Genomic DNA, 114533 nt, shown 5'->3' with positions numbered 1-114533 from the left:
CAAGCACGCCGCGGAGCGCTATCTGTGCAAGGCGGCGAAGCTGCCGCTGTTCTGGCAGTTCATCGGCTTCGGCAACAAGCGCAGCTCGCAGTTCGACTTCCTGCACAAGCTCGACGAACTCGCCGTCCCCGCCAAGCGCGTCGTCGACAACGCGGGCTTCTTCCACGCCGGACTCGACCCGCGCCAGGTCCCCGACTCCGAGCTGTACGACCGGCTGGTCTCCGAGTTCCCGCTGTGGCTGGCCGCCGCGCGGGCCCAGGGCATCGTGCGATGACGGTACGGGTGCTGCGCGCCGCCGACCGCAGGGCCGTGCCGTGGAAGAACGGCGGCGGCGTCACCCGCGAGATCGCCGTGTCGCCCGAGGGCGCCGGGACGGACGACTTCGACTGGCGGATCAGCCTCGCGGACGTCGGCGCGGACGGGCCGTTCTCCGCCTTCCCCGGCGTGGACCGGATCCTGACCGTCGTCGAGGGCGCGGGGATGGATCTCACGGTCGGCGAACGGCGCACACTCGCCGACGAGCGCTACCGGCCCTACCGCTTCCCCGGCGACGTGGAGACCGACGGCCGCCTCGTCGACGGGCATCCCGTCGTCAACTTCAACGTCATGCACCGCAGGGGCCGTACGGCATGCCTGACCTCGGTGGTGCGCGGAGAACTGCTGGTCGTGGTGCCGTCACGCTCTACGGTCGTGATCGTCGCGCTGGACGGGCCCACGGTCCTCACGGAGGCGCACGTGACACTCGGTCCGTACGACGCTGCGGTACTGGACGAGTCGCCGGGATCACTGCACACGGAGGGGCACGCGGCGGTCGTCACCCTGCGCAGCGGCTGAGCGGTGTCAGCTGGGGGTCCACCAGTTGTGGACTTGAGCGACCTTCGGAGGTTGGCCCGTCTGGGGGAAGCCCAGCTTCTCGGCCACCGGCATCATCACCGTGCCGAACTTGTCCATCGCCTCCTGGGACTCCCACAGGTCAAAAATCTCCAGGCCGGAGTCGGTCGCCACGCAGGTGTGCGACAGGCACCCCGCGAAGGTGTCGCCGGGAAGTGCCTGCAATTGGGCATTGAGGGCGTCGTACTGGTCGGTCGTGATGCCCGGCAGGCTGGCATGCATGAAGATCGCCATCGGGATTCTCCTCGGACGAGGGCGGGTCTTTGGCCAGTACCAGAACAGCACGTACGCCCCGGTAGGGCATCCGAGCCGGTGCGCGCAGGTGAATCCCGACAGGCGGTGTCGGGTTTCCGCGGTTCGATGGAGTCATGACCTCTTCGACGTGGGCAGATTTCCGGACGGCGGAGCCGGACTTCGCCGAGACCGTGCAGCAGCGTTTCCAGCGGTACAAGCACCATGTGCTGGCCACGGTGCGCAAGGACGGGTCGCCGCGGGTGACCGGCCTCGAAGTCGACTTCCGCTTCGGCGAGTTGTGGCTCGGCATGATGCAGGGCTCACGCAAGGCCCAGGACCTGCTGCGCGATCCGCGCTTCGCGATCCATGCGAACCCCGGGCCGGACGACTCCATGGAAGGCGGTGACGTCAAGATCTCCGGGCGCGCTGTGGAGGTGACCGATTCCGAGGTGCTCGACCGCTTCGTGGCGGAGGCGGGGCCGCCGGAGCCGTTCCATCTCTTCCGCGTCGAGGTCGGTGACGTGGTGCAGACGTCGGTCGACGGCGAGGAGCTGGTGGTACGGGCCTGGCGGCCGGGCGGCCCGGTCCGTACGCACCGGCGCCGCTGAGCCCCGGGGCTGAGGGTCAGCCCGCGAGCACCGTCGCCCGGCAGAGCGCGGGGGTGCCCCAGGCGTCCCGCAGCGGGCGGGCCTTGCGCAGCCAGAGGGAGAGGTCGAGCTCGTCGGTGTAGCCGATCGCGCCGTGCAGCTGGAGTGCGGTACGGGCGGCCGCGTACGCGGCCTCGCCCGCGGTGACCTTCGCGGCGGCGATGTCTGCCGGAGCCATGGACAGGGCCGCCCCGTACAGCAGCGGCCGGGCGAATTCGAGCCCGATCAGGGTGTCCGCCAGCCGGTGCTTGACCGCCTGGAAGGAGCCGATGGCGGCGCCGAACTGGGTGCGCTGTGTGACGTACGCAACGGTCCGGTCCAGGAGCGCGAGCCCGACACCCAGTGCCTGCGCCGCGGTGACCAGACGCGCGACATCCCCGGCGTACGCGGCCGCCCGGGCCACGTGGTGCCCTTCGGCGATGACCTCGCCCCCGGCCGCGGGCACGGCCAACCGCCGGGCGGGGTCGGCGGATACGCGCACAGGGCCGTGGCCGTGCGCAATACGGAGACAGGCGGTGCGGTCCGCGCCGGCCCCGGGGCGGGCGTCCTCGTCCGAAACCGCCAGCGTCACACCCGCCACGTCCGCGTCCAGTGCGTAGGCGCCCCGGCCCGCCAGCGTGGCGGTCAACTCGCCCGTGACCAGCCCCGGCAGCAGACGTTTCGCCGGGCCCGCCTCCCCCGATTCCGCCAGCCGGGTCAGCAGCGCCGCCGCCGCGACCGTCTCCACCACCGGGCCGGGCACCGCATGGCGGCCCAACGCGGTGAAAGCCACGGCCAGTTCGACCGGCAGGGGCCCCACCCCCTCGTACGCCTGCGGCGCGGCGAGCGCGAACACCCCCGCCTCGGCGAGTCGCGACCACAGCGCCAGCCCGGGAGCGGGGTCCCCCGCCGCCCAGGCCCGTGCGGCAGCCGGAGTGTCCGCCGACGTCAGCATCGCGTCCAGCGAGTCGCCGAACGCCCGCTGTTCATCGGTGAGCAGGAATCGCATCAGCGGCGGCCCTTCGGAAGGCCGAGCAGCCGCTCGGCGATGATGTCGCGCTGGATCTCGTTCGTACCGGCGTAGATGGGGCCCGCCAGCGAGAAGACATACCCCTCGGCCCACTCGCCGTCCGCCAACTCCCCGTCCGCGCCCAGCAGATCGAGCGCGGTCTCATGCAGTGCGATGTCGTACTGCGACCAGAAGACCTTGTTCAGGCTGGACTCGGCGCCGATGCTCGCGCCCGCGGCGAAGCGCGAGGCGTTGGCGCAGGTGAACAGCTGATACGCCCGCGCGCCGATCACCGCGTCCGCCACCCGGTCGCGCAGCGCGGTGTCGGCCTGATCGCCCGACGCGCGCCACTGCCGCAGGAGACGGTCCGCCGCTGCGAGGAAACGGCCGGGGGAGCGCAGGGTCAGGCCCCGCTCGTTGCCCGTCGTGGACATCGCGATCCGCCAGCCCTGCCCGGGCTCGCCGATCACGTCCTCGTCGGGGACGAAGACGCCGTCGAGGAAGAGTTCGGCGAATGCGGGCTTGCCGTCGATGCGGCGGATGGGCCGCATGGTCACCCCCGGCGCCGCGAGGTCGAACATCAGATACGTCAGGCCCTGATGCGGCTTCGGCGCGTCGGGGTCCGTGCGGAAGATGCCGAAGGCCCGGTCGGCGAACGCCGCCCGTGACGACCAGGTCTTCTGCCCGCTGAGCAGCCAGCCGCCGTCCGTCCGCACCGCACGCGAGGTCAGCGAGGCGAGATCCGAGCCGGACTCGGGCTCCGACCAGGCCTGCGCCCAGATGACCTCGCCGCTCGCCATCGTGGGCAGCACGCGGGCGCGCTGCTCCTCGGTGGCGTGGTCGAACAGGGTGGGGGCGAGGAGGTTGATGCCGTTCTGCGAGACCCGCCCCGGCGCTCCCGCCGCGTAGTACTCCTCCTCGAAGTGGAGCCAGTGGAAGATGTCGACGCCCCGGCCGCCGTACCGCTGTGGCCAGGAGACGACCGACCAGCGGTCCGCGGACAGCCGCGCCTCCCATGCGCGGTGCGCCGCGAAGCCCTCCTCGGTCTCCAGGGAGGGCAGCGGCTCGGCGGGCACGTTCGCGGCGAGCCAGGCGCGGGCCTCGGCGCGGAAGGCTTCCTCGTCGGCGGAGTGGTGCAGGTCCATTCGCGCATCCTTCCCTAACAAGTGTTTGGTAGGTTAACGTGCTGCCGTGACGGACAACAGGGCGCAGTACGTACCGGGGCACGGCCTGCTGAAGGGCCGTACCGCCGTGATCACCGCCGCGGCAGGCGCCGGAATCGGCGGCGCCACCGCCCGCAGATTCCTGGAGGAGGGCGCGCGCGTCCTGATCAGCGACGCGCACACCCGCAGGCTGAAGGAGAGCGAGGAGGCGCTGGCCGGAGAGTTCGGCGCCGACGCGGTGGCCTCACTGCCCTGCGACGTCACGGACGAGAGCCAGGTCCGGGCGCTCTTCTGCCATGCCGTACGTGAGCACGGCGGCCTCGACATCGTCGTCAACAACGCCGGTCTCGGCGGCACCGCCGCCCTCGTCGACATGAGCGACGGGCAGTGGGGCACGGTCCTCGACGTCACCCTCAACGGCACCTTCCGCTGCACCCGCGCCGCCCTGCGCTCCTTCCGCGACACCGGCCGCGGTGGCGTGATCGTCAACAACTCCTCCGTCGTCGGCTGGCGCGCCCAGGCCGGCCAGGCCCACTACGCGGCCGCCAAGGCCGGAGTCATGGCGCTCACCCGCTGCGCCGCGATCGAGGCGGCGGAGTACGGCGTACGCGTCAACGCAGTGGCCCCCAGCCTCGCCATGCATCCCCATCTGGTGAAGGTCACCTCGGCCCAGCTGCTGGAGGAGCTGACCGCCAAGGAGGCCTTCGGGCGGTACGCCGAGCCGTGGGAGATCGCCAACACCATCGTCTTCCTGGCCAGCGCCTACTCCTCGTACCTCACCGGCGAGGTCATCTCCGTCAGCAGCCAGCATGCGTAGGGGGTGTCTTTCGGATCTTGCCGGGCTCGCGTGCCCTGGCACGCACGCTCGCTGCGTTGTCGTCAGTCGCCGACGCTCCGCGTCGGCTCCTTCCTCCGCCTTGCGATCGCACGCACCAGACCCCGCTCCCTGATCCGGCCTGATCCAAAAGACACCCCCTGGGACCACAATGAGCACGTGCCGACTGACAGCAAGAAGAAGACCCAGGTGACCGCCTCGCCCGAGCGGCGCCGCGAGCTCCTCGACACCGCCGCCGAGGTGTTCGCCGCGCAGGGCTACAACGCCACCACCGTCCGCAAGATCGCGGACGAGGCGGGGATGCTCGCAGGCAGCCTCTACTACCACTTCGATTCCAAGGAATCGATGCTCGACGAGATCCTCTCCACCTTCCTGAACGAACTGTGGCAGGGATACGACGCCGTGCTCGCCGCCGGGCTCGGGCCCAGGGAGACCATCGAGGCCCTCGTCACCGAGTCCTTCCGGGAGATCGACCGGCACCGCGCCGCCGTCGCGATCTACCAGAAGGAGTCCAGGCACCTCGCCGCCCAGCCCCGCTTCCACTACCTCACCGACTCGCAGCAGAAGTTCGAGAAGGCATGGCTCGGGACGCTGGAGCGGGGGGTCGCGGACCAGGTCTTCCGCGACGACCTGGATGTCCGGCTCACCTACCGGTTCGTGCGCGACACCGTCTGGGTCGCGGCGTCCTGGTACCGGCCGGGCGGACAGCACAGCCCGGAGGAGATCGCCCGCCAGTACCTGTCGATGGTGCTGGACGGTATCGCCGTACGCAGATGAACAGAGGGGAGCAGTCATGGCCGAGGCCTACATAGTCGAAGCGGTACGCACACCGGTGGGCAGGCGCAAGGGCGGACTGTCCGGTGTCCACCCGGCGGATCTGGGTGCGCATGTGCTGCGGGCCCTGGTCGAGCGCTCCGGAGTCGATCCCTCCGCCGTCGAGGACGTCGTCTTCGGCTGCCTGGACACGGTGGGCCCGCAGGCCGGTGACATCGCCCGTACGGCATGGCTGGCGGCGGGACTGCCCGAGGAGGTGCCGGGCGTGACGATCGACCGCCAGTGCGGCTCGTCCCAGCAGGCCGTGCACTTCGCGGCGCAGGGCGTGCTCTCCGGCACCCAGGACCTGGTCGTCGCGGGCGGCGTCCAGAACATGACGCAGATCCCGATCGCCTTCGCCTCCCGGCAGGCCGCCGAGCCGCTCGGACTGACCCAGGGCCCCTTCGCCGGCAGCGAGGGCTGGCGGGCCCGGTACGGCGACCGGCCCGTCAACCAGTTCCACGGCGCGCAGCTGATCGCCGAGAAGTGGGGGATCTCCCGCCGCGACATGGAGCAGTTCGCGCTCACCTCCCACCAGCGGGCGATCCGGGCCATCGACGAGGGCCGCTTCGAGCGGGAGCTCGTGGCGTACGGCGAGGTCACCGTCGACGAGGGCCCGCGCCGCGACACCACCCTGGAGAAGATGGCGGCCCTCAAGCCCGTCCTGGAGGGCGGCACCATCTCGGCCGCGTGCTCCTCCCAGGTCTCGGACGGCGCGGCGGCCCTGCTGATCGCGAGCGAGCGGGCCGTCGCCGAGCACGGACTGCGGCCGCGGGCCCGTGTCCACCACCTCTCCGTTCGGGGCGAGGACCCCATCCGGATGCTCTCGGCCCCCATCCCGGCCACCGCGTACGCGCTGAAGAAGACCGGCATGGCGATCGACGACATCGACCTCGTCGAGATCAACGAGGCCTTCGCGCCCGTGGTCCTCGCCTGGCTGAAGGAGACCGGAGCCGACCCCGGCAAGGTCAACGTCAACGGCGGGGCCATCGCGCTCGGCCATCCGCTGGGCGCCACGGGTGTGAAGCTGATGACCACGCTGCTGCATGAACTGGAGCGCACGGGAGGGCGGTACGGACTGCAAACGATGTGTGAAGGGGGAGGGCAGGCCAACGTCACGATCATCGAACGGCTGTGAACACGAGCCTTTCGGGGCCGGACATGCTACGGTGAAGTCGTTGCAGTTTTGGTACCCATGAACTTTGTGTGCGCCTGACGGGAATGCTTCCTCAGGCGCACATTATTGTTTCCGGCTTCTCCGGATGGGGGTCAATGCTAGCGACGGGAAATTCACGAGGTGTGAGTTTCCGGCTTGCCCCTGTTTTAGGAGAATGACATGGCTACTGGAACCGTGAAGTGGTTCAACTCGGAAAAGGGCTTCGGCTTCATTGAGCAGGACGGCGGCGGCGCCGACGTCTTCGCCCACTACTCGAACATCGCCACCTCTGGCTTCCGTGAGCTGCAGGAGGGCCAGAAGGTCTCCTTCGACGTCACGCAGGGCCAGAAGGGCCCGCAGGCGGAGAACATCGTCCCGGCCTAATTGCCTGACGCGTATCTCGCAGCCGGGGCCCGCACCGTCAAGGTGCGGGCCCCGGCTTGTGTGCTGTCTCACATGCCCAGGAGGGCAATATCCGCATGACTCGCTCCGAACGCCCGGCCCGTCCCACGACGCGACAGCGCCCGGTCAATTCCCGTGCCAAGGGTCCCGCGAAGGGCTCCGGCAAGGCTCCCGCCCGCAAGGCGGCGCCCCCGCAGGAATTCACGCTGCCGGAAACCACCACCCCCGCGCTGCCCGCCGTCGAGGCGTTCGACGAGCTGGACATGCCGGCCGCCCTGCTGAAGACCCTCGTGGCCCAGGGCGTCACCGAGCCCTTCCCGATCCAGGCCGCGACCCTGCCGAACTCCCTCGCAGGACGAGACATCCTCGGCCGCGGGCGCACCGGCTCCGGCAAGACCCTCGCCTTCGGGCTCGCGCTGCTCGCCCGTACCGCGGGCCGGCGCGCCGAGTCGAAGGCACCGCTCGCGCTCGTTCTCGTACCCACGCGTGAGCTCGCACAGCAGGTCACCGACGCCCTGTCCCCGTACGCGACATCCGTGCAGCTGCGGATCGCCACCGTCGTCGGCGGGCTGTCGATCACCAAGCAGTCGGGCGCGCTGCGGCGCGGCGCCGAGGTGCTGGTGGCCACCCCCGGGCGGCTCAAGGACCTCATAGAACGCGGGGACTGCGTACTCGACCAGGTGGCGATCACCGTCCTCGACGAGGCCGACCAGATGGCCGACATGGGCTTCATGCCGCAGGTCACGGCGCTGCTCAAGCAGGTCGAGGCGGGCGGTCAGCGGATGCTGTTCTCGGCGACGCTGGACAAGAACATCGACCGGCTCGTACGGATGTTCCTCACCGACCCCGTCGTGCACTCCGTCGACCCGTCCGCGGGCGCGGTCACCACGATGGAGCACCATGTGCTGCACGTCGCGGACGAGACCGACAAGAAGGCCGTCGCCGTGCGCATCGCCGCCCGTGACGGCCGCGTGATCCTCTTCGTCGACACCAAGCGCTCCGCCGACCGCTTCGCCAAGCGGCTCCTCGCCAGTGGCGTACGGGCCGCGGCGCTGCACGGCGGCCGCTCGCAGCCGCAGCGCAACCGCACGCTCGACCAGTTCAAGAACGGGCAGGTCACCGCGCTGGTCGCGACCAATGTCGCCGCGCGCGGCATCCACGTCGACGACCTCGACCTGGTCGTGAACGTCGACCCGCCCGTCGACCACAAGGACTACCTCCACCGCGGCGGCCGTACCGCGCGGGCGGGCGAGTCCGGCAGCGTCGTCACGCTGGTGCTGCCCGAGCAGCGGCGCGAGATGACCCGGCTGATGGCGGACGCGGGCATCAACCCGCGCTCGGCGCGGGTCAAGTCCAGCGACGAGGAGCTCAGCCGCATCACGGGCGCGCGCGAGCCGTCCGGGGTCGCGGTCACCATCGAGGTGCCGCAGCCGGTGGTGCAGCAGCAGCGGCCGCAGCGGCGGCGGGCGCAGGTGCCGGGGCAGGGTACGGGTACGCAGAGCGGTGGCGGTGGCGGGCGAAGCCGTGGCCGACGCGGCGGTGGCGGCCAGGGTGCCGGTGCCGGTGCAGGTGGCGGTCAGGGTGGCCAGCCTCGCCAGGGTGGCCAGGCCCGCCAGGGTGGTCGCCCGGCGGGCGGCGCGAGGGGCGGCCGGCGCACGGCGGCGTAGGCGCCTGCAGCGGGGCTTGTTCCCCTGCCCGCCCCTTCCCGTAACCGGGGGCGCTGCCCCCGGACCTCCGCTCCTCAAACGCCGGAGGGGCTGAAAAATCAGCCCGTCCGGCGTTTGAGGACATGCGGCCGAAGGTCTCATACGGGGTCCGGGGCGGAGCCCCGGTTAAGGGAACGGGCGGGGTGGGGGAGAAGCCCGCGGCAGCGCACCCAGCGCCGCCGCCGCCTCCGACATCACCCGCCCCACCAGCTCCTCACAGCTCGGCAAGTCCTCGATCAGCCCCGCCACCTGCCCCGACGCCATCACGCCCAGATCCGTGCGGCCCTCCACCATCGAGGCCCTCAGCAGCATCGGGGTGTTCGCGGCGAGCAGGACCTGGCTCCACGTCAGGTCCTTGCCGTGCTTCATGGCCAGGCCGTCGCGGATCATCCGCGACCAGGACAGGCCCGAGAGCTTCTTGAAGCCCGCCGCCCGGCGCAGCGCCTGGGCCAGCGCTCGCGTACGGCCCGCGCGCTCGAGCGAGTCGACCAGCTCGCTCCGCAGCATCCGGTGCGGCAGACCGTCGACAGCCGTAGTGACGGTGATGTCCTTGACCGTCGCCGCCAGGTACCTCCCCTTGACCGCCTCCGGCACCGTCGAGTCCGACGTGAGCAGGAAGCGCGTGCCCATCGCGATGCCCGCTGCCCCGTAGGCCAGCGCCGCGACCAGGCCGCGTCCGTCGTGGAAGCCGCCCGCGGCGATGACCGGGATGTCGACGGCGTCCACAACCTGCGGGAGCAGGACGGTCGTTGCCACGTCGCCGGTGTGGCCCCCGCCCTCGCCGCCCTGGACGATCACCGCGTCCGCGCCCCACGCCGCCACCTTCTCGGCATGCCGCCGCGCGCCGATCGAGGGGATCACGATCACCCCCGCGTCCTTCAGCTCGGCGATCAGTTCGCGGGACGGCGCGAGGGCGAAGGAGGCGACGCGGACCCCCTCGTCGATGATGATCCGTACGCGATCGCGCGCATCGCCCGCGTCCGCGCGGAGATTGACGCCGAAGGGCGCGTCCGTCCGGGAGGCGACCTCGCGGACGGCCCGGCGCAGTTCGTCGAGGGTCATCGTCGCCGAGGCGAGGATGCCGAGGGCGCCCGCACGGGCAGTCGCGGAGACCAGGCGGGGTCCCGCCACCCACCCCATGCCGGTCTGCACGATGGGGTGCCGGACGCCGGTGAGTTTGGTGAGGGCCGTCTCCATCAGCCCCTGACCTCGCGTTCGCGCAGACCCTTCGGGTCGATCACCTCACGGATCAGCCGCAATTCGTCGGTGGTCGGCTCACGCGTGTACGGGACATCGTCGGGGATCGTGAGCGTGAAGCCGGTGGCCTGATGGATCTGTTCGACCGTGACACCCGGGTGCACGGACGCGAGCCGCATCGAGCGGTCCTCAGTCTCGAAGTCGAAGACGCCGAGGTCGCTGACCACCCGCGGGATGCGGTGGTGGCGCGCACCGGCGGCACGGTCGTAGCCGACGCCGCAGACCATGTCGACGCGTTCGACGAAGACCCGGGGGGAGTGCCTGGGCACCCAGTAACTCACCGGATTGTTCAGGGTGTTGACGGGCGCCCCGCGTACGCCGAGGAGCTGGCGCGTGGGCCGTTCCCACGGTCCGATGCAGGAGATGTTCTGGTTTCCGTAGCGGTCGATCTGGCTCGCGCCCATCATCACGTGCCGTTTGCCGCCGGTGACCAGCGCGAGGTGCTGGCGGTAGGGCAGCCAGCCCTCCGTCGTCCCGTCCGGGCCGACGAGCATTGCCTCGCCGTCCGTCATGAGGAGGTCGGGGGAGAAGGTCGCTCTGGCCAGCCGGGCGCCGACGGACGGGATCAGTCCCATGGGGCTGGCCAGCACTTCGCCGTTGCCCCGCCATGCCTCGGCGCAGGCGATCACGCAGTACTCGGAACGACTGATCACTGCTGCTCCTTGTGCCAGGCCTGGACCGCCGACTGGTAGTCGTGCTCGCTCGTGCCGGACAGGAAGCGCTGCGCGAACTCGGGCCAGGGGGTGGTCGCGTACAGCCTCTGGAAGGACTCGTCGCGGCCGTGGTCGGGGGCGCAGGAGGTGAAGTGCGCGCCGTTCGGCGTCTCGACGACGCCGGTGACCGAGTGCCGTTTGACCAGCAGAGTCTGTGGGGCGGCGCCCTTGGTCAGCTCGGCGGTCTCGACCAGCCGCTCGCAGGAGACGTACGCGGTGTCGGCGGCCTCGCAGAACAGATCGTCGAAGTAGGGATCGGGGCCCAGGTACTGGCCGTTGCCGAGCCGGTCGGCACGGTTGAGGTGGACGAGCGCGGCGTCCATCCGCAGAGCCGGTACGGCCACGAACTCCTCGCCGTCCTCGTACGGCGAAGTGACCGTGCGCAGCTCCGGGTTGACCCGCATCACGTCCGAGCCGAGGCCCGCGCGGACGGGGAGGAAGGGCAGCCGGTTGGCGGCGGCGGTCAGTCCCCACATGAACATCGCCTCGTCGATCTCGGTGAGGGCGAAGTCGCCGCGCTCGCGGGCGGCGCGGTAGTGCGGTTCGAGCGGGATCGAGTCCAGGGTGACGAAGGCCGTGACGAGTCTGCGGATGCGGCCCGCGGCGGCAAGGAGGCCGATGTCAGGGCCGCCGTAGGAGACGACGGTGAGATCAGTGATCTCCGTACGGAGCAGTGCTCGCACCAGGGCCATGGGTTTACGGCGCGAGCCCCAGCCGCCGATGCCGATCGTCATCCCGCTGCGCAGGCGGGAGGCGACGTCGTCGGGCGTCATCGTCTTGTCGGTCACGCTCGGTCCTCCTTCTTGCCTTCGGTGCCGAAGGTGTCGCGGACGCGGCCGGCGACCCCGCTGAGGTTGGCCTCGAAGGTGAAGCCCTGCTCGAAGCGGTAACTGCGGCGCACGTCGACGGGGTCGATGCCGTTGATGGCCGCCTTGGCCAGCCGGATGAGCAGGCCGTCCTTCTGTGCGATCTCCCGCGCCAACTCCAGGGCGGCGTCCGCCAGTCCGTCGCGCGGGACGACCTTCCAGACCGAGCCGTGGGCGTGCAGTTCCCGCGCGGTCGCGGTGCGCGAGGTGTAGTACAGCGCGCGCATCAGATGCTGGGGCACGAGCCGGGCGAGATGGGTGGCCGCGCCGAGTGCCCCGCGGTCCAGTTCGGGCAGTCCGAAGACGGCGTCGTCACTGGCGACGATCGCGTCCGCGTTGCCGACGAGGCCGATACCGCCGCCGAGGCAGAAGCCGTTCACGGCCGCGACGACAGGGACCTCGCACTCGTAGACCGCGGCGAATGCCTCGTAGCAGCCGCGGTTGGCGCCGATGAGGGCGGAGTGTCCGCTGTCGCGCTGCATCTCCTTGATGTCGACGCCCGCGTTGAAGCCGCGGCCCGCGGCGGCCAGGACGACGCAGCGGACCTCGGGGTCCCGGCCGGCCGTGCGCAGGGCGTCGGCGAGGTCGTACCAGCCCTGTATGGGAAGGGCGTTGACGGGTGGGAAGTCAACCGTGACGGTACAGATGCCCTTCGCGGGGCTTGCGGTGGAGACACCCATGGGCGGATCAGCTACCTTTCCACCAAACATTTGTTAGGTGAGGAAGGTAGCAGCCGATGGAGCTGGACGGGAGGGTGGCTGTCGTCACCGGCGGCACGCGGGGCGTGGGCGCCGGAATCGCCCGCGCGTTCCTGCGGGCGGGCGCGGCAGTGGTGGTCTGCGCGCGACGGCCGCCCGAAGTGCCCCTCGCCGGGGCCGAGTTCGTACCCCTCGACCTGCGCGATCCTGCGGCGGTGGGGGAGTTCTTCGACGGGGTCGTGGCGCGGCACGGCCGGCTGGACACCCTCGTCAACAACGCGGGCGGCACGCCGTACCGCCTCCTCGGGGAAGCGGACGCGGCCCGCCATGCCCGCGTGATCGAGCTCAACCTCACCGCACCGCTGACCGCCTCGCTCGCGGCCCACGGACATCTCAGGACCGCCCGCGGCTCGATCGTGATGATCGGCAGCGTCAGCGGCGGCCGTCCCTCGCCCGGCACGGCCGCCTACGGGGCGGCGAAAGCCGGACTGGAGAGCCTGGCCCGCTCCATGGCCGTGGAGTGGGCACCCGAGGTGCGGGTGAACACCCTGGTCCTCGGCATGGTCCGCACCGAACTGTCCCCTCTGCACTACGGGGACGAGGAGGGCGTCGCCGCGGTCGGCCGCACAGTCCCGCTGGGGCGGCTGGCCGAGCCCTCCGAGATCGGTGACGCGGCCGTGTTCCTCGCCTCCCGGCGGGCGGCGTATGTCAGCGGCGCCTCGCTTCTGGTGCACGGCGGCGGCGAGCGCCCCGCCTTCCTCGGTGCCACAACTGTCAACAAGGAGACCTGAGATGACCGGCAGTGCCATCCCGGGGGACAACCCCCGGACCCCCGGCAGGAACATGTGCGAGGGGCGAGTGGTGATCGTGACGGGTGCGGGGCGCGGACTCGGGCGGGCCCACGCGCTCGCCTTCGCCGCCGAAGGCGCCAAGGTCGTCGTCAACGACCTGGGTGTCGGCCTCGACGGGGAGGGCGGATCGAGCGGACCCGCCCGGCAGGTCGTCGAGGAGATCGAATCGCTCGGCGGCCGGGCCGTGGCGCACGGCGGTGACATCGCGACGAGCGAGGGCGCGGCCTCTCTCGTCAACACGGCGCTGGAGGCCTACGGGCGGCTCGACGCCCTGGTCAACAACGCGGGCTTCCTGCGCGACCGGATGCTCGTCAACCTCGACGAGGACGAGTGGGACGCCGTGATGCGCGTCCACCTGAAGGGCCACTTCCTGCCGCTCAAGCATGCCGCGGCGCACTGGCGTTCCGAGGCCAGAGCGGGGCGGCCGGTTGCGGCACGCGTCGTCAACACGACCTCCGGGGCAGGGCTGTTGGGCAGCGTCGGCCAGGGCAACTACGCGGCGGCCAAGGCCGGAATCATCGGCCTGACCCTGGTCGCTGCGGCCGAGATGGGCCGCTACGGCGTCCAGGTCAACGCCATCGCGCCGGCGGCCCGTACCCGGATGACCGAGGAGACCTTCGCCGGTCTCTCCGCCCTGCCCGAGGATGTCTCGCCGCTCGTCGTCTGGCTCGGCTCGGCGGCCAGTTCGGGCGTGACCGGCCGTGTCTTCGAGGCCGAGGCGGGCCGTATCACCGTCATGGAGGGCTGGCGGCCCGGCCCCACGGCCGACAAGGGGGCGCGCTGGAGTCCTGCCGAAGCGGGCGAAGCCGCCCTGAAGCTGCTGGCCGAGGCGGAGTCTCCGGGACCTGTGTACGGCGTGCGGTAGCCGCGCGGACAGAATGTGAAGGCAGGAGTCCGCCGGTTCATTGACCGGTTAACTCCCGGGAAATTCAGCCCAGTTGGCATTGACGCGTCAAGGTCTACGCGCATCAATGGTGCGTATGCGAATCCCCCCACGAATCGCCACCCTCGGTGGCATCGCTGCCCTCGCCTCCACCCTCCTCATCGGCGGACAGGCCACGGCAACCCCCACGGCCGCGGTCGCCCCCACGACCGCCGCCGACATCGGTCACATCTGCTACTCCGACCTCCCCTCCCAGGCGCACGACACCCTCGACCTGATCGCGCAGGGCGGGCCCTTCCCGTACAAGCAGGACGGAACCGTCTTCTCGAACCGTGAAGACATCCTGCCCTCGCACTCCTCCGGCTACTACCACGAGTACACGGTCATCACCCCGGGCTCCCCGAACCGCGGCGCCCGCCGCATCGTCACGGGCAGCGCGGACCGGGAGGACTACTACACCGCCAACCACTACGCCTCGTTCGACCTCGTCGACCACCGCTGCTGAGCCGGTATCCTCCGCCCCGTGACCAGGACCTATGTGATCGACGGGGCGGAGGTCACCGACCTCGACGCCTTCTGGCGAGTGATCGGCGAAGCCGTGAACGGGCCAGGCGGCTACTTCGGCCGCAATCTCGACGCCTTCGCCGACTGCCTCAGCGGCGGCATGGGGACACCGGACGACGGCGACTTCGTCATCGAGTGGCACGACCACGAACTCTCCCGTACGGCGCTGGGCCGGGACGAGACCTTACGACAGCTTCAGCTCCGGCTTGCGCGGTGCCATCCGGCGAACAGGGCCTCTGTCCAAGAGCAGTTGGCGCAGGCGAGGGACGGCATCGGCACGACCGTCTTCGACTGGCTGGTGGAGATCATGCAGGAGCGGGCGCCCGGCGCGCTCCGTCTGACGTGAGGACTTCGACGAGCGCGATCAGCGGTAGCGCGGCGCGGTCTGCTCCAATCGCCGCCTGAGCCTGTCGTCGTGTATGTGCCGCACGGCTTCCGCGGCCGCCCCGCGTGCGTACCCGTCCGGGTCCGCGTCCGCGAGAATCCGCGCCAAGGTCGCTTCCGCACGCGGATCCTGACGGATCGCCAGCCCCCGGGCCGCCTCGGCCGCCGTGTCCACATCGCTGTCCGTGAGCCGCGCCGCCAGCGCCTCCCGGATCTCCTTCGTATCGGCTTCCACGTCCGCGAGCGCGGTCGTCGCCCAGTCCCTGACATGGGGGTCCGCGTCCCGGCTCAGCGTGATCAGCGTCCCGATGCCCTCGGTGTGATCGCCCGGGACGAGCCCGAACAGCGAGAGCGCCACCTGATTGCGCACCTCCGCGTCCGGATGCCCGGCATGGCGCAGGATCTCCGGCAGGGCGGCCGGATCCCCGTGGTGCCCGAGCCCGAGGACGACCGCCTGGATCAGCTCCGGCTCCCGCGCCTCCCGGGACAGCTCGCGCAGCAGTGGCAGCGCGCGGGCGGCGAACGGGCGCAAGTCCTCGTCCCCGAAGCCCAGTTGAGCCAGCACGTCCGCCGCGAACGCCTGGCGCAGCGGATCGTCGCTCGCACACCAGGCGGCCGCCGCCTGGAAGGTCTCCTCGCCGCCGCGGCCCCACAGCGCCATCACCGACTCGACCCAGTCGTCCTGTCCGGGATCACCGCAGCGCAGGGCCCGCTCGGCCAGGTCCTCGTACGGCGTCCGGATCCCCAGCTGCTCCTCGAGCAGCGTCACGATCGCCGCGTGGCCGGTCTGCTGCTCACTGCCCGCCCTCGGTGCGCCGTCCTGGAGCAGTTCGACGACGACGGTCACCCCGCCGTCCTCCTCGATCCGGCGCGCCACCGTCTCGTACTCCTGGCCCTTCCCGTACGCGCTGAGCAGCCCCTGGCGCAGCTCGCTCTCCACATCCCGGGCGAGCCACTGCCGGGCCTCCGCGAGCGCAGCCTCCTTGGCCTTGGCGCCGTGCCGCAGCAGGGCCCGCACGGTAGAGGGGGAGCCGCGGCGTGCGGCGAGCACCAGCGGCCGCTCGCCGCCGGGTCCCTCCAGATCGGGGTCGGCGCCGTACTCCAGCAGGGCCTCGGCCGTCGCGGCGTGCCCCAGGGTCACCGCCCAGCGCAGTGCCGTGAAGCCGTACGCCTCCGGCTGGTCGGGGCGGGCGCCCGCGGCCAGCAGCGCCCGTACCACCTCGGTGTGCCCGCCGACCGCGGCCCCGCACAGCGGCAGATCCCCGCCCTCGGGGCCCGAGCCGCGCCCCGGGTCGGCGCCCGCCGCCAGCAGCAGCCGCACGATGCCCGCTTCGTCGCTCACCGCCGCCCGGTAGAGCGGAGTCTGCCCGTCCGCGTCGGTCAGCTCCGCGGGGACCTTGGCCCGCAGCAGTGCCACGACGGCGTCCTGCGCGCCGCTGTACACCGCTTCGAACATCTCGCGGGCGCCCGCCGGCGGCTCTTTCGTCATATTTCGAGCCTACGGAAGGTCGGTCAGGTGTCGCATTCGAGAATGGTGCGGCACAGCCCGCAGCGGGCCCGTACCCGCCCGCGCACGGGAACGCGGATGCGCTGGTGGCAGGTGGGGCAGGGGAAGGAGACGCGCAGCCCGTCCGGCCCCTGCTCGAAGGCGTACGCGGATGATTCAGCCTCGGGGGAGTGGGCGGCGGCCGGTGCCGGGTGCTCCCGGGCGAGGCGGCGCTCCTTGGCATAGCGGTGGCGCCCCGTCCACCCGGCCGTGGTCAGCGGCGGCTGCTGGGCGTCGCGCAGGGCCATGGCGCGGCCCTTGGTGTACGCGGTGTAGCCCTGCGGGCTGGTGAACCAGGGCGAGGGGTCCTCGCCGAAGGCGATCGCGCGCTTGGCCAGGACGTACCCGAACTCCTCGGGGGTGAGATAGCCCAGCTTCTGGCTGGAGACGCCGTCCTCCCGGAAGGCGTCGAGCAGCAGCCAGCCCGCGCCGAGATAGGTGGTCGCGGTGTCGGTGAGGATCTCGTTGTCGCGGGTGCCGGGGAAGGCCAGATCGAGCCGGTGCAGCAGCACATGCATGATCTCGTGGGCCAGAGCCGCCCCGATGTCTCTGCGATGCGTGCGGAAGCGGTCGTTCAGCTCGATGAAGTACTCCGGGCCCCCGACGAGTTCGACGCTCGCGGCATGGTGCATCTCGCGGAAGCTCACGACCATCCGGGCGTCCGGCAGCCGCAGATGCTGGACCAGCGCGTGGGCGACGCGCTGGGCGCCGAGGTGGAGATCGTCCTGGTCGGCGAAGGCGACGTCGGCGGGCAGCACGCTGGGCGCGTAGGAGTGCACACCGTCGGGCGAGATCCGCTTGTACAGAGCGGTGATCGCCGCCCGCACGGTGTCGAGGTGCGGATAGCCGTGTACGACCTCGCTGTCCTTCGCCACCACGTCCCGTACCCCCCATGCATGATGGTCGGCCGCTTTCAACTCTACGGGCAGGGCGAGGCGAATCCCTGCTCGTGAACCTGGCCGAAAAGTGGTCCTTGTGGCCCGGTTGATCCACTCTCCATAATCCGGTTCACGCTTTGTCGGGCCCATGTCAGTGTGCCGCAACGCTGTCTGGATCCGTGCGGGCGTACATCTCAACCCCCCACGAAAGGCAGTCAGTTGAAGAAGAACCTCGTTCGCGCGCTCCAGAGATGCGCCGCCGCAGGCGCCGTCGTCCTCGCCGCGATCAGCCTCCAGCCCACGTCGTCCTCGGCCGCCACGCCGCCCGTAGTCGGCGGCACCCGCGCCGCCCAGGGCGAGTTCCCGTTCATGGTCCGGCTCTCCATGGGCTGCGGCGGCGCGCTCTACACCAAGCAGATCGTGCTCACCGCCGCGCACTGTGTAAGCGGCTCAGGCAACAACACCAGCATCACCGCGACCGCGGGCGTCGTCGACCTGCGGAGCTCCAGCGCCATCAAGGTCAAGTCGACCAAGGTCCTGCAGGCCCCCGGCTACAACGGCACCGGCAAGGACTGGGCGCTGATCAAGCTGGCCAAGCCGATCGACCTGCCCACCCTCAAGATCGCCGACACCAAGGCCTTCGACAACGGCACCTTCACGGTCGCCGGCTGGGGTGCGGCCCGCGAGGGCGGCGGCCAGCAGCGCTACCTGCTCAAGGCCCAGGTGCCCTTCGTCTCCGACGCCAGCTGCAAGCAGTCGTACCCCGAGCTCGTGGCCGGCGAGGAGATCTGCGCCGGGTTCCAGCAGGGCGGCGTCGACACCTGCCAGGGTGACTCCGGCGGCCCGATGTTCCGCAAGGACAACAACAACGCGTGGATCCAGGTCGGCATCGTCAGCTGGGGCGAGGGCTGCGCACGGCCCAACTACCCGGGTGTCTACACCGAGGTGTCCACCTTCGCGGCGGCGATCAAGTCCGCGGCGGACAGGCTTTAGCAGCGAGATCTTCCGTACGTGAGAGGTGAGGGGCAGGTGCTGGGCGCGTCGGTCCAGCACCTGCCCCTTCAGGAGCAGGACTCAGCCCAGCCACAACGAACCCCCCGCCCCCTCCAGCTCCAGCACCCACACCTCGTTCGCCCCTTCCCGCAGCACCGGCCCCGGTACGAACAGCGACCGCTGCGGCCCCACCGCCCAGTACCGCCCCAGGCAGAAGCCGTTGACCCACACGAACCCCCGCGTCCAGCCGGGGAGTTCGAGCCTCGCATCCCCCGCCGCGGCCGCATCGAAAGAGCCGCGGTAAAGGCCCGCCGCACCCCCCTCGGGCACCCGGAAGGGCACCTTGTCCACCGCCGCCGGCTCGAACGCGGCCAGCCGCAGCCCCCGCGCCCGTACGCCGTGCAGATACTGCCGCTCGTGCAGCACCCCGCCCGTGATGCCCTTGGACTCGCCCGTCCGCGGCCCGTAATTGACGCGACCGAGCGACTCCACCCACAGCTCCACCGACGCGGGACCGGCAACCGGCTCAGCCAGGGCCTCGTACTCGCCGCTCAGCACACCCGCCGCGACCCCGTCCACGTACACGACGGCCCGGTCCCGCAAGCCGGCGACGCTCAGCGGAAACGGCCGGCGCGGGCCCGGCACAGCCACCTGGTAGCGGACCAGACCGCGGTCCACGCCCAGTTCCTCGAAGGTGGGCGGCACGGGAGCCTCCACCTCGTCGTCGCCGAGCGCCTCCAGCACATCATCGAGCGGCGCCCACGCCCGAAGGTCCGCCCGCAGCCGCGCGCCCAGGACGGCGGGCTCGGGCGGCAGTTTGGGCAGCGGTCCGTCGTGATGGCGCGCCAGGACCTCGCGGAGCCTGAAGAACTTCTCGGTGGGACGCCCGGCCTCGTCGATCGGCGCGTCGTAGTCGTAGGAGGTGACGGTCGGCTCCAGTTCGAGGTCCTGGAGATCGCCCGCGCGGTTCGCCCCGGCCCAGCCCGCGAAATTCGTTCCGCCGTGCGCCATGTACACATTCACCGACGCGCCCGCGTCAAGGATCTCCCGCAGCGCCGCCGCCGCGTCCGCGGGCCTGCGCTCGACATGGTCGTCGCCCCAGTGATCGAACCAGCCGCACCAGAACTCCATGCACATCAGCGGTCCGGCGGGCTGATGCCGGCGCAGCGTGGCGAAGGCCTCCCGCGCCCCGGACCCGAAGTTCACCGTCGCGAGCACGCCCGGCACCGAGCCGCCGGTGAGCATGTGGTCCTCGGGCCCGTCGGAGGTGACCAGCGGCACGCTCACCCCGCAGCCCCTCAGCAGGTCCACGAGATGGCGCAGATAGTTCTGGTCGGAGCCGTAACTGCCGTACTCGTTCTCGGCCTGCACCATGATCACCGGCCCGCCGAACGTGATCTGCCGCTCCACGACCTGCGGCAGGAGCCGGGTGAACCAGCGCTCCACATGCCCCAGATACTCGGCGTCCTCCGTGCGCACCCGCCGTCCGAGCCGCCCCGTCAGCCAGTGCGGAAGCCCGCCGTTCTCCCACTCGGCGCAGATGTACGGACCCGGCCGCACGATCGCCCACAGTCCCGCCCCGCGCGCGGCGTCCAGGAAACGGCCCAGCGCGTCCGCGTCGGCATACCGGCCGGGCTCCGGCTCGTGAAGGTTCCAGGGGACGTACGTCTCGACGCAGTTGAGGCCCATCGCCCGCAGCATCGCCAGCCGGTGGTCCCACTGCTCCTCGTGCACCCGGAAGTAGTGCAGCGCGCCCGACAACAGCCGTACGGGCCGCCCGCCCATCAGGAAGTCCGTATCACCCACCGTGAACTCAGCCACGTATCGCCCCTCACCCAGGCCCTGTCCGGCCGATCTTGCCGGGCTCGCGTGCCCTGGCACGCACTCCCCCGTAGCCCTTCGGGCACGGGAGGTGCCCCCATGCCGCGTTGCATCAGTCGCCGACGCTCCGCGTCGGCTCTCCCCCTGCCTTCGGCGGGGGGACCCCCATCCTCCGGCCTGCAGCTGCACGCACCAGACCCCGCTCCCTGACCCGGCCTGATCGACCGGACAGGACCTGGTCACGTACCGCGACCAACCATCGCCCCCTGGCGGCGAGCCGGTCCATGGACAAAGATCGGCGCTGTTTGGACGCAACTCAGGCACCCGGAGCCCGGGGAAGGGGAGAGAAGCGGATGTACCACACCTGGATGCGCTATTTCACCCCGAGCCCGGTCCATCACCGCCTCGGCCTGGCCTGCCTCGGCGTCGGCCTCCAGCACGGCGTCCTGCCCACCGTCGGACCCCGCACCCTGGACCACCATGTCGCCGTCGTGATCAGCGCGGGCAGCGGCTGGTTCCGCGCTCCCGACGGGCGCCGCACCACCGTCAAGGCGCCCGCGCTCATCTGGCTCACGCCCGGCGTGCCGCACCACTACGGCCCCGATCCGGCCGGCGGCTGGGACGAGGGCTTCGTCGACTTCACCGGGCCCGCCACCGCCACCTACACCGAACTGGGCTACATAGAGCCCGAGCGGCCCGTCGTCCCCCTCTCCGACGCCGCGGGCGCCCGCGCCGCCGTCGGCCGTATCGCACGGGCCGCCCGCCGCGGCAACCCGCTCCTGGAGGTCGAGACCGGCGCCGCCGTCCACGAGCTGCTCGTCGCCCTGCGCCGCGCCCGCGCCGACACCAACGCCGAGGGCGACCCGGTGCTCACCGCGCTGGCCCGCGACGCCTTCCGGCCGCTCTCCGTCGCCGAGCACGCGGCCCGGCACGGCATGACCCCCGCCGAACTGCGCACCGCAGTGCGCCGCGGCGCGGGCTGCAGCCCCAAGGACTACCTCCTCGGCATCCGCCTCGGCCGCGCCAAGGAACTGCTCGCCGCCACCGAACTCCCCGTCGCCGCCGTCGCCCGCCGGGTCGGCTACGAGGACCCGGCGTACTTCTCCCGCCTCTTCACCCGCCGCGTCGGCACCGCCCCCATCCGCTTCCGCGAGCAGCAGGGCCGCAGCGTCCCCGGCGGCTGGAGCAACCAGATCCCGGACCCCGAGCACCCGCCGACGATCACCACCTGATCACCCTGGTGACCACCAGGCGATCGCCACGTGATCGGCGCACGCCCGGCCACGTAAGCTCGATGACCATGACCACGAGGGACATCGACGAAGGCGTACGCGCCGAACTGAACCGTCTGCGCGAGAGCATCGACAACATCGACGCGGCGGTCGTCCATATGCTCGCGGAGCGCTTCAAATGCACTCAGCAGGTCGGCCACCTCAAGGCCGAGCACCATCTCCCGCCCGCCGACCCGGACCGTGAGTCCCGCCAGATCGAGCGGCTGAGGCAGCTCGCCGAGAGCGCGAAACTGGACCCCGCCTTCGCGGAGAAACTGCTCAACTTCATCATCGCCGAGGTGATCCGCCACCACGAGACGATCGCGGCCGGCCCGCCCCCTGCGTCCGACTCCTGAGCCACCCCCCGGTCCCGTGCGCTGACGGCGAAACCAATACCCCGTGTGCGGGGCAGGTCCCATCAGGCAGCATGGCCCCATGCCCGTATTGACGCGCGACGAAGCGCAGACCCGAGCCCAGCTCCTCGACGTCCACCGCTACACGATCGACCTCGATCTCAGCGGCGGTGAAGAGTCCTTCGACTCCCGGACCGTCATCCACTTCACGGCCCGCGCCACCGGGGACACCTTCGTCGAGCTCAAGCCGGCCGTCCTGCGCTCCGTCACCCTCGACGGACAGCCCATAGACCCGGAGTCACTCGTCGAGAACCGGCTCGCGCTCACCGGCCTGAGCGCCGGAGAGCACGAGCTGCACGTCGACGCCCAGATGCGCTACTCCCGCACCGGCGAGGGAATGCACCGCTTCACCGACCCCACCGACGGTGAGGTCTACGTCTACACCCAGATGTTCATGGACGACGTCCAGCGCGTCTTCGCCGCGTTCGACCAGCCCGACCTCAAGGCCGTCTTCGAGCTCTCCGTCACCGCCCCCGAGGGCTGGACCGTCCTCGGCAACGGCATCGCCACGCACCAGGGCGACGGCAAGTGGACCTGCGCCCCCACCCAGCCGCTCGCCACCTACTTCGCGGCCGTGGCCGCCGGCCCCTGGCACTCCGTACGCACCGAGCACGCCGGACTGCCCTTCGGTCTCCACTGCCGCCGCTCGCTCGCCCCGTACCTGGACGCGGACGCCGACGAGATCCTCGAGATCACCCGCCAGTGCTACGACCGGTACCACGAGAAGTTCGAGGAGCCCTACCCCTTCGACTCCTACGACCAGGCCTTCGTGCCCGAGTTCAACGCCGGCGCGATGGAGAACCCGGGCCTGGTCACCTTCCGTGACGAGTTCATCTACCGCTCCGCCGTCACCGACACCGAGCGGCAGACCCGCGCCATGGTCATCGCCCACGAGATGGCCCACATGTGGTTCGGCGATCTCGTCACGCTCAGGTGGTGGGACGACATCTGGCTCAATGAGTCCTTCGCCGAATACATGGGCTACCAGACCCTCACCGAGGCCACCCGCTTCACCGACACCTGGGTCGACTTCGGCATCGGCCGCAAGTCCTGGGGCTACGACGCCGACCAGCGGCCCTCCACCCACCCCGTCGCCCCCGACCCGGACGCCGTCCCCGACACCGCGTCCGCGATGCTCAACTTCGACGGCATCTCCTACGCCAAGGGCGCCTCCGCCCTGCGCCAACTGGTCACCTGGCTGGGCGAGAAGGACTTCCTGGCAGGCATCAACACCCACTTCGCCCGGCACAAGTTCGGCAATGCCACCCTCGCCGACTTCATCGACTCACTGGCGGGCGCCACGGACCGCGACGTGCCCGGCTGGGCCGAGGCCTGGCTGCGTACGACCGGCGTTGACACCCTCACCCCGACCGTCTCTGAGTCCGAGGGCACCTGGTCGCTCAAGGTCGCCCGCGACGGCAGCCGCCCGCACCGCATCGCCGTCGGCGCGTACGACACCGACCCCGTGCACACCGGCCGGCTCGTGCTGCGCGACCGCCTCGAACTGGACATCCCGCAGAACGGCAGCGGCCCCCACCCCGGCCGCCGCCCGGCCCTCGTCGTCCTCAACGACGGCGACGCCAGCTACGCCAAGGTCCGTCTCGACGCCACCTCCTGGGACACCGCCGTACGCTCCCTCTCCGGCATCCCGGACCCGCTGACCCGCACGGTCGTCTGGAACGCCGCCCGCGACATGGTCCGCGACGGCGAACTCGCCCCCGCCGCCTACCTGGAGGCCGCCCGCGCCCACCTCCCGCGCGAAACGGACCTCGCCGTCGTCCAGGGCGTCCTCGCCTTCGCCGCGACCCAGCTCGCCGACCGCTACCTCCCCGCCGACGAGCGGCCCGCCGCGCTCGGCGCGATCCGGGGCATCTGCCGGGATCTGCTGCGCCGCACCGAGGACGGCAGCGAGCCCGGCCTGCGGCTGACCGCCGTACGCCACTTCATCGACGCGGCCGCGCAGCCGGAGACGCTCCAGGAGTGGATCGGCGACGGCAGTGTCCCCGGCGGTCCCGAGCTCGACCCCGAGCTGCGCTGGCGGATCCTGTACCGGCTCGCCGTCCTCGGCGCGAGCGACGAGGCGGCGATCGCGGCCGAACTGGACCGCGACCCGAGCGCCACCGGCCAGGAGGGCGCGGCCCGTTGCCGTGCCGCGCTGCCCACGGCCGAGGCGAAGGCGGCGGCCTGGCAGCGGCTGTTCACCACCGACTCGCTGTCCAACTACCTGTTCACCGCCACGGCGCAGGGCTTCTGGCAGCCCGAACAGGCCGATCTGGTACGGGAGTACGTCGCCCGCTACTACCCGGACTCGGTGGCCCTCGCCGCCCGCCGCGGCCCGGCCATCGCGGAGGCCGCGGGCCGCTACGCCTTCCCGCTCCACGCGGTGGACGAGGATGCGCTGACCCTGGGCGAGGAGTGCCTGAGCAACACGGACATGCTCCCGGCCCTGCGCCGCAAACTGGTCGACCAACTGGACGACCTGCGCCGCGCACTGTCGGTGCGGGCGGGCTAGCACGCCTCAAGTGCCGGCGGGGCTGGATGTGCGGCTGGGCCGCACATCTCAGCCCCTCCGGCGTTTGAGGAGCGGGGTCCGGGGCGGAGCCCCGGTTACGGGAAGGGGCGGGTAGGGGAAGGCCCGCCGCAGGCGCCCCCCACCCCCACCCCCACCCCCACCCCCACCCACCAATACCCCTTTCGCGTCCGGATCGTTGAGCAATGCGCGCACCCCGCCCCCGCGCTCACCGAAGGACCCGCATGAGTACGCCGCCGCCCGGCCTCCCCGCCCTCGCCGGAGGTACCGCAGGCCCCGACGCCCTGCGGCCCCTGCTCGCCGTCGTCCTCGACGCGCTCCGCGACGGCGCGGCGGCCCGCGGCGGCCCGCTGCCGAGCGGCGGCCCCGACGCCGTCGCCGCCCGGGTGCGCGAGGCCGTCGAGCCCGTGCTCCCCGACCACGGCACCGGCGCCGACGAGGCACTGCGCACCCTCGTCCGCACCCTCGCGCACGGCGCCGCCGACCCCGCCGACCCCCGGTGCGCAGCCCACCTGCACACCTCCCCCCTCGCGCTCGCCGTCGCCGCCGATCTCGCCGCCTCCGCGCTCAACCCGTCCCTGGACTCCTGGGACCAGGCTCCGGCCGCATCCGCGCTGGAAGCCCTCGTGAGCAGGGCACTGGCAAAGGAGGTCTACCCGCACGCCCAGGACCCGGACGCCCTGGTCACCACCGGGGGTACCGAGTCCAATCTGCTCGGCCTGCTCCTCGCCCGCGAACGCCACGGCGCGGTCCAGGTGATCTGCGGGTCCGCCGCCCACCACTCACTGCACCGCGCCGCCTGGCTGCTCGGCCTGCCCGAGCCGGTGACCGTACCCTCGCCCGCGGGCATCCTGGATCTGGCCGCGCTCGACGATGCCCTCACCGATCTGCCGGGCCCGCGCCTCGTCGCGGCGAGCGCCGGGACCACCGACACCGGGCAGATCGACCCGCTGTCCGAGATCGCCGACCTGTGCGACCGCCACGGCGCGGAGCTCCACATCGACGCCGCGTACGGCGGACCGCTCCTGTTCAGCGAGCAGCACCGCCCCAAGCTGAACGGCCTCGACCGCGCCCACTCCGTCACCCTCGATCTGCACAAACTGGGCTGGCAGCCGGTCGCCGCCGGGCTGCTCGCCGTCCCGGACCGGACACTCCTCGCGCCCCTCGCCGTCCGCGCCGACTATCTCAACGCCGAGGACGACACCGAAGCGGGACTGCCCGACCTGCTCGGCCGCTCCCTGCGGACGACCCGCCGCCCCGACATCCTCAAGGTCGCCGTCACCCTCCGGGCGCTCGGCCGCACCGGCCTGGCCGCGCTCGTCGACCGCACCTGCGCCGCCGCCGGACAGTTCGCGGACCTGATCGACAAGCAGCCGCACCTGGAGCTGTACGAACGCCCCACCCTCACCACCGTCCTGTTCCGGCCCGCAGCGGCCACCGACGAACAGACCGCAGCCGTCCGCCGCACCCTCCTCACCACAGGCCGCGCCGTCCTGGGCCGTGCCCGCGCGGACGGCCGCCTCTGGCTCAAGGCCACCCTCCTCAACCCCCACGCCACCCCCGGCGACCTGACCGCTCTGATCCAAGAAGTCCTGATCGAACTCGTGGAAGGCACCCCCCGATGACCGGCACGCCCGCACCAGAACAGGACCAGCCCCACGACCTCGTGGGCATCGGCATCGGCCCCTTCAACCTCTCCCTCGCCGCCCTCGCCCACGGCATCCCCGGCGGCCTCGCCGCGACCTTCTACGAACAGCGGCCCGCCTTCACCTGGCACCCAGGCGTGCTGATCGAGGGCGCCACGCTCCAAGTCCCGTTCCTCGCCGACCTGGTGACCCTCGCGGATCCGGCCAGCCCCTGGTCGTTCCTGAACTATCTGCGATCCCGGGACCGGCTCTTCCCCTTCTACTTCGCCGAACGGTTCCACATCCAGCGCGCCGAGTACGACGCGTACTGCCGCTGGGTCAGCGACAGTCTGCCCGGGCTGCACTACGGCCATCAGGTCGACGCCGTCCGCTGGAACCCCGAACGGGACCTCTTCGAAGTGGACTTCACCCAGCTCGACGCCGAGGGCGAGGCGGAGGCCCTGGGCCGCGCCTACGCACGACACCTCGTGCTCGGCATCGGCACCGAGCCGTACGTCCCCGAGCCGCTGCGGCCCCTCGCCGAGGCCCCCGCAGTCCCCGTGATCCACTCCGCGGACTATCTCGGCAACCGCGAACGGCTGCTGGCCGCCGAGCACATCACGGTCATCGGCTCCGGCCAGTCCGGCGCGGAGGTTTTCCTCGACCTGCTGCGGGCCAGGCCGGCCGGGGCCGAGAAGATCCACTGGCTGGCCCGTACGGAAGCCTTCGCACCGATGGAGTACTCCAAGCTCGGCCTGGAGCACTTCACCCCCGACTACACCCGCTACTTCCACGCACTGCCCGAGCAGACCCGCGACGCTCTCGTCCCGCGCCAGTGGCAGCTCCACAAGGGCATCGACGCCGACACCATCGCCGCCATCCACGAAGAGCTCTACCGCCGCACCCTGCACGGCGGCTGGCCCGACGCCGTCCTCACCCCCGGCGTCACCGTGCGCACCGCGGGCCGCGTCGGCACCACCAAGGTCGAGCTGCATCTGGAACACGCCCAGCAGGGCACCCGCTCCCGGCTCACCACCAACGCCGTGGTGCTGGCCACCGGCTACCGCGAACGGCCGCTCGACCGGATGCTGGCCGGCCTCGACCCGTACATGCGCCGCGACGCCTCCGGCCGCCCCCGCGTCGACGACCGGTTCCGGCTGCTCCTGGACCCCCCGGTGACCGGCTCGGTCTACGTACAGAACGCCGAGCGCCACACACACGGCGTCGGCGCGCCCGACCTCGGCCTCGCCGCCTGGCGCAGCGCCGGCATCCTCAACTCCCTCACCGGCGAGGAGCACTACCCGCTGCCGCGCCGCACCGCCTTCACCAGCTTCGGCCTGAACCGCGAACAGGCCCGCCCGGCGATCCCGCCGGCGGGCCTGCTCCCACTCGTGGACCACGCCTGATCAGAAGACCGGCGTACCCTCACGGGTCAGCTTCCAGCCCACCGTGGCGAACTGCGCCGGATCGACCGTGCCCTTCGCCTTCACCCAGTTGATGATCGTGTTGCGGATCTCCTCCGAATTCGCCCACAGCTGCTGGGAGCGCGCGACATGCGGGAAGTTCCCGCCGCCGCTGGCCCGGTAGTTGTTGACGGCCAGCACGAACTGCGCGGCCGGATCGATCGGCTTGCCGTCGAAGGACAGCTTCGCGATCCGCGAACCGGCCGGCTTGGCGATGTCGATCTCGTACGTGACACCCGAGAGCGCGTCGTAGTTGTAGTCCGGGGTGTTGTCCGCGTTGGTCAGCTTGGCGGTGTCGACCGGAGCGCCCGCCGGTGTCTGCACGAAGTAGCGCGCCGAGAACTCCAGATAGTCCTTGATCTGCGCGCCGGTCAGCAGCCGGGCCTCAAGGGTGTTCTCGAAGACATAGAGCCCCGCCGCGTCCCTGATGGTCACCTGGCCCGCCGGGATCGCGGCCGTACGGGAGAAACAGGAGGCCTGCGAGAGGACGGGCAGCGCGGCGTACTGGCCGCCGGCCAGCGCCCCCTTCACCGTCTCCGCCTGGACGTGGTTGATCAGGTCGATGATCGGCTCGTCCTTCCACGGCGCGTCGGCCGTGGTCATGCCGGCCGTGGAGGTGCCGATGATCTGGTTGACGTAGGCCACGACCTTCTTGTGCTCGTCGCCGAGCAGCCGGGTGATCTTGGGGTCCTCGTCGGCCGTGTTGGAGTTGAGGACCTGCGCGCCGACCTTCTCGACCGTCCAGCGGCCCTTCTCCCACACCAGGTCGAAGTCGAACAGGGTCAGCCGCTGGCCCCACTTGAGCGGCTCGGAGAGCACAACCTTCTGGCCGGTCTCCTTGTTGGCGACGAAGTACTCGGCGATCTCGGTGTGCGCGTGGCCGACGAGTATCGCGTCGATGCCGGGCACCTGCTCGGCCACCAGACCCGCGGCGTTCTCGATGTACGGGAGCTGGTCGCCGTAGGAGGACGTGCCGCTGGAACCCGAGTGAGCCGAGACGATCACGACGTCCGCGCCCATGGAGCGCAGCTTCGGCACCCACTTCGCGGCCTGCTCCTCAAGGCCCGGGAAGACCATCTTGCCCTGGACATTGGCCTTGTCCCAGATGGCGATGCCGGGGTTGGTCAGACCCAGCACCGCGACCTTGACGTCACGGCCGTGCGGAGTGCACAGGCGGTGGACGCTGTACGGCGGGAAGGCCGGGCGGAGCGTCTTGGCGTCCAGCGCGTTCGCGCCGAGCAGCGGGAAGTCGCACTGCTCCTCGAACTTGCGCAGCACGGGGATGCCGTAGTTGAACTCGTGGTTGCCGAGCGCCGCGGCGTCGTACCCGATCGCGTTCATGGCCTGCGCCATGGGGTGCACGGGACCGCGCCGGGCCGTGATCGGGTCGACCTTGGCGTAGTAGTACGAGAGCTGGGTGCCCTGGATGGTGTCACCGGCGTCGATGAGGAGCGTGTTGCGCCGGCCCTTCTCCTCGCGGATCTTGTTCACCAGCGTGGAGATCTTCGCCAGGCCCACGTCGTTGTGGGTCTTGTCGTCGAACTCCTTGTCCGTGAAGTAGTCCCAGTTGAAGACATTGCCGTGCAGATCGGTGGTGCCCATGACGGTGAACGAGTACCGCTTCGGCGGACGTGTGTGGCCCGTCGCCGCGGCGGGGGATGCAGTGGCTCCGGCAAGCGCGACACCGGCGCCGGTAGCGGCGGACGTACCAAGGAACGTCCTTCGATCGAGCGGCATTTCGTCTCCCTCTTGAGATGGCACAACGCGCGTAGATTCTGGCGCAGGAGCCACCTCCCGCAACACCCCCTGGGGGTTTCCATCTGGTGACCACCCGTTGTCGGACCCGGATGGGAGAGTGGTCCGTGACGACCGCGACACGAGGGAGCCCGCCCGTGACCACCGACGCACCCACCACCGCCGCCCCGTACGGCACCCCGGAGACACCACGGGTCGCCGTCCGCGGCGAGGCGCGGCTGGAGTTCGACCCGGAGATCGCCAGGATCGGCGTCACGGTCAGCGCGCGCGGCACGGACCGGCGCAGCGCCCTGGAGGACCTCACCCGGCGCAACTCCACAGTCCTGGACCTGATCAAGTCGTACGGCGAATCGGTGGAGAAGCTGGAGACCGGCGCCTTCTCCATCACGCCCGAACTGACCCGGCACGGCCGGGGCGAACGCGTGCGCGCGTACTACGGCCGGGTCCACATCACCGCGGAACTCAGCGACTTCACCGCCCTCGGTGAACTCACCACCCGTCTCGCGGACCTTGAGCTGACCCGCGTCGACGGCCCCTGGTGGGCCCTGCGCCCGGACTCGCCGGCCCACGGCGAGGCCCGCCGCCAGGCCGTGAAGGAGGCCGTCCAGCGGGCCCGTGAGTACGCCGAGGCGCTGGGCGCGCGGCTGGCCGCCCTGGTCGAGCTCGCCGACCTCGGCGCGGAGAACGCCGTGCCGTACGGAATGCCGCAAACCCCCGGTGCCATGCGCATGGCCGCGTACGGCGGCACCGAATCCGCCGAAATCGCACCCGCTCTGGACCTGGAACCACAGCGCCAGACCGTCTACGCGCAGGTCAATGCCCGCTTTACGATGACGCCGCCACAGCTGTGACGGAGTGTGATCAGCGGGTCGACTGAGGGGTGGCCTCCGACGGCCCGGAATGCTCATCGGAGCACCCCCGCGCACAATTAAACACTTGTCAATAACCCTTCACGTAAAGGTTGTTGAGTGGTCATGCGAGACGAATTCTCTACCGGCCGGTAAGGCCTAGGCTCGACATATGCGCCGAGCAAAGATCGTCTGCACTCTTGGGCCCGCCACCGACTCGTACGACCAGATCAAGGCACTGGTCGAGGCCGGAATGGACGTCGCCCGCTTCAACCTCAGCCACGGCACCTACGCCGAGCACGAGGAGCGCTATCAGCGCGTTCGCAAAGCGTCCGACGAGTCGGGCCGCAGCGTCGGCGTCCTGGCCGACCTTCAAGGTCCGAAGATCCGCCTGGGACGCTTCCGCGAAGGTCCCGTACTGCTTGAACGCGGAGACGAGTTCACCATCACCGTCGAGGAGACCGAGGGCGACCGCCACATGTGCGGTACCACCTACGCGGGCCTCGCCGGAGACGTCACCATCGGTGAGCGCATCCTCGTCGACGACGGCAAGGTCGCCCTGGAAGTGACCACGGTGGACGGCCCCAGGGTCCGCACCACCGTCGTCGAAGGCGGCATGATCTCCGACCACAAGGGCCTCAACCTCCCCGGCGTCGCCGTCTCCGTCCCCGCTCTGTCCGAGAAGGACATCGAAGACCTCCGCTGGGCACTGCGCATCGGCGCGGATATCATCGCGCTCTCCTTCGTGCGCAACGGACGCGACATCGAGGACGTCCACCGCATCATGGACGAGGAGGGCCGCCGGCTCCCCGTCATCGCGAAGGTCGAGAAGCCGCAGGCCGTCGAGAACATCGACGACATCGTGGCTGCTTTCGACGGCATCATGGTCGCCCGCGGCGACCTCGGCGTCGAAATGCCTCTGGAGCAGGTGCCGATCGTCCAGAAGCGCGCCATCAAGCTCGCCAAGCGCAACGCCAAGCCGGTCATCGTGGCGACCCAGATGCTCGACTCGATGATCGACAACTCCCGCCCCACGCGCGCCGAGGCATCTGATGTCGCCAACGCCGTCATCGACGGCACCGACGCGGTGATGCTCTCGGGCGAGACGAGCGTCGGGAAGTACCCCGTCGAGACGGTGAAGACGATGAGCCGCATCGTGGAGGCGGCCGAGGAGGACGTGCTCGCCAAGGGCCTGCCGCCGCTGACCGAGCGCAACAAGCCCCGCACCCAGGGCGGCGCGGTGGCGCGCGCGGCCGCGGAGATGGGTGACTTCCTGGGCGCGAAGTTCCTGGTCGCCTTCACCCAGTCCGGCGACACCGTCAAGCGCCTGTCCCGCTACCGCTCCCCGATCCCCCTGCTCGCCTTCACACCGGACGCGGCCACCCGCTCCCAGCTCAACCTCACCTGGGGAGTGGAGACCTTCCTCGGCCCGCATGTCGACTCGACGGACGCGATGGTCGCCCAGGTCGACGAGGAGCTGCTGAAGATCGGCCGCTGCCAGAAGGGCGACATCGTGGTGATCACGGCAGGCTCCCCGCCCGGAGTCCCGGGCTCCACGAACCTGGTGCGGGTGCACCACATCGGCGAGGACGACAGCCACGCGTAGGCGGCTGGTTGGGTCTGTCGGGGCGGGTGGTCAGTACTTCGGCCCGACGTGCAGATCCATGAGCGCGACGGAAGCGCGCTTGGCGACGGAGATGTTCTTCGTGTTGGCCTGCTTCCACTCGACGCCAACGTTGTCGAGGGCACCGACGTAGAGCTGCCGGATGTCGTCCGAGACATTGGTGAAGAAGTACCGCGGATACTCGTAGCGTTTCTGCTCGCCGTTGACGAGGCGGCTGGTCCAGTTCGTGATCCGACAGCCGTCGGAGTGGACCAGGCCGCGGATGAACTCCCAAGGGTGCGCGCCGACGATCTCCTGTTGCCACGGTTCGAGCGCGATCTTCCGTTCGTGCTTCTTGCCCGGCCCATGCTGGGGGAAGAGGCACGGCCAGTGCCTGCCGTAGCTCGTGACCATGACGTAGCCCTGCTTCTGCAAGATGCAGCAACTACCCTCCGGGCGCACGGCCAAGACGGCGGACCGGCAGCTGTCGATAAGCCCGGGCCACGCGTCGGCGCACGCGATTCGCAGGTGGTATCCGCCGCGTGGGTGGGCGCTGATGCAGCCATCGCCAAGGTAGAGGCCCAGGAGATAGGAGTACGCGGCGGCATCGTCGGGGACTCCGGGATCGGGCAGACATCTGGGGCACGGTGGGGCTTGCATGCGTGGCAGGGGTTCGATCCGCGTCCGCCACTCGCGGATTGCGGCGCGCGATATGCCAACCTGCTTGCTTACCGAGTTCAGGCTGCACCCTTGGGCGATGAGTGACAGGGCTCGCTTGCGAGTATCAACGTCGTACATGCGGCCGAGCCTGGCCGGATTTTGAGGGCCGAGGAGCGGAACGGCGACGCGATCACACGTTCACGTGAATCTCGACTGTTCCAACGTGACCTTGGAACCGAAGGAAAGGTGCCCCGGGTCGGACTCGAACCGACACTGTATGGGTTTTGAATCCATTGCCTGCTGCCAATTGGGCTACCGGGGCTCACAGAATCAAAGGTTTCCCCTGACCTGCCGCAGCAACACCTTACCGCAGCTGGGTAGGCTCATGGAGAGCTGTACATGCCCTGAACGAGGAGCCCAGCGTGACCGCCCCCGACTCGCCCCAGCCCGCCGACGACGACAAGTCGCATGTCCCTCCGCTGACGACCCGCGTCGTGATCGCCGAGGACGAGGCCCTCATTCGCCTCGACCTCAAAGAAATGCTGGAGGAAGAGGGCTACGCGGTCGTCGGTGAGGCCGGAGACGGTCAGCGGGCCATCGAGCTCGCCCGGGAGCACCGGCCGGACCTCGTCATCCTGGATGTGAAGATGCCCGTCCTGGACGGGATCTCCGCGGCCGAGAAGATCGCCGAGGAGTCCATCGCGCCGGTCCTGATGCTGACCGCGTTCTCGCAGCGCGACCTCGTCGAGCGGGCCCGGGACGCCGGTGCGATGGCGTATCTGGTCAAGCCGTTCAGTAAGAGTGACGTGGTCCCGGCCATCGAGATGGCCGTCTCCCGCTTCACGGAGCTCAAGGCGCTGGAGCAGGAGGTCGCGGACCTCTCGCAGCGGCTGGAGACGCGCAAGCTCGTCGACCGGGCAAAGAGCATTCTCCAGACGCAGTACGGGCTCTCCGAGCCGGCCGCGTTCCGCTGGATCCAGAAGACGTCGATGGACCGGCGGCTGTCGATGCAGCAGGTCGCGGAGGCGGTCATCGAGGACGCGGAGGAGAAGAAGGCCGCGCAGGGCCAGTAGGCATACGGAAGGGCCCGCACCCCCTGACCGGGGTGCGGGCCCTTCCGTATGTGTGCGGCTCAGTCCTCGCCGAGGTACGTCTTGCGGACGGACTCGTCGTGGAGCAGCTCCCGGCCGGGGCCGGAGAGCTTGATGGTGCCGATCTCCATGACGTGAGCCTGGTCGGCCAGGGAGAGGGCGGCCTGGGCGTTCTGCTCGACGAGCAGAATCGTGGTGCCCTGGGCCTTGAGCTCGACGATCGTCGCCATGATCTTCTGCATCATGATCGGGGACAGGCCCATCGAGGGCTCGTCCAGCATGAGCAGCTTCGGCTGCGACATCAGCGCCCGGCCCATGGCGAGCATCTGCTGCTCGCCGCCGGACAGCGTGCCCGCGGCCTGCTTCCTGCGCTCTCCCAGAATCGGGAACAGGTCGTAGGCGCGCTGCATGTCCTTCTCGATGCCCGCCTTGTCGTTGCGGAGGAAGGCGCCGAGCCGCAGATTGTCCTCGATGGACATGCGCGGGAAGATGTGCCGCCCCTCGGGGGAGTGTGCGAGCCCGAGGGAGACGATCTGGTGGGCCGGCACCTTCTTGAGGGACTTGCCGTTGAACTTGACCTGGCCGCCGACGGGCTTCAGAAGGCCCGAGAGGGTGCGCAGCGTGGTGGTCTTACCGGCGCCGTTGGTGCCGATGAGGGTGACGACCTCGCCGGCCTCGACGCTGAACGAGATGCCTTTGACGGCCTCGATCTTGCCGTAGGCGACGCGCAGGTCCTCGACTTCGAGAAGTGCGGTCATCAGTCGTTCTCCTTGCCTGCGGATCCGGTGGTCCCGGTTTCAGCCGCTTCCACTTCCGCTGCTTCTTCCTCGCCCGGGGCGCCCTCGAAGGGCTCTCCGAGGTAGGCGGCGATGACGCGTTCGTCTCCCTGGACGGTTTCGCTGTCGCCCTCGACGAGCTTCTCGCCCTGGACGAGTACCGCGACGCGGTCGCACAGGTTGAAGATGAAGCGCATGTCGTGCTCGATGACGAGGACGGCGATGCCCATGTCCCGGATGGCGAAGACCAGTTCCTCGGTCGCCCGGGTCTCCTGCGGGTTCATGCCGGCCGTCGGCTCGTCGAGGAGGAGCAGGCCGGGGTCGCTGGCCAGGGCCCGCGCGATCTCGAGCTTGCGCTGCTCGCCGTAGGGGAGGTTGCGCGCGAGGTGCTCGGCCTTCTCGGCGAGGCCGATGAACTCGAGGAGTTCCATGGCCCGTGCCTTGGACTTGGCTTCGGCCTTGTGGAAGCCGGGGCCGCGCAGGAGTGCGGACCAGAGGCCTTCGTTGGTACGGGTGTGGCGGCCGACGAGCACATTCTCCAGAACGGTCATGTTGCCGAAGAGGCGGATGTTCTGGAACGTGCGCGCGACGCCCGCAGCCGTGACCTTGAATGACTTGGAGGGGAGGACGGTGCCCTTGTAGCGGACCTCGCCCTCGGTGGGGATGTAAAGACCGGTGAGGCAGTTGAAGAAGGTGGTCTTCCCCGCGCCGTTGGGGCCGATGAGGCCGACGATCTCGCCGCTGTTGACGGTGAGGTCGACCGAGCGCACGGCGGTGAGGCCGCCGAAGCGCATGGTGACGCCGCGGGCGTCGAGGACCGTCTCGCCGGGCGCGGTGGCCGGGGCGGTGCCCTTCGTGGTGGTGTCGGTGGTCATGGATCAGACCCCTGTCTTGCTGAGGACTGTGGGCGCTTCCGCGGATTCGTGGAACTCGAGCTGGCGGCGCCGGTTGGGGATGAGTCCCTCGGGCCGGAAGCGCATCAGGAGTACGAGCGCGAGGCCGAAGGCGAGAAGCTGGTAGTCGCCGAGGAACTGCAGCTTGGCGGGGATCAGGTAGAGCAGCGCGGCGCCGACGAGCGGTCCGCTGATCGTTCCCATGCCGCCGAGGACGACCGCGGCCAGCAGGAAGGCCGAGTTCGGCGGGACGACGTGGGCGAACTGGTACTGCTCGGGCGTCACGGTGTAGGTGACGTGGGCCTGGACCGTACCGGCGAGGCCGGCGAGGGTCGCACCGAGAGCGAACGCGATGAGCTTGACCCGGAAGCCGTTGATGCCCATGGCGAGCGCCGCGGTCTCGTCCTCGCGGATCGCGATCCAGGCGCGGCCGATGCGGGAGTCACCGCTGCGGCGGAAGACCACCACGACGATCAGGGTGATCAGCAGCATCAGGAAGAAGTAGTTCGCGAACCGGCCGATGGTGACGCCGAAGATGCTGTGCTCGATCCCGAAGTCGAAGCCGAACATCTGCAGGTTCGGGATCGACGAGATGCCGTTGGACCCGTTGGTGATGTCGGGGCCGGAGGTGCCGTCGAGGTTGTTGACGGTGATCCGGAAGATCTCACCGAAGCCGAGCGTCACGATCGCGAGGTAGTCGCCGCGCAGTCGCAGGGTCGGGGCGCCGATGAGGACGCCGAAGACCATGGACGCGGTGGCGCCGACGAGGACCGCTCCCCAGAAGGGGAAGTGGACGTCGAACGGCGAGGACGGCGATCCGGAGACCATGGCCGCGGCGTACGCGCCGACGCCGAGGAAGGCGACGTAACCGAGGTCGAGGAGTCCGGCGAGGCCGACGACGATGTTCAGACCGAGGGCGACGGTGGCGAAGATCAGGATGTAGACGCCGATGGTCGCGTACTGGTCGTCGGACTGCGTGAAGGGGAACGCGGCGGCCGTGGCGAAGGCGCCCGCCATCGTCACCGTGCGGTGCCGTGCGGTGAGCACGGACAGCTGGCTGACCAGGCCGGCCTTGAAGAGGGCGGCGAAGCCGAAACCGGCGGTGATGAGGAAGCCGATGAACAGCTCGTCGTACTCGGTGCCGATGCCGTACGTGAAGACGACCAGGCCGAAGCTGAGTGCCGCGACGATGAGCAGGATCTCGACGTAGGAGGACATCTTGCGGGGGGCCGGTGCGGTGCCGCTGGCGAAGGCCGCCTTGAAGGTGGTGAAGGAGGCGCGGGCGTTGTGCCGGAACTGGTCCCAGCCGGCGTCGTCGGGGTCCGCCGGGTCGGGCTCCGGGCGCTCGAAGGGCAGCGCGAGGGCGCCGATGAGGGTGGCCAGGGTGGCGATTCCCGCGATGAAGCCGCCGGGCTCGAGGTTGGCGAGGCCGCCGAGCTGGTAGCTGATGGCGATCAGCGTGAACCAGGTGGTGGAGAAGGCGGCGAGTGCGGCGAGCCTGATGGAGCTGTCGGCACCCGCGGGGGCGAGCCACTTCAGGCCCTTGACCCCGTACGAGGAGAGTCCGAACAGGGTGGTCAGTGCGCCCGCGATGAGGACGAGCCACTGGAGTCCGCCCGGGTATCCGTAGACCGTGAGGTCGCCGGGGAAGGCGGCTGTCCAGGTCCAGGCGAGGAACGCGGAGATGACGGTGAGAGCGCCGCCGCCGGTTGCCACCGCTCGCGCGATGTGCGGCGGGAGGGCGATGAGGCCCGTCTGTGCGCTGTCGGCCGGGGTACGCGGAGTGTCCGCGGTCGTGGTCTGTGTCGTCATCGGTGTCACGCCCTGTCCGCGACGCGCTCGCCGAGGAGGCCCTGTGGCCTGACGAGGAGCACGACGATGAGAAGTACGAAGGCCCAGACGTCGGCCCAGGACTGGCCGCCGAGCTGCTGCATGCCGGGGATGTCGTTGATGTAGGCCGTGGCCATGGTTTCGGCGATGCCCAGGGCGAGACCGCCGAGCATGGCGCCGTAGATGTTGCCGATACCGCCGAGGACGGCCGCGGTGAACGCCTTGAGACCGAGGATGAAGCCCATGCGGAAGTTGACTTCGCCGTACTTGAGGCCGTACGCGACGGCTCCGACGGCGGCGAATGCCGCGCCGAGGGCGAACGCGACCACGATGATGCGGTCGGTGTTGATGCCCATGAGCTTGGCCGTGTCCGGATCCTGGGCAGTGGCCTGCATACCGCGTCCGGTGCGGGTCTTCATGACGAAGAAGGCGAGGATCGCCATGCAGATGGGGGCGGCTATCAGCAGGAAGACGTCACCGGTCTGGATGGTGATGCTGCCGAAGTGGAACGGGCCGCCGGGGATTTCGGGGAAGGTACGGGAGGACTTCGCCTCGGGGTACCAGGCCCACACCGCCTGCTGAAGGGCCAGGGAGAGGCCGATGGCGGTGATGAGCGGGGCGAGGCGGGGTGCGGTGCGAAGTGGACGGTAGGCGAAGCGTTCCGCGCCGACCGCGATGGTGGTGGCGACGATGATCGCTCCGACCAGCATGAGCGGCAGAGCCAGCCACATGGTGGTGCCGGTGGGAAGGATGAGCCAGACCGTGAGGGCCCCGAACCCTCCGGTCATGAAGATCTCGCCATGGGCGAAGTTGATGAGCTGGACAATGCCATAAACCATCGTGTAGCCGATGGCGACGAGCCCGTACATGGATCCCAGTAGCAGGCCGTTGACCAGCTGTTGCGGCAGTTCGTGCACCGCAGGTCCTCCGAGTCTTTCGACGGATGTGACACCGCGCGGGGCGCTTGTCTTGCGACGCCCCGCGCGGCAGGTGAGGTGTTACGGACTGACGATCAGCCGGCGAACGTGCCGGACTTGACGGCCTTCCAGGCAGTGCCCTCGTACTTGTAGACCGTGAGCTGCTTGTTGGTGGCGTCACCGAACTCGTCGAAGGCGACCTTGCCGGTCACACCGTCGAAGGAAACACCCTGCAGGGCCTCGATGACCTTGGCGCGGGCATCGGAGGGAAGCTTGCCGTCATTGCCCTCGACGACCTTCTTCACGGCCTCGATGATCGACCAGGCGGAGTCGTACGAGTAGCCGCCGTAGGCCTCGTAGGCCTCCTTGTAACCGGCCGCCTTGTAGTTGGCCACGAAGTCCTTGGCCGAGGGGAGCTCCTCGACCGGCGCGCCGACGGAGGTGGCGAGGTCGCCCACGCCCTCCTTGCCGGAGAGCTTGATGAAGTCGGCACTGTAGATGCCGTCGCCGCCGGCGAGCGGGATCGCGGCACCCGACTTCTTGATCTGCTTGCTGAGCGGGCCCGCGACCGGGTACTCGCCGCCGTAGTAGACGACGTCGGCCTTGGAGCTCTTGATCTGGGTGACGACGGCCGCGAAGTCCTTGGTGTCAGGGTTCACGTGCTCGGTGCCCGCGACCTTGCCGCCGAGCTTCTCGAACTCCGCCTTGAAGGTGGCGGCGAGACCGGCGCCGTACGTCTTCTTGTCATCGATGATGAAGACGTTCTTCTTCTTGGCATCGTTGAAGAGGTACTGCGCGGCGAACGGACCCTGGATCGCGTCCGTCGTCGCGGTGCGGAAGTACGACTTGTACGGGCGAGCCTTCTCGCCGCCGTTCCACTTCGGCCCCTGGGTCAGGGCCGGGTTGGTGTTGGCGGGCGAGACCTGGGCGAGCTTCGCGTCGTCGAAGACCTTCTGCATGGACTCGGCCACGGAGGAGTTCAGCGGGCCGACGACACCGAGGACGTCCTTGTTGGCGACGAACTTGGTGGCGTTCTGCTGTCCGGAGGACGGCTGGGCCTGGTCGTCGAAGGCTTCCACCTTGAAGGTGATGCCGTTGACGTACTTCTTGGCGTTGGCCTGCTTGGCCGCGAGGTCGACAGAGTTCTTGATGCCGAGACCCAGAGCGGAGAGCTCACCGGTCAGCGGGGCATCGATGCCGATGACGACCGTGGTACCGCCGCCCTCGGCCCCACTGTTCTTGTCGTCGCGCGAGCCACAGGCGGTGAGCGACAAGGCTCCCGCGGTGAGCGCAGCCGTGATGGCTACTAGCGAACGTTGACGCACGATCAGTCCTTTCACCTGGCACGGCCGCCCCCCATGGGACGTACCGAGTCGAGCGCTGGAACCGAACTCTGAGGTAATCCGGCGGCGCGGTGACTGGCGGTGACTCTAAGCGCGGTATTGGGGGAGGTGGAGTGGTCTGGGCAATGATGTGACGCTCTTGTTATGCCGCGACGTAATGGATAGCGGATTTTCGAGGGTGGAACGGGGGAATTCAGGCCGGTTCGTCTTGTCCGCATGCTGAGAACGTGCAGGACCGTTCGTGGGTTTGAGTCCTGACATCTGACCTTGGTGGCACGCAGTGCCAACCGCTCTGGCCAGGTCTCGGGCGTACCGATCGCCCAGAATGTAACTGTGTTCTTGGATTGCGCGAGCATTACGCAGTGTTACGTCGAGGAAAGGAAGCCCGGCATTCCGTGCCACTGATCGGCATTCCGACACGTGAACCGTAACGAGTACTTTGCGTGGCTTTCCAGAACTCACAGTGAACGGCGTCAAAGGATTGCTCGACACCCACAGACCTGCCGAGGTCTGGGTAATCCGCTCCACCGTGACCGGGGGTCCTGAGGTCGTACTGAACGTGACGGTGAAGTCGAACGAGTCGTCCGCTGCGACCGGCCGGGCGGGTGCCTCGTAAGCCAGCGCGACCGCTTGCGCCGGCCACGGCGTGGGCGGCGGCGGGGGCGGCGTCGGCCGGGTCACATAGAGGTACGACGCTCCCGCGGCGAGGATCCCCGCCAGGGCGGCGGCAAGGAGGGCGGGATGATGTCGCGCCGCGAAGTCGGCCGCCCGGCTGTTCGCGAGCCGAACCGGAGAGGGAGCGAAGTCGTCGTCCGGCGCGTACGTGCCATCGCCCGGCTCCACCGGGCCGACTCCGCTCATTGCCAGGGGCCTCCAGTCGGGGTCCCGTCACGGTAGCGCTCGGCGCACCGGGCTGCAGCCTGACTGTCAATCAATTTCCGTGCGGCAGCCTGCCCTTGGCGCCTCTGCTCGGCGCGTGCGGCGGCCGTGACGTCCAGCAGGATCCGGTTCTGGCCGTCGGACAGACCCATGGCCTGGTAGTCCAGGTTGGCCTGCTTCCCGCCGTCGAGCACGACCCGTGCCCAGTGGGATATCAGCTGCTCGCACAGCTTCTCCGGGGACGTGGTCCGAGGCGAAGGGGATGAACGGCCCTCGCCGCGCGAGCCGCCCCCGCAGCCGGCGAGGGCGGCGATCGCGAACGCGAGCGCGCACACGAGCAACAGCCCGCCCCGGGGCGGTGGTCCTGGCCTCATACGAGGAACGCTAGACGCCGGCCCGGGGCGCGACAATGGCCGGGACGGTCAGCCCCCGGCCGGACCCGCGGCATCGCGCAGCAGGCACGTCAGACGGGCCGTGCAGACCCGCTTGTCCTGCTCGTCGGAGATGACGATCTCGAACGTCGCCGTGGAGCGGCCGCGGTGCACGGGTGTCGCCACGCCCGTGACCAGGCCGGACCGGACACCACGGTGGTGGGTGCAGTTGAGGTCGACGCCGACGGCGATCTTGGTGGTCCCGCCGTGGAGCATCGAGCCGATCGAGCCGAGAGTCTCCGCGAGGACGGCGGAGGCGCCGCCGTGCAGCAGTCCGTACGGCTGGGTGTTGCCCTCGACCGGCATCGTGCCCACGACACGGTCCGCCGAGGCCTCGACGATCTCGACGCCCATGCGATTGCCCAGATCCCCGGCGGAGAACAGCGCGGGCAGGTCGACCCCGAGCGCTGCGTATTCGTCGATGACCTCTTGCGGGAACTTCACGGTTCTCTGCTCGCCCATGGGGGTCCGGCTCCGATCTCGGTACGTTGCGTGCTGTGTGCACCGTCTTATCAGATGCCTGAGCGAACGCTTAGCGGGAGGTGCCTTTCCCGCGAGTGCTCCTCACGCGCGGGCGCCCGGCCGTCACTGCGGGCGCTCGAAGCGGATCAGCACGGACTTGCTCGCCGGGGTGTTGCTGGTGTCGGCCGTGGAGTCCAGCGGGATGAGCACATTGGTCTCCGGGTAGTACGCGGCCGCGCAGCCCCTGGCGGTGGGGTAGTGCACCACCCGGAAGCCGGGGGCTCGGCGCTCCACGCCGTCCTTCCACTCGCTGACCAGATCGGTGTAGGAACCGTCCGCGAGGCCCAGCTCCTGAGCGTCCTCCGGGTTCACCAGGACGACCCGGCGGCCGCCCTTGATGCCCCGGTAGCGGTCGTCGAGACCGTAGATCGTGGTGTTGTACTGATCGTGCGAGCGCAGCGTCTGCAGCAGCAGCCGGCCCGCGGGCACCTGGGGGAACTCGACCGGCGCCGCCGTGAAATTGGCCTTCCCCGTGGCGGTGGGGAAGCGGCGCTCGTCGCGCGGGGCGTGGGGGAGTGCGAAGCCGCCGGGACGGGCGATCTTGGCGTTGAAGTCCTCGAAACCGGGCACTACGCGCGCGATGCGGTCGCGGATCGTCCCGTAGTCCTTCTCGAAGTCCTCCCAGGGCGTCGCCGAGGAGGGGCCGAGGACCGCGCGCGCCAGCCTGGTCACGATCGCCGGTTCGGAGAGCAGAAGGGGGCTCGCCGGGGTGAGGTTGCCGCGGGAGGCGTGCACCATGCCCATCGAGTCCTCGACGGTCACCACTTGCCGGCCGCCGGCCTGGATGTCCTTGTCGGTACGGCCGAGGGTGGGCAGGATCAGCGCCCGGCTGCCCGTCACCGTGTGCGAACGGTTCAGCTTGGTCGACACATGGACGGTCAGGCGGGCCCGCCGCATCGCCGCCTCGGTGACCTCGGTGTCGGGAGTCGCCGCCACGAAGTTGCCGCCCATGGCGAAGAACACCTTCGCCTCGCCGTCCCGCAGCGCCTGGATGGACCGTACGACGTCGAAGCCGTGGTGGCGCGGCGGGGCGAAGCCGAACTCCTTCTCCAGAGCGTCCAGGAAGGCGGGCGAGGGCCGCTCGAAGATGCCCATCGTGCGGTCGCCCTGGACGTTGGAGTGCCCGCGCACCGGGCAGACGCCCGCGCCCGGGCGGCCGATGTTGCCGCGCAGCAGCAGGAAGTTGACCACCTCGCGGATGGTCACCACGGCGTGCTTGTGCTGGGTCAGGCCCATCGCCCAGCACACGATGGTGCGCCGGGACGCGAGGACCATGGCGAGGGCACGCTCGATCTCGGCCCGCCCAAGGCCGGTCGCGGCCAGCGTCTCGTCCCAGTCGGCGGCAGCGGCCGCCGCGGTGAACTCCTCGTACCCATGGGTGTGTTCGCGTACGAACTCCTCGTCGACCGCGCCCTCGGTCTCCAGGATCAGCTTGTTCAGCAGCCGGAACAGTGCCTGGTCGCCGCCGATGCGGATCTGCAGGAAGAGATCGTTGAGAGCGGTCCCCTTGAGCATGCCTTGCGGCGTCTGCGGATTCTTGAACCGCTCCATACCGGCCTCGGGAAGCGGGTTCACCGAAATGATCTTCGCGCCCGCGTTCTTGGCCTTCTCCAGGGCGCTGAGCATCCGGGGGTGGTTGGTGCCCGGGTTCTGCCCGGCCACGATGATCAGATCCGCCTGGTGGAGATCCTCCAGCGAGACGCTGCCCTTGCCGATGCCGATCGTCTCGGTGAGCGCCGAGCCCGAGGACTCGTGGCACATGTTGGAGCAGTCGGGGAGATTGTTGGTGCCGAACTCGCGGGCGAAGAGCTGGAACAGGAAGGCGGCCTCGTTGCTGGTGCGGCCGGAGGTGTAGAAGAGCGCTTCGTCGGGGGAGTCCAGCGCGGTGAGCTCCTCGGCGATGATCGCGAAGGCCCGCTCCCAGCTGACCGGTTCGTACTGGTCCGCGCCCTCGGGAAGGTACATGGGCTGGGTGATACGGCCCTGCTGTCCCAGCCAGTACCCGCTGCGGGAAGCAAGGTCCGCGAGGCTGTGCGCCGCGAAGAACTCGGGGGTCACCCGCCGCAGAGTCGCCTCCTCGGCGACCGCCTTCGCTCCGTTCTCGCAGAACTCCGCCGTGTGCCGCTTGTCGCTCTCCGGCCAGGCGCAGCCCGGACAGTCGAAGCCGTCCTTCTGGTTGACCTTGAGGAGCGTCTGCGCACTGCGGCGCACTCCCATCTGCTGCTGAGCCATGCGCAGCGTGTGCCCGATGGCGGGGAGGCCCGCGGCCGCGTGCTGCGGGGCCGTGACCTGTGGCGCGTCCTGGACCGGATCACCTGCGGGCGGCTTGCTGGCCATCGCGCTCTCCCTCGAGCCTGCGTGTGCTGCGTACGCCTTCGATCCTGTCACGCTCTTCCCACGGTCGGGAATGTCAGTGGCACGTGGCAGGATCGTGGACGTGGCTGAGACAGCATCGAAGAAGACCGCAGACAACCGACCTCGCCTGCTCCTCATGGACGGGCACTCCCTGGCGTACCGGGCGTTCTTCGCGCTGCCCGCGGAGAATTTCACGACCGCGACCGGCCAGCCGACCAACGCCATCTACGGCTTCGCGTCGATGCTGGCGAACACGCTGCGCGACGAGTCGCCCACGCATTTCGCGGTGGCGTTCGACGTCTCCCGCAAGACGTGGCGCTCGCAGGACTTCCCCGAGTACAAGGCGAACCGCTCCAAGACCCCTGACGAGTTCAAGGGCCAGGTCGAGCTGATCGGCGAGCTCCTCGACACCATGAACGCCGTAAGGTTCGCGGTGGACGGCTTCGAGGCCGACGACATCATCGCCACCCTCGCCACCCAGGCCGAGGCCGCCGGCTTCGACGTGCTGATCGTCACCGGGGACCGGGACTCCTTCCAGCTGGTCAGTGAGCACACCACCGTGCTCTACCCCACCAAGGGCGTCTCCGAGCTGACCCGCTTCACCCCGGAGAAGGTCCAGGAGAAGTACGGACTGACCCCCGAGCAGTACCCGGACTTCGCGGCCCTGCGCGGCGACCCGTCGGACAACCTGCCCGGAATCCCCGGTGTCGGTGAGAAGACCGCCACGAAGTGGATCAGTCAGTTCGGTTCGTTCGCGGAGCTGGTGGAGCGCGCCGACGAGGTCAACGGCAAGGTCGGCCAGGCACTGCGCGACCACCTGGAATCGGTCAAGCTCAACCGCCATCTCACCGAGCTGGTACGGGACGTGGAGCTGCCGAAGTCCGTCGCGGACCTGGAGCGGGCGCCGTACGACAGGACCGCGCTGAAGGGGTTCCTGGAAGTACTGGAGATCCGGAACCCGAGCCTTCGCGAGCGGCTCCTCGCCGTCGACCCGGGCGCGCAGGAGGACGAGGCCCCGGCCCCCGCCGCGGGCGTCGAGCTGGACGGCACGGTCCTCGGCACCGGCGAGCTCGCCCCCTGGCTCCAGGAGCACGGCACCCAGCCGCTCGGCGTGGCCACCGTCGACACCTGGGCGCTGGGCACCGGCAGTGTCACCGAGATCGCGCTCGCCTCCGCCGCGGGCCCGGCCGCCTGGTTCGACACCACCCAGCTCGACGAAGCCGACGAGCGTGCCTTCGCCGACTGGATCGCGGACGCCGACCGGCCGAAGGTCATGCACAACGCCAAGAACGCGATGCGGGTGTTCCCCGAGCACGGCTGGCGCATCGACGGCGTCACCATGGACACCGCGCTCGCCGCCTATCTGGTCAAGCCGGGCCGCCGCTCCTTCGCGCTGGACGCGCTCTCCGTGGAGTATCTGGGCCGCGAGCTCGCCCCCGCGGCTGCCGACGGCCAGCTCGCCTTCGGCTCGGAGGACGAGCAGGCCGAGGCCGACGCCCTGATGTCCCAGGCCCGCGCGGTCCTCGACCTCGGCGACGCCTTCACCGAGCGACTGGCCGAGGTCGGCGCGGCCGAGCTGCTGCACGACGTCGAACTGCCCACCTCCGCCCTGCTCGCCCGCATGGAGCGGCACGGCATCGCCGCCGACCGGCCCCATCTGGAGGCCATGGAGCAGCAGTTCGCGGGTGCCGTGCAGCAGGCCGTGAAGGAGGCGCACGCCTCCGTCGGGCACGAGTTCAACCTCGGCTCGCCCAAGCAGCTCCAGGAAGTCCTCTTCGGCGAGCTGAATCTCCCCAAGACCAAGAAGACCAAGACCGGTTACACCACGGACGCGGACGCGCTGGCCTGGCTGGCCACCCAGACCGAGCACGAGCTGCCGGTCCTCATGCTGCGCCACCGCGAGCAGGCGAAGCTGCGGGTCACCGTCGAAGGCCTGGTCAAGACGATCGCGGCGGACGGCCGGGTCCACACCAGCTTCAGCCAGATCGTCGCCGCGACCGGCCGCCTGTCCTCCACCGACCCGAACCTGCAGAACGTACCCGTGCGCACCGACGAGGGCCGCGCGATCCGCCGTGGCTTCGTGGTCGGCGAGGGCTTCGAGTCCCTGATGACGGCGGACTACAGCCAGATCGAGCTGCGCGTGATGGCGCACCTGTCGGAGGACGAGGGCCTGCTGGAGGCGTTCGCCTCCGGCGAGGACCTGCACACCACCGTCGCCTCACAGGTGTTCAGCGTGGACAAGTCCGCCGTCGACGCCGAGATGCGCCGCAAGATCAAGGCGATGTCGTACGGACTGGCCTACGGGCTCTCGGCGTTCGGCCTCGCCCAGCAGCTGAACATCGAGCCGGCCGAGGCGCGCGGCCTGATGGACACCTACTTCGAGCGCTTCGGCGGCGTACGCGACTATCTGCACCGCGTCGTCGTGGAGGCCCGGGTGACCGGTTACACCGAGACGATGCTCGGCCGCCGCCGCTACCTGCCCGACCTGAACAGCGACAACCGCCAGCGCCGCGAGGCGGCCGAGCGGATGGCGCTCAACGCCCCGATCCAGGGCACCGCGGCGGACATCGTCAAGGTCGCGATGCTGAACGTCGACCGGGCGCTGAGGGAGGCGAAGCTCTCCTCCCGGCTGCTGCTCCAGGTCCACGACGAAATCGTGCTGGAGATCTCGCCGGGCGAGCGCGAGAGGGTTGAGGAGCTGGTCCGCAAGGAGATGTCCGCGGCGGTGTCGCTGAGCGCGCCGCTGGACGTCTCGGTGGGAGTGGGCGCGGACTGGGAGTCGGCGGCGCACTGACGCGGGTCCCGCGGGGGCCGTCCGCCGGGGCTCCGCCCCGGACCCCGCTCCTCAAACGCCGGAGGGGCTGAATTATTCAGCCCGTCCGGCGTTTGAGGACATGCGGCCGAAGGTCGCGTACGGGGGTCTGGGGAACAGGCCCGCCGCAGGCGCAGCGCCCGCCTCTCAGACCCGCTCCACCGCGCGCCCGCGCCACCGCATCCCCGCCCCGTACAGCACAAGCCCCACCGCCAGCCCCGCCCCCGCCCCGAAGCACGCCGTCGGGATGATGTCCAGGGGCGAGTCGGCCTGCCCGTAGTACGCGTACCAGCGCGCGCACCGCTGGATGACGCCGAGCAGCACGCACCCTGCCAGCAGCGCCGACGCGAGCCACCGGCCCCGTGCGTCGAGCAGCCGCACCGACGGGGGCGCCGTGACCGGGGCCTGCTGACGCAGCGCGGACGCCGCGAACCACACCAGCGCCACCAGACCCAGCACCGAACTGCCGTACTGCGCATACGAGAAGAGGGGCATCCCCGCCACCGTCTCGTTCAGGACCGGCAGCAGACGTGTGCCCCACTCGCCGTGGTGGGTGAAGGCGTCCCACATCACATGCGTGGTCGCGCCCAGCACCGCCGATACATAGAACCGCGCCGCCATGGCCACGGGCCGCCGGTCCGTGCGGCGCTGCGCACTCCCGCGTACGAACGCGTGAACACGCCCCTGCCAGGCGGTCGGCAGCAGTGCCAGCAGTGGCTCACGCACCATCACCCACACCGCCACCAGCGCCGCCGTGATCGCCACGTCCACGGTCAGCACCCCGAGCGGGGCATGGGTGAACGTCCCGAACTCCATGCCGCCCGGGACGGCGGTGGCCGCGAAGTACGTCATGTCGGGGGCGAACGAGCCCATCACGAGCGCCGATGCGAGCAGCGGTCCGCGCGCGGCCCCGTCCTTGCGGATGCCCGGCAGTACCGCCGCGGCATGGCTCAGCGTGAACGGCATGGTCGTGCCCCCCTGGAACGCTTTGGACCCTTGTCGACCCTTATCGATCAACGACGCCAGTATGCGTGATGCTCGAACTCGGGAGCCGAACTCCGGGTTCGAACTCCGCACTGCGGGCGACCGGCAGGTGGCGAGCTGGTGAAAAGCGGTCAGGGGCCGGTGCCCCGGGGTGTGTAGTTGCCGTAGGGTCACCTGAGTCCGGCGCTGGGGAGCGCCGACGCCGCCTACGGGGAGGGAACAGACGTATGGCAGCGCAATTCGGCCGCCGACTGCGCAGGGGAGCCACCACCACAGCCGTGGCAGCGGCCGCCGTGGCCGCACTCTCCGCCTCAGGGGCTCCCGGCATCACGCATGCCACCACGGGCGACAGCCAGGGGGCTTCCGACGCCACCCCGCCGCCCGGCACCCCGGTCACCGGCAACTCCCCGTACTACACGGACCTTCCGCCGCTGAGCACCCCCGACAAACCGGGCACTTCCGGGGACCTCCCCGTGACCGGTCCGACGGAATCGGGCATTCCGGCCACCGTCCTCGCCGCGTACAAGCAGGCCGAGCGGACCATAGCCGCCTCCGATCCCGGCTGCCATGTGCCGTGGCAACTGCTCGCCGCCATCGGCAAGGTGGAGTCGGGCCAGGCGCGCGGCGGCAATGTCGACGCCAACGGCACCACGCTCTCGCCGATCCTCGGCCCGGTCCTCAACGGGGTCGGCTTCGCGAACATTTCGGACACCGACAACGGCGCGTACGACGGCGACTCGACGCACGACCGCGCGGTCGGCCCGATGCAGTTCATCCCCTCCACCTGGGAGAGGTGGGGCCAGGACGCCAACGCCGACGGCCGCCGCGACCCGAACAACATCTACGACGCCGCGCTCGCCGCCGGGCGCTATCTGTGCGCCGACGGCCGGGACCTGGCGGTCAGGTCCGATCTCGACAGGGCGATCCTGGGCTACAACCACTCGCAGGAGTATCTGCGTACGGTCCTGTCCTGGTTCGAGTACTACAAGCGCGGCACCCACGAGGTCCCGGACGGCGCCGGTGTGCTGCCGATCTCCAACGGCCCCGGCAGCGACCCCGAGACCTCGCCCGGCAGCACCCCCACGCCCACGCCCAGCGGCACCCCGACGCCGACGCCCACGCCGCCGAAGCCCGGCACCACCACCCCCAAGCCGACCCCGACCCCGACACCCACGCCGACACCCACGCCGACCCCGTCGCCGGTGGCGCGTATCGAGGACGCGGGCACCGGTGAGCTGAGCGCCATGGCCAGCCACGACTTCACCGGGCGGCCCACGGTGCGGGTGAAGAACACCGCGGGCAAGGCTGTCCCGTTCCAGGCCGTCCGTTTCGAGATCGTCGGCGACACCGACACCCGCTTCACCGGCGGGAAAGCGGCCGTGGTCCTCTCCACCGGCGCCGACGGCACGGTCACATCGCCCACCCTGCACGCGGGCGAGAAGACCGGCTACTTCACCGTCCGGGCGACGGTCGAGGGGGGCCGGGTGCTGCCGCCTGCCGATTTCACCGCGACCGTCACCGTCCGGGCGGCGGACGCCATCGCGAGGACCGACGACAAGGTCCTCACGGCCGCCCCCGGCACGGAGTTCGCGGACACCTGCCAGGTCAAGGCCACCTACAAGGGCGCCATCGCCGCGGGCGTCGCGGTCACCGCCACCATGATCACCGCCGCGGACAATCCGGCCGTGAACGACAAGGGCCCCCACTTCAAGGACGCACAGGGCAACGTGATCCGTACCCTCACGGACCTGAAGACCGACGCCAACGGCGTCCTGCAGCTCCCGAAGATCTACGCGGACGACCAGACGGGCACCTTCCTGCTCCGCCTCACCACGGCGGGCGGCGCAAGCGTGACCATCGAGCTCAAGGTCGCCGCACCGGCGGCCTGACCCAGCAGCTCCCGCACCGCCCCTGTGCCGCCCGTCGGCACAGGGGCGGTGCAACGTGTTCTCATCTCGCGGCTCGATTGCTACGGTGCCCCCGCCCTGACGCTGTATCAGATCCGTCCGGATCCGAGCCCCCGGGAGGCCGAGCATGCGCGCCCTCGTCGCCGCCGCCATCGGGCTTGCCGCCGCCCTCGTCCTGGTCGTCGCCATTTCGGCGATCGGCGCGCCGCCCGGCGAGACCTCTCCGAAGCCGCTGCTGACCAGCGTCCCCGGCCCCAAGAAGTAGGAGGGAGGGGACCATGCGCCGCAGAGTGAGCCTCGTACTCCTTGCCTTCGCCGTCTTCTTCACCGCGCTGTCACCGCTGCTGCGCTGGTACGCGTTCCCGCGGCTGGTGAAGATCCCGCCCAGCCAGTACCAGGAGATGGTGCTGGAGGCGAAGCCCGCGACCCTCCTCGACTACGGCACCCTCCAGGCGAAGCAGGTCGCCAAGGTCACCATCGTGCAGACCCTCAAGGGCAATGTGGAGGAGTCCGAGAAGATCGAGCGCAGCGCGGGCCGCGATGTCGTCGTCTGGGACTCCCTCTCCTACGTCGAGGGACCCGACGGCAAGATGGTCTCCCAGATTCCCGAGCGCTACATCTTCGACGCCCACAGTCAGGCACCCGTGCACGCCACCGGGGAAATGGTCGACGGGGACGCGGTCCGGCGCGAGGGCATCGAGTTCAAGTGGCCCTTCCTCACCGAGAAGCGGGACTACGAGTACTTCGACGCCCAGACCCGTACGTCCGCGCCCATCCACTACAGGGGGACGCGTACGTTCCGCGGGCTCGAGGTCTACTACTTCGAGCAGACCATCCCCTGGACCAAGGTGCCCTACCCGAAGAAGATGCCTATCCCCGGCGTCGACGCGACCACGCTGGAGAAGCAGACGGGAACCACCCGCTGGTACACGACGAAGCGGATGTTCTGGGTCGACCCGGTCACCGGCGGTCCCGTCAACGGCGAGGAGATCCACCAGGAGGAGCTGCGCGGCGGCACCCTGCTGGGCGGGCGGGACAAGGTCACCGCGTTCGCCGGGCATGTGAAGATGCGCCCCGACTATGTGGACCACACGGTCGACCTGATCACGTCGAACCGCCGGATGGTGCTGCTGATGACCTCGTATCTGCCCTGGGGCTTCGTCGTGCTCGGCACCGGGCTGCTGGCGCTCGCGCTGTTCCTGGAGGCCCGCAGCCGCCGGCCGCGGACACCCGCTGCGGACCGCGATCCGGAGCCGGTCCCCGCCTGACGGCCTTCGCCGCTAGGTGGTGTCCCGGTTGAGGCGTGCCTTGGTGTACCGGGTCGGCTCGGCCGTCGAAGGATCCTCCGGCCAGGGGTGCTTGGGGTAGCGGCCGCGCAACTCGGCCCGTACGGACCGGTATCCGTCCCTCCAGAACGAGGCCAGGTCCGCGGTGACGGCCGCGGGCCGCCCGGCGGGCGAGAGCAGATGCACCAGCACCGGCACGCCCGAGACCGTGGGCGTCTCGCGCAGGCCGAACAGCTCCTGCAGCTTGACCGCCAGGACCGGCTGCTCCCCGCCGTACTCGACCCGGATCCGCGAACCGCTCGGTACCTCGATCCGCTCGGGCGCCAGCTCGTCGAGGCGCGCCGCGTCCCCGCTCGCCCACGGCAGCAGCCGCTGGAGTGCCTGCGCCGCCTGGATACGCCCGAGATCGGCCCGCCGCCGCGCCCGCGACAGCTCCGGTTCCAGCCACTCCTCGGTACGGTCCAGCAGCGCGGCGTCCGACACGTCCGGCCAGGGTGCGCCCAACACCCGGTGCAGAAAGGCGAGCCGCTCGCGCAGGCCCTCCGAGTCGCGGGTCCAGCGCAGCAGCCCGAGCCCCTCGCGCCGTAGCCCGTCGAGCAGCGCCGCGCGTACGAGAGAGGGGTCCGGATCCTTCAGCGCGCGGACGGAGAGCTGGACGGCACCCAGCCGTTCCACCTCGCGGGCGACGACATCGCCGCTCTCCCAGTGGACCTCCTCGCCCGCGACGAGCAGATGCGCGGCGGCACTGCGGGCGGTGTCCTCGTCGATGACGGCGGCGAGCCGCACCCGCGCCGACGCGGCATGCGCGGGCCGGTCCGCGACGGCGACGGCCAGCCAGGGAGCACTGCGCAGCCCCGACCCGCCGCCGAGTTCGGCCCCGGTCCCGGAGGCCATGAGGAAGGTGCCTTCGCCCTGGGCGCGCGCGACGCGCTCGGGAAAGGCGAGCGCGGCGACGAGCCCGACGACGGCGTCGTCGGTGTGCCCCAGGCCGGCGGTACGGCCTTCGGCCGTGTCCTCAATCGCCGGACGGGCCTGCTGTGTTGGTCCCTCAGACGCCGGGCCGGCTCCATCCAGCCCCGACGCCAGGCGGCCCGCCTCCGCCCGCCACCGCGCCGCATACGCGTCGCCGCCCCTGCGCGCCGTGCGCCACACCGCCGCCAGATCGTCGCCGTACTCCCTCGGCGGCTCCTCGCTCAGCAGCGCCACCACCTCGGCGGCCCGGCGTACGCCCACCTCCCGCGCGCCGTCGAGCAGCGCACGCGCCAGCCGGGGATGCAGGCCCAGCCGGGCCATCCGTACGCCTCGTGCGGTGGCCCGGCCTGTCGCGTCCACCGCGCCGATCGCCGTCAGTACGGACCGCGCCGCGGACATCGCACCGGCCGGGGGCGCGTCGAGAAGGGCCAGGTCCTCGGCCGACGGGTCGCCCCAGCAGGCGGCCTGAAGGGCGAACGCCGTCAGGTCCGCCACCTTGATCTCAGGAGAGGGGAAGCGCGTGAGCCGGGCGTCCTCGGCCTCGGACCAGCAGCGGTACACCGCGCCGGGAGCCTCCCGCCCGGCCCGACCCGCGCGCTGGCGGGCCGCCGCCTGTGAGGCCCGCACCGTCGTCAGCGCGCTCAGCCCGCGTGCGTGATCGGTGCGCGGCTCCCTGGCCAGACCGGAGTCGACCACGATCCGTACACCCGGCACGGTCAGCGACGACTCGGCCACCGATGTCGCGAGCACGACCCGGCGCCCGGGGCCGCCGGACAGCACCGCGTCCTGAACGGCGGCGGGTGCCCGACCGTGGACCTGGAGCACCTCGGCGCCGACACCGTTCAACTGGCCCGCCACCCGGACGATTTCGCCGACGCCGGGCAGGAAGCAGAGCACATCGCCCGTACGCTCGGCCAGCGCACGCCGCACCACGGAAGCCACATGCGTCAGCAGCGCGGGGTCGACCCGCATCCCGTGCGGCGGCCGCACGGGCCGGGCAGGAGGCGCCCACACCACATCCACCGGATGCGCGACGCCCTTGGCCTCCACCACCGGCGCATCGCCCAGCAGCCGTGCCCAGCCCTGCGCGTCCGTCGTCGCCGAGGCCGCCACCAGCCGCAGTTCCGGCCGCAGAGTGGCCCGTACATCCAGCAGAAAGGCGGCCACCGTGTCCGCGTCCAGATGACGCTCATGGCATTCGTCGACGACCACGACGTCGACCCCGGCCAGCTCCTGGTCGCGCTGCAGCCGCTGGAGCAGCACACCGGTCGTCACCACCTCGACGACCGTCCCGCGTCCCACCACGCGCTCCCCGCGCACGGTGAAGCCGACCTTGCCGCCCACCCGCTCACCCAGCAGCCACGCCATCCGGCGCGCGGCCGCGCGGGCCGCGATCCGCCGCGGCTCGGCCACCAGGACGCGCCGCCCGGGGCCGCCTCCGACGAGACCCGAGAGCACCAGCGGTACGAGCGTGGTCTTACCGGTCCCCGGCGGCGCACACAGCACCGCGCACCCGTGTGTATCGAGCGCATGCGTGAGCGCGGGCACCGCGCTGTGTACGGGAAGGCCTGCGAGGGCGTCGTCGCGGATCACCGGGACACCCCTCAGTCACGCTCGCAGACGAAGATCGCCGTGCCGGGGATCAGATTCCCGCGCAGCGGGGACCAGCCGCCCCACTCCTGGCTGTTCCAGGCGGGCCACTCCGGCTCGACCAGATCCAGCAGCCGAAAGCCCCCCGCCACCACGTCCCGCACCCGGTCGCCGATCGTCCGGTGGTGCTCCACATATACCGCGCGCCCCTGCTCGTCCTGCTCGACGTACGGGGTGCGGTCGAAGTACGAGGCGGCCACCGCAAGACCCTCGGGACCCGGCTCGTCGGGAAACGCCCAGCGGATCGGGTGCGTGACCGAGAAGACCCAGCGCCCGCCCGGCCGCAGCACACGCCGTACCTCTTGGAAGACCGTGACCGGGTCGGCGACGAAGGGCACCGCCCCGTAGGCCGAGCACGCGAGGTCGAAGGAGCCGTCCCGGAAGGGCAGCGCACCCGCGTCCGCCTCGACCAGCGCGATGTCGTCGCCGATCCGCAGCGCGTGCTGGAGCTGGCGGTGGGAGAGGTCCAGGGCCACCGGGCGCGCGCCCTGGGCCGCCAGCCAGCGCGAGCACTGTGCCGCGCCCGCCCCGATCTCCAGGATGTCGAGCCCCTTCAGCGACCCGGCGGGACCCAGCAGTCCGGCATCCGCCTCGTCGAGCCCTTCGGGGCCCCATACAAAGCGGTCGTCTCCCAGGAACGCCCCGTGCTCGGTCTGGTACTCATCGGCGTTCCGGTCCCACCAGCCGCGGCTCGCGCGGCTGCTCTCCGAGTCGCCGGCGATACGGCGAGTCGCTTCCGGCTCAAAATCTTGGAACATCGTCACCGTCGTTGTAGTTTGCGTTCAGCGCGGCCAGTGGCGGCCGGTGTGGCCGTGGCTCTGAACCGAACACGGCCCCGCCGTGTGGTCAGTTGTGCCGTTTATGCGGCATTCCGCACCGGGTGTGCGCCTTCGCGCATTGACCGTGTCCGGCTGCCCCCGTATGCTACAAGTTGCGCTGCGGGCCTGCGCGCCTCAGACAGAGCAGGCCGCGCTCGCATCTGTATGTATGTCCCCTCGGTTCACGAGGCGCCCCTCTTATCCGGAGAGGCGCTTCCCAGGCTGTCTGGCTTCTGCAGCTGCGATACGGGCTCTCGGCGTAGCAGTACCTACGACTCACTGTCCGTACCGGAGCCCTTTCCCACATGACGAGCAGCACCGAGACCACCGCCACCACTCCGCAGGTAGCGGTCAACGACATCGGTAACGAGGAAGCCTTCCTCGCCGCGATCGACGAGACGATCAAGTACTTCAACGACGGCGACATCGTCGACGGCGTCATCGTGAAGGTCGACCGGGACGAGGTCCTGCTCGACATCGGTTACAAGACCGAAGGTGTCATCCCGAGCCGCGAGCTCTCGATCAAGCACGACGTCGACCCGAACGAGGTCGTCAAGGTCGGCGACGAGATCGAGGCCCTTGTTCTCCAGAAGGAGGACAAGGAAGGCCGCCTGATCCTCTCGAAGAAGCGTGCCCAGTACGAGCGCGCCTGGGGCACCATCGAGAAGATCAAGGAAGAGGACGGCATCGTCACCGGCACCGTCATCGAGGTCGTCAAGGGTGGTCTCATCCTCGACATCGGCCTCCGTGGCTTCCTGCCGGCATCTCTCGTCGAGATGCGCCGTGTCCGCGACCTCCAGCCCTACGTGGGCAAGGAGCTCGAGGCGAAGATCATCGAGCTGGACAAGAACCGCAACAACGTGGTCCTGTCCCGCCGTGCCTGGCTGGAGCAGACCCAGTCCGAGGTTCGCCAGACGTTCCTCACCACCCTGCAGAAGGGTCAGGTCCGCTCCGGCGTCGTCTCCTCGATCGTCAACTTCGGTGCCTTCGTGGACCTGGGTGGCGTCGACGGTCTCGTCCACGTCTCCGAGCTCTCCTGGAAGCACATCGACCACCCCTCCGAGGTTGTCGAGGTCGGCCAGGAAGTCACCGTCGAGGTTCTCGACGTCGACATGGACCGCGAGCGCGTCTCCCTGTCGCTCAAGGCGACGCAGGAAGACCCGTGGCAGCAGTTCGCCCGGACGCACCAGATCGGTCAGGTCGTCCCGGGTAAGGTCACCAAGCTCGTTCCGTTCGGTGCGTTCGTGCGCGTCGACGAGGGCATCGAGGGCCTGGTCCACATCTCCGAGCTGGCCGAGCGCCACGTGGAGATCCCGGAGCAGGTCGTCCAGGTCAACGACGAGATCTTCGTCAAGGTCATCGACATCGACCTCGAGCGCCGTCGCATCAGCCTCTCGCTGAAGCAGGCCAACGAGTCCTTCGGTGCCGACCCGGCCTCGGTCGAGTTCGACCCGACCCTGTACGGCATGGCCGCGTCGTACGACGACCAGGGGAACTACATCTACCCCGAGGGCTTCGACCCGGAGACCAACGACTGGCTCGAGGGCTTCGAGACCCAGCGCGAGGCGTGGGAGGGCCAGTACGCCGAGGCGCAGCAGCGCTTCGAGCAGCACCAGGCCCAGGTCATCAAGTCCCGCGAGGCCGACGAGGCCGCCGCTGCCGAGGGTGCTGCTGCCCCGGCCGCCAGTGCGGGTGCCAGCGCGGGTGTCACGGGCGGTTCGTACTCCTCGGAGTCGGACGACAACTCCGGCGCCCTGGCGTCGGACGAGGCCCTGGCTGCCCTGCGCGAGAAGCTGGCCGGTGGCCAGAGCTGACGCTCTGCCCCAGCTGGTGACTAGCTGAAAGTAAGGCCCGCTCCCCCTGGGGAGCGGGCCTTACTTTCGTTATGGCGTACCCCCCTGGGGGGAACTGGGTCTCCGCGGCGATGTGTTCGGCGATGTGTTCATCGCGTGAGGTGGGAATGTCCGTGCGTCACCGGTCGTTCTTGTCTACGAACACGAGGAGGAGCGGTAATCGTGCTTGATCCGCAGGGTTTGTACGAATGGGAGCCGAAGGGCCTCGCCGTCGTCGACATGGCGCTGGCGCAGGAGTCCGCAGGCCTGGTCATGCTGTATCACTTCGAGGGATACATCGACGCGGGGGAGACCGGCGAGCAGATCGTCGACAACCTGCTGGACACTCTGCCGCACCAGGTGGTGGCCCGCTTCGACCACGACCGGCTGGTGGACTACCGGGCCCGCCGCCCGCTGCTGACCTTCCGGCGGGACCGCTGGAGTGCGTACGAGACCCCGAGCCTGGAGGTCAGGCTCGTCCAGGACGCCACGGGCGCACCGTTCCTGCTGCTGTCCGGCCCCGAGCCGGATGTCGAGTGGGAGCGCTTCTCCGCGGCCGTCGGACAGATCGTCGAGCGGCTCGGAGTGCGGCTCGCGGTCAACTTCCACGGCATCCCGATGGGCGTCCCGCACACCCGCCCCGTCGGCCTCACGCCGCACGGCAACCGCACGGACCTGATGCCGGGCCACCGCAGCCCCTTCGACGAGGCCCAGGTACCGGGCAGCGCGGAGTCGCTGGTCGAATACCGCCTGATGGAGTCCGGCCACGACGTCCTCGGTGTGGCGGCCCATGTGCCGCACTATGTCGCCCGCTCCTCCTATCCGGACGCCGCGCTGACCGCACTGGAGGCGATCACGGCCGCCACGGGCCTCGTCCTGCCGGGTATTGCGCATTCGCTGCGTACGGAAGCTCAGCGCACCCAGACCGAGATCGAGCGCCAGATCGGTGAGGGCGACGAGGAGCTGGTGGCCCTGGTCCAGGGCCTTGAGCACCAGTACGACGCGATGGCGGGCGGGGAGAGCAGGGGCAATCTGGTCGCGGAGCCCGTCGACCTGCCGTCCGCCGACGAGATCGGCCGCGAATTCGAACGCTTCCTCGCCGAGCGGGAGGGCGACGCGTAAACGGCTCGCGTAGGCTGCGGGCCATGCTGAAGGTGGGCCTGACCGGCGGAATCGGTGCCGGCAAGAGCGAAGTCTCACGTCTCCTCGAGTCGTACGGAGCCGTGTTGATCGACGCCGACAAGATCGCTCGCGAGGTGGTGGAGCCCGGGACGCCCGGGCTCGCGGCCGTCGTCGAGGCCTTCGGCCCGGAGATTCTCGGCCCCGAGGGCGCGCTGGACCGGCCGAAGCTCGGCTCGATCGTCTTCGCCGACGCCGACCGTCTGGCGACGCTCAACGCGATCCTCCACCCGCTGGTCGGCGCCCGCTCGATGGAGCTGGAGGCGGCGGCCGCGCCGGACGCGGTCGTGATCCATGACGTACCGCTGCTTGCCGAGAACAAGCTGTCGCCGCTCTACGACCTGGTGGTCGTGGTCGACGCCGCACCCGGGACACAGCTGGACCGGTTGGTGCGGCTGCGCGGAATGGCGGAGTCCGAGGCGCGTGCGCGGATGGCCGCGCAGGCCACGCGCGAGCAGCGCCTGGCGATCGCCGATCTGGTCATCGACAACGACGGGCCGTTGGAGCAGCTGGAACCGCAGGTGCGGAAGGTCTGGGCGGAGCTGACGGAGCGGGCCGTCGCCGCCGGGGGCGACTCCCGTTAGGCATCCTCAGTCCGGGCGCGGGGAAGGTGTTTGATCGGAATACCGCTCCCGGAGGCGGTGTTGGAACCGTGGAGTGAGGGGAAGGATGCGACCGTGCCCAAGAGCAATCCGGAGACGCACGTCATCGACTACCGCGCGGCAGAGCAGTTGCTCGCCGCGAGGGATCCGCGCGGCGCCGTGAAGTTGCTGGACTCGGTGATCGCGGCCCACCCCGAGAACACGGCGGCCCGGCTGCTGCGTGCCCGCGCCTTCTTCGCCGCCGCCCAACTGCGCCCGGCCGAGCTCGAGTTCGAGCTGGTCCTGGAGCGCGAGCCGGACAACGCCTTCGCCCACTTCGCCCTGGCCCGCACCTACGAGCGAGCGGGCCGTCCGGAGCAGGCCAAGCGTCACTTCCGGCTGGCGGCGGCGCTCGACCCTAAGCCGGAGTATCTGAAGGCGGCACGCTTCGACGGCGAGGCGTGACCCGACCCGGCTGCGGATGAGCGGAAGACACCCCTAGTGTCCGTGCCGCGGGCGGCGGGGGTTGCCGTGGTCCGGTTCGTAGGGCGGAATGTCGCGGCCCGGCTGCCAGTGCGGGCCCTGGTGGATGTGGTGCAGGACCACGGACAGGTCGACCACGGCGATCAGCAGCACTACGCCGCAGGCCGCCGCCCAGCCCGGGTGGTCCGCGAGGGTGAAGAGCGCGGTGCCCGCTGCGGCCCAGATCAGACCCCATACACTCAGCCCGAGTCGCAGCCGCAGGGGACTGCGCGCAGTCGTCGGTTCACTCCCAGTGCGCATGGCCATCCCATCTCCCACCTCCTAGGATGCACCCGCCTCGGGTCCCGTCCCGGGCGCATTTTCCGCCCAGCCGATCCGGAGGGGAGACGTCACAGGTGACCACCGGGCACGTGGAGCTGCCGGAATCGGACGAGCTGGCCGGCGTGCTGCTCGATCTCGCGGTGCCGCACGAGGACATCAACGAACTCCTCGCGCTCCGGGGCCGGATGACGACGGACCCCGGGCTGCGCAGACTCCTTGAGACGGGCGTCCACAAGCTGGTCCAGGACATGGGCAGGCCGGGCGGTGGCGGGGGGTCGCCACGGATGCCGGAGGGCTCGGGCGCGCAGGCTCGTTTCTTCCCGGTGTACGTGCTGGTCGCGGCGCTGCCGTACGTACGGGCGTACCACCGCGGGCGCCGCGTCCCGGACGACATCTCCCGGCGCACCCTCGCCGATCTCGGCCGGCACATGGCCGTCCACCGCAGACGCCACGGGGTGGGCGGGCTGTCTATCCCGGGCTGGCTGGCCCTGCATTTCCGCGGCGAGATCTACCAGTTGGGGCGACTGCAGTTCCAGCGCTCCCGGCTCGGCAGCCGCGCCGGCGAGGCCGTGCGGGCGGCCGGACTGCCGCTCGGGCCCGAAGACGTGGCCCTGGATGTGCATGTCCCCGGCTTCCTCGGGCCGATCACCCCCGGGGCCTGCGACCGTTCCCTCGCGCTCGCCCGGGAGTTCTTCGCCCGCCACTTCCCCGAGGAGCCGTACCGGATCGCCATGTGCCACTCCTGGCTGCTCGACCCGCAGCTCGCCGAGTATCTGCCGCAGGACTCCAACATCATCGCCTTCCAGAACCGCTTCCGCACGGCGTACGAGATCAAGGAGGCCGACGACGGCGATCCGGTCGGCTTCGTGTTCGGCGACCCGAAGCTGCCGCCGGACACGCTGCCGCGCCGCACGACGCTGGAGCGGGCGATCGGCGACCATCTAAGGGCGGGCCGTCACTGGTATCAGGGACACGGCTGGTTCGAGATCTGAGCCGGGACGAGAGCCGTCCCGGGGTCCCAAGGATGCTGCGGGGACCCGGAGTTGAAGATTTTCACGTTGGCGTCCGGGGGAGCGATGAGTCCTGGGCCCCTTCGCCGTCTACCTCTCGAAAGCACCTCGGAACGCTTACCGGAGGAGACCCTCATGTCCGCCACAGCCCCCGCCACCGCCTCGAACACCGCCGCCGTCACCACATCCGGAACCACGCTGAGCCGCCGGTCGCACCTCGCGGTGCGCACGCTGCAGATCGTGCTCGCGCTGTTCATGGCGATCCCGAGCGCCGCGCCCAAGCTCATCGGCCACTCCTCCGCGGCGGAGTCCTTCGACAAGATCGGTTTCGGCGACTGGTTCATGTATCTGACGGGCGGTCTGGAGCTGGTGGGCGCGATCGCGCTGGTCATCCCGATCCTTTCCGGTCTATCTGCGCTCGCTTTCATGGGCCTGATGATCGGCGCCTTCATCACCCAGGTGACCGTCTTCGACGGTCAGTACGCGATCACACCCGTCATCCTCTTCGTCATCTTCGGCGGGATCGCCTGGGTGCGCCGCAACCACACGGCGGAGCTCGTCGCCCTCGTCCGCAAGCGCCTCTGAGCCCGATCAGGGTCGGATCCCGCGCAGGAAAAGCCGCACCCCGTCAGGGTGCGGCTTTCCTTCGTAGGCGGAGCGTCCTGACTGTCGAGGGCTAGAGGCTCGACCCGGGGGGTATACCAGACATACCGTAGTAATAGGACCCGGCTCGGACGGCAGGGGGTGCCCCGATGGTCGAAGAGCTGGTGGTTGCAGGCGTAGCCGTCGCGTCCGGAGCCGCGGTGTACGCGATGGCGGCCGCCAAGGTGATCAAGCAGTACGAACGGGGTGTCGTCCTCCGCCTCGGCCGGCTGCGAAGCCAGGTGCGCGCCCCGGGATTCACCATGATCGTTCCGATCGTGGACCGGCTTCACAAGGTCAACATGCAGATCGTGACGATGCCGGTGCCCGCGCAGGACGGCATCACCCGGGACAACGTGACGGTGCGCGTCGACGCGGTGATCTACTTCAAGGTCGTGGACGCCGCGGACGCGGTGGTCCAGGTGGAGGACTACCGGTTCGCGGTCTCGCAGATGGCGCAGACCTCGCTGCGGTCGATCATCGGCAAGAGCGATCTGGACGATCTGCTGTCGAACCGCGAAAAGCTCAACCAGGGCCTGGAATTGATGATCGACAGCCCCGCCATGGGGTGGGGCGTGCAGATCGACCGGGTCGAGATCAAGGACGTGTCCCTGCCCGAGGCCATGAAGCGCTCGATGGCGCGGCAGGCCGAGGCGGACCGTGAGCGGCGGGCGAGGGTCATCAACGCCGACGCGGAGCTGCAGGCCTCCAAGAAGCTGGCCGCAGCGGCCGGAGTGATGTCCGCGCAGCCGGCAGCGCTTCAACTCCGGCTCCTGCAGACCGTGGTGGCCGTCGCGGCGGAGAAGAACTCCACGCTGGTGCTGCCGTTCCCGGTCGAGTTGCTGCGCTTCCTCGAGCGCGCCCAGCAGCCTGGGCAACAGCAGCCCGCGCAACAGCCTGCGGCCGAGCAGCCCGCCCAGGTCACCAAGGGGGAGCAGGAGGAGCCGCCTGCCGTCGAGGCGGGGTCCGGCGAGCCCTCGTCCGGGGAGATCGAGGCGGGGTCGGCCGAGCCGCCGGCCGTGGAGTCGGGAGCCGAGAAGGTGCCCGAGGCGGAGACGGCGCCCGGAACCGCCGCGGATCCGGCGCCCGTCGAGCTGCCGCTGCCGCCTGCGGCATGACCGAGGCGGGTCCGGGGCAGGAGTCGTCGGAGTCCGTTGTCAGACCCCCGCCGTAAGGTCGTAGATCAGTGCTGCGGCAGTTCGCTGCCGACGCTGACGACCTGCGGGAGGGAGGTGCCCCATGACGTCCGGCGTGCCGAATCCGTATCCGTACCGCCCGGAGACGCTGCGCACCTGCGCCGCGCTCTTCCTCCCTGCGGGCCTGCCGCGCGAGGGCCGGGTGGCCTTCTGGGACCCCGAGGGCGACCGGCTCCAGGACGCGACCGACGAGCTCACCGTCGTACGCCGCGACGGCACGGACATCCGCAGCACTCCCGTCCCCGCCGTGCTGCTGCCCGTCTCCGAGGCCCTGCCGCTGCTCACCCGCGCCCGCCACGACCCGGCGGCGCACCCCGCCGCCGCCTGCTGGGGCGCGGCCGCTCTGCACGCTCTTCATCTGGCGGCGCGCGGCAGGCTGCTGCCCGGGCTGACGGCGACCGATCATGACGCGTGGCGCGCGGGGCCCCTGGACGCGGACGACATCGCCCAGCTGCGGGCGATCGCCGCCGCCATGCCGTACGAAGCGCATGCGGCCCCCGTCGCCGGGCCGACTCCGCCCCGGCTGCACGAGCCGGAAGCGCTCGTCCGGTTCTTCTTCGACGCGGTGGCCGACACCCTGCCGCGCACCCCTGCCGCCGCGTACGCCGCGGGGGCACCGTTCGCGGCCGCGGCTCCGCAGCATCTGCCCCGGGCGCGGGAGTGGGCCGCGGAAGCCGCCGCGGGCATGGACGCGGGCGTGCGGGTCTCGCTCCGCCTCGACCTGTCCGCGTACGACCTCTTCGACACGGCGGACGCGCCGGTCACGACAGACGGGGCGGACGACGAGGCGGAGGACGCCGCGTCGGAGGACGGCGCCCGGCGCAATGCCGGCGCGGCCCTTGTCCAGGTGCACAGCCTCGCCGACCCGACGCTCGTCATCGACGCGGCCCGGCTGTGGGCAGGCGACGGCGACGAGAGCTTCGGGCCGCGCGCCCGGATCGACGCGGTGCTGGCGCTGCGCCGCGCCGCCCGGGTCTGGCCGCCGCTCGCCCGTCTGCTGGAGCGGGCCGTGCCCGATGTGCTGCCGCTGACCGAGGACGAGCTGTACGAACTGCTCGGACCGGGGGCGGCGCGGCTGGCCGCGGCCGGGGTGGCCGTGCACTGGCCCAAGGAGCTGGCGCGTACCCTCTCGGCCGCCGCGGTGGTGCGCTCGGCGCCCGGCTCGGCGACCGACGGCACACCGTTCTTCGACAGCGAGGAACTCCTCAAGTTCAACTGGCAGCTGGCGCTCGACGGCGATCCGCTGACCGAGCGTGAGATGGATGCACTGGCCGAGTCGCACCGCCCGATCGTGCGGCTGCGGGACCAGTGGGTGGTGGTCGACCCCGATCTCGTACGCAAGGCGCGCAAGCGGGAGCTCGGGCTGCTGCAGCCCGTCGACGCGCTGGCCGTGGCACTGACCGGGACCGCCGAAGTGGACGGCGAAACGGTGGAGGCGGTGCCGACGGGCGCGCTGGCGAGCCTGCGCGACCGGCTCGTCGCGGCCTCGACCCCCGTCGCAGCCCCGTCCGGCCTCGCCGCCACCCTGCGCGACTACCAGCTGCGCGGTCTGGCCTGGCTGGACCTGATGACCTCGCTCGGGCTCGGCGGCTGTCTCGCGGACGACATGGGTCTCGGCAAGACCGTCACGCTGATCGCCCTCCACCTCCACCGTGACCGCGGGGCCCCCACGCTGGTGGTCTGCCCGGCCTCGCTGCTCGGCAACTGGCAGCGGGAGATCGAGCGCTTCGCCCCCGGCGTGCCCGTGCACCGCTTCCACGGCGCCGACCGCACCCTGCCCGCGCTCGACGGCGGCTTCGTCCTCACCACGTACGGCACGATGCGTACGAGCGCGGAGCAACTGGCCGCGCACACCTGGGGGATGGTCGTCGCCGACGAGGCCCAGCACGTCAAGAACCCTTTCTCCGCGACGGCCAAGGCCCTGCGCACGATCCCGGCCCCCGCCAGGGTCGCCCTCACCGGCACGCCCGTGGAGAACAACCTCTCCGAGCTGTGGGCCCTGCTGGACTGGACGACCCCGGGGCTGCTGGGCCCGCTCAAGGCCTTCCGCTCGCGCCACGCACGCCTGGTGGAGAACGGCGAGGACGAGGACGCCGTCGAGCGGCTGTCCCGGCTGGTCCGCCCCTTCCTCCTGCGACGCAAGAAATCCGATCCGGGCATCGTGCCGGAGCTGCCGCCGAAGACCGAGTCGGATCATCCTGTCGCGCTCACCCGCGAGCAGGCTTCCCTGTACGAGGCGGTCGTACGGGAGGCGATGGCGGCGATCGAGGGCGCGGAGGGGATCGCCCGGCGCGGGCGCGTGATGAAGCTGCTCACCGGGCTCAAGCAGATCTGCAACCATCCGGCGCAGTTCCTGAAGGAGGACACGGCGAGGCTGTCGGGCCGCTCCGGCAAGCTGTCCCTCCTCGACGAGCTCGTGGAGACGATCATCTCGGAGGACGGCTCGGTCCTGGTCTTCACCCAGTACGTCTCGATGGCGCGCATCCTGTCGGCGCACCTGACCTCCAGGGCCATCCCGTCCCAACTCCTGCACGGCGGAACGCCGGTGGCCGAGCGCGAGCGCATGGTGGACCGCTTCCAGTCCGGCGAGGTTCCGGTCTTTCTCCTGTCCCTCAAGGCGGCGGGCACCGGACTGAATCTGACCCGGGCGGGCCATGTCATCCACTTCGACCGCTGGTGGAACCCGGCCGTCGAAGAACAGGCGACGGACCGGGCGTACCGCATCGGCCAGACGCAGCCCGTGCAGGTCCACCGACTGATCGCCGAGGGCACGGTGGAGGACCGCATCGCCGAAATGCTCGCGTCCAAGAGGGCCTTGGCCGACGCGGTCCTGGGCTCCGGTGAGGCGGCGCTGACCGAGCTGACCGACCGTGAGCTGGCCGACCTCGTCTCGCTGCGGAGGCAGTCATGACACCGCGCACCCCGGCCCGGTTCGCCGACTCCCGCCACGAGGACCGCCGGCGGACGTTCCCCGCCCTTCAACCCCTCGAAGGCGAGGATTTCGCGTCCAGCTGGTGGGGCAACGCCTGGGTGGAGGCGCTGGAGGACACGGCACTGGACCGCAACCGCCTCACCCGGGGCCGTGCCTATGCGCGCCGTGGCCATGTCGACGCGATCACGGTCACGCCGGGCCGGGTCATGGCGTACGTCCACGGCACCAGACCGCGCCCGTACCGCACGGAGATCCGCCTGCGCACGCTCACCGACGGGGACTGGGGCGACTTCCTGGCGACCGCGGCGGCCCGGCCCGACCACATCGCGGCGCTGCTCGACAAGGATGTGCCGCACGCCCTGGCGAGCGTGGCGGACCTGCTGCCCACGCCCGGCGACCTGATTCCCGACTGCTCCTGCCCGGACGACGGTTACCCGTGCAAGCACGCGGCCGCGCTCTGCTACCAGACGGCGAGGCTGCTCGACGAGGACCCGTTCGTGCTCTTCCTGATGCGGGGCCGCGGCGAACGCGAAATCCTCGCCGACCTCTCCCATCGCAACGCCACCCGGTCCGCGGCCGAACGCACCGGAGCCGCCTCCGGCACCCCCGTGCCGACGGTCCCGGCGAGCGAGGCCCTCGCCGCCCGACCGCTCCCGCCCCTGCCGCCGCCGTTCGCCCCGCCGGCCCACCCGGGCCGCCCCCCGGCGTACCCGCAGACACCGGGCGCACCCGATCCCCTTGCCCTGGACCTCCTCGCCACCGAGGCGGCCGCCCGCGCCCACACCCTTCTCACCACCGGCACCGACCCCGTCGCCCAGCTCACCCAGTGGCAGGACGCGGTCCGCCTGGCCGCCGCCCACCCCGGCTCCGGCCTTACCGCATCGACCCGCGCCCTCTACCGGGACCTGGCCGTGGCCACCGACCACACCCCCACCGATCTGGCCCGCGCAGTGGCCGCCTGGCGGCAGGGCGGCCTCGCGGCCCTCGCCGTACTCGAAGAGCCCTGGGACCCACCGGCGGGCCCCTTCGACCGCGCGCGCCCCGCCCTGATCGCGGCGGACTTCCCGCACTTCCGCCCCTGGCGCAACCACCTCTCCACCCGGTCACTCCAGCTCCGCTTCGGCCGCGACGGCCTCTGGTACGGCTACGAGTCCGACCCGGACCGCGAGGACTGGTGGCCGCGCGGCACCCCCGACGCCGACCCGGTGGGAGCACTCACCGCACTGCTCGGCAGGTGAGTCGGCACCGCCACCGCCCGCGCACCAACCGGGTCATTCGTAATCCGCTCGACGGCGCCGGCTCCTGCCTGCCAGGCTTCACGTCATGCGTACCAAGCGACGGGGACGTTTCACGGCAGCCGACTTCTAGATCGGCCACGCCGGAAGTACCGGCGGGCCGGCCGAGGTCTGCCCATGTCCTGCACTGTCCACCACGTCCCCCTCAAACACCGCGCCACGAGCTGGTGGTCCACCCGCCCCGGCCCGTGGACGGCGCACGCCATCACGGAACTCCGCTACTCTCACGCCGAGTTGGACGTGTTCCGCGGCCTCGGCCGCCGCCCCATGCCGCGCCGTATCGTCCGCGGCTTCGCCTCGTACGAGTATCCGCGCGCCATCGGCGTGCCGGTCTCGGGCCGCACCTGTCGGGAGGCCGCCGCCCGCGCAGCGCTGCGCGATTTCTGTACGTCGGCGGTCAAGCAGCTCCGTGCTGCCAACGATCTGCGCGAAACCGCCGAGGACCTCGACCACCCGCCGACCCGCCATCGCCACGGCTGTATCTGGGACGGCTAGACATAGGGCAGTTGGGCGCCAACGGGGCCCGGCGGGTCACAAGCCCTCCGCCCAGCTGATCAGCGCAGCGAAGTCCTCCTCCCGCAGCCCCCGCCGTGGATGGATCCGCAGCAGCAGCGCGGGTGCGTCGTGGTGGGTCGCGACGTGTGCCGTGTCCAGGTTCGTGATCATGTCGTCGACCCAGGCGAACGGGCGGCCCGCCGCCCAATCCAGCAGCGGCCGGGTCTTCCAGTACAGCCCGTCCGGGTCCTTGGCGAAGAGTTCCGGCCACTCGATCACCGGGAGGTCGGCGGGCAGGCCGGTGCCCGGGGCGATCATGGTGTTGGCCTCGTGCATCCAGGTGGTCGCCCAGGCCAGTTCGAAGGGGAGGCCGGTCAATCGTGGGCCGTGGGCCGGGTTGAGACGGATGCGCAGGCCCCGGCGGTGGCGGCGGGAGCCCGGGGGCTGGCGGGAGAGCCAGTACGAGGGGTGCAGGCGGTGTGTCGCGTAGCCGCGCAGGCGCGGCAGACGCGCCGCGTACGGGTTGAGGGGGCCGTCTACGTCGAGAAGGAGCAGTGGGCGATCCGTCATGGGGAAGAACTGCCCACTGCGGGGCCGGAATACGGCGGTCGCGTCGCTTTGCGCCACCCGCCCGCCCGTGAACCGTCCCGGGGGACCGCGGCCCTGCCCGCTCAGCGACGCCCTCACCCACTGCCTCAGCGGGAACTTCGCCTGACCGGACCGGTGTTGGTCGACGCTGTCTAGGGTGGGGCCATGGCTTTTCAAGATCCAACGAGCGAGCTGTCGGCCGATCCGTACGCCGCGTACGGGCGGCTCCGTGAGGCGGGCCCTGTGCACCGCATCGCCGGGACGGACGGGCTGCCCGCCTGGCTGGTCACCCGCTACGACGACGTACGACAGGCACTTGCCGATCCCCGGCTCTCCCTGGACAAGCGCAACGCGGCCCCCGGCGGCTACCGGGGGCTCGCGCTGCCGCCGGCGCTGGACGCGAACCTGCTCAACATGGACCCGCCGGACCACACCCGTATCCGGCGGCTGGTGTCCCGCGCGTTCACCCCGCGCCGTATCGCGCAGTTGCGCGAGCCGATCCGGAAGACGGCCGATCAGCTGCTGGACGCCATCGCCCCGCACGGCCGCGCCGACCTCATAGCCTCGTACGCGGCGCCGCTGCCGATCACCGTCATCTGTGACCTGCTCGGCGTGGCCTCGCAGGACCGGTGCGATTTCCGGGTCTGGACCGATGTCCTGGTTGCCCCGGACCCTGCCGAGCCGTCACGGGCGAAGGAAGCGATCGGCGCCCTGCTGGCGTTCTTCACCCGGCTCATCGCCCGCAAGCGGACCAGCCCGGCCGACGACCTGCTCTCCGCTCTGATCGCGGTACGCGATGAGGAAGACTGGCTGAGCGAGGACGAGTTGATGTCCCTGGCCTTCCTCATCCTCTTCGCCGGATACGAGAACACCGTCCACCTCATCGGCAACGCCACCCTGGCCCTGCTCAGCCATCCCGACCAGCTGGACGCGTTGCGCTCCGACCCCGCCCGACTGGGCGGCGCCGTCGAGGAGTTCGCCCGCTACGACGGCCCCGTCCCGCTGGCCATACGCCGCTTCCCCACCGAGGACATCACCATCGGCGGGGTCGTGATCCCGGCGGGCGAGACCGTCCTGCTGTCGCTCGCAGCCGCCCACCGCGACCCGCACCGTTTCACCGAGCCCGACCGCCTCGACATCGGCCGCGACGCGACCGGTCACCTCGCCCTCGGCCACGGCATCCACTACTGCCTGGGTGCGCCCCTGGCCCGGCTGGAGACGGAGATCGCGCTGGCCGCGCTGCTGGAGCGGTTTCCGCGGCTGGAGCTCGACGTCCCGTACGGCGAACTGCGGTGGCGGCCCTCGATGCGTGCCCGAGGGCTGCTTGCCCTGCCCGTACGCTACTGACTCAGAAGTCCGCTTCGGGAGTCGGCCATCAGAAGTCGGCGAGCGTCGGCTCGTCGAGGCGGGCCACGGAGTCCTGTACGTACGCCTTGATGTACGCCTCCCGGATCTTCTCGATCAGCGGGCCGCGCCTCATGGCCTCCCCGGCCGGATAGAGCAGGATCAGCTCGTACGAACGCTCCTTCTCGATGGTGCCGTTGGAGTCCCGCCACTGCCCGCGGCCGTCCTGGATCGTCAGCCCGGACGGAAAGCTCGGCGTGACCCGGCTGTCGACGAAGGGGTGCGCTGTTTCGCGGTGGGCACGGGGGAAGGTCCCTTCGTTCGGGGGTCCGCACGGCGGGCTGCCACGTGCGCACCCACTGTGGCAAGCGGCCCGCGCGGCATCCCGCCGCGACGCCAACTTCGGCCGGATACCACCCACATGAGCGGCCGGACGAGGCCCGGCGTCCCGGAGTTGGCCGACACACTGAGAACCCCAGGACGTCAGAGGGAGGACCAGATGGTTGCTGCGGACGCAGTCCCGCCCGCCGATCTTGTCATCGAGGGGTGCATCGCCCTCGTACACGGCGAGCAGGGCGAGATCGACTTCGTCGAGGACGCGGCCGTCGTCGTACGCGGCCCGGTCATCGAGGCCGTCACCTCCGCGCGCGCCGCCGCCGAAATCCCCGCCGTCGAGCGCATCGACGGCCGGGGACAGCTCGCCATGCCCGGGCTGATCAACTGCCACACCCACTCACCGATGGTGGCGCTGCGCGGAATTGCCGAGGACATGCCGGTGGAGGAGTGGTTCAACGACTGGATCTGGCCCATCGAGTCCAACCTCACCGACCGGGTCGTCGAGCTGGGGGCGCGGCTCGCCTGCGCCGAGATGATCAGGGGCGGGGTGACGGCCTTCGCCGATCACTACTTCGCGATGGACAGGGTCGCCGCCGCGGTGCGGGACAGCGGGCTGCGGGCCAGTCTCGGCCGGGCGTACTTCTCCAGCCAAGGCACCGAGGGGCGGGAGCAGTCGCTCGACTTCGCGCTGCGGATGCGGGGTGCGGCCGACGGTCGGATCACCACGTCACTGGCTCCGCATGCGCCGTACACCGTGGACGACGACGATCTCGCGATCACCGCCGTGCTCGCGCGCGAGCACGGGCTGCTGGTGCACATCCACGCCGCCGAGAACAAGGCGCAGACGGACAACAGCCTTGCGCGGTGCGGGCGTACGCCCGTCGAGGTGCTGGAACGGGCCGGGCTGCTGGAGGTGGACATCCTCATCGCGCACGGTACCGGGATCACCGAGAAGGACCTGGCCGTGTTGAGGCGGGGCGGCGGGCGGATCGCCGTCGCCAGTGCGCCGAAGGGGTATCTCAAGTTCGCCTGGGACACGACGCCGATCCGGGCCCTCGCGTCCGCCGGGATTCCCGTCGGGCTCGCCACGGACGGGGCCGCGTCGAACAACACCCTCGATGTGTGGGAGAGCATGGCGCTCACGGCGCTGGTGCAGAAATCCGTCGAGGGCGACCCGGCCTGGCTGACCGCCCGGCAGGCGCTCGATCACGCCACGACGCAGAGCGCACGGGCCATCGGGTTCGGCGACCAGATCGGCGCGCTCGCGCCAGGGCGGCGGGCGGATCTGATCCTGGTGGATCTCAGCGGGCCGCACACGCAGCCGCTGCACGACATCGCGGCGACTCTGGTGCACAGCGCGAGCTCCGGGGACGTACGCACCACCGTCGTCGACGGGCGGGTGCTGATGCGGGACCGGCGTCTGCTGACGGTCGACGTGCCCGCCGTCGCGGCCGAACTCACCGAGCGGCTGCCCGCGTTGACCGAACGCCGCAAGGGCCGTCGTGTCCAGGACTACAACGGGTAGTCCGCGCCGCGCGGGATAGTTCGACAATCCGTCCACTCGATTGAGTGAAAGAACGATTGCCCCAAACCTGAATGGCCTCATGAACGTTGGTTCGGGTGCGGGCGAGTGCCCGCGAACTTCTCCTGAAGGCAGGGAACCCATGAGGCAGGTTCACCGAAAGGCTCTGGCCACCGTGATGCTCACGGGTGGCGCGCTCGCCATGGCCGGGCACGCGCACGCCGACTCCAACGGGGACGGCGGGGCGGCCCGTTCGCCCGGGCTGCTGACCGGCAACACGGTGCAAATTCCGGTGAATGTCCCCGTCAACGTCTGCGGGAACACCGTCAATGCCGTCGGAGCGCTGAACCCGGCCGCCGGGAACTCCTGCGCCAGCACCCCCGGCAAGCCGCCCGTCCGCCCGCGGCCCGCCACCCCGCCGAAGCCCGCCGCGCCCCACACCTCCACACCTGCGCCGACCCCTGGACCCCCGGTGGGCCTCGCAGACACCGGCGCCGGACCCGGGACCGCCCTCGCCGCGCCCGCGGGTGCCGCCCTGCTGCTCGGCGGAATCGTCCTCTACCGCCGCGCCCGGTCCGCCGGCACCCGCTAAGGCGCAGGCCGGGACCAGGACGCCAGTACCCCTTCGATCACCGCCGCCACCCGGGCCCGCGCCTCGTGGCGGGCGACGCCGGACATCAGCAGGGTGTCGTACTCCGTGTCGAGATGCCGTACGGAAGCCCGCACCGCGGCCGTGACCGCCCCCTCCTCCAGGGAACGGCCCGCCGCGGTGCGGCCCACTCTCCCGCTGCCGCGGGCCGAAGCGTGCGCCGCGACATCCTGAGCCCGGGCGGGCGGACAGCCCGGGAACAGCCGCAGGATCTCCGCCGCGAACGAGGCCGTGAACCGCACGTCCTCGGCAGCCCGGCGCACCGCGTCCCGCTCCCGGCGCCGCGCCCGGGCGTCCGCGTCGGCCAGGCACGCCGACTCGGCGCGGGCCAGCGCCGCCTCCTCGACGAGCAGCCCCTGGCGTTCGTACCGCTTGCGGCGGCGGCTGAAGCGGACCACGACCGCGCACAGCGAACTCGCCTCGCGGGCCCGCCGGGTGAGTGCCGCGCTGCCCCGCGGAAGGAACACGAGATGTGCGAGGTCGGCGCAGTCCAGGCAGACCGGCGCGTTGAACTCCAGCAGATGCATGGGCAGCGGCCCCTGACGGCACTCCGCGCAGTGCCGCCCCTTCAGCGGCTGCATCACCACCAGGTCCATGTACCCTCCGCTCCCATGACGCCGCGCTGTGCCGTACTCGACGACTACCAGGATGTCGCGCTCTCCATGGCCGACTGGTTCCAGGGGCCGTCGAGGACATCGCGGCTCATCTCGCAGGCCGGCCCGTCCGGTTGCTCAGCGCACGCCCGGCGCCGCCGCGCCGATGAACTCGGACAGCGTCTCGCGGGCCTGCTCCGAACGCTGCGAGCGGTCCGCCTCGTCCGGTGCCTCGTGCATGCAGTTCGTGACCTCGAAGGCGGACGCGGCCAGTTCGAGCGCCTGGGTGTCGTCGCAGACCAACTGGACGCGGATCAGCGCCTGATGGGCGGTGGAGCGCAGCCGGTAGGAGTCGATGCGCGCCCCCTCGGCCAGCGCGCTGCCCGGTGACTCCTGGGCCCGGTGCCAGCGGTCGTTCTGGCCGCGCCGGTAGTCGACGAGCGCGCCGGCGAAGGCGCTGTAGGCGGAGATCCGCTCCTGGCGCAGCTGTTCGGCGCGGTTGAGGGCGGCGGTGCGCTCGGCCGTGTGGCGCTGGAAGAAATGCGTGGCCACCGAGCCGAGCAGCGTGCCGATGACCGCGATGACGGCTGTCTCCATGGTGCGAACTCCCCGAGGGATCTGAGCCGGTGACGGAGGTGAGGGATGAATAATCGTTCGAGTGTGCGTGTGCCGTCTTGATACCTTGATCGACGTGGCGAAACTCAATCAGATCATCGCAGTCGAGAAAGGCGTCAAGTCCAAGGCGCACCAGGACCTGACGGCCGCCCATCACGGGCTCCAGAAGCCCGCGCTGCTGGCCGGAATCTCGCGTACGTACCAGGCCAAGGACGAGGAGGGCGAGCAGCTGCCGCCCGAGTCCACGCGAGTCCAGGTCAAGGCCGAGGACGTGCTGCGCGAGACCGCGAAGACGCTGACCCGGCTGTTCGACGTGACCGCCACGAAGGACTGGGCCAACTGCGCGGCGCGTGCCGATGTGACCGTGGACGGACGCGTCCTGGTGAGCGATGTCCCGGTCGCGTATCTCCTCTTCCTGGAGAAGCAGCTCACCGACATCAACACCTTTGTGCGCAAGCTCCCGGTGCTCGACGCCTCGGAGTCGTGGACGCAGGACCCGTCGACGGACGCCTGGAAGACGGAGGCGGTGCGCACGCTCCGTACGAAGAAGGTGCCGCGCAACCATGTGAAGGCCGAGGCGACGGAGAAGCACCCGGCGCAGGTCGAGGTGTACTACGAGGACATACCGGTCGGTTACTGGACGACGGTGAAGTTCTCCGGAGCGCTGCCGGCCCGGCGGGTGAACGAGTTGCTGGAGCGCGTGGAGAAGCTTCAGCAGGCTGTGAAGTTCGCCCGCGAGGAGGCCAACGGCGCGGAGGTCACCGACCAGCGGGTGGGTGACGCCGTGTTCGGCTACCTGTTCGGGTAGCCTCAATGACTCCCCGTCCGTCTGTGTGCGGGCGGGGTGCGCGAGGAGCGCAAGCTGAAACTGAAGCTTGTCGTGACTGAGCGGTTCCAGTGGAGGTTCGAGTCCTCCCCGCGGCATTTTCCGTACGACGGGCCGCGGTAGCCCAATTCGGCAGAGGCAGACCGCGATCAATCTCAGACTATTGCTCCAGACTCAGCATTCGCCGCCGATCGCCGGATCGACCGGGCCCAGGCCCCGGTGCGTCGAAATGCCGGTTCAAGTCCGGCCCGCGCAGCTCGATGTGCGGTGGTCCAAAGGCAGGACGCGGCGACATGATGACTGACCTGGGTTCTCAAGCGTGCCGGCGTGCGACATGGGCGGCATCACAGGGCTCGGGGGCCGGCTACGCCCCCGGGCCCGCTCCCGTTTTTCCGGTACGTTGGGGCCGTTTTGGCGACGTGGCTGACTGGAGGATTCCATGGGCTTCAAGGACAGAACGCGCACGGCGATGGTCCTGGCCGGGTGCCTCGCGGCGCTCGCGACCGTGCCGTCCGCGGCGAACGCCACGCCCGGCAGCGGCGTTTCGGGCACGATCCTCGCGCAGGGCGTCTCGGAGGGGACCCTCAAGCTGAAGGCCAGGGGGAAGACGGATGTGGTCGTACGGACGATCACGATCGCCCCGGGCGGCTCCACCGGCTGGCACTCGCACGCCGGGCAGGTTCTCGCCGTCGTCAAGTCCGGGACGCTGACCCGGACTCTGGACGACTGCTCCGTGGAGGTCACCACCGCTGGCAAGGCCTTCGTCGAGCCGTCCGGGCCGCGGCACCGGCACATCGGGCGCAACCTGGGCAGCGAGCCATTGGTGCTGTATGTGACCTATCTGCTGCCCCAGGGCAGCCCGTTGTCGAACGACGCGGACGCGCCGCCGTGCGCCGGTAAGTAGGCCATGAGATTCGAGGCGATCACCTGGGAACGGCTGGCCGGGGCCATCGCCGACAAGGCCATGGAGGCCAAGGCCGAGGACGGCACCTCCCGGCTGCGGATTGGCATCGACGGGGCGCCCGCCGCGCAGACCGGGGAGCTTGCCGGACTGATCGGGGAGGCGCTGCGCGTGCGCGGGCGGGGCGTCCTCGTCGTCGGGACCGCAGGGTTTCTGCGGCCTGCCTCGCTGAGGTTCGAGTACGGGCGCGAGGACCCCGAGACGTACTACAGCGGCTGGTACGACACCGGGGCGCTGTGGCGGGAGGTCTTCGGACCACTGGAGGCGGGCGGCAGCGGGCGGGTGCTGCCCGATCTGTGGGACCCCGTGAGCGACCGGGCCACCCGCAGAGCCCACATCGAACTCCCGCCCGGCGGCGTGCTGTTGCTGCACGGTCCTTTCCTGCTCGGACACTGGTTCCCGTTCGATCTGAGCGTGCATCTGCGGCTGTCGCCCGCGGCGCTGCGGCGGCGTACGCAGGAGAGCGAGCGCTGGACACTGCCCGCCTTCGAGCGGTACGAGGACGAGGTGGGACCCGGGGACGTCGCGGATGTGCTCGTACGGGCCGATGATCCGCGTCATCCCGCATGGGGCGGCCTGCGCTGATCCGGCCGGCCGCCGGTCAGTGTCACCGCGTCCGCCCCCGCCCGGCAGCCCTCGGCCGCTGCCGTCGCCGCGTCCGCGCCCGCGAGCCGGGCGGCGAGGAACGCGCCCGTGAAGGCGTCGCCCGCGCCCGTCGAGTCCACCGCTTCGGCAGGGACGGACGGGACATGGGCCGTGACGGTGCCCGACTCCGCGATCAGGGCACCGTCGGCACCCAGTGTCACGACCGTGAGCGGGACATGGCGGCTCAGCTTCGCGGCGGCGTCCGCCGGGTCCGGCAGGCCTGTCAGCAGGCGTGCCTCGTCGGCGTTGGGAAAGAGGATGTCCGCGCCCGAGAGAGCCGCCAGCATCCGGTCCACGCCCAGCACGGAGATGAAGCCCGCCGATGCCGGGTCCACACTCACCGGAATGCCGAGCGCCCGCGCCGACTCCAGGGCGAGCAGGGCCAGTCGGCGGCTGGTGTCGGCGAAGAGGAGATAGCCGGACAGATGCAGATGTCCGACCCCGCCGAGCAGCGACGGCGACCAGTCGGCGGGGGACAGGCGCAGCACCGCGCCGCTGTCGGTGAGGAAGGTCCGCTCGGCGCTCTCGTCGACGAGGGCGATGACCGTGGCCGTCGGGGCCTCGGCGTCCGGGACGAGGAGCGGCCCTACGCCGGCGGCGCGCAGCCGCGCGTCGTGCCAGCCCGCCTCCTCCTGGCCGACACGCGCCAGCAGACGTACGTCCCGGCAGCCCCAATGCGCCGCCCAGCAGGCCACGTTGGCCCCCGCACCGCCCGGCAGAATACGGATCGCGGCCGCCGTGTCCGTCCCCTTGGCGAGCGGCGCCCGATACCGGGCCACCACGTCGGTGACCACATCACCGATGACGAGCAGGGCATCCGCGTCAGCGGCTCCTGGCACTGTCACAGCGCCGCCGCGATCCGCGCCGCCAGCCGCACATTCCCGCGCACTGCCGCCACATTCGCCTCCAGCGAGGCACCCTCCGTGCGCCGCATCAGATAGTCGAGCAGGAAGGGCGTCACGGCCTGGCCCCCGATGCCCCGCTCCCGGCACTCGGCGAGCGCCTCGGCCAGCACCCGGTCGTGCAGCGCCGGATCCAGCTGCTCCGTCTCCGGGACCGGATTCGCGACGATCAGCGCGGCGTCCGGCCCGCCGAGCGCGTCCGAGGCCCGGATCACCTCGGCCACCTCCTGCGGTGTGCCGACGGTCCAGTCGACCGGCTGTCCGGAGGAGGTCAGATAGAAGCCGGGGAACTCCCGCGTGCCGTATCCGAGAATCCCGACGCCCAGCGTCTCCAGCCGCTGCAGTGTCGCCGGAACGTCAAGCACCGACTTCACGCCAGCGCACACCACCGCGATCCGGGTCTGTGCGAGCAGCCGCAGATCCGCCGACTCGTCCTGCGTCTCGGTCCACTCGCGGTGCACGCCGCCCAGGCCGCCGGTCGCGAAGACCCGGATCCCGGCCCGCGCCGCGAGGAACGCCGTCGCGGAGACGGTCGTTGCCCCGCTGACCCCCGCAGCCAGCGCCGGCGCAAGATCTCGGTGCCCCAGCTTGCGTACGTCCTCGTCTCCCGCGACCCGCTCCAACTGTCTTTTGTCCAGGCCGATATGGACTGTGCCGTCGAGCACCGCGACGGTCGCGGGGACGGCGCCCTCGGAGCGTACGAGCCCCTCAAGCTCCTCGGCGACGGCCAGGTTGCGCGGATGCGGCAGCCCGTGCGCGATGATCGTCGACTCCAGGGCCACGACGGGCCGATGCGCGGCGAGCGCTTCCTGTACTTCCTCGGTCACTTCGGTCAGCAGCATGTCCCATCCCTGGCACAGGAGTGCGGCGTCCAAACCCCCGGCCGGGAGGCTCGCTGGGGGAAGCCTCCCTGTTTGCTGTTAGCCCCGGCTGCTGGTTCCCGGCGCCTCGTCTCCCGCCTAGGGCGTGTTTGAGAAGTAGCGCCGTCCGCCCGCAGGGCGGGCCCCGCGGCGTCTGGTGCGTGCAATCGCAAGGCGGAGGATCGCCCTCGTACTGGACGTACTTGGGCGACTCCGACAACATCGCGAGTGTGCGTGCCAGGCGTCGCGGGGTGGGGGTACCTCCCAGGCGAAGCTCTGGGGGAGGGACTTCTCAAACACGCCCTAGGTCAGCTGAGCGCCCTGCGTACGGCCAGAGCCGCCATCGGCAAGAGCAGGCAGGCGCCGACCACGTTCAGCCAGCCGTAGCTCGCCTGCGCGACGATCAGCCCGGCGGCAGCGCCGCCGATGCCCGCCGAGGTGTTCATGGTCAGGTCGGACAGGCCCTGCACGGCGGCGCGGGCGGGCTGCGGCACCGAATCGGTGAGCAGTGTGGAGCCGGAGACCAGGCCCGCGGACCAGCCGAGGCCGAGAACGAAGAGCCCGGCCGCGGTCTGGCCATGGCTTGCCCCCGCCGTGCCGGCGAGCAGCGCGGCCACGGAGAGCAGCCCGGCCGCCAGGCCGATCACGGCGAGCCTGCCGATACGGTCCGCCAGCCAGCCCATGACCGGTGAGAACGCGTACATGCCCGCGATATGGGCGCTGATCACCAGGCCGATCAGCTCGATGCCCGCGCCGTGGTGGCTGAGCGCCACCGGGGTCATCGACATGATCGACACCATCGCGGTGTGCGAGGCGGCGACGGTGACCAGCGCGAGCCGCGCCATCGGCGACTCGCGGACCGCCCGCATCCCCGCCCGCAGGGAACGCCCCTCGGGGGAGCGGTCGGCCGGGGACAGCGCCCGCGCCGTCAGCAGCGGATCGGGGCGCAGCAGAACGAGCACCAGAGCCGCCGCGACGAGGAACACCCCGGCCGCCCAGACGAAGGGTCCCGCGGCCGCCGGTATGCCGAGCCCCGAGACGCTGCGGCCCGCGGGCGCGGCGATATTGGGGCCGAGCACCGCGCCGATCGTGGTCGCCCAGACGACATTGGAGATGGCCCGGGCCCGCCGCTCGGGCTCGGCCAGATCGGCGGCGGCGAAGCGCGCCTGAAGATTCGCCGACGAACCGGCGCCGAAGGCGGCCATTCCGAGGAGCAGCAGCGGAAAGTTGTCGACGACCGCGGCCAGCACGACCACGCCCGCGCCCAACGCGCCCAGCAGATACGCCAGTACGAGCCCGGGCCGTCGCCCGCGGGCCGTCATCAGCGCGGCCAGCGGCATGGACAGCACCGCGGTCCCGGCCACGGTCGCGGTCGGCGCGAGACCGGACAGCGCCTCGGTGCCGCTCACCTGCTGTGCCAGGACGGTGGCCAGCGCGATGCCGGTGGCGACGCCGAGCCCGCCCAGTATCTGGCTGGCTATGAGCACGGCGGTGATACGCCGTCGCAGCGCGGGCAGCTCGTCCGCCGTCACCGGTGCGGGCGCGGCGGCCTTGTCGAGCGCCGTCACCGCGTACGTCCGGGCTCGGAAGCGTGAGCGACGACGTCCGGTGCTTCGGATATGTCGGGTGCGTCAGGGCTGGTGGTCACTGGCGCAGTGTGCCAGCCCGTATGCACGTGCGAAACCGTGTTCCCCGCCGTCCGACTCTGCCGCCGGCGGACCAGGCGCGCGGTGCCCGCCGGCTCAGAACAGCGGCTCGGGCAGTACGCCCTCCAGGGCCAGCAGCCTCCGCTTGGTCTCCAGGCCGCCCCCGAAGCCGCCGAGCCCCCCGTCCGTCTCCACGACCCGGTGGCACGGCACCACGACCGGCAGTGGATTGGACCCCATCGCCGCGCCCACCGCCTGCGCCGCGCCCGGCTCGCCCACCCGGGCCGCCAGGTCGCCGTACCCGACGACCGCGCCGTACGGCACGCTCTTGGCCAGTTCCCGCAGCACCTGCCGGTTGAAGCCGCCGGACAGCGACCAGTCCAGCGGCAGATCGAACTCCCGCAGCCCGCCCGCGAAATACGCCCCCAGCTGACGTATCGGCTCGGCCAGCAGGCCCGTCGCGTTCTCGACCGGCCCGGCGGCCAGCCGCCCCGCCACCCGCGCGAGCGCTCTGTCCCGTACCTCCGGGTCCGCATGGAAGACCACGCTCACGAGACCCTCGTCGGTCGCGGCGAGCAGCAGCGGTCCGATGTCCGTGTCCACGACGGTCCACTCGAAGCTCTTCATGCCGACCACCGTACGACCGGCCACTGACAACGCCGGTTCGGTCCAGCGCGTCCCGCGTTCACCGTCAGAACCTGAACGGATCCACCCAGAACGCACCAGTGCCTGTTTTCGTGTCGACAAATCTCTGTTCAAATGTTTGCTAACCAGCGCGGGAGCCCTACTCTCGCCCCCGGACCGGACGTTCCGTCAGGGATCGCGGGGATCACAAGGAGCGAAGGGCGAAACCGGATGCAGGGGACTGTCGACGGATTCAGCTACGGCCTCGTCACGCCCGTGGCGGCCTACCTCATGGCGTGCCTCGGAGGGGCCCTCGGCCTGCGCTGCACCACCAGATCCGTCCGCAACCGGCGCTCCTTCAAGCCGGGCTGGCTCGCCCTGGGCGCCACCGCGATCGGCTCGGGCATCTGGACCATGCACTTCGTCGCGATGATGGGCTTCACCGTCGCCGAGGCCCCCATCAGCTACGACAGAACGACGACATTCGCCAGCCTCGCCGTCGCGATCGTCATGGTGGGCATCGGGATCTTCATCGTCGGCTACCGCGGCGCGACCCCGATGGCGCTGGTCACCGGCGGCACGATCACCGGCCTCGGGGTTGCCACCATGCACTACCTCGGCATGGCGGGTATGCGCCTGGACGGGCAGCTCGAGTACGACACCCTGACCGTCGCCCTCTCCGTGGTGATCGCCGTCGTCGCCGCCACCTCCGCCCTCTGGGCGGCCGTGTCGGTCCATGGCTTCCCGGCGAGCCTCGGCGCCAGCCTCGTGATGGGCATCGCCGTGAGCGGCATGCACTACACGGGGATGGCGGCGGTCAGCGTCCACCTGCACACTGCGGCCGGCTCCGCGGGCGGCGGCGACGAGCCCGCCACGCTGCTCGCGCCCCTGCTCGTCGGCCCGGTCGTCTTCCTGCTCCTCGCCGGAGTGGTGGTGATGTTCGACCCGCTGCTGGTGATGGGCGAGCCGGACTGGCGGCCCCTCGACGCGGCCGCCATGCGCCCGGGAGTGCCCGCCCAGCGCACCAGGACGGCGAACGGGCAGCCCGCGGGCTGGGCCGCCGACCGTTCCCCGCGCCGGGAGCCCTCGCGCTCCCGCCAGGGCTCACGCGACCGATGGCCCCGCTGACCCGCTGAGCGCCTGAGCGCCTGATCCACTCCCGGCTGTCAGTGGTGGGTCGTACGGTGGTTCCATGCGGCCCGTTTCCCAGATCGAACGCACGGTGGCGCCCTTCGAGGTCGTCAGTCCCTACCAGCCCAGCGGTGACCAGCCGACGGCCATCGACGACCTGGAGCGGCGTATCCGCGCAGGTGAGAAGGATGTCGTCCTGCTCGGCGCGACCGGCACCGGAAAGTCGGCGACCACCGCCTGGATGATCGAGAGGCTTCAGCGCCCCACCCTGGTGATGGCGCCGAACAAGACGCTGGCCGCGCAGCTGGCGAACGAGTTCCGCGAGCTCCTCCCGAACAACGCGGTGGAGTATTTCGTCTCGTACTACGACTACTACCAGCCCGAGGCGTACGTCCCGCAGTCGGACACCTACATCGAGAAGGACTCCTCGATCAACGAGGAGGTCGAGCGGCTGCGCCACTCCGCGACGAACTCCCTGCTCACCCGGCGCGACGTGATCGTGGTCGCCTCCGTCTCCTGCATCTACGGCCTCGGCACCCCGCAGGAGTACGTCGACCGGATGGTGTCCCTCAAGGTCGGCGACGAGATCGACCGCGACCAGCTGCTGCGCCGCTTCGTCGACATCCAGTACACGCGCAACGACGTGGCGTTCGCGCGCGGCACCTTCCGGGTCCGCGGCGACACCATCGAGATCTTCCCGGTCTACGAGGAGCTCGCCGTCCGCATCGAGATGTTCGGCGACGAGATCGAGGCGCTGTCCACCCTCCACCCGCTCACCGGCGAGATCATCAGCGAGGACCAGTCGCTGTACGTCTTCCCGGCCAGCCACTATGTGGCGGGCCCGGAGCGCATGGAGAAAGCCGTCAACGGCATCGAGAAGGAGCTCGAGGAGCGCCTCGCCGAGCTGGACAAGCAGGGCAAGCTGCTGGAGTCCCAGCGGCTGCGGATGCGCACCACGTACGACATCGAGATGCTGCGCCAGATCGGCTCCTGCTCCGGAGTCGAGAACTACTCGATGCACTTCGACGACCGCGAGCCCGGCACCGCGCCCAACACCCTCATCGACTACTTCCCCGAGGACTTCCTGCTGGTCATCGACGAGTCGCATGTGACCGTGCCCCAGATCGGCGCGATGTACGAGGGCGACGCCTCCCGCAAGCGCACACTCGTCGACCACGGCTTCCGGCTGCCCTCCGCGCTCGACAACCGCCCGCTGAAGTGGGAGGAGTTCCAGCAGCGGATCGGCCAGACCGTCTATCTCTCGGCCACCCCCGGCAAGTACGAACTCTCGCGCGGCGACGGCTTCGTGGAGCAGATCATCCGCCCCACGGGCCTGATCGACCCGCAGGTGGTCGTCAAGCCCACCGAGGGCCAGATCGACGACCTGGTGCACGAGATCCGCGAGCGCACCGAGAAGGACGAGCGCGTCCTGGTGACCACCCTCACCAAGAAGATGTCCGAGGACCTCACCGACTACTTCCTCGAACTGGGCATCCAGGTCAGATATCTGCACAGCGACGTCGACACCCTGCGCCGCGTCGAGCTGCTGCGCGAACTGCGCTCCGGTGAGTACGACGTCCTGGTCGGCATCAACCTGCTGCGTGAGGGCCTCGACCTCCCCGAGGTCTCCCTGGTGGCGATCCTCGACGCCGACAAGCAGGGTTTCCTGCGCTCAGGAACCTCGCTGATCCAGACCATCGGCCGCGCGGCGCGCAATGTCTCCGGCCAGGTCCATATGTACGCCGACACCGTCACCCCGGCGATGGCGCAGGCGATCGACGAGACCAACCGCCGCCGGGAGAAGCAGGTCGCGTACAACACCGAGCGCGGCATCGACCCGCAGCCGCTCCGTAAGAAGATCAACGACATCGTTGCGACCATCGCGCGCGAGGAGATCGACACCGAGGAGCTGCTCGGCACCGGCTACCGGCAGGCGAAGGCCGAGAAGCCCGGCAAGGGCGCCAAGGCCCCCGTCCCGGCGCTCGGCAAGAGCGCGGGCAGGAAGGGCGAGGTGCTCACCGACCGCCCCGCTGCCGAACTGGCCGGGATCATCGAGGAGATGACCGACCGGATGCGGGCGGCGGCCGCCGACCTGCAGTTCGAGATCGCCGCGCGGCTGCGCGACGAGGTGGGCGAGCTGAAGAAGGAGCTGCGCCAGATGAAGGAGGCGGGCCTTGTCTGACCTCCGCACCCGATGTGTGTTTCAAGAGCGACACAAAAACGAGCCAATTGTGATGCGCCCATGGCGCCCTTGCGTAGGGTGCTCAACAACCGCACATATGGGCGGCAGCTATTCGGAAGAAGGGGACAGCGCGTGACGGTCAACATGACCAAGGGTCAGGCCATCAGCCTGCAGAAGAGCGACGGGGGCACCCTCACCGCGGTGCGGATGGGGCTCGGCTGGCAGGCGGCACCGCGCCGCGGTCTGTTCGGCTCGCGCACGCGCGAGATCGACCTGGACGCGTCGGCGGTGCTGTTCGCCGACAAGCAGCCGGTGGACGTGGTCTTCTTCCGCCACCTCGTCAGCGACGACGGTTCGGTCAAGCACACCGGCGACAACCTGGTCGGCGGCGCGGGCTCGGGCGGCGACGACGAGGCGATCCTCGTCGACCTCCAGCGGGTGCCGGTCCACATCGACCAGATCGTCTTCACGGTGAACTCCTTCACCGGCCAGACGTTCCAGGAGGTGCAGAACGCCTTCTGCCGCATCGTCGACGAGACCAACGGCCAGGAGCTCGCCCGCTACACGCTCGACGGCGGCGGCCAGTACACCGCGCAGATCATGGCGAAGGTGCACCGGGCCGGCAGCGGCTGGCAGATGACGGCTCTCGGCAACCCGGCCAACGGCCGTACCTTCCAGGACCTGATGCCGTCGATCCTGCCGCACCTGTAGGCACGGCTCGTACGGAAGACGTACGGAAGGCGCGTACGGAAGACTCGCAGCTCCCGGAGGCAACAGGCCGCCGGGAGCTGCACACTTATCACCACCACCGCACAGCACTGAGGGGACAGAGCGATGACGGCCGAGCTGGTCCGGGGGCAGAACCACCCCTTGCCCGACACCCGCCTGGAGATCCGGGTGTCGGCCGGCCACCCAGTCGTCGCCTGCGCCACCTGCTCGGACGCGCAGGGGACCGTACGCGACGAATGGATAGCGCACCCTGGCGCACCCACCGTGCCCGGGGTCGAGGTGCCCCGAAGTGCCACCGAGGCACCCCGGTTCACGGTCGACCTGGACGCGGTGCCCGAGGCGGTGCACCAGGTCAATGTGCTGCTCGCGCTCCCCGAAGGGGCAGGCGGCCCGGCCCACTTCGGCGCCACCGCGGCCCCCTTCCTCGCCGTCACCGGCCGGGGCGAAGCCGAGGTGGCCAGCTTCACCATCACCGGTCTGGACATCGAGACCGCGCTCGTCGCCGTCGAGTTGTACCGGCGCCAGGGCGCCTGGAAGGTCCGCGCGGTGGGCCAGGGATACGCCGGCGGGCTCGCCCAGTTGCTGGCCGACCAGGGGCTGGCCAAAGCCCATGAGACGGCCGCGGACATCCAGGGGGCGGCGGGCGCACAGCGCGCGCCCCGGGCAGAACCGGCGCAGTTGCGGACGAGCGCCGCCGACGGCGCGTATCTCAGGCCCGACCTGCCGCGGCCCGACCAGACGCCCGCCCCCGGTCCCGACGCTACGCTCCCCGACGGCCTCACGGCCCCCGGCCGGCAGCCGTCCTCCACGGGCCCCCAGCAGACGCCCACGCCCGATGCCCCGCAGACACCGGACGGGCCCATCAACTACGCGCACCCGCGCCGCCAGTCGGTCGCGCCCCCGCCGCCGCCCCCGGCTGCCGCTCCCGCCCGGCCCGGGCAGCCCGCCGCGCCCGTCGCGGGCGATGCCACCGGCTGGTCCATGGAGGAGCGGCTCTACAACCAGATCTGGGGCATGTTCGAGGACATGGCCCGCAGCGTCGCCGCGTATCGCAGCGCCGTCGACTTCGCCGAGAGCCGGATGGACCAGGAGCTCGACCAGGTGCTGTCCGACCCGCGCAGCCGTATCGGCGGCACCGGGGACGCGGCCCGTGAGGCGGCCCGCGCCAAGTGCGAGCAGCTGACCGACCAGGCCCGCCAGGCCCTCGACCGCGACCTGGCCCAGCTCAGCGCCGAGTCCGATGTCGTCGAGCCCGCGCTGCCGCCCGCCTTCGCCCGCTGGGACAACCCCGCATGGCACGCGTACCGCGTCCCGATGGAGGTTCCGATGGCGCTGCGCCTCGGCGATCTCCGGCTGCCCGAGAGCCCGGAGTTGTGCATTCCCCTTCTGGTGCGGCTGCCGCTGGAGCGCGGGCTGTGGGTGGACAGCGGACGCACCGGTTCCGAGGCCGCGATGACGCTGGACGAGGCGCAACTGCGCAGGCTCGCCATGGACAGCGCGGTCGCGCACGCGGCCCGGCTGCTCGCGGTCTATCCGCCCGGCGACTTCACGGTCCATGTCATCGACCCGGCGGGCGCGGCGACCGCCTCGCTCGCCCCGCTGGTCGACACCGGGGTCCTCGCCGGGCCGCCCGCGGCCGGCGCCCAGGGCGTGAGCGCCACGCTGGCCACGCTCACCCAGCGGGTGGACCTGGTGACCATGGCGGTCCGCGGCGGCGCGGCCGACGCGCTCCCGCCCGACCTGGACACGGCGGAGCAGCTGCTGATCGTCAACGACTTCCCGCACGGCTTCGACGACCGCGCGGTCACCCAGCTCCGCTATCTCGCCGACGAGGGCCCGGCCGTCGGCGTCCATCTGCTGATGGTCGCGGACCGCGAGGACGCGAGCGCGTACGGCCCGGTCCTCGACCCGCTCTGGCGCTCCCTGCTGCGCATCACCCCGGTCCCGGACGACCACCTGGCCGATCCGTGGGTCCGGCACGCCTGGACCTATGAACCGCTGACGGTCCCGCCGGGCAGCGACGTGTTGCGTCAGGTGCTGGGCAAGGTGTCCGCCGCCCGCCGCGACTGGGGCCGCTGACCTGCGCACTTGAAGCCCGCTTACCGAGCCCTTTACCTTCCCTTGGGTATTCCTGTACTCTCCTTTGGGCGGAGGGGAGTACTCCCGGATGCGGCGTTCCCGTCAGTACGGACCGGTATCGGTCCCGGGGCGCCGGCCCGCGGCGGGAGAGACCGCCCGGGCGGAGGAGACCTCCGGCAGCGACGACGCTGATCAGTAGCCGTACGACGCCGGAGGCGCAGTGGACGTTTCAATGAACCTGTGGGTGCTGACCATTCTTGGTCTGAGCGCCCTGATCGCAATCGACTTCTTCATCGGGCGCAAGCCGCACGACGTGTCGATCAAGGAAGCCGGGATCTGGACTGTCGTCTGGATCGTCCTGGCCGCCCTCTTCGGCCTCGGCCTGCTGGTGTTCGGCGAGAGCCAGGCGTCCGGCGAGTTCTTCGCGGGCTTCATCACCGAGAAATCGCTCAGCGTCGACAACCTCTTCGTCTTCGTCCTGATCATGGCGAAGTTCTCGGTGCCCTCCCACCTCCAGCAGCGGGTACTGCTCGTCGGTGTCCTGATCGCCCTCGTCCTGCGCGCCGTCTTCATCGCCGCGGGCGCCGCGATCATCGCCAGCTTCGCGTGGGTCTTCTACATCTTCGGCGCGTTCCTGATCTATACGGCCTGGAAGCTCATCCAGGAGGCGCGCTCGGACGACGACGAGGAGGAGTTCGAGGAGAACCGCCTCCTGAAGTCCATCGAGAACCGCTTCGGTGTGGCCGACAAGTACCACGGCACCAAGCTCTTCATCCGCAACAACGGCAAGCGGGTGCTGACCCCGCTGATGGTGGTCATGCTCGCCATCGGCACCACCGATGTGCTGTTCGCGCTGGACTCCATACCCGCGATCTTCGGCCTGACGCAGGACCCGTACATCGTCTTCACGGCGAACGCCTTCGCGCTGATGGGTCTGCGCCAGCTGTACTTCCTCATCGGCGGACTGCTCCGGAAGCTGGTCCACCTCAGCTACGGCCTGTCGGTGATCCTCGGCTTCATCGGGGTCAAGCTGGTGCTCCATGCCCTGCACGAGGGCGGGGTGCATGTCCCCGAGATCTCGATTCCGTTCTCGCTGGCGGTCATCTGCGGCGTGCTGATCGTCACCACGATCACGAGCCTGATCGCCTCCAAGAGGCAGGCGGCACGGGACGCGGCGGAGTCCGCCCAGGAGACCGAAGCGGAGCAGAAGGACAGCGTCGAGGCCTGACGCCTCTCGCCCGGTGGCTCTCGCCCGGCGGGTGCGGACGGTCAACGCCGTTCCGCACCCGCCGGGTTCGCCGGTCCTCAGTACGTGACGGTAATCCGGCGGGCAGGACCGTCCACGCGGACCGGCCCGCCGTAGGGGATGACGAGTTGCGGGTCCGTGTGCCCGAGGTCCACGTCGAAGACGGCCATCGTGCGCGGGGCGTACGCGGCCAGCGCCCGCAGTACCGCCTCGCGCTGCTCGGAGGCGTAACGCGCCGCCGCGGCGGGGTCGTTCGGCTGCGCGAACGACCAGGTCTTGGGACGGCCCATCAGCAGCGCGGGGAACTGCCGCAGCAGGCTGCGCTCGCCCATGTTCCGCAGAATCCAGAACACCTCATCGGCGCGCGGCAGTTCCTCCGAGGTCTCCAGGAACAGCACGCAGCCCTCGTAGCCAGAGGGGTCGGCCAGGATTTCCCGGTCCGCCATCAGCAGCCAGGACAGGATCTCCAGATTGCCGCCCCAGCTCCGGCCTTCCACCACCTGCTGCGGCCCGTACCAGCTCCAGCCGCTCCCGGGCCGGGTCTCCGGCTCCGCGGTGAAGGTCGCCGGATCGGCCCAGTCGCGATCCACATCGCCGAACCGCTCGGCGGGGCGCAGCTCGTAGGGCCCCGAAGTGAACAGCGCGGCCCGCAGTGACTCGGCCGTCAGCGAAGCCATCGCTCCGGGCCGCCCCAGCTCCGTCATCACGCTTGCGCCGTGGTAGCCGACGATCCCGGTGTTCCACAGCCAGGCCAGCAGATTGGTGTTGTCGCTGAAGCCGAAGAAGGGCTTGGGGTTGTCGCGGATCAACTCCCGGTCCAGCAGCGGCAGCACGGTGATCTGGTCGTCTCCGCCGATGGACGCCATCACCGCACGGATGGAGGGGTCCTTGAAGGCGGCATGGATGTCGTCGGCCCGTTCCTGCGGTGTCGACCCCATCTTCCGGGTCGCCGGGAACTCCACCGGCATGAGCCCGAAGTCCTTCTCCAGCCGCTGGAGTCCGAGCTCGTACGGAAGGGGCAGCAGCCCGGGCAGACCGCTGGACGGCGAGATCACGGCGATACGGTCGCCGGGACGGGGTTTCGGGGGACAGATGGGCTCCGTCATGATCGGGAGGGTAGTCGGGCGGAGACGCCCCAGGACATCGGTTTACGGACCGCGACCGACGAGGATCATGTGAGACCCAGAAGTACACGGCCCGAGCGGTCGCCCGTGCCCGCGCTGCGGCTCGACCGGGCCGCGGAGCCGCCGCGGGCCGCCGTACTGCTGCTGCACGGCGGCCGGGCCGACGGCCTGGAGCCGCCCCCGGTATGGAATCCGCCCGGGGCTCGGATGCGCCCCTTCGCCCGGGCCATCGCGCGTGCCACTGACGGCCACGACGTGGTGCTCGGACAGGTCCGATACCGCCACCGCGGCTGGAACGGAACGCGCGCCGACGCCGGGCAGGACGCACTGCGCGCCCTGGACGAACTGGCTTTCCTGACCGGCCCCGTGCCCGTCGTCCTCGTCGGCCACTCGATGGGAGGGCGGGCAGCCCTGCATGCCGCCGGCCACCCCCTGGTGGAGGCCGTGGTCGGGCTCGCTCCGTGGTGCCCCGAGGGAGAACCGGTGGAGCACCTGGCCGGGAAACGCGTCGTCCTGGTGCACGGTGACCGCGATCGCGTGACGAACCCGCGCGACTCCTGGCAACTCGCGGACAGGGCGCGCGCCGCCGGAGCCGAGTCCTGCGCACTGCGGATGCCCGGCGGCGACCACGCCATGCTCCGCGGAGCCCGCACCTGGCACACGCTCGCCGCGCGTCTGGTCACCGGGCTGCTGCGCCTCGGTCCTCTGCCGCCGACGGTCGCGGACAGCTTCGGGACGCGGTAGGGGTTGTCCAGCTACCAGCCGCGCTCGCGCCACTGAGGCAGCTGCGGCCGCTCGTCGCCCAGTGCCGTGTCCTTGCCGTGGCCCGGGTAGACCCAGGTCTCGTCCGGCAGCCGGTCGAAGAGCTTGGTCTGGACGTCGTTGATCAGGCTGGCGAAGGCCTCGGGGTCCTGGTGGGTGTTGCCGACGCCACCGGGGAAGAGACAGTCGCCGGTGAACAGGTGCGGGGGACCGTGCGGGTCGTCGTAGATCAGGGCGATGGAGCCCGGGGTGTGGCCGACGAGACGGCGGGCCGTCAGCTCGACGCGGCCGACCCTGATCGTGTCCCCGTCCTCGACCGGTACGTCGGTCGGGACGGGGATGCCTTCCGCGTCGTACCGTCCGGCATAGGTGCGGGCGCCGGTCGCCTCGACGACCTGGGCCAGCGCCTGCCAGTGATCGGCGTGGCGGTGGGTGGTGACGACGGACGCGATGGAGTCGTCGCCGATCAGATGGAGCAGGGTCTCGGGCTCGTTGGCCGCGTCGATCAGCAGCTGCTCGCCGGTGGTCCGGCAGCGCAGCAGATAGCTGTTGTTGTCCATCGGGCCGACCGCGACCTTGGAGATCATCAGGTCCGCCAACTCGTGCACGTCAGCCCGGCCGCCGACCTTCACCACTCCGCTGTACGTCATGGAATCAGCCTATAGCGGGGGCAGCTTCGGCAGCAGGGCTCCGGCTGTGTCCAGGCCCGTCCCGTCGCGCCGTCCGGCGAGCCAGCCGAGCAGGGCGGCGGCGGGGCCGGTGACCGTGACGGGAGCACCTTCCGTTCCGCCCGTGTGCCACTCGCCCGCGTCCTTGGCGCCCGGTTCCCTGTCGCTCGCGACGATCCGGGTCGGCGGGACGTCCGGGCGGCCGGAGAAGCGCTCGCTGAGGAAAGAGATCTCCCGGTCGGTGAAGTCCTCGGGCAGATCCTCCATCTCGTAGCCGATGCCCAGATCGACATGGTGCAGCTCGACCTCGACGAGACGGCGGAAGGGGACGCGGGCCGCGGCGTCGGTGATGCCGTTGCGCAGCTCGACGGTCCGGCTCCAGTCGGCGGGGACCGCACCGGCGGCCTGGAATGCGGCGGCGGTGTCGCGTACGTCCGCGAGCTGTGCGGCGGGCGGGCGGGGCGCGTCGCGCTCGATGTCCGCCTCACGTGCCTCGCCGCTGACATACATCGGGCGGCCTTCGAGAACATTTACGAGCGCTTCGGCGTTACGGGACAGGTGGGCCAGCACATGGCCGCGGCTCCAGCCCGGGAGCCGGGACGGTCCGGCTACGGCTGCGTCGTCGAGACCGGCGGCTGCGGTGAGGAGCCGATCGGTGGCTTCGCGTACAGATGCCAGGTCGCGCAAGGGATCGATCATGGGGCCGACGATAGCTCGGCCACTCGATCGGGTGAAGGTGTCGGAGCGTGGCCGTAAATCGAATGCGCGTGCTATAGGCTCGGTGGAGGCATCCTGGTTGGTGCAGTCATTTCACAGCTTGGAATCCAAACGTTCCGGCGGCCCCCATAGTCTGGCGACGGGGGCTGTGCCCCCGCTTCTCTCAAGAAAGGTGCGGACCGGCGTGGCCGACCGTCTCATCGTCCGTGGCGCTCGCGAGCACAATCTCAAGAACGTCTCGCTCGACCTCCCGCGTGACTCACTCATCGTTTTCACCGGGCTCTCGGGGTCGGGCAAGTCGTCTCTCGCGTTCGACACGATCTTCGCCGAGGGGCAGCGCCGCTACGTCGAATCGCTCTCCTCGTACGCCCGGCAGTTCCTCGGTCAGATGGACAAGCCGGACGTCGACTTCATCGAGGGCCTCTCCCCGGCCGTCTCGATCGACCAGAAGTCGACCTCGCGCAACCCGCGCTCGACGGTCGGCACCATCACCGAGGTCTACGACTACCTCCGCCTCCTCTTCGCCCGTATCGGCAAGCCCCACTGCCCCGAGTGCGGCCGTCCCATCTCGCGCCAGTCGCCGCAGGCCATCGTCGACAGGGTGCTTGAGCTGCCCGAGGGCAGCCGCTTCCAGGTCCTCTCTCCCCTCGTGCGCGAGCGCAAGGGGGAGTTCGTCGACCTGTTCGCCGACCTCCAGACCAAGGGGTACAGCCGGGCGCGGGTCGACGGACAGACGATCCAGCTCGCCGAGCCGCCGACCCTGAAGAAGCAGGAGAAGCACACCATCGAGGTGGTCGTCGACCGCCTCACCGTCAAGGACGGCGCCAAGCGCCGGCTCACCGACTCGGTCGAGACCGCGCTCGGGCTCTCCGGCGGCATGATCGTGCTCGACTTCGTCGACCTCCCGGAGGACGACCCCGAGCGCGAGCGGATGTACTCCGAGCATCTGTACTGCCCGTACGACGACCTGTCCTTCGAGGAGCTGGAGCCGCGCTCCTTCTCGTTCAACTCGCCCTTCGGCGCCTGCCCCGACTGCACCGGTATCGGCACGCGCATGGAGGTGGACCCCGAGCTGATCGTCCCGGACGAGGAGAAGTCCCTCGACGAGGGCGCGATCCACCCCTGGTCGCACGGGCACACCAAGGAGTACTTCGGGCGGCTGATCGGCGGGCTCGCCCAGGCGCTCGGCTTCTCCACCGACATGCCCTGGGCCGGGCTGCCGCAGCGCGCCAAGAAGGCCCTGCTGTTCGGCCACAAGACCCAGGTCGAGGTCCGCTACCGCAACCGTTACGGCCGGGAGCGGGCGTACACCACGCCCGCGTTCGAGGGTGCCGTGCAGTTCGTCAAGCGGCGGCACACCGAGGCCGAGAGCGACTCCAGCAGGGAGCGCTTCGAGGGCTATATGCGCGAAGTGCCCTGCCCGACCTGTGAGGGCACCCGGCTCAAGCCGATCGTCCTCGCGGTCACCGTGATGGAGAAGTCCATCGCCGAGGTCTCCGCCATGTCCATCAGCGAATGCGCCGACTTCCTCGGCCGGCTGACGCTGAACGCCCGGGACAAGAAGATCGCCGAACGGGTCCTCAAGGAGGTCAACGAACGGCTGAGGTTCCTGGTCGACGTCGGCCTCGACTACCTCTCGCTGAACCGTGCGGCCGGCACGCTCTCCGGCGGCGAGGCCCAGCGCATCCGGCTCGCCACCCAGATCGGCTCCGGCCTGGTCGGCGTGCTGTACGTCCTGGACGAGCCGTCGATCGGACTGCACCAGCGCGACAACCACCGGCTCATCGAGACCCTCGTACGGCTCCGCGACATGGGCAACACCCTCATCGTCGTCGAGCACGACGAGGACACCATCAAGGTGGCCGACTGGATCGTCGACATCGGCCCCGGCGCCGGTGAGCACGGCGGCAAGGTCGTGCACTCCGGCTCGCTGAAGGACCTGCTGGCCAACAAGGCCTCGATCACCGGTCAGTACCTCGCCAAGAAGCGGTCCATCCCGACGCCCGACATCCGCAGGCCGATGGATCCGGGACGGCTGCTCACCGTCCACGGCGCCCGGGAGAACAACCTGCGCGACATCGACGTCTCCTTCCCGCTCGGCGTGTTCACTGCGGTCACCGGAGTCTCCGGCTCCGGCAAGTCGACGCTGGTCAACGACATCCTCTACACCCACCTCGCCCGCGAGCTGAACGGCGCGAAGTCGGTGCCGGGCCGCCACACCCGGGTCGACGGCGACGACCTCGTCGACAAGGTGGTGCATGTCGACCAGTCGCCCATCGGCCGTACGCCGCGCTCCAACCCGGCGACATACACCGGCGTCTTCGACCATGTCCGCAAGCTCTTCGCGGAGACGATGGAGGCCAAGGTCCGGGGCTACCTCCCCGGCCGCTTCTCCTTCAACGTCAAGGGCGGCCGCTGTGAGAACTGCTCGGGCGACGGCACCATCAAGATCGAGATGAACTTCCTTCCCGACGTGTACGTCCCGTGCGAGGTCTGCCACGGAGCGCGCTACAACCGGGAGACCCTGGAGGTCCACTACAAGGGCAAGTCCATCGCCGAGGTGCTGGACATGCCGATCGAGGAGGCGCTCGACTTCTTCGAGGCCGTCCCCACAATCTCGCGCCATCTGAGGACGCTCAACGAGGTGGGCCTCGGCTATGTCCGCCTCGGCCAGTCGGCGCCGACGCTCTCCGGCGGTGAGGCACAGCGCGTCAAGCTGGCGAGCGAGCTGCAGAAGCGCTCCACCGGGCGCACGGTGTACGTCCTGGACGAGCCGACGACCGGTCTGCACTTCGAGGACATCAGCAAGCTGATCAAGGTGCTGTCCAACCTGGTCGACAAGGGCAACACGGTCATCGTCATCGAGCACAACCTGGACGTCATCAAGACCGCGGACTGGGTTGTCGACATGGGCCCCGAGGGCGGCAGCGGCGGTGGCCTGGTCATCGCCGAGGGCAGCCCGGAGCAGGTCGCGGGAGTGCCGACCAGCCACACCGGCAAGTTCCTGCGGGACATCCTGGACGTGGAGCGGATCAGCGACGCGGTCGTGCCGGCGGCGCGCAGGGCGCCGAAGACGGCGGCGAAGAAGGCTGCCGCGGGGAAGAACGCGGTCGCGGTGAAGAAGAACGCGGTGGCGGCGAAGTCGGCGCCGGTGAAGAAGACGGCGACGGCGCGGACGGCGAGGGCGCGCAAGGCTTGACGTGGTGGCGGGGCGGTCGCCTGCGGCGGGCCTGTTCCCCACCCCGCCCCTTCCCGCTGTGACATTTTGCGGCTCCGCCGCGTGGGGGGCTTCGCCCCGGGCCCCGTATGCGGCCTTCGGCCGCATGTCCTCAATCGCCGGACGGGCTGGATGTGCGGCCCTGCCGCACATTTCAGCCCCGCCGGCGTTTGAGGCGCGGGGGGCTGGGGCGAAGCCCCGTCGGGGGGCTGGGGGCTTGCCCCCAGTTACGGGAAGGGGCGGGGTGGGGGCTAGAACAGCTCCGACGCGTACGGCGGCTCCGCGCCCGTTCGGGAGCAGGTCACCGCTGACGCCCTGGCCGCGAAGTGCAGGACCTCGCGCCAGCCGTCCGCGTCCAGTGCCGCCATCGCGTCCGCCGTGAGCGCGTCCCGGGCCGCGAGGCCGTGCAGCAGCGCGGCGTTCACCGTGTCGCCCGCGCCGATGGTGTCCGCGACCGCCACCGGCACGGCCGGGACCGAGACCTCCAGGCCGGACCTGGTCCGGACCGTCAGACCCTCCGAGCCCGCCGTCAGCACCACTGCCCCGGGCCCCTGCGGCACCCCGCCGAGCCACTCGGCGTCGTCCTCCGACAGCTTCAGCAGCGATACGGACGGCAGCCACCCGGCGAACCGCGCCCGGTACGCATCCGCATCCGGAATCAGACCGGCCCTGATGTTCGGGTCGAGCAGGGTGAAGACCCCGCGCCCCGCCTCCCGCCGCAACAGCGCCTCGTACGCACTCGCGCCCGGCTCAAGCACCAGCGAGCAGGCCCCGAACGCCACGGCCCGTACCGAATCGGGCAGGTGCGGCGGCAGCTCGAAGAGCCGGTCGGCGCTGCCCTGCGTATAGAAGCCGTAGTGGGCCGAGCCGTCCGCGCCTATCGTCGCGACGGCCAGCGTCGTCGGCTCGGGGCCACGCTGTACGAGGGAGGTGCTGACCCCCGCCGCACGCAGCCCGTCCAGCAGCGCTTCGCCGAAGCCGTCCGTCGAGACACGCGAGCAGAAGCCGACCGGTGCGCCGAGCCGCCCGAGCGCGACAGCCGTGTTGTACGGCCCGCCGCCGAGCCGGGGCAGCAGCGCGGGCAGGGGTACACCGTCCCCCTGCGGGACCAGATCGATCAAGGACTCTCCGGCGACGACGATCACGGGCCGAACGTAACCCATCGCCTCCCGGGGTGACAGGGAGCCCACCAGCAGGGCCGCCGATCTCCGTCGGTATCGTCGGGTCTGTCACCGACGCCCCGATCGACCGATGCCTGTGGAGTTTCCATGTCCGGCCAGTCCGCCGCCCGCCGTACCGTGCTGAAAGGCGCCGCCCTCGCCGGCGCGGCCGGGCTGGGGGTCGCGGCCTGCTCCACCGAGTCGAAGCTCGGGCACGCCGAGAACCCCACGCCGACCGCGCCCGTCGAGCTCGGCGCGGCCGATGCCGTCCCGGTCGGCGGTGCCAAGCTCTACCGCGAGCAGCGGCTCGTCGTCAGCTGCCCGGCAAAGGGCCAGTACAAGGCCTTCAGCGCGCAGTGCACGCACGCGGGCTGCGTCCTGGACAAGGTGGAGGGCACGGAGGGCAACTGTCCCTGCCACGGCAGCCGTTTCGATGTGACGACCGGCAAGGCTCTCCAGGGCCCGGCGACCGTGCCGCTTCCCGAGGTCCCGATCAGGGCCGAGGGCGGCAAGCTCGTCGCCGGTCCTGGCGCATGAGCGGACTCACTCCCAGTCCCAGTCGATCCCCAGGGTTCCGGGCCGTACGCCCTGCTCCACCAGATGCACCGTGCGATGGCGTCCGCTCAGTGTGAGATCCGTCCGTGCCCCGCGCAGCGCACCCGTCGTGGCCTGCGCGAATCTCCGGCACCGCACCGGCAGCGCGCCCTCGTCGAACTGCACCTGCAGCATGTACTGCCCGCCCGCGAAGCTGAAGCCGCGCACATACTCGCCGCTCGGCCCGCCGGTCCCGTCCTCGAAGCCATAGCCGAAGAGGTACGTCTCACCCGCGCGCAGCCGGGCGTCGAAGAGCAGCTCCGCGACGAGCACCCCGGTCTCGCGGTGCCACCGCACCCGCCCCGTGCGGCAGTTCTCCAGTGCGCTGACCTCCACCCGCGCCGGATCGCAGCCGGGGTCGCCGTAGTGGATGGCCAGATAGCGGTCGATCCCGTCGCGGTGGGCGCGTACGACATGCGCCGAGTCGCGCCCCAGCAGCTCGCGCCCCGACCCGATCCGCACCCGCTCGTGGTGGCCCACCGTGTGCAGCCCGCCGTCGGCGGGTGACTCCAGATCCGCGAGCAGCTGCTCGACGGCGCCGGAAGCCTCCACCAGTGAGCGGTAGGAGCGCGCGGCGGGGCGCTCTACGTCCGCGCGCGCTCCGCCCTCGCCGGCATCGAGCAGCCGGATCAGCGAGTTCCCGGGCAGTTCGAGTACGTCCTCCAGGGCGCGTACGGCGCGCAGTGACTCGGGCCGCTGCGGACGCCGCGCCCCCTGCTGCCAGTAACTCAGACTGGTCACACCGACCTTGATGCCGCGGTGCGCGAGATGGTGCTGGACGCGCTGGAGCGGCAGTCCGCGCACCGCGAGCGCGGCGCGCAGCGCCAGATGGAAGGGGCCGGTGTGCAGCACCTGTGCCAGATCGGCCTCGGTGTGCCCCATGGTTCCTCCAGCGGCTTTCGGGAAGCGAGTGAGTGTTCACGGTGGGGGTGAGCCGCTGAGGGTGGGCGGCGACGGGCGTCCAGGTGGAACGGGACGGAGGTATTCACATCCCGGCCGTGGCATTCACAGCGCCGTGTCACCCCGCATTGAAGCGTGTTGATCTGCCCTCGACAAGGACTGATACTCAACCGCAGCGTCCGGAGGCGCTCCTCCTCGGGAGGATCGCGATGCGCGACGCTGATCGTCGCGGCGGCCTAGCACCGCCGCCGCGCCTGACGTCCCTGGGCTCCGCGTACGGGGGTCGGTGAGCGGCGTCCCGGCACACAGCACGGGCCCGCACTGTCACCCCCCGCCAGTAGGGTGGAGCGCATGGCAGACCCCTCCAGCTACCGCCCCAAGCCGGGACAGATCCCCGACTCGCCGGGGGTCTACAAGTTCCGCGACGAGCACCGCCGGGTGATCTACGTCGGGAAGGCGAAAAGCCTCCGGCAGCGCCTCGCCAACTACTTCCAGGACCTGGCGAGTCTGCACCCGCGCACCCGCACCATGGTCACCACCGCCGCCTCCGTCGAGTGGACCGTCGTCTCGACCGAGGTCGAGGCGCTCCAGCTGGAGTACTCCTGGATCAAGGAGTTCGACCCCAGGTTCAACGTCAAGTACCGGGACGACAAGAGCTATCCGTATCTCGCGGTCACCCTCAATGAGGAGTTTCCGCGGGTCCAGGTGATGCGCGGCGCCAAGAAGAAGGGCGTGCGCTACTTCGGTCCGTACGGCCATGCCTGGGCGATCCGCGAGACCGTCGACCTGATGCTGCGCGTCTTTCCCGTCCGTACGTGCTCCGCGGGGGTCCTGAGGAACCACCAGCAGAAGGGGCGCCCCTGTCTGCTCGGCTACATCGGCAAGTGCTCCGCACCCTGTGTCGGCCGGGTCACCCCCGAGGAACACCGCGAACTGGCCGAGGAGTTCTGCGACTTCATGGCCGGCCGCACCGGCACCTACATCCGCCGCCTGGAGAAGCAGATGACGGCGGCCGCCGATGAGATGGAGTACGAGAAGGCGGCCAGGCTGCGTGACGACATAGGGGCGCTCAAGCGGGCCCTGGAGAAGAACGCGGTCGTGCTCGCGGACGCCACCGACGCCGATCTGATCGCCGTCGCCGAGGACGAGCTGGAAGCCGCCGTACAGATCTTCCATGTCCGCGGCGGACGCGTCCGCGGCCTGCGCGGCTGGGTCACCGACAAGGTCGAGGCCGTCGACACCGCCGGCCTCGTCGAGCACGCGCTTCAGCAGCTGTACGGCGAGGAGAAGGGCGACGCGGTCCCCAAGGAAGTCCTCGTCCCGGCGCTGCCCGAGGACACCGGCGCGGTCAGCCAGTGGCTCAGCGAGCGCCGTGGCTCGAACGTCTCGCTGCGCATCCCCCAGCGCGGAGACAAGAAGGACCTGATGGAGACGGTCCAGCGCAATGCCCAGCAGGCCCTCGCCCTGCACAAGACCAAGCGCGCCAGCGACCTGACGACCCGCTCGCGCGCCCTGGAGGAGATCGCCGAGGCTCTCGGCCTCGACTCGGCGCCGCTGCGGATCGAGTGCTTCGACATCTCCCACCTCCAGGGCGAGGACGTCGTGGCGTCCATGGTGGTCTTCGAGGACGGCCTGGCCCGCAAGAGCGAGTACCGCCGGTTCCAGATCAAGGGCTTCGAGGGACAGGACGACGTCCGGTCCATGCACGAGGTCATCAGCCGCCGCTTCAAGCGCTATCTGGCCGAGAAGGACAGGACGGGGGAGTGGATCGGCGAGGACGTCCCCGAGGACGCCCCGGAGGACGACGGCAAGCGCAAGCGTTTCGCGTATCCGCCGCAGCTCGTCGTGGTCGACGGAGGCCAGCCCCAGGTGGCCGCCGCCCAGCGCGCGCTCGACGAGCTCGGCATCGACGATGTCGCCGTCTGCGGACTTGCCAAGCGCCTGGAGGAGGTCTGGCTGCCGCACGAAGACGACCCGGTGGTCCTGCCGCGCTCCAGCGAGGGGCTGTATCTCCTCCAGCGGGTCCGTGACACAGCTCACGACTTCGCCATCCGCTACCAGCGCTCCAAGCGGACCAAGCGCATCAGGATCAGCCCGCTCGACGCCGTGCCCGGTCTCGGCGAGACCCGTAAGCAGGCGCTGATCAAGCATTTCGGCTCGGTGAAGCGGCTGAAGCAGGCGACAATCGAGCAGATCTGCGAGGTTCCCGGCATGGGTCGCAAGACCGCGGAGTCCGTGGTGGTGGCCCTTGCCCAGGCGGCTCCGGCCGCCCCTGCCGTGAATACGGCAACAGGAGAGATCATTGAAGAGAACGACGGGGGAAGCACGACATGACTGAGCACGACGGAGACGGAGCAGCAGACGTGAGTACGGGCACCACGATCGAGCCCGGCGGAGCCGCGGAGGCGGCCATCCCCGAGCTGGTCATCATCTCCGGTATGTCGGGTGCCGGGCGCAGCACGGCCGCGAAGTGTCTGGAAGACCTCGGCTGGTTCGTCGTCGACAACCTGCCGCCCGCGCTGATCCCCACGATGGTGGAGCTCGGCGCCCGCTCGCAGGGCAATGTCGCCCGGATCGCCGTCGTCGTCGACGTACGCGGCAGGCGGTTCTTCGACAACCTGCGTGAATCCCTCGCCGACCTGGACTCCAAGCAGGTCACGCGGCGGATCGTTTTCCTCGAGTCCTCCGACGAGGCCCTGGTCCGCCGTTTCGAGTCGGTCCGCCGTCCGCACCCGCTGCAGGGCGACGGCCGGATCGTCGACGGTATCGCCGCCGAGCGTGATCTGCTGCGCGAGCTGCGCGGCGACGCCGACCTGGTGATCGACACCTCCAGCCTCAACGTGCACGAGCTGCGCGCCAAGATGGACGCCCAGTTCGCGGGCGACGAGAAGCCGGAGCTGCGCGCCACGGTGATGTCGTTCGGGTTCAAGTACGGACTGCCCGTCGACGCGGATCTCGTCGTCGACATGCGCTTCCTGCCGAACCCGCACTGGGTCCCCGAGCTGCGCCCCTTCACCGGCCTGAACGAAGAGGTGTCGAACTACGTCTTCAACCAGCCCGGCGCCAAGGAGTTCCTCGACCGCTACACCGAGCTGCTCCAGCTGATCGCCGCGGGCTACCGCCGCGAGGGCAAGCGGTACGTCACCATCGCCGTTGGCTGCACCGGTGGCAAGCACCGCTCCGTCGCCACGTCCGAGAAGCTGGCCGCCCGGCTCTCCTCCGCCGGGATCGAGACCGTCGTCGTCCACCGGGACATGGGGCGCGAGTGACCGGACGCAACCTTCGTCTGAGGCGGCTGCGCAGGGCCACGCACGCGCCGACCGGACGGAAACGCGGCGCGCAGCCCAAGGTCGTCGCGCTCGGCGGCGGCATGGGCCTGTCCGCGTCGCTCACCGCCCTGCGCCGGATCACCGGCGACCTCACCGCGGTCGTCACCGTCGCCGACGACGGCGGCTCCAGCGGCCGGCTCCGCGACGAGCTGGGTGTGCTGCCCCCCGGCGATCTGCGCAAGGCCCTGGCGGCCCTGTGCGGCGACGACGACTGGGGCCAGACCTGGGCCCGCGTCATCCAGCACCGCTTCCAGTCCCAGGGCGACCTGCACGAACACGCGGTCGGCAATCTGCTGATCGTCGCCCTGTGGGAACAGCTGGGCGACCATGTCCTGGCGCTGGACCTGGTCGGCAAGCTGCTGGGCGCGCACGGGCGGGTGCTGCCGATGTCCGCCGTGCCGCTGGAGCTCCAGGCCCTGGTACGGGGCCACGACCCGGCCCGCCCGGACGAGGTGGACACGGTCCGTGGCCAGGCCACCGTCGCGCTCACCCCGGGCGAGGTGCAGTCCGTGCACCTCGTCCCGCACGACCCGCCCGCCGTCCCGGAAGCCGTCGAAGCGGTCCTGGACGCCGACTGGGTGGTCCTCGGCCCCGGTTCGTGGTTCTCCTCGGTGATCCCGCATCTGCTGGTACCCGAACTGCTGGACGCGCTGATCGAGACGAGGGCCCGCCGGGTCCTCTCCCTCAACCTCGCGCCGCAGCCCGGCGAAACAGATGGCTTCTCACCGCAGCGTCATTTGGAGGTTTTGGGACGACACGCGCCTAAACTCGCCCTGGACGTGGTGCTGGCCGACGAGGCCGCTGTGCCCGACCGCGAGTCCCTCGCCGACGCCGCAAAGCGGTTCGGTGCCGCGGTCGAGCTGGCGCCCGTGGCCTCGCCCAATGGTGTTCCGAAGCATGATCCGGAGCTGTTGGCCGCCGCGTACGACCGTATTTTTCGGATGCATGGAAGGATCGGCCCATGGCGATGACGGCAGCGGTGAAGGACGAAATCTCCCGGCTTCCCGTCACCCGGACCTGCTGCAGAAAGGCGGAGGTCTCGGCGATCCTTCGGTTCGCGGGCGGGCTGCATCTGGTCAGCGGCCGCATTGTGATCGAGGCGGAGCTGGACACCGGCATCGCGGCACGCCGGCTGAAGCGGGACATCCTGGAGATCTTCGGCCACAGCTCCGAGCTCATGGTGATGGCGCCGGGGGGACTGCGCCGCGGCTCGCGCTATGTCGTACGGGTGGTGGCGGGCGGCGACCAGCTGGCCCGCCAGACCGGTCTGGTCGACGGCAGGGGCCGGCCGATCCGGGGACTGCCGCCGCAGGTCGTCTCGGGCGCCACATGTGACGCGGAGGCCGCCTGGCGCGGCGCGTTCCTGGCACACGGTTCGCTCACCGAGCCGGGCCGCTCCTCCTCGCTGGAGGTCACCTGCCCGGGTCCGGAGGCCGCTCTCGCGCTGGTCGGCGCGGCCCGCCGGCTCTCCATCGCCGCCAAGGCGCGCGAGGTGCGCGGTGTGGACCGTGTCGTCGTGCGCGACGGGGACGCGATCGGCGCGCTGCTGACCCGCCTCGGTGCCCACGAGTCCGTGCTCGCCTGGGAGGAGCGGCGGATGCGGCGCGAGGTGCGCGCCACCGCCAACCGCCTCGCCAACTTCGACGACGCCAATCTGCGCCGCTCGGCGCGCGCCGCGGTCGCCGCGGGCGCCCGCGTCCAGCGCGCGCTGGAGATCCTCGGCGAGGAGGTGCCCGAGCACCTCGCGGCGGCCGGACGGCTGCGCATGGAGCACAAGCAGGCGTCCCTGGAGGAGCTGGGCGCACTCGCCGACCCGCCGCTGACGAAGGACGCCGTGGCGGGCCGTATCCGCCGACTGCTCGCGATGGCGGACAAGCGGGCCCAGGATCTCGGCATTCCGGGCACGGAGTCCAACCTCACCGAGGAGATGGCGGACGGCCTCGTAGGCTGATCCACCGTCACCATTCGTTCTACCGACCGCTGTCGCCGTTCACCCGAACGCCGACAGCGGTTTTTTTGTGCACTCCTTCGGACGGCGTGGCTGTCTTGACATGGCCATGGGGTGTGATGAGTCTGGCGTCTGTTCACTTTCCTGGCAGAAACCAGCAAGGGGGGCCAATGAGACGAAGAGCGAGATCGATCCTCGCCGCCGTATCACTCCTGACAGCCGGACTCGCGGCCGCGCCGCTCGCCCAGGCACAACCCGCGGGCGACGGCGACGGACTGTCCGTATGGCGCGCCCAAGTCACCAAGACCCAGGTCCCGCTGATCCTCGCGGCGGGTGCCGACGGTCATGAACTGACCGAGCAGGTGCCCGACAAGGGCGCCGCCACCGTGGAGCTCTACCTCACCGACAAGCAGGCCGGCGCTCTGCGCAAGCAGGGCATCGAGGTCACCGAGCACACCGTCTCCTCCTCGGCCGAGAAGCGGGTGGCGGCAGCGGGCGACGGCGTCTTCCGCCCGTACGGCGGGGAGAGGGGCCTGAAGCGCGAGATCCTCGCCACCGCGCAGGCCCATCCCGCCCTCACCAAGGTCGTCAGCATCGGCAAGACCGTCAAGGGCCAGGACATCCTCGCCCTCAAGGTCAGCAAGGGCGCCAAGAAGTTCCGGGACGGCTCCAAGCCCTCCACGCTGTATCTGTCCAACCAGCACGCGCGTGAGTGGATCACCCCGGAGATGACCCGGCGGCTGATGCACTACTACCTGGCGAACTACGGCAAGGACCCGCGGATCACGAAGATTGTCGACTCCACCGAACTGTGGTTCGTCATCTCCGCCAACCCCGACGGCTACGACTACACGTTCACCGGCACCGACGAGCGCCAGTGGCGCAAGAACCTCCACGACAACAACGGCGACGGCAAGATCACCCCGGGCGACGGCGTCGACCTCAACCGGAACTTCGCCTACAAGTGGGGCTACGACAACGAGGGTTCGTCCCCCGACCCGGCCTCCGAGACCTACCGCGGCACCGGCCCGGCCTCCGAGCCCGAGACCAGGGCGCTCGACGCCTTCCAGAAGCGCATCGGCTTCGAGTACGGCATCAACTACCACTCCGCGGCCCAGCTGATCCTGTACGGAGTCGGCTGGCAGGTCGCCACCCCGACCCCGGACGACGTGCTCTACCAGTCCCTCGCCGGTACGCCGCAGAACTCCGCGATCCCCGGCTACCGCCCCCAGGTCTCCTCCGAGCTCTACACGACCAACGGCGAGGCCGACGGCCACGCGGCCAACGTCAACGGGATGATGATGTACACCCCGGAGATGTCGACCTGCGGGACCGCCTCACGCATCGACCCCAACGACCCCTGGAACCCGGCCGACTGTGCGTCGGTGTTCACCTTCCCCGACGACGAGAAGCTGATCCAGCAGGAGTTCGCCAAGAACATCCCGTTCGCGCTCTCCGTCGCCGAGACCGCGGCCCATCCCGACCAGCCCTCCTCCTCGCTCGGTCTGAAGGCCGCCGACTTCACCCCCGACGCCTTCACCACCTCCTACGCGCGCGGTGGCGACCAGGAAGTCTCCGTCGTCGCCCGTAAGTCCGTACGCGACAAGGAGCTCAAGTACCGCGTCAACGGCGGCCGTACGCACGACCAGACGCTCAGGCGCTGGAAGGGCGGCGAGACCTATGGCGGCGACGACAACATCCGCTTCGACGAGTACCGCGCCAAGGTCCGGGACGGGGACGTCGGCGACACGGTCGAGGTCTGGTTCACCGGCGAGACCCGGACCGGAGAGCCCACCGCCAGCGAACACTTCACCTACACGGTCGCCGAACGGCCGCGCGCCGACACACTGGTGATCGCGGAAGAGGGCGGCACCGCCCCGGCGAAGAACACCGCCGCGTACACCAAGGCCCTCGCGGACAACGGCCGCCGGGCCGCGGTCTGGGACGTCGCGACGCAGGGCGTCCCCAGCGCGCTGGGCGTGCTCGACCACTTCAAGACCGTCGTCTGGTACACCGGCGCGGGCCAGCCCTCCGCGGTGACCACCGGCGTCGTACGGGACTACCTCAACGAGGGCGGCAAGCTGATCAACGCCGGTGAGCAGGCCGGCGGCACGGTCGACCTGGGCGGCGCGGACTCCAACGACTTCGCCCAGTACTACCTCGGCGCGTACAACCGTGTCGGGCTCAAGTCCCCGCCCTCCTTCGCCGGTTCCGGGGCGCTCGCGGGCGCGACGGCGGCACTCGGTGACGCGAGCGGCAATCCGCTCGACCTGGCCGGGGCGTACACCATCACGTCGGACACCCTGAAGCCCGACCAATTCCCGCAGTTCGAGAGCGCCTCGGCGGGCACCTATCCGGGGACCCGCACGCCCTTCGAGCCCGCCGTAGGCGACTGGTTCGCCGCGGCGAAGCACCAGGACGACGCGTACATGCGCCTGGCGCGCACGGTGGATCTGTCGGGGACGGCGGCCGCCGCCAAGCCGAGCCTGGAGTTCCAGCTCAGCTACGACACCGAGCGCGGTTTCGACAATGTCGTCGTCGAGGCACACACGGTGGGCCAGGACGACTGGACGACCCTGCCGGACGCCAACGGCGGCACCACCAGCGAGGTGCCCGTCCAGTGCGAGGAGGGCTACTACGTCAATGGCCACCCGTTCCTCGCCCACTACCTGACGGTCGCGGCCTCCGGCTGCACGGCGACCGGAACCAGCGGCGCGTGGAACCGCTTCACGGGCTCCTCCAACGGCTGGCAGCAGGTCTCCGTGGACCTCAGCGCCCACGCCGGGAAGCAGGTCGAGCTCTCGATCTCGTACGTCTCCGACCCGGGCACCGGCGGCATCGGCGCCTTCGTCGACGACACCAGGCTCGTCGTCTCCGGCACCCCACAGGGACCCGAGGGCTTCGAGACCGCGCTCGGCCCGTGGGCCGTGCCGGGACCGCCGGCCGGCAGCCCGGGGAACACGGTCGACTGGGCGCGGGCCCAGGCGCTCTTCCACTCCCAGGCCGCCGTCACCACCGAGGACAGCGTGCTGATCGGCTTCGGCCTCGAGCACGTGCCCTCTCCGGGCGACCGCAAGAACGTCATCGGGAAGGCGCTGAGGGCCCTCGGCAGCTGACACCGCGAAGCACGCCACGGCGGCTCCTGCCCCTGCCGAAACCCTACTGAGGGGTAGGGGTCGCCGTGGCGCGCACAGGCCCTCTCGATGTCACTCGCAGGCCGCCAGGGGGGTAGGGTCGTAGGCGGTCGGGGACATCCCATACAGCTCGCCGGCGTCGAAACCCGGCGTACCAACGAGGAGATCGGTTCGTGACGATCCGCGTAGGCATCAACGGCTTTGGCCGCATCGGTCGTAACTACTTCCGCGCGCTGCTGGAGCAGGGTGCAGACATCGAGATCGTGGCTGTCAACGACCTTGGTGACACTGCGACCACCGCCCACCTTCTGAAGTACGACACCATCCTGGGCCGCCTCAAGGCCGAGGTGACCCACACCGCCGACACGATCACCGTTGACGGCCGCACCATCAAGGTGCTGTCCGAGCGCAACCCCGCCGATATTCCGTGGGGCGAGCTGGGCGTCGACATCGTCATCGAGTCCACCGGCATCTTCACGAAGAAGGCCGACGCCGCGAAGCACATCGCCGGCGGCGCCAAGAAGGTCCTCATCTCGGCTCCGGCCAAGGACGAGGACATCACCATCGTGATGGGCGTCAACCAGGACAAGTACGACGCGGCCAACCACCACGTCATCTCCAACGCCTCCTGCACCACCAACTGTGTGGCGCCGATGGCCAAGGTTCTCGACGAGAACTTCGGCATCGTCAAGGGGCTGATGACCACGGTCCACGCGTACACGAACGACCAGCGCATCCTTGACTTCCCGCACTCGGACCTGCGCCGCGCCCGCGCCGCCGCCGAGAACATCATCCCGACCACCACCGGTGCCGCGAAGGCCACCGCGCTCGTCCTCCCGCAGCTCAAGGGCAAGCTCGACGGCATCGCGATGCGCGTTCCGGTCCCGACCGGTTCGGCCACCGACCTTGTGGTGGAGCTGCAGCGCGAGGTCACCAAGGACGAGGTCAACGCCGCGTTCAAGAAGGCCGCCGACTCCGGCGACCTGCAGGGCGTTCTCTTCTACACCGAGGACCCGATCGTCTCCTCGGACATCGTCGGCGACCCGGCCTCCTGCACCTTCGACTCCTCCCTGACCATGGTCCAGGAGGGCAAGTCGGTGAAGATCCTCGGCTGGTACGACAACGAGTGGGGCTACTCCAACCGTCTCGTGGACCTCACGGTCTTCGTCGGCGGCCAGCTCTGATCTGCAAGCTGATCTGCAAAGAGAGCACCACGATGTGAGCGACAGGGCTTGGGCCGCGCAACGAAGCGCCGCCCAGGCCCTGTCGCACGTACCAGCCGTACGAGGAGCCGCATTTTCATGAAGACGATCGACGAACTTCTCACCGAAGGGGTCGCGGGCAAGCGGGTATTCGTCCGCGCCGACCTCAATGTGCCGCTCGACGGCACCACGATCACCGACGACGGCCGCATCCGCGCGGTCCAGCCGACAGTCGCCAAGCTCGCCGAGGCGGGCGCGCGCGTCGTCGTCGCCTCGCACCTGGGCCGCCCCAAGGGCGCCCCGGACCCGGCCTTCTCGCTCGCCCCGGCCGCACGGCGCCTGGGTGAACTGCTCGGCGCCGATGTCGCCTTCGCGACCGACACCGTCGGTGAATCGGCCAAGGCCGTCGTCGCGGGCCTCGCCGACGGCCAGGTCGCCGTCATCGAGAACCTCCGCTTCAACGCCGGCGAGACGAGCAAGGACGACGAGGAGCGCGGATCGTTCGCGGACCAGCTGGCCGCCCTCGCCGATGTGTACGTCGGCGACGGCTTCGGGGCCGTCCACCGCAAGCACGCCTCGGTGTACGACCTCCCGGCCCGGCTGCCGCACGCCGCCGGCTACCTCATCGCCACCGAGGTCGGCGTCCTGAAGAAGCTCACCGAGGAGGTGCAGCGCCCGTACGTGGTGATCCTCGGCGGCGCCAAGGTCTCCGACAAGCTCGGCGTCATCGACCAGCTGCTCGGCAAGGCCGACCGCATCCTCATCGGCGGCGGCATGGCCTACACCTTCCTCAAGGCCAAGGGCCACGAGGTCGGCATCTCCCTCCTCCAGGAGGACCAGATCCCGACCGTCACCGAGTACATGGAGCGCGCCGAGAAGAACGGCGTCGAGCTCGTCCTGCCGGTCGACATCCTCGCCTCGGGCGAGTTCCCCGACCTGAAGACCAAGGCCCCGGCCGACTTCATCACCGTCGACGCCGACAAGATCCCCGCCGACAAGGAGGGCCTGGACATCGGCCCGAAGTCGCGCGAGCTGTTCGCGTCGAAGATCGCCGACGCCGGGACCGTCTTCTGGAACGGCCCGGTCGGCGTCTTCGAGCACCCCGACTACGCCCAGGGCACCAAGGCCGTCGCCGAGGCGCTGCTCGGCAGCAAGGGCTTCACCGTCGTCGGCGGCGGCGACTCGGCAGCCGCCGTGCGCACGCTCGGTTTCGACGAGAACGCATTCGGCCACATTTCCACCGGCGGTGGCGCCAGCCTCGAATACCTCGAGGGCAAGACGCTCCCCGGCCTCGCCGCACTGGAGGACTGAAAACCGTGAGTGAACGTATCCCGCTGATGGCGGGCAACTGGAAGATGAACCTCAACCACCTCGAGGCCATCGCGCACGTCCAGAAGCTCGCCTTCGCCCTGGCGGACAAGGACTACGAGGCCGTAGAGGTCGCCGTCCTGCCGCCCTTCACCGACCTGCGCTCCGTGCAGACCCTGGTCGACGGTGACAAGCTCAAGATCAAGTACGGCGCCCAGGACATCTCGGCGCACGACTCCGGCGCGTACACCGGCGAGATCTCGGGCCCGATGCTGGCCAAGCTGAAGTGCACCTACGTCGCCGTGGGCCACTCCGAGCGCCGCCAGTACCACGCCGAGACGGACGAGCTCTGCAACGCCAAGGTCAAGTCCGCCTTCAAGCACGGCCTGACCCCGATCCTCTGCGTCGGAGAGGGCCTGGACATCCGCAAGGCGGGCAACCAGGTCGAGTACACGCTCGCGCAGCTCGACGGCGGCCTGAAGGACGTCCCGGCCGAGCAGGCCGAGTCGATCGTGATCGCGTACGAGCCGGTGTGGGCCATCGGCACCGGCGAGGTCGCGACCCCCGAGGACGCGCAGGAGGTCTGCGGTGCGATCCGCGGGCGTCTGGCGGAGCTGTACTCCCAGGAGCTGGCCGGCAAGGTCCGCGTCCAGTACGGCGGCTCGGTGAAGGCCGGGAACGTCGCCGCGATCATGGCGCAGCCCGATGTGGACGGCGCCCTGGTGGGCGGTGCGGCGCTGGACGCCGAGGAGTTCGTCAAGATCGTCCGGTTCCGCGACCAGTGAGTATGCCGTAGCGCGGATCCGTCGTACCCTTGCGGGGGCCGAGTAGGCAGCATGGAAATGCCACCCGGCCCCCGTCCTCCATTTCAGTCCTAGGAAGTTGGTCCAGCCGTGATTTTCGGGTTCTCGATTGCCCTGATCATCTTCAGTGGCTTGCTGCTGCTGCTGGTGCTGATGCACAAGGGGAAGGGCGGCGGCCTCTCCGACATGTTCGGTGGCGGAATGCAGTCCTCGGTGGGTGGCTCCTCGGTCGCCGAGCGTAACCTCGACCGCATCACCGTGGTAATCGGTCTGCTGTGGTTTGCCTGCATTGTCGTACTTGGTCTGCTGATCAAGTTGGACAGCTGACCCAGGCCATCCACGTCCCGGGGTGGGGTGTAACTCCAATCACTGGACGAGCGTTGGGCCTTACGTAGACTGGGGCACCGCGGCGCAGCCGCTGTGAGACGCTGTGCAGCACCATCACGCAGGGAGTTACGACCGTGGCAAGTGGCAACGCGATCCGGGGAAGCCGGGTCGGAGCGGGGCCGATGGGTGAGGCCGAGCGGGGCGAGTCCGCGCCGCGCCTGCGCATCTCCTTCTGGTGCTCCAACGGGCACGAGACGCAGCCGAGCTTCGCCAGCGACGCACAGGTCCCCGAGACGTGGGACTGCCCGCGCTGCGGGTTCCCGGCCGGTCAGGATCGGGACAATCCACCGGACCCGCCGCGTACGGAGCCGTACAAGACGCACCTCGCCTATGTGCGCGAGCGGCGCAGCGACGCGGACGGTGAGGCGATTCTCGCCGAAGCGCTGGCCAAACTGCGGGGCGAGATCTAGAGATTGCGGTCCGGCCGGACACCCGAGGGTGCCCGGCCGGACTTTCTTTTTGATGCGTCCTCCTCTTCTTCGGCGCGTCTTTCGCGATGCGTCTCTTCTACGTACGCCGTGGCACCCCGCTGATCAATTAGGTTGGAGACGCAGCGGGGCACGCAGGCAGGTACGAGAAGAAGTGGGCTGATGTCCAAGATGAGCGCAGAAGGCCGTACGAGGCTCAACCAGACGCCCGAATGGGCCGCTCTCGGCAAGCACCGCGAGCAGCTGGGACAGACACATCTGCGGGAGCTGTTCGCGGCCGACGAGGCACGCGGCAGCGGCTACACCCTCCAGGTCGGGGACCTCCACCTCGACTACTCCAAGCACCTGGTGACCGACGAGACGCTGGCGCTGCTGCGCGAGCTGGCCGCGGCCACCGGCGTCGGCGCCCTGCGGGACGCGATGTTCCGCGGCGAGAAGATCAACACCACGGAGAACCGGGCCGTTCTGCACACGGCCCTGCGCGCCCCGCGCGACGCCGTGATCGAGGTGGACGGCGAGAACGTGGTGCCCGCCGTGCACGCGGTGCTCGACAAGATGGCCGCCTTCTCGGAGCGGATCCGCTCCGGCGAGTGGACCGGCCACACCGGCAGGCCCATCAAGAACATCGTCAACATCGGCATCGGCGGCTCCGATCTGGGCCCCGCCATGGCGTACGAGGTACTGCGCTCCTTCACCGCGCGCGATCTGACCTTCCACTTCGTCTCGAACGTCGACGGGGCCGATCTGCACGAGGCCGTACGGGACCTGGACGCGGCCGAGACGCTGTTCATCATCGCCTCCAAGACCTTCACCACCATCGAGACCATCACCAACGCCACCTCCGCGCGTGACTGGCTGCTCACCGAGCTGAACGCCGGTCAGGAGGCCGTCGCCAAGCACTTCGTCGCACTGTCGACCAATGCGGAGAAGGTCGGCGACTTCGGCATCGACACGGCCAACATGTTCGAGTTCTGGGACTGGGTCGGCGGACGCTACTCCTACGACTCCGCCATCGGGCTCTCGCTGATGATCGCGATCGGCCCGGACCGCTTCCGGGAGATGCTCGACGGCTTCCACCTCGTCGACGAGCACTTCCGCACGGCACCGCCTGAGACCAACGCCCCGCTGCTGCTGGGCCTGCTGGGCGTCTGGTACGGCGCGTTCTTCGACGCGCAGTCGCATGCGGTGCTGCCGTACTCCCACTACCTGTCCAAGTTCACCGCGTATCTGCAGCAGCTCGACATGGAGTCCAACGGCAAGTCCGTGGACCGCGAGGGCAACCGCGTGGACTGGCAGACCGGCCCCGTCGTCTGGGGCACGCCGGGCACCAACGGGCAGCACGCGTACTACCAGTTGATCCACCAGGGCACCAAGGTCATCCCGGCGGACTTCATCGGCTTCGCCAGGCCCGTCGCGGATCTGTCGCCGCGGCTGGTTGCCCAGCACGACCTGCTGATGGCCAACTTCTTCGCGCAGACCCAGGCGCTCGCCTTCGGCAAGACGCCGGAGGAGGTACGGGCCGAGGGCGTGCCCGAGGAGCTGGTGGCGCACAAGACGTTCCGGGGCAACCACCCGACGACGACGATCCTCGCGGACGAGCTCACGCCGTCCGTCCTCGGCCAGCTCATCGCGCTGTACGAGCACAAGGTGTTCGTCCAGGGCGCCATCTGGAACATCGACTCCTTCGACCAGTGGGGCGTCGAACTCGGCAAGGTCCTCGCCAAGAAGATCGAGCCGGTGCTCACTGAAGGGACCGGCGGCGAGCAGCTGGACAGCTCGACCGCGGCGCTTGTGGCCAAGTACCGCACGCTGCGCGGTCGCTGAGCCGATGACGGGGGAGGGCGCGGTGCGGCTGAGGCCGCCGAACAATACGCTCGACGAGCGGGCCGTCGGCTGGTGGCGGGTCCAGTGGCTGCTGGCAACGGCAGTCCCGGTGGTGGTACTGGCCGTGCTGGGCGCGCTCATCGCGCCCGCGCGGCCACCGCTGCTGACGGTCGCCGCGGCGGTGGCGGTGCTGGGTCTGGCCGGCACCGCCTCCTTCCCCGCCTGGTGGTTCCGGGTGCACCGCTGGGAGGTCACGGACGAGGCCGTGTACGTCCGTACGGGAGCGCTCTGGCAGGAGTGGCGGATCGCGCCCATGTCCCGGATCCAGACCGTCGACACGGTGCGCGGACCGCTGGAACAGGCCTTCCGGCTCGCCACGGTCGTCGTCACGACCGCGTCCTCCAAAGGCGCGATCAAGATCGAGGGGCTCGACCACGAGCTCGCCTCCCGGCTCGCCGAACAGCTGACCCGGATCACCCAGGCCACACCCGGGGACGCGACATGAGCTCCCCGGACGGGGACTGGCAGCGGCTCGAGCGGCGTACGGTCCTGGTCGCCGCGTTCGTCATGGCGGGCGTGGCCGCGGGCGCCGGGCTGCCCACCGCACTCGGACTCGCGGGCGACGACATGCCGCTGTGGGAGGCGCTCGCCTGGGTACTGGCCGGGGCCGTGCCGATGATCGCGGCGGGCGCGGGCGCGGACTACGTACGGTGGCGCCGCACCCGCTACCGCATAGGTCCCGAGCGCGCCGAACTCCACACCGGACTGCTGCTGGTCAGACGCCGCTCGCTGGCCCGCGAACGCATCCGCAGCGTCGACCTGGCCGCCAATCCGCTGCTGCGCGTCCTCGGCCTGGTCAAGGTGCGCATCGGCACCGGCGAACACAGCGGCGGCGAGTCCACGCTGGAGCTCGACGCGGTCGGCAAGGCTGAGGGTGAACGGCTGCGCAGGGAACTGCTGGCCCGGGCGGCGCCGGAACCCGGCATACGCGAGGGCGAGCTCGCCGCACTCGACCCGGCCTGGCTCCGCTACGCCCCGGTCTCCTTCGTCGCCCCGCTGCTCGGCGGCGCGGCCGTCGGCGGTGTGATGCAGGTCAGCGAATGGTTCGGGGCACAGGGCAAGGTCGTCGACTGGGTGGGAGACCGTGTCCGGGACACCTCCGTCCTCTGGACGGTCCTGGTTCTTGGCGGTGCGGTCCTGGTCGCTGGGGTCGTCGGCGCGCTCGGCCTCTGGATCGAGATGTGGTGGAACTACCGCCTGGAGCGGGAGCCCGGCGGCACCCTGCGGGTGCGCAGGGGCCTGTTCACCGCCCGCTCGATCTCCATAGAGGAGCGCAGGCTGCGCGGAGTGGAACTGGTCGAGCCGCTCGGCGTCAGGCTGCTCGGCGCGGCACGTGTCGACGCGATCGCCACGGGGCTCGTCGACGACGAGCAGGACAAACACGGCGATCTGAAAGTTCTGCTGCCTGCGGCGCCGCGGGCGGTGGCGGACGAGGTGGCAGCGCGGGTACTGCGCGAATCCGTCGCCCCGACGAGCGCGGCCCCGCTGACCGCGCACCCGCGGGCCGCGCGCACCCGCAGGCTGAGATGGGCGCTGACGGCGGCGCTGCTGCCCCCGCTGGTGCTGACGGTCCTCGGTGCCTGGCTCACGCCCGTCCTGCTGTACCTCGCTGCGGCGGGCGCGGTGGTGGGGCTGCCGGTCGCGGTGGTCCTCGCCCTGGACGCGTACCGCGCGCTGGGGCACGGCATCAGCGGTGCGTATCTGGTCGCCCGCTCCGGCACCGTCCGCCGCGCGACGGTCGCGCTGCAGCGGGGCGGGGTCATCGGCTGGACCGTGAAGCAGTCGGTCTTCCAGCGCCGGGCGGGAGTGCTGACGCTGACGGCGACGACGGCCGCGGGGGCGGGTGCGTACTCGGTCTACGACGCGGCGGAGGACGAGGGGCTGGCGTTCGCCGCGGAGGCGGTGCCGGGGGTGCTGGAGCCGTTCCTCGTCGCCGACGGGGCTGTTCCCCTACCCGCCCTCCCCCAGACTCCGTCCGGGGGGACCCCGAACCTCCCTGCGCCCGCTTCGCGGCGCGAACTGGGGGCTCCGCCCCAGACCCCCGGTACGCCCTTCGGGCGTGTCCTCAATCGCCGGACGGGCTGAATTTCCGCCGGTCGACCTGAATCTTCAGGCCGATCGGCGGAAATTTCAGCCCCGCCGGCGATTGAGGCGCGGGGGTCCGGGGGCAGCGCCCCCGGTTACGCCGATGCCGGCGGGTACAACCCTCGCGGCAGCCCCGACGCCGCCGCCGCGTCCAGCAGCCACAGCGTCCGGCTGCGGCCGTGCGCTCCCGCGGCCGGGGCCTGGACCTCACCCGCCCCCGAGAGGGCGATCGTCACCGCCTTCGCCTTGTCCTCGCCCGCCGCCAGCAGCCAGACCTCGCGTGCCGCCCGGATCGCCGGGAGCGTGAGCGAGATACGCGTGGGCGGGGGCTTGGGCGCGCCGTGGACGCCGATCACCGTGCGGGAGGACTCGCGGACCCCGGGCAGCTCGGGGAAGAGCGACGCCACATGCGTGTCGGGGCCGACGCCCAGCATCAGGACGTCGAACGTCGGCACCGGACCGTGGTCCTCCGGGCCCGCCGCCGCGGCGAGTTCGGCGGCGTACGCGGCGGCCGCGGCATCCGCGTCGCTGCCGTACGGGCCGTCCGACGCGGGCATCGCGTGCACCCGCGCCGGATCCACCGGCACGCTGTCGAGCAGGGCCTCACGGGCCTGTGTGACATTGCGCTCCGGGTCGCCCTCCGGGAGGAACCGCTCGTCTCCCCACCACAGGTCCAGCCGTCGCCAGTCGATCGCGTCCCGGGCCGAGGAGGCCCCGAGCGCGGCCAGCAGGGCGTTGCCGTTGCGGCCGCCCGTCAGGACCACCGACGCCGAGCCGCGTGCGGCCTGCGCGTCCACGATCTTGGTGATCAGGCGCGCCGCCGCGGCCTGTGCCATCAGCTCTTTGTCACGGTGGACGACGAGCTGCGGTGCACTCACTTCGCGGCCGCCTTCTTGGCCCCGGCGGCCTTCTTCGCGGGTGCGGACTTCTCGGCGGACTTGCCTGACTTGGGCGCGTCGGCCGCGTCGTCCTCCCCGTCGGCCAGCCGGTGGACGCCGAACCGCAGCGCCGAGGCGTAGGTGTCGTCCGGGTCGAGCCGCCGCAGTTCCTCCGCGATCAGCTCGGCCGTGTCGCGCCGCTTGAGCGCCACCGCCCGGTCCGGCTGCCCCTGGATGGACAGCGTCGCGAGCGAGCCGTCCGCCCGGTCCAGCACGATCTGCCCGGTACTGGTCTCCATCCGTACGGCCGTGAGGCCCGGACCGGAGGACTGCGACCGCTTCACCGGTACGTGCAGCCGGTCGGCCAGCCACATGGCGAGCAGCTCGCAGCTCGGGTTGAACTCCTCGCCCTCCACCTCGACCGATGTGACCTCGCACATCACCTGGTCCAGGGCGGCCGCGAGCATGGAGCGCCACGGCGTGATCCTGGTCCAGGACAGATCGGTGTCGCCCGGGGTGTAGGCCTCGGCGCGGGCCGTCAGTTCGCGCACCGGCTGCTCGGAGGCGTACGTGTCCGTGACCCGGCGCTGCGCCAGCGTGCCCAGCGGGTCGTTGGACGGGTCGCTCGGCGAGTTCACCGGCCACCAGGCCACGACCGGTGCGTCGGGCAGCAGCAGTGGCAGGACCACCGACTGGGCGTGGTTGACCACCTCGCCGTACAGCCGCAGCACCACCGTCTCGCCGGTGCCCGCGTCCGCGCCGACGCGCACCTCGGCGTCCAGGCGTGCCTTGGCCCGGTCGCGCGGCGAGCGCGAGACGCGCTTGATGACGACGAGGGTGCGCGAAGGGTGTTCGCGCGAGGCTTCGTTGGCGGCCTTCAGCGCGTCGTAGGCGTTCTCCTCGTCGGTGACGATGACAAGGGTGAGCACCATGCCGACGGCCGGGGTGCCGATCGCCCGGCGCCCCTGCACCAGGGCCTTGTTGATCTTGCTGGAGGTGGTGTCCGTAAGGTCGATCTTCATGGCCGACGCCAGCTCCGTCCGTCTCGTGCGAGCATTTCGTCCGCCTCGACCGGGCCCCACGTACCGGCCTGGTACTGCGGAGGCTTGCCGTGCTTGTCCCAGAACTGCTCGATCGGGTCGAGGATCTTCCAGGAGAGCTCGACCTCGGCCAGCCTCGGGAAGAGGTTGGAGTCACCGAGCAGGACGTCGAGGATGAGGCGCTCGTACGCCTCGGGGCTTGATTCGGTGAAGGACTCGCCGTACGCGAAGTCCATCGAGACGTCCCGGACCTCCATCGAGGTGCCCGGCACCTTCGAGCCGAACCGCATCGTCACACCCTCGTCCGGCTGGACCCGGATCACCAGGGCGTTCTGCCCCAGCTCCTCGGTGGCCGTGTGGTCGAAGGGGGAGTGCGGGGCGCGCTGGAAGATCACCGCGATCTCGGTGACCCGGCGGCCGAGCCGCTTGCCCGTACGGAGATAGAACGGGACGCCCGCCCAGCGGCGGTTGTCGATCTCCAGCTTGATGGCCGCGTAGGTGTCGGTCTTCGACTTGGGGTCGATGCCGTCTTCCTGGAGATAGCCGACGGCCTTCTCGCCGCCCTGCCAGCCCGCGGCGTACTGCGCGCGCACCGTGCCGGTGCCCAGGTCCCTGGGCAGCTTGACCGCGCCGAGCACCTTGGTCTTCTCGGCCGCGAGCGCGTCCGCGTCGAAGGAGGCGGGCTCCTCCATCGCGGTCAGCGCGAGCAGCTGGAGCAGGTGGTTCTGGATGACGTCACGGGCGGCGCCGATGCCGTCGTAGTAGCCGGCGCGGCCGCCGATGCCGATGTCCTCGGCCATGGTGATCTGGACATGGTCGACGTAGGAGCGGTTCCAGATCGGCTCGAAGAGCGTGTTGGCGAAGCGCAGCGCCAGGATGTTCTGGACCGTCTCCTTGCCGAGGTAGTGGTCGATCCGGAAGACCTCGTTGGCCGGGAAGACCTCGTGCACCACCTGGTTGAGCTCCATGGCGGAGACCAGGTCGTGGCCGAAGGGCTTCTCGATGACCGCGCGGCGCCAGGAGCCGTCCGTCTGGTCGGCCAGACCGTGCTTCTTGAGCTGCTGGACGACCTTGGGGAAGAACTTCGGCGGCACGGAGAGGTAGAAGGCGAAATTGCCGCCGGTGCCCTGAACCTTGTCGAGGTCCTCGATGGTGGACTTCAGCGTCTCGAAGGCGTCGTCGTCGTCGAAGTCGCCCTGGACGAAGCGCATCCCCTGGATGAGCTGCTGCCAGACCTCCTCGCGGAACGGCGTACGGGCATGGGCCTTGACGGCGTCGTGGACCTCCTGGGCGAAGTCCTCGTGCTGCCACTCGCGGCGGGCGAAGCCGACGAGCGAGAAGCCCGGCGGCAGCAGGCCGCGATTGGCCAGGTCATAGATGGCAGGCATCAACTTTTTACGTGACAAATCGCCCGTAACGCCAAAGATGACCAGGCCCGACGGCCCCGCGATACGCGGGAGCCGTCGGTCTGCGGCGTCACGGAGCGGGTTGGCTCCGCCAGTACCGGACAAGGTGGGTCAGCCCTCCGAAGGAGCGAGGCGCTTGAGCTCGGCCTCGGTCGACTTGAGCAGGTCGTTCCAGGACACGGCGAACTTGTC

Annotated in this window: 103 protein-coding genes and 1 tRNA gene (2 of these 104 only partly in view); 62 read left to right on the top strand and 42 right to left on the bottom strand. The window is 70.4% G+C overall.

Features of this window, described 5'->3' with window-relative positions; genetic code table 11:
- On the top strand, window positions 1-274 hold the final stretch of the coding sequence (locus OG741_RS10560) for a vWA domain-containing protein (protein ID WP_405596537.1). The gene continues 446 nt to the left of window position 1, outside the view; the window shows 274 of its 720 coding nt (coding positions 447-720); the start codon falls outside the window, past its left edge; it ends in the stop codon at window positions 272-274.
- Window positions 271-834 carry a HutD family protein gene (locus OG741_RS10555; RefSeq protein ID WP_405596536.1) on the top strand — a complete coding sequence of 188 codons (564 nt, stop codon included), beginning with the start codon at window positions 271-273 and terminating at the stop codon, window positions 832-834. The genes OG741_RS10560 and OG741_RS10555 overlap by 4 nt, the downstream gene beginning before the upstream one ends.
- 6 nt (window positions 835-840) lie before the next feature.
- On the opposite strand, the gene OG741_RS10550 is transcribed toward OG741_RS10555, so the two are convergent.
- Complete coding sequence (locus tag OG741_RS10550) at window positions 841-1125, bottom strand: hypothetical protein (RefSeq protein WP_266477454.1); 285 nt, start codon at window positions 1123-1125, stop codon at window positions 841-843.
- 134 nt (window positions 1126-1259) lie between these two features.
- Here OG741_RS10550 and OG741_RS10545 point away from each other — a divergent pair, with 134 nt between their 5' ends.
- Window positions 1260-1733 carry a pyridoxamine 5'-phosphate oxidase family protein gene (locus OG741_RS10545; protein ID WP_405596534.1) on the top strand — a complete coding sequence of 158 codons (474 nt, stop codon included), beginning with the start codon at window positions 1260-1262 and terminating at the stop codon, window positions 1731-1733.
- 16 nt (window positions 1734-1749) lie between these two features.
- On the opposite strand, the gene OG741_RS10540 is transcribed toward OG741_RS10545, so the two are convergent.
- Both OG741_RS10540 and OG741_RS10535 read right to left on the bottom strand, forming a co-directional pair.
- Entirely contained in the window at window positions 1750-2760 is a 1011-nt protein-coding gene (locus tag OG741_RS10540; protein WP_405596532.1) for an acyl-CoA dehydrogenase family protein, read from the bottom strand.
- Window positions 2760-3905, bottom strand: a complete 1146-nt coding sequence (locus OG741_RS10535; protein WP_405596531.1) for an acyl-CoA dehydrogenase family protein — start codon at window positions 3903-3905, stop codon at window positions 2760-2762. The genes OG741_RS10540 and OG741_RS10535 overlap by 1 nt, the downstream gene beginning before the upstream one ends.
- A 46-nt stretch (window positions 3906-3951) precedes the next feature.
- Between OG741_RS10535 and OG741_RS10530 the strand changes: the two genes are divergently transcribed.
- From OG741_RS10530 to OG741_RS10510, 5 genes are all read left to right on the top strand, one after another.
- Window positions 3952-4740 (top strand): SDR family oxidoreductase, encoded by a 789-nt coding sequence (locus OG741_RS10530; protein ID WP_405596529.1) that lies wholly within the window; start codon window positions 3952-3954, stop codon window positions 4738-4740.
- A 177-nt stretch (window positions 4741-4917) separates the two neighbouring features.
- Entirely contained in the window at window positions 4918-5535 is a 618-nt protein-coding gene (locus OG741_RS10525) for a TetR/AcrR family transcriptional regulator (RefSeq protein ID WP_405596527.1), read from the top strand.
- Window positions 5536-5551: 16 nt separating this feature from the next.
- Complete coding sequence (locus tag OG741_RS10520) at window positions 5552-6709, top strand: acetyl-CoA C-acetyltransferase (protein ID WP_405596525.1); 1158 nt, start codon at window positions 5552-5554, stop codon at window positions 6707-6709.
- A 198-nt stretch (window positions 6710-6907) separates the two neighbouring features.
- Window positions 6908-7111 carry a cold-shock protein gene (locus tag OG741_RS10515; protein WP_003969786.1) on the top strand — a complete coding sequence of 68 codons (204 nt, stop codon included), beginning with the start codon at window positions 6908-6910 and terminating at the stop codon, window positions 7109-7111.
- A 95-nt stretch (window positions 7112-7206) separates the two neighbouring features.
- Entirely contained in the window at window positions 7207-8796 is a 1590-nt protein-coding gene (locus tag OG741_RS10510; protein ID WP_405596523.1) for a DEAD/DEAH box helicase, read from the top strand.
- Window positions 8797-8961: 165 nt separating this feature from the next.
- On the opposite strand, the gene OG741_RS10505 is transcribed toward OG741_RS10510, so the two are convergent.
- Genes OG741_RS10505 through OG741_RS10490 form a run of 4 tightly spaced genes read right to left on the bottom strand, consistent with a single transcriptional unit; the run spans window position 8962 to window position 12351 of the window.
- The gene (locus OG741_RS10505) at window positions 8962-10032 is read right to left on the bottom strand and encodes an NAD(P)H-dependent flavin oxidoreductase (RefSeq protein ID WP_405596521.1); all 1071 of its coding nucleotides are present in this window, start codon (window positions 10030-10032) and stop codon (window positions 8962-8964) included.
- Window positions 10032-10745, bottom strand: coding sequence for a CoA-transferase subunit beta (locus OG741_RS10500; RefSeq protein ID WP_405596519.1), 714 nt, complete (start codon window positions 10743-10745; stop codon window positions 10032-10034). Before OG741_RS10500 ends, OG741_RS10505 begins: the two co-directional genes overlap by 1 nt.
- The gene (locus OG741_RS10495; RefSeq protein ID WP_405596517.1) at window positions 10742-11593 is read right to left on the bottom strand and encodes a CoA transferase subunit A; all 852 of its coding nucleotides are present in this window, start codon (window positions 11591-11593) and stop codon (window positions 10742-10744) included. The genes OG741_RS10500 and OG741_RS10495 overlap by 4 nt, the downstream gene beginning before the upstream one ends.
- Complete coding sequence (locus tag OG741_RS10490) at window positions 11590-12351, bottom strand: enoyl-CoA hydratase family protein (RefSeq protein ID WP_405596515.1); 762 nt, start codon at window positions 12349-12351, stop codon at window positions 11590-11592. Before OG741_RS10490 ends, OG741_RS10495 begins: the two co-directional genes overlap by 4 nt.
- Window positions 12352-12407: 56 nt before the next feature.
- On the opposite strand from OG741_RS10490, the gene OG741_RS10485 reads away from it, so the two are divergent.
- The 4 genes from OG741_RS10485 (at window position 12408) to OG741_RS10470 (ending at window position 15013) form a co-directional block, all read left to right on the top strand.
- Window positions 12408-13160, top strand: coding sequence for an SDR family oxidoreductase (locus OG741_RS10485; protein WP_405596513.1), 753 nt, complete (start codon window positions 12408-12410; stop codon window positions 13158-13160).
- 1 nt (window position 13161) lies between these two features.
- Window positions 13162-14085 carry an SDR family oxidoreductase gene (locus tag OG741_RS10480; RefSeq protein ID WP_405596511.1) on the top strand — a complete coding sequence of 308 codons (924 nt, stop codon included), beginning with the start codon at window positions 13162-13164 and terminating at the stop codon, window positions 14083-14085.
- Between the two features lie 115 nt (window positions 14086-14200).
- On the top strand, window positions 14201-14608 hold the full coding sequence (locus OG741_RS10475; RefSeq protein ID WP_405596509.1) for a ribonuclease domain-containing protein: 408 nt from the start codon (window positions 14201-14203) through the stop codon (window positions 14606-14608).
- 18 nt (window positions 14609-14626) lie between these two features.
- A complete protein-coding gene (locus tag OG741_RS10470; RefSeq protein WP_405596507.1) occupies window positions 14627-15013 on the top strand; it encodes a barstar family protein in 387 nt (128 codons plus the stop codon).
- Window positions 15014-15031: 18 nt separating this feature from the next.
- On the opposite strand, the gene OG741_RS10465 is transcribed toward OG741_RS10470, so the two are convergent.
- Window positions 15032-16540 carry an ankyrin repeat domain-containing protein gene (locus tag OG741_RS10465; protein ID WP_405596506.1) on the bottom strand — a complete coding sequence of 503 codons (1509 nt, stop codon included), beginning with the start codon at window positions 16538-16540 and terminating at the stop codon, window positions 15032-15034.
- Window positions 16541-16563: 23 nt separating this feature from the next.
- Complete coding sequence (locus OG741_RS10460) at window positions 16564-17472, bottom strand: hypothetical protein (RefSeq protein WP_405605500.1); 909 nt, start codon at window positions 17470-17472, stop codon at window positions 16564-16566.
- Window positions 17473-17694: 222 nt separating this feature from the next.
- Between OG741_RS10460 and OG741_RS10455 the strand changes: the two genes are divergently transcribed.
- Window positions 17695-18468 (top strand): S1 family peptidase, encoded by a 774-nt coding sequence (locus OG741_RS10455; protein ID WP_405596505.1) that lies wholly within the window; start codon window positions 17695-17697, stop codon window positions 18466-18468.
- Between the two features lie 81 nt (window positions 18469-18549).
- Here OG741_RS10455 and OG741_RS10450 read toward each other — a convergent pair whose 3' ends face one another.
- A complete protein-coding gene (locus tag OG741_RS10450; RefSeq protein WP_405596504.1) occupies window positions 18550-20289 on the bottom strand; it encodes a glycoside hydrolase family 35 protein in 1740 nt (579 codons plus the stop codon).
- A 353-nt stretch (window positions 20290-20642) separates the two neighbouring features.
- Between OG741_RS10450 and OG741_RS10445 the strand changes: the two genes are divergently transcribed.
- From OG741_RS10445 to OG741_RS10425, 5 genes are all read left to right on the top strand, one after another.
- Complete coding sequence (locus tag OG741_RS10445) at window positions 20643-21521, top strand: helix-turn-helix domain-containing protein (RefSeq protein ID WP_405596502.1); 879 nt, start codon at window positions 20643-20645, stop codon at window positions 21519-21521.
- Between the two features lie 68 nt (window positions 21522-21589).
- Window positions 21590-21916, top strand: coding sequence for a chorismate mutase (locus tag OG741_RS10440; RefSeq protein ID WP_405596501.1), 327 nt, complete (start codon window positions 21590-21592; stop codon window positions 21914-21916).
- A gap of 79 nt (window positions 21917-21995) precedes the next feature.
- The gene (pepN, locus tag OG741_RS10435) at window positions 21996-24485 is read left to right on the top strand and encodes an aminopeptidase N (protein WP_405596500.1); all 2490 of its coding nucleotides are present in this window, start codon (window positions 21996-21998) and stop codon (window positions 24483-24485) included.
- Between the two features lie 242 nt (window positions 24486-24727).
- Window positions 24728-26128, top strand: a complete 1401-nt coding sequence (locus OG741_RS10430) for a pyridoxal phosphate-dependent decarboxylase family protein (RefSeq protein ID WP_405596499.1) — start codon at window positions 24728-24730, stop codon at window positions 26126-26128.
- Window positions 26125-27534 carry a lysine N(6)-hydroxylase/L-ornithine N(5)-oxygenase family protein gene (locus OG741_RS10425; protein ID WP_405596498.1) on the top strand — a complete coding sequence of 470 codons (1410 nt, stop codon included), beginning with the start codon at window positions 26125-26127 and terminating at the stop codon, window positions 27532-27534. Before OG741_RS10430 ends, OG741_RS10425 begins: the two co-directional genes overlap by 4 nt.
- Here OG741_RS10425 and OG741_RS10420 read toward each other — a convergent pair whose 3' ends face one another.
- Complete coding sequence (locus tag OG741_RS10420) at window positions 27535-29328, bottom strand: bifunctional metallophosphatase/5'-nucleotidase (protein WP_405596497.1); 1794 nt, start codon at window positions 29326-29328, stop codon at window positions 27535-27537. It lies immediately after the preceding gene.
- A gap of 110 nt (window positions 29329-29438) precedes the next feature.
- Here OG741_RS10420 and OG741_RS10415 point away from each other — a divergent pair, with 110 nt between their 5' ends.
- On the top strand, window positions 29439-30197 hold the full coding sequence (locus OG741_RS10415; protein ID WP_405596495.1) for an SIMPL domain-containing protein: 759 nt from the start codon (window positions 29439-29441) through the stop codon (window positions 30195-30197).
- A gap of 169 nt (window positions 30198-30366) precedes the next feature.
- Window positions 30367-31800: a pyruvate kinase gene (gene pyk / locus OG741_RS10410; RefSeq protein ID WP_405596494.1), complete on the top strand. Its 1434-nt coding sequence runs from the start codon at window positions 30367-30369 to the stop codon at window positions 31798-31800.
- 30 nt (window positions 31801-31830) lie between these two features.
- On the opposite strand, the gene OG741_RS10405 is transcribed toward pyk, so the two are convergent.
- Both OG741_RS10405 and OG741_RS10400 read right to left on the bottom strand, forming a co-directional pair.
- A complete protein-coding gene (locus OG741_RS10405; RefSeq protein ID WP_405596493.1) occupies window positions 31831-32595 on the bottom strand; it encodes a hypothetical protein in 765 nt (254 codons plus the stop codon).
- Between the two features lie 109 nt (window positions 32596-32704).
- Window positions 32705-32779, bottom strand: a tRNA-Leu gene (locus tag OG741_RS10400).
- 100 nt (window positions 32780-32879) lie between these two features.
- On the opposite strand from OG741_RS10400, the gene OG741_RS10395 reads away from it, so the two are divergent.
- Window positions 32880-33530, top strand: coding sequence for an ANTAR domain-containing response regulator (locus OG741_RS10395; RefSeq protein ID WP_266477505.1), 651 nt, complete (start codon window positions 32880-32882; stop codon window positions 33528-33530).
- Between the two features lie 59 nt (window positions 33531-33589).
- On the opposite strand, the gene OG741_RS10390 is transcribed toward OG741_RS10395, so the two are convergent.
- The 8 genes from OG741_RS10390 to OG741_RS10355 form a co-directional block, all read right to left on the bottom strand.
- On the bottom strand, window positions 33590-34306 hold the full coding sequence (locus OG741_RS10390; RefSeq protein ID WP_405596492.1) for an ABC transporter ATP-binding protein: 717 nt from the start codon (window positions 34304-34306) through the stop codon (window positions 33590-33592).
- The gene (locus OG741_RS10385) at window positions 34306-35199 is read right to left on the bottom strand and encodes an ABC transporter ATP-binding protein (protein ID WP_405596491.1); all 894 of its coding nucleotides are present in this window, start codon (window positions 35197-35199) and stop codon (window positions 34306-34308) included. The genes OG741_RS10390 and OG741_RS10385 overlap by 1 nt, the downstream gene beginning before the upstream one ends.
- A gap of 3 nt (window positions 35200-35202) precedes the next feature.
- A complete protein-coding gene (locus tag OG741_RS10380; protein ID WP_405596490.1) occupies window positions 35203-37029 on the bottom strand; it encodes a branched-chain amino acid ABC transporter permease in 1827 nt (608 codons plus the stop codon).
- Window positions 37030-37034: 5 nt separating this feature from the next.
- The gene (locus tag OG741_RS10375) at window positions 37035-37964 is read right to left on the bottom strand and encodes a branched-chain amino acid ABC transporter permease (protein WP_266477513.1); all 930 of its coding nucleotides are present in this window, start codon (window positions 37962-37964) and stop codon (window positions 37035-37037) included.
- 95 nt (window positions 37965-38059) lie between these two features.
- Complete coding sequence (locus OG741_RS10370) at window positions 38060-39289, bottom strand: branched-chain amino acid ABC transporter substrate-binding protein (protein WP_266477515.1); 1230 nt, start codon at window positions 39287-39289, stop codon at window positions 38060-38062.
- Between the two features lie 875 nt (window positions 39290-40164).
- Window positions 40165-40560 carry a hypothetical protein gene (locus OG741_RS10365; RefSeq protein ID WP_405596489.1) on the bottom strand — a complete coding sequence of 132 codons (396 nt, stop codon included), beginning with the start codon at window positions 40558-40560 and terminating at the stop codon, window positions 40165-40167.
- Window positions 40561-40608: 48 nt separating this feature from the next.
- Entirely contained in the window at window positions 40609-41079 is a 471-nt protein-coding gene (locus tag OG741_RS10360; RefSeq protein ID WP_405596488.1) for a PaaI family thioesterase, read from the bottom strand.
- Window positions 41080-41202: 123 nt separating this feature from the next.
- Window positions 41203-43476 carry an FdhF/YdeP family oxidoreductase gene (locus OG741_RS10355; protein WP_405596487.1) on the bottom strand — a complete coding sequence of 758 codons (2274 nt, stop codon included), beginning with the start codon at window positions 43474-43476 and terminating at the stop codon, window positions 41203-41205.
- Window positions 43477-43576: 100 nt separating this feature from the next.
- On the opposite strand from OG741_RS10355, the gene polA reads away from it, so the two are divergent.
- Window positions 43577-46288: a DNA polymerase I gene (gene polA, locus OG741_RS10350; RefSeq protein ID WP_405596486.1), complete on the top strand. Its 2712-nt coding sequence runs from the start codon at window positions 43577-43579 to the stop codon at window positions 46286-46288.
- Window positions 46289-46453: 165 nt separating this feature from the next.
- Here polA and OG741_RS10345 read toward each other — a convergent pair whose 3' ends face one another.
- On the bottom strand, window positions 46454-47272 hold the full coding sequence (locus OG741_RS10345; protein ID WP_405596485.1) for a DUF4184 family protein: 819 nt from the start codon (window positions 47270-47272) through the stop codon (window positions 46454-46456).
- A 245-nt stretch (window positions 47273-47517) separates the two neighbouring features.
- Here OG741_RS10345 and OG741_RS10340 point away from each other — a divergent pair, with 245 nt between their 5' ends.
- The 3 genes from OG741_RS10340 (at window position 47518) to OG741_RS10330 (ending at window position 50465) form a co-directional block, all read left to right on the top strand.
- Entirely contained in the window at window positions 47518-49179 is a 1662-nt protein-coding gene (locus OG741_RS10340) for a lytic murein transglycosylase (RefSeq protein ID WP_405596484.1), read from the top strand.
- 145 nt (window positions 49180-49324) lie between these two features.
- Window positions 49325-49462, top strand: coding sequence for an SPW_0924 family protein (locus OG741_RS10335; RefSeq protein ID WP_324977293.1), 138 nt, complete (start codon window positions 49325-49327; stop codon window positions 49460-49462).
- 13 nt (window positions 49463-49475) lie between these two features.
- Window positions 49476-50465 carry a DUF3068 domain-containing protein gene (locus OG741_RS10330; RefSeq protein ID WP_405596483.1) on the top strand — a complete coding sequence of 330 codons (990 nt, stop codon included), beginning with the start codon at window positions 49476-49478 and terminating at the stop codon, window positions 50463-50465.
- A 12-nt stretch (window positions 50466-50477) separates the two neighbouring features.
- Here OG741_RS10330 and hrpB read toward each other — a convergent pair whose 3' ends face one another.
- Both hrpB and OG741_RS10320 read right to left on the bottom strand, forming a co-directional pair.
- Complete coding sequence (gene hrpB / locus OG741_RS10325; RefSeq protein ID WP_405596482.1) at window positions 50478-53048, bottom strand: ATP-dependent helicase HrpB; 2571 nt, start codon at window positions 53046-53048, stop codon at window positions 50478-50480.
- 11 nt (window positions 53049-53059) lie between these two features.
- On the bottom strand, window positions 53060-53863 hold the full coding sequence (locus OG741_RS10320; protein WP_405605498.1) for a class I SAM-dependent methyltransferase: 804 nt from the start codon (window positions 53861-53863) through the stop codon (window positions 53060-53062).
- A gap of 365 nt (window positions 53864-54228) precedes the next feature.
- Between OG741_RS10320 and rpsA the strand changes: the two genes are divergently transcribed.
- From rpsA to OG741_RS10300, 4 genes are all read left to right on the top strand, one after another.
- A complete protein-coding gene (gene rpsA / locus OG741_RS10315) occupies window positions 54229-55737 on the top strand; it encodes a 30S ribosomal protein S1 (RefSeq protein ID WP_405596481.1) in 1509 nt (502 codons plus the stop codon).
- A gap of 201 nt (window positions 55738-55938) precedes the next feature.
- On the top strand, window positions 55939-56877 hold the full coding sequence (locus tag OG741_RS10310; protein ID WP_405596480.1) for a PAC2 family protein: 939 nt from the start codon (window positions 55939-55941) through the stop codon (window positions 56875-56877).
- A 23-nt stretch (window positions 56878-56900) separates the two neighbouring features.
- Entirely contained in the window at window positions 56901-57518 is a 618-nt protein-coding gene (gene coaE, locus OG741_RS10305) for a dephospho-CoA kinase (RefSeq protein ID WP_405596479.1), read from the top strand.
- Window positions 57519-57611: 93 nt separating this feature from the next.
- Window positions 57612-57980 carry a tetratricopeptide repeat protein gene (locus OG741_RS10300; protein WP_405596478.1) on the top strand — a complete coding sequence of 123 codons (369 nt, stop codon included), beginning with the start codon at window positions 57612-57614 and terminating at the stop codon, window positions 57978-57980.
- A gap of 33 nt (window positions 57981-58013) precedes the next feature.
- On the opposite strand, the gene OG741_RS10295 is transcribed toward OG741_RS10300, so the two are convergent.
- Window positions 58014-58298 carry a DUF6343 family protein gene (locus tag OG741_RS10295; protein WP_266478994.1) on the bottom strand — a complete coding sequence of 95 codons (285 nt, stop codon included), beginning with the start codon at window positions 58296-58298 and terminating at the stop codon, window positions 58014-58016.
- A 95-nt stretch (window positions 58299-58393) separates the two neighbouring features.
- Here OG741_RS10295 and OG741_RS10290 point away from each other — a divergent pair, with 95 nt between their 5' ends.
- From OG741_RS10290 to OG741_RS10265, 6 genes are all read left to right on the top strand, one after another.
- Entirely contained in the window at window positions 58394-59311 is a 918-nt protein-coding gene (locus tag OG741_RS10290; protein ID WP_405596477.1) for an acyltransferase domain-containing protein, read from the top strand.
- A 153-nt stretch (window positions 59312-59464) separates the two neighbouring features.
- A complete protein-coding gene (locus tag OG741_RS10285; protein WP_405596476.1) occupies window positions 59465-59914 on the top strand; it encodes a DoxX family protein in 450 nt (149 codons plus the stop codon).
- A gap of 167 nt (window positions 59915-60081) precedes the next feature.
- The gene (locus tag OG741_RS10280; protein ID WP_405596475.1) at window positions 60082-61089 is read left to right on the top strand and encodes a slipin family protein; all 1008 of its coding nucleotides are present in this window, start codon (window positions 60082-60084) and stop codon (window positions 61087-61089) included.
- 121 nt (window positions 61090-61210) lie between these two features.
- Complete coding sequence (locus tag OG741_RS10275) at window positions 61211-64078, top strand: DEAD/DEAH box helicase (protein ID WP_405596474.1); 2868 nt, start codon at window positions 61211-61213, stop codon at window positions 64076-64078.
- Complete coding sequence (locus tag OG741_RS10270; RefSeq protein ID WP_405596473.1) at window positions 64075-65337, top strand: SWIM zinc finger family protein; 1263 nt, start codon at window positions 64075-64077, stop codon at window positions 65335-65337. The genes OG741_RS10275 and OG741_RS10270 overlap by 4 nt, the downstream gene beginning before the upstream one ends.
- A 174-nt stretch (window positions 65338-65511) precedes the next feature.
- Window positions 65512-65889, top strand: a complete 378-nt coding sequence (locus OG741_RS10265) for a hypothetical protein (protein ID WP_405596472.1) — start codon at window positions 65512-65514, stop codon at window positions 65887-65889.
- Window positions 65890-65925: 36 nt separating this feature from the next.
- On the opposite strand, the gene OG741_RS10260 is transcribed toward OG741_RS10265, so the two are convergent.
- Window positions 65926-66459, bottom strand: a complete 534-nt coding sequence (locus OG741_RS10260; RefSeq protein ID WP_405596471.1) for a hypothetical protein — start codon at window positions 66457-66459, stop codon at window positions 65926-65928.
- A 183-nt stretch (window positions 66460-66642) separates the two neighbouring features.
- On the opposite strand from OG741_RS10260, the gene OG741_RS10255 reads away from it, so the two are divergent.
- Entirely contained in the window at window positions 66643-67824 is a 1182-nt protein-coding gene (locus OG741_RS10255) for a cytochrome P450 (protein ID WP_405596470.1), read from the top strand.
- 28 nt (window positions 67825-67852) lie between these two features.
- Here OG741_RS10255 and OG741_RS10250 read toward each other — a convergent pair whose 3' ends face one another.
- Window positions 67853-68308, bottom strand: a complete 456-nt coding sequence (locus tag OG741_RS10250; RefSeq protein ID WP_405605496.1) for a DUF3574 domain-containing protein — start codon at window positions 68306-68308, stop codon at window positions 67853-67855.
- A gap of 12 nt (window positions 68309-68320) precedes the next feature.
- Here OG741_RS10250 and OG741_RS10245 point away from each other — a divergent pair, with 12 nt between their 5' ends.
- Together OG741_RS10245 and OG741_RS10240 are read left to right on the top strand one after the other, a co-directional pair.
- On the top strand, window positions 68321-69682 hold the full coding sequence (locus OG741_RS10245; protein WP_405596469.1) for an amidohydrolase: 1362 nt from the start codon (window positions 68321-68323) through the stop codon (window positions 69680-69682).
- Window positions 69683-69821: 139 nt separating this feature from the next.
- Complete coding sequence (locus tag OG741_RS10240) at window positions 69822-70271, top strand: chaplin (protein ID WP_405596468.1); 450 nt, start codon at window positions 69822-69824, stop codon at window positions 70269-70271.
- On the opposite strand, the gene OG741_RS10235 is transcribed toward OG741_RS10240, so the two are convergent.
- Window positions 70268-70924, bottom strand: a complete 657-nt coding sequence (locus OG741_RS10235) for a DUF2293 domain-containing protein (protein ID WP_405596467.1) — start codon at window positions 70922-70924, stop codon at window positions 70268-70270. The genes OG741_RS10240 and OG741_RS10235 overlap by 4 nt on opposite strands.
- Before the next feature lie 135 nt (window positions 70925-71059).
- A complete protein-coding gene (locus OG741_RS10230; RefSeq protein ID WP_405596466.1) occupies window positions 71060-71518 on the bottom strand; it encodes a hypothetical protein in 459 nt (152 codons plus the stop codon).
- A gap of 94 nt (window positions 71519-71612) precedes the next feature.
- Here OG741_RS10230 and OG741_RS10225 point away from each other — a divergent pair, with 94 nt between their 5' ends.
- The 3 genes from OG741_RS10225 (at window position 71613) to OG741_RS10215 (ending at window position 73908) form a co-directional block, all read left to right on the top strand.
- Window positions 71613-72344, top strand: coding sequence for a hypothetical protein (locus OG741_RS10225; RefSeq protein WP_266477544.1), 732 nt, complete (start codon window positions 71613-71615; stop codon window positions 72342-72344).
- Between the two features lie 457 nt (window positions 72345-72801).
- A complete protein-coding gene (locus OG741_RS10220) occupies window positions 72802-73266 on the top strand; it encodes a cupin domain-containing protein (protein WP_405596465.1) in 465 nt (154 codons plus the stop codon).
- A 3-nt stretch (window positions 73267-73269) separates the two neighbouring features.
- Complete coding sequence (locus OG741_RS10215) at window positions 73270-73908, top strand: uridine kinase (RefSeq protein ID WP_405596464.1); 639 nt, start codon at window positions 73270-73272, stop codon at window positions 73906-73908.
- On the opposite strand, the gene OG741_RS10210 is transcribed toward OG741_RS10215, so the two are convergent.
- The 4 genes from OG741_RS10210 to OG741_RS10195 all read right to left on the bottom strand — a co-directional run bounded on the left by OG741_RS10210 (window position 73881) and on the right by OG741_RS10195 (window position 78003).
- Window positions 73881-74813 carry a carbohydrate kinase family protein gene (locus OG741_RS10210; RefSeq protein WP_405596463.1) on the bottom strand — a complete coding sequence of 311 codons (933 nt, stop codon included), beginning with the start codon at window positions 74811-74813 and terminating at the stop codon, window positions 73881-73883. The two genes, OG741_RS10215 and OG741_RS10210, sit on opposite strands and share 28 nt — an antisense overlap.
- Window positions 74810-75712 carry a pseudouridine-5'-phosphate glycosidase gene (locus OG741_RS10205; protein ID WP_266477548.1) on the bottom strand — a complete coding sequence of 301 codons (903 nt, stop codon included), beginning with the start codon at window positions 75710-75712 and terminating at the stop codon, window positions 74810-74812. Before OG741_RS10205 ends, OG741_RS10210 begins: the two co-directional genes overlap by 4 nt.
- A gap of 326 nt (window positions 75713-76038) precedes the next feature.
- Window positions 76039-77298, bottom strand: coding sequence for an MFS transporter (locus OG741_RS10200; protein ID WP_405596462.1), 1260 nt, complete (start codon window positions 77296-77298; stop codon window positions 76039-76041).
- Window positions 77299-77472: 174 nt separating this feature from the next.
- Complete coding sequence (locus OG741_RS10195; protein WP_405596461.1) at window positions 77473-78003, bottom strand: methylated-DNA--[protein]-cysteine S-methyltransferase; 531 nt, start codon at window positions 78001-78003, stop codon at window positions 77473-77475.
- A gap of 228 nt (window positions 78004-78231) precedes the next feature.
- Between OG741_RS10195 and OG741_RS10190 the strand changes: the two genes are divergently transcribed.
- From OG741_RS10190 to OG741_RS10170, 5 genes are all read left to right on the top strand, one after another.
- A complete protein-coding gene (locus OG741_RS10190) occupies window positions 78232-79128 on the top strand; it encodes an MHYT domain-containing protein (RefSeq protein WP_405596460.1) in 897 nt (298 codons plus the stop codon).
- Between the two features lie 64 nt (window positions 79129-79192).
- Window positions 79193-81313: an excinuclease ABC subunit UvrB gene (uvrB, locus tag OG741_RS10185; RefSeq protein WP_405596459.1), complete on the top strand. Its 2121-nt coding sequence runs from the start codon at window positions 79193-79195 to the stop codon at window positions 81311-81313.
- A 132-nt stretch (window positions 81314-81445) separates the two neighbouring features.
- Window positions 81446-82024: a TerD family protein gene (locus tag OG741_RS10180; protein WP_096629140.1), complete on the top strand. Its 579-nt coding sequence runs from the start codon at window positions 81446-81448 to the stop codon at window positions 82022-82024.
- Window positions 82025-82147: 123 nt separating this feature from the next.
- Entirely contained in the window at window positions 82148-84121 is a 1974-nt protein-coding gene (locus OG741_RS10175) for a TerD family protein (protein WP_405596458.1), read from the top strand.
- Between the two features lie 220 nt (window positions 84122-84341).
- Complete coding sequence (locus OG741_RS10170) at window positions 84342-85349, top strand: TerC/Alx family metal homeostasis membrane protein (RefSeq protein ID WP_405596457.1); 1008 nt, start codon at window positions 84342-84344, stop codon at window positions 85347-85349.
- A 77-nt stretch (window positions 85350-85426) separates the two neighbouring features.
- Here the strand turns inward: OG741_RS10170 and OG741_RS10165 are convergent, their stop codons facing one another.
- Entirely contained in the window at window positions 85427-86473 is a 1047-nt protein-coding gene (locus OG741_RS10165; protein ID WP_405596456.1) for a S66 peptidase family protein, read from the bottom strand.
- 69 nt (window positions 86474-86542) lie between these two features.
- On the opposite strand from OG741_RS10165, the gene OG741_RS10160 reads away from it, so the two are divergent.
- A complete protein-coding gene (locus tag OG741_RS10160) occupies window positions 86543-87235 on the top strand; it encodes an alpha/beta hydrolase (protein ID WP_405596455.1) in 693 nt (230 codons plus the stop codon).
- Between the two features lie 11 nt (window positions 87236-87246).
- Here the strand turns inward: OG741_RS10160 and OG741_RS10155 are convergent, their stop codons facing one another.
- Both OG741_RS10155 and OG741_RS10150 read right to left on the bottom strand, forming a co-directional pair.
- Complete coding sequence (locus tag OG741_RS10155; RefSeq protein ID WP_405596454.1) at window positions 87247-87903, bottom strand: MBL fold metallo-hydrolase; 657 nt, start codon at window positions 87901-87903, stop codon at window positions 87247-87249.
- A 9-nt stretch (window positions 87904-87912) separates the two neighbouring features.
- Window positions 87913-88620, bottom strand: coding sequence for a maleylpyruvate isomerase family mycothiol-dependent enzyme (locus OG741_RS10150; protein ID WP_405596453.1), 708 nt, complete (start codon window positions 88618-88620; stop codon window positions 87913-87915).
- A 202-nt stretch (window positions 88621-88822) separates the two neighbouring features.
- Here OG741_RS10150 and uvrA point away from each other — a divergent pair, with 202 nt between their 5' ends.
- On the top strand, window positions 88823-91837 hold the full coding sequence (gene uvrA / locus OG741_RS10145) for an excinuclease ABC subunit UvrA (RefSeq protein ID WP_405596452.1): 3015 nt from the start codon (window positions 88823-88825) through the stop codon (window positions 91835-91837).
- Window positions 91838-92106: 269 nt separating this feature from the next.
- Here the strand turns inward: uvrA and OG741_RS10140 are convergent, their stop codons facing one another.
- Window positions 92107-93000 (bottom strand): carbohydrate kinase, encoded by an 894-nt coding sequence (locus OG741_RS10140; RefSeq protein WP_405596451.1) that lies wholly within the window; start codon window positions 92998-93000, stop codon window positions 92107-92109.
- Between the two features lie 123 nt (window positions 93001-93123).
- On the opposite strand from OG741_RS10140, the gene OG741_RS10135 reads away from it, so the two are divergent.
- Entirely contained in the window at window positions 93124-93552 is a 429-nt protein-coding gene (locus OG741_RS10135; RefSeq protein WP_405596450.1) for a Rieske (2Fe-2S) protein, read from the top strand.
- Between the two features lie 6 nt (window positions 93553-93558).
- Here OG741_RS10135 and OG741_RS10130 read toward each other — a convergent pair whose 3' ends face one another.
- Window positions 93559-94491 (bottom strand): hypothetical protein, encoded by a 933-nt coding sequence (locus tag OG741_RS10130; RefSeq protein ID WP_405596449.1) that lies wholly within the window; start codon window positions 94489-94491, stop codon window positions 93559-93561.
- 369 nt (window positions 94492-94860) lie between these two features.
- Between OG741_RS10130 and uvrC the strand changes: the two genes are divergently transcribed.
- The 13 genes from uvrC (at window position 94861) to OG741_RS10065 (ending at window position 111017) form a co-directional block, all read left to right on the top strand.
- The gene (uvrC, locus tag OG741_RS10125; RefSeq protein WP_405596448.1) at window positions 94861-96843 is read left to right on the top strand and encodes an excinuclease ABC subunit UvrC; all 1983 of its coding nucleotides are present in this window, start codon (window positions 94861-94863) and stop codon (window positions 96841-96843) included.
- On the top strand, window positions 96840-97778 hold the full coding sequence (rapZ, locus tag OG741_RS10120; protein WP_324986807.1) for an RNase adapter RapZ: 939 nt from the start codon (window positions 96840-96842) through the stop codon (window positions 97776-97778). The genes uvrC and rapZ overlap by 4 nt, the downstream gene beginning before the upstream one ends.
- A complete protein-coding gene (gene yvcK / locus OG741_RS10115; protein ID WP_324986811.1) occupies window positions 97775-98809 on the top strand; it encodes a uridine diphosphate-N-acetylglucosamine-binding protein YvcK in 1035 nt (344 codons plus the stop codon). Before rapZ ends, yvcK begins: the two co-directional genes overlap by 4 nt.
- Window positions 98800-99789, top strand: a complete 990-nt coding sequence (gene whiA, locus OG741_RS10110; RefSeq protein ID WP_215093490.1) for a DNA-binding protein WhiA — start codon at window positions 98800-98802, stop codon at window positions 99787-99789. The genes yvcK and whiA overlap by 10 nt, the downstream gene beginning before the upstream one ends.
- Window positions 99790-99956: 167 nt before the next feature.
- The gene (locus OG741_RS10105) at window positions 99957-102902 is read left to right on the top strand and encodes a M14 family zinc carboxypeptidase (RefSeq protein WP_405596447.1); all 2946 of its coding nucleotides are present in this window, start codon (window positions 99957-99959) and stop codon (window positions 102900-102902) included.
- Window positions 102903-103093: 191 nt separating this feature from the next.
- Window positions 103094-104104 (top strand): type I glyceraldehyde-3-phosphate dehydrogenase, encoded by a 1011-nt coding sequence (gap, locus tag OG741_RS10100; RefSeq protein ID WP_266477587.1) that lies wholly within the window; start codon window positions 103094-103096, stop codon window positions 104102-104104.
- 117 nt (window positions 104105-104221) lie between these two features.
- A complete protein-coding gene (locus tag OG741_RS10095; protein ID WP_405596446.1) occupies window positions 104222-105433 on the top strand; it encodes a phosphoglycerate kinase in 1212 nt (403 codons plus the stop codon).
- Window positions 105434-105438: 5 nt separating this feature from the next.
- Window positions 105439-106215, top strand: coding sequence for a triose-phosphate isomerase (tpiA, locus tag OG741_RS10090; protein WP_405596445.1), 777 nt, complete (start codon window positions 105439-105441; stop codon window positions 106213-106215).
- A 108-nt stretch (window positions 106216-106323) separates the two neighbouring features.
- Window positions 106324-106560 carry a preprotein translocase subunit SecG gene (gene secG, locus OG741_RS10085; protein ID WP_266477593.1) on the top strand — a complete coding sequence of 79 codons (237 nt, stop codon included), beginning with the start codon at window positions 106324-106326 and terminating at the stop codon, window positions 106558-106560.
- Between the two features lie 134 nt (window positions 106561-106694).
- On the top strand, window positions 106695-107030 hold the full coding sequence (locus OG741_RS10080) for an RNA polymerase-binding protein RbpA (protein ID WP_003976875.1): 336 nt from the start codon (window positions 106695-106697) through the stop codon (window positions 107028-107030).
- A gap of 189 nt (window positions 107031-107219) precedes the next feature.
- Window positions 107220-108872 (top strand): glucose-6-phosphate isomerase, encoded by a 1653-nt coding sequence (pgi, locus tag OG741_RS10075; protein ID WP_405605494.1) that lies wholly within the window; start codon window positions 107220-107222, stop codon window positions 108870-108872.
- A 4-nt stretch (window positions 108873-108876) separates the two neighbouring features.
- A complete protein-coding gene (locus OG741_RS10070) occupies window positions 108877-109377 on the top strand; it encodes a PH domain-containing protein (RefSeq protein WP_405596444.1) in 501 nt (166 codons plus the stop codon).
- Entirely contained in the window at window positions 109374-111017 is a 1644-nt protein-coding gene (locus tag OG741_RS10065) for a PH domain-containing protein (RefSeq protein WP_405596443.1), read from the top strand. Before OG741_RS10070 ends, OG741_RS10065 begins: the two co-directional genes overlap by 4 nt.
- 95 nt (window positions 111018-111112) lie before the next feature.
- On the opposite strand, the gene pgl is transcribed toward OG741_RS10065, so the two are convergent.
- The 4 genes in view from pgl to tal are tightly spaced (at most 6 nt apart) and all read right to left on the bottom strand, a layout consistent with a single transcriptional unit that may run on beyond the window.
- On the bottom strand, window positions 111113-111895 hold the full coding sequence (gene pgl / locus OG741_RS10060) for a 6-phosphogluconolactonase (RefSeq protein WP_405596442.1): 783 nt from the start codon (window positions 111893-111895) through the stop codon (window positions 111113-111115).
- Window positions 111892-112917 (bottom strand): glucose-6-phosphate dehydrogenase assembly protein OpcA, encoded by a 1026-nt coding sequence (opcA, locus tag OG741_RS10055; RefSeq protein WP_405596441.1) that lies wholly within the window; start codon window positions 112915-112917, stop codon window positions 111892-111894. The genes pgl and opcA overlap by 4 nt, the downstream gene beginning before the upstream one ends.
- Window positions 112914-114446: a glucose-6-phosphate dehydrogenase gene (zwf, locus tag OG741_RS10050; protein ID WP_266477627.1), complete on the bottom strand. Its 1533-nt coding sequence runs from the start codon at window positions 114444-114446 to the stop codon at window positions 112914-112916. The genes opcA and zwf overlap by 4 nt, the downstream gene beginning before the upstream one ends.
- A gap of 6 nt (window positions 114447-114452) precedes the next feature.
- On the bottom strand, window positions 114453-114533 hold the final stretch of the coding sequence (tal, locus tag OG741_RS10045; RefSeq protein ID WP_405596440.1) for a transaldolase. The gene runs 1038 nt beyond the window's last position; the window shows 81 of its 1119 coding nt (coding positions 1039-1119); its start codon lies off the right edge, out of view — the gene reads right to left on this strand; its stop codon occupies window positions 114453-114455.

The sequence above is a fragment of the Streptomyces sp. NBC_01410 genome (assembly GCF_045040195.1).
In the GTDB taxonomy this organism is placed as follows: domain Bacteria; phylum Actinomycetota; class Actinomycetes; order Streptomycetales; family Streptomycetaceae; genus Streptomyces.
The sequence above is the reverse complement of the archived record's forward strand: the minus strand, read 5'-3'. Positions and strand labels throughout refer to the sequence as shown.

What these genes read in the sequence shown, in the direction of transcription:
- OG741_RS10175 (WP_405596458.1), top strand. Translation starts at nt 82,148, where the DNA reads ATGACGGCCGAGCTGGTCCGGGGGCAGAACCACCCCTTGCCCGACACC.
- OG741_RS10295 (WP_266478994.1), bottom strand. Translation starts at nt 58,298, where the DNA reads ATGCGCACTGGGAGTGAACCGACGACTGCGCGCAGTCCCCTGCGGCTG.
- OG741_RS10485 (WP_405596513.1), top strand. Translation starts at nt 12,408, where the DNA reads ATGGAGCTGGACGGGAGGGTGGCTGTCGTCACCGGCGGCACGCGGGGC.
- OG741_RS10150 (WP_405596453.1), bottom strand. Translation starts at nt 88,620, where the DNA reads ATGATCGATCCCTTGCGCGACCTGGCATCTGTACGCGAAGCCACCGAT.
- OG741_RS10380 (WP_405596490.1), bottom strand. Translation starts at nt 37,029, where the DNA reads ATGACGACACAGACCACGACCGCGGACACTCCGCGTACCCCGGCCGAC.
- OG741_RS10340 (WP_405596484.1), top strand. Translation starts at nt 47,518, where the DNA reads ATGGCAGCGCAATTCGGCCGCCGACTGCGCAGGGGAGCCACCACCACA.
- OG741_RS10385 (WP_405596491.1), bottom strand. Translation starts at nt 35,199, where the DNA reads ATGACCACCGACACCACCACGAAGGGCACCGCCCCGGCCACCGCGCCC.
- OG741_RS10490 (WP_405596515.1), bottom strand. Translation starts at nt 12,351, where the DNA reads ATGGGTGTCTCCACCGCAAGCCCCGCGAAGGGCATCTGTACCGTCACG.
- uvrC (WP_405596448.1), top strand. Translation starts at nt 94,861, where the DNA reads ATGGCAGACCCCTCCAGCTACCGCCCCAAGCCGGGACAGATCCCCGAC.
- OG741_RS10440 (WP_405596501.1), top strand. Translation starts at nt 21,590, where the DNA reads ATGACCACGAGGGACATCGACGAAGGCGTACGCGCCGAACTGAACCGT.
- OG741_RS10540 (WP_405596532.1), bottom strand. Translation starts at nt 2,760, where the DNA reads ATGCGATTCCTGCTCACCGATGAACAGCGGGCGTTCGGCGACTCGCTG.
- rapZ (WP_324986807.1), top strand. Translation starts at nt 96,840, where the DNA reads ATGACTGAGCACGACGGAGACGGAGCAGCAGACGTGAGTACGGGCACC.
- OG741_RS10345 (WP_405596485.1), bottom strand. Translation starts at nt 47,272, where the DNA reads ATGCCGTTCACGCTGAGCCATGCCGCGGCGGTACTGCCGGGCATCCGC.
- OG741_RS10355 (WP_405596487.1), bottom strand. Translation starts at nt 43,476, where the DNA reads ATGGCCAGCAAGCCGCCCGCAGGTGATCCGGTCCAGGACGCGCCACAG.
- rpsA (WP_405596481.1), top strand. Translation starts at nt 54,229, where the DNA reads ATGACGAGCAGCACCGAGACCACCGCCACCACTCCGCAGGTAGCGGTC.
- OG741_RS10275 (WP_405596474.1), top strand. Translation starts at nt 61,211, where the DNA reads ATGACGTCCGGCGTGCCGAATCCGTATCCGTACCGCCCGGAGACGCTG.
- OG741_RS10425 (WP_405596498.1), top strand. Translation starts at nt 26,125, where the DNA reads ATGACCGGCACGCCCGCACCAGAACAGGACCAGCCCCACGACCTCGTG.
- OG741_RS10390 (WP_405596492.1), bottom strand. Translation starts at nt 34,306, where the DNA reads ATGACCGCACTTCTCGAAGTCGAGGACCTGCGCGTCGCCTACGGCAAG.
- OG741_RS10420 (WP_405596497.1), bottom strand. Translation starts at nt 29,328, where the DNA reads ATGCCGCTCGATCGAAGGACGTTCCTTGGTACGTCCGCCGCTACCGGC.
- OG741_RS10480 (WP_405596511.1), top strand. Translation starts at nt 13,162, where the DNA reads ATGACCGGCAGTGCCATCCCGGGGGACAACCCCCGGACCCCCGGCAGG.
- OG741_RS10475 (WP_405596509.1), top strand. Translation starts at nt 14,201, where the DNA reads ATGCGAATCCCCCCACGAATCGCCACCCTCGGTGGCATCGCTGCCCTC.
- OG741_RS10230 (WP_405596466.1), bottom strand. Translation starts at nt 71,518, where the DNA reads ATGGAGACAGCCGTCATCGCGGTCATCGGCACGCTGCTCGGCTCGGTG.
- OG741_RS10515 (WP_003969786.1), top strand. Translation starts at nt 6,908, where the DNA reads ATGGCTACTGGAACCGTGAAGTGGTTCAACTCGGAAAAGGGCTTCGGC.
- OG741_RS10360 (WP_405596488.1), bottom strand. Translation starts at nt 41,079, where the DNA reads ATGGGCGAGCAGAGAACCGTGAAGTTCCCGCAAGAGGTCATCGACGAA.
- OG741_RS10445 (WP_405596502.1), top strand. Translation starts at nt 20,643, where the DNA reads ATGTACCACACCTGGATGCGCTATTTCACCCCGAGCCCGGTCCATCAC.
- OG741_RS10255 (WP_405596470.1), top strand. Translation starts at nt 66,643, where the DNA reads ATGGCTTTTCAAGATCCAACGAGCGAGCTGTCGGCCGATCCGTACGCC.
- OG741_RS10215 (WP_405596464.1), top strand. Translation starts at nt 73,270, where the DNA reads ATGAGATTCGAGGCGATCACCTGGGAACGGCTGGCCGGGGCCATCGCC.
- coaE (WP_405596479.1), top strand. Translation starts at nt 56,901, where the DNA reads ATGCTGAAGGTGGGCCTGACCGGCGGAATCGGTGCCGGCAAGAGCGAA.
- OG741_RS10335 (WP_324977293.1), top strand. Translation starts at nt 49,325, where the DNA reads ATGCGCGCCCTCGTCGCCGCCGCCATCGGGCTTGCCGCCGCCCTCGTC.
- OG741_RS10535 (WP_405596531.1), bottom strand. Translation starts at nt 3,905, where the DNA reads ATGGACCTGCACCACTCCGCCGACGAGGAAGCCTTCCGCGCCGAGGCC.
- OG741_RS10465 (WP_405596506.1), bottom strand. Translation starts at nt 16,540, where the DNA reads ATGACGAAAGAGCCGCCGGCGGGCGCCCGCGAGATGTTCGAAGCGGTG.
- OG741_RS10240 (WP_405596468.1), top strand. Translation starts at nt 69,822, where the DNA reads ATGAGGCAGGTTCACCGAAAGGCTCTGGCCACCGTGATGCTCACGGGT.
- OG741_RS10550 (WP_266477454.1), bottom strand. Translation starts at nt 1,125, where the DNA reads ATGGCGATCTTCATGCATGCCAGCCTGCCGGGCATCACGACCGACCAG.
- OG741_RS10235 (WP_405596467.1), bottom strand. Translation starts at nt 70,924, where the DNA reads ATGGACCTGGTGGTGATGCAGCCGCTGAAGGGGCGGCACTGCGCGGAG.
- OG741_RS10270 (WP_405596473.1), top strand. Translation starts at nt 64,075, where the DNA reads ATGACACCGCGCACCCCGGCCCGGTTCGCCGACTCCCGCCACGAGGAC.
- OG741_RS10105 (WP_405596447.1), top strand. Translation starts at nt 99,957, where the DNA reads ATGAGACGAAGAGCGAGATCGATCCTCGCCGCCGTATCACTCCTGACA.
- OG741_RS10365 (WP_405596489.1), bottom strand. Translation starts at nt 40,560, where the DNA reads ATGAGGCCAGGACCACCGCCCCGGGGCGGGCTGTTGCTCGTGTGCGCG.
- OG741_RS10190 (WP_405596460.1), top strand. Translation starts at nt 78,232, where the DNA reads ATGCAGGGGACTGTCGACGGATTCAGCTACGGCCTCGTCACGCCCGTG.
- OG741_RS10520 (WP_405596525.1), top strand. Translation starts at nt 5,552, where the DNA reads ATGGCCGAGGCCTACATAGTCGAAGCGGTACGCACACCGGTGGGCAGG.
- OG741_RS10135 (WP_405596450.1), top strand. Translation starts at nt 93,124, where the DNA reads ATGTCCGGCCAGTCCGCCGCCCGCCGTACCGTGCTGAAAGGCGCCGCC.
- OG741_RS10415 (WP_405596495.1), top strand. Translation starts at nt 29,439, where the DNA reads ATGGGAGAGTGGTCCGTGACGACCGCGACACGAGGGAGCCCGCCCGTG.
- uvrB (WP_405596459.1), top strand. Translation starts at nt 79,193, where the DNA reads ATGCGGCCCGTTTCCCAGATCGAACGCACGGTGGCGCCCTTCGAGGTC.
- OG741_RS10505 (WP_405596521.1), bottom strand. Translation starts at nt 10,032, where the DNA reads ATGGAGACGGCCCTCACCAAACTCACCGGCGTCCGGCACCCCATCGTG.
- OG741_RS10165 (WP_405596456.1), bottom strand. Translation starts at nt 86,473, where the DNA reads ATGACGGAGCCCATCTGTCCCCCGAAACCCCGTCCCGGCGACCGTATC.
- OG741_RS10245 (WP_405596469.1), top strand. Translation starts at nt 68,321, where the DNA reads ATGGTTGCTGCGGACGCAGTCCCGCCCGCCGATCTTGTCATCGAGGGG.
- OG741_RS10065 (WP_405596443.1), top strand. Translation starts at nt 109,374, where the DNA reads ATGAGCTCCCCGGACGGGGACTGGCAGCGGCTCGAGCGGCGTACGGTC.
- OG741_RS10330 (WP_405596483.1), top strand. Translation starts at nt 49,476, where the DNA reads ATGCGCCGCAGAGTGAGCCTCGTACTCCTTGCCTTCGCCGTCTTCTTC.
- OG741_RS10265 (WP_405596472.1), top strand. Translation starts at nt 65,512, where the DNA reads ATGTCCTGCACTGTCCACCACGTCCCCCTCAAACACCGCGCCACGAGC.
- OG741_RS10320 (WP_405605498.1), bottom strand. Translation starts at nt 53,863, where the DNA reads ATGTTCCAAGATTTTGAGCCGGAAGCGACTCGCCGTATCGCCGGCGAC.
- OG741_RS10095 (WP_405596446.1), top strand. Translation starts at nt 104,222, where the DNA reads ATGAAGACGATCGACGAACTTCTCACCGAAGGGGTCGCGGGCAAGCGG.
- OG741_RS10205 (WP_266477548.1), bottom strand. Translation starts at nt 75,712, where the DNA reads ATGCTGCTGACCGAAGTGACCGAGGAAGTACAGGAAGCGCTCGCCGCG.
- OG741_RS10510 (WP_405596523.1), top strand. Translation starts at nt 7,207, where the DNA reads ATGACTCGCTCCGAACGCCCGGCCCGTCCCACGACGCGACAGCGCCCG.
- opcA (WP_405596441.1), bottom strand. Translation starts at nt 112,917, where the DNA reads ATGAAGATCGACCTTACGGACACCACCTCCAGCAAGATCAACAAGGCC.
- pepN (WP_405596500.1), top strand. Translation starts at nt 21,996, where the DNA reads ATGCCCGTATTGACGCGCGACGAAGCGCAGACCCGAGCCCAGCTCCTC.
- OG741_RS10285 (WP_405596476.1), top strand. Translation starts at nt 59,465, where the DNA reads ATGTCCGCCACAGCCCCCGCCACCGCCTCGAACACCGCCGCCGTCACC.
- OG741_RS10430 (WP_405596499.1), top strand. Translation starts at nt 24,728, where the DNA reads ATGAGTACGCCGCCGCCCGGCCTCCCCGCCCTCGCCGGAGGTACCGCA.
- whiA (WP_215093490.1), top strand. Translation starts at nt 98,800, where the DNA reads ATGGCGATGACGGCAGCGGTGAAGGACGAAATCTCCCGGCTTCCCGTC.
- OG741_RS10260 (WP_405596471.1), bottom strand. Translation starts at nt 66,459, where the DNA reads ATGACGGATCGCCCACTGCTCCTTCTCGACGTAGACGGCCCCCTCAAC.
- OG741_RS10280 (WP_405596475.1), top strand. Translation starts at nt 60,082, where the DNA reads ATGGTCGAAGAGCTGGTGGTTGCAGGCGTAGCCGTCGCGTCCGGAGCC.
- OG741_RS10405 (WP_405596493.1), bottom strand. Translation starts at nt 32,595, where the DNA reads ATGTACGACGTTGATACTCGCAAGCGAGCCCTGTCACTCATCGCCCAA.
- OG741_RS10545 (WP_405596534.1), top strand. Translation starts at nt 1,260, where the DNA reads ATGACCTCTTCGACGTGGGCAGATTTCCGGACGGCGGAGCCGGACTTC.
- OG741_RS10195 (WP_405596461.1), bottom strand. Translation starts at nt 78,003, where the DNA reads ATGAAGAGCTTCGAGTGGACCGTCGTGGACACGGACATCGGACCGCTG.
- pgi (WP_405605494.1), top strand. Translation starts at nt 107,220, where the DNA reads ATGAGCGCAGAAGGCCGTACGAGGCTCAACCAGACGCCCGAATGGGCC.
- OG741_RS10130 (WP_405596449.1), bottom strand. Translation starts at nt 94,491, where the DNA reads ATGGGGCACACCGAGGCCGATCTGGCACAGGTGCTGCACACCGGCCCC.
- OG741_RS10070 (WP_405596444.1), top strand. Translation starts at nt 108,877, where the DNA reads ATGACGGGGGAGGGCGCGGTGCGGCTGAGGCCGCCGAACAATACGCTC.
- OG741_RS10555 (WP_405596536.1), top strand. Translation starts at nt 271, where the DNA reads ATGACGGTACGGGTGCTGCGCGCCGCCGACCGCAGGGCCGTGCCGTGG.
- OG741_RS10155 (WP_405596454.1), bottom strand. Translation starts at nt 87,903, where the DNA reads ATGACGTACAGCGGAGTGGTGAAGGTCGGCGGCCGGGCTGACGTGCAC.
- OG741_RS10220 (WP_405596465.1), top strand. Translation starts at nt 72,802, where the DNA reads ATGGGCTTCAAGGACAGAACGCGCACGGCGATGGTCCTGGCCGGGTGC.
- pyk (WP_405596494.1), top strand. Translation starts at nt 30,367, where the DNA reads ATGCGCCGAGCAAAGATCGTCTGCACTCTTGGGCCCGCCACCGACTCG.